Source organism: Mucilaginibacter sp. OK283, from assembly GCF_900110415.1.
In the GTDB taxonomy this organism is placed as follows: domain Bacteria; phylum Bacteroidota; class Bacteroidia; order Sphingobacteriales; family Sphingobacteriaceae; genus Mucilaginibacter.
Map to the genome: position 1 here is coordinate 115,344 of NZ_FODR01000009.1, position 115,343 is coordinate 230,686.

Annotated in this window: 106 protein-coding genes and 4 tRNA genes (2 of these 110 cut by a window edge); 65 read left to right on the forward strand and 45 right to left on the reverse strand. The window is 43.6% G+C overall.

Going from position 1 to position 115,343, the window contains the following annotated elements; translation table 11 throughout:
- Together BMX56_RS19990 and BMX56_RS19995 are read right to left on the reverse strand one after the other, a co-directional pair.
- A protein-coding gene (locus BMX56_RS19990; protein WP_090651449.1) for an efflux RND transporter periplasmic adaptor subunit crosses the window boundary here: on the reverse strand, positions 1-178 show its 5' portion. Its footprint begins 962 nt before the window's first position; 178 of the gene's 1,140 nt are visible here — the first part of the coding sequence; the start codon lies at positions 176-178; the stop codon falls past the left edge of the window.
- Positions 179-297: 119 nt separating this feature from the next.
- Complete coding sequence (locus tag BMX56_RS19995) at positions 298-693, reverse strand: hypothetical protein (RefSeq protein WP_090651450.1); 396 nt, start codon at positions 691-693, stop codon at positions 298-300.
- A gap of 415 nt (positions 694-1,108) precedes the next feature.
- On the opposite strand from BMX56_RS19995, the gene BMX56_RS20000 reads away from it, so the two are divergent.
- From BMX56_RS20000 to BMX56_RS20010, 3 genes are all read left to right on the forward strand, one after another.
- Positions 1,109-1,339, forward strand: a complete 231-nt coding sequence (locus tag BMX56_RS20000; RefSeq protein WP_090651451.1) for a hypothetical protein — start codon at positions 1,109-1,111, stop codon at positions 1,337-1,339.
- Complete coding sequence (locus BMX56_RS20005; protein WP_090651452.1) at positions 1,332-1,652, forward strand: type II toxin-antitoxin system PemK/MazF family toxin; 321 nt, start codon at positions 1,332-1,334, stop codon at positions 1,650-1,652. Before BMX56_RS20000 ends, BMX56_RS20005 begins: the two co-directional genes overlap by 8 nt.
- 99 nt (positions 1,653-1,751) lie before the next feature.
- Positions 1,752-2,270: a hypothetical protein gene (locus BMX56_RS20010; RefSeq protein WP_090651453.1), complete on the forward strand. Its 519-nt coding sequence runs from the start codon at positions 1,752-1,754 to the stop codon at positions 2,268-2,270.
- A 57-nt stretch (positions 2,271-2,327) separates the two neighbouring features.
- On the opposite strand, the gene BMX56_RS20015 is transcribed toward BMX56_RS20010, so the two are convergent.
- On the reverse strand, positions 2,328-3,023 hold the full coding sequence (locus BMX56_RS20015) for a molybdopterin-dependent oxidoreductase (RefSeq protein WP_090651638.1): 696 nt from the start codon (positions 3,021-3,023) through the stop codon (positions 2,328-2,330).
- Positions 3,024-3,157: 134 nt separating this feature from the next.
- Entirely contained in the window at positions 3,158-4,231 is a 1,074-nt protein-coding gene (prfA, locus tag BMX56_RS20020; RefSeq protein ID WP_090651454.1) for a peptide chain release factor 1, read from the reverse strand.
- 233 nt (positions 4,232-4,464) lie between these two features.
- Between prfA and BMX56_RS20025 the strand changes: the two genes are divergently transcribed.
- Together BMX56_RS20025 and BMX56_RS20030 are read left to right on the forward strand one after the other, a co-directional pair.
- The gene (locus BMX56_RS20025) at positions 4,465-4,686 is read left to right on the forward strand and encodes a hypothetical protein (protein ID WP_090651455.1); all 222 of its coding nucleotides are present in this window, start codon (positions 4,465-4,467) and stop codon (positions 4,684-4,686) included.
- 189 nt (positions 4,687-4,875) lie between these two features.
- Complete coding sequence (locus tag BMX56_RS20030; RefSeq protein ID WP_090651456.1) at positions 4,876-5,220, forward strand: hypothetical protein; 345 nt, start codon at positions 4,876-4,878, stop codon at positions 5,218-5,220.
- 53 nt (positions 5,221-5,273) lie between these two features.
- Here the strand turns inward: BMX56_RS20030 and BMX56_RS20035 are convergent, their stop codons facing one another.
- Complete coding sequence (locus tag BMX56_RS20035; protein WP_090651457.1) at positions 5,274-6,188, reverse strand: AraC family transcriptional regulator; 915 nt, start codon at positions 6,186-6,188, stop codon at positions 5,274-5,276.
- A gap of 93 nt (positions 6,189-6,281) precedes the next feature.
- Here BMX56_RS20035 and BMX56_RS20040 point away from each other — a divergent pair, with 93 nt between their 5' ends.
- The gene (locus BMX56_RS20040; protein WP_090651458.1) at positions 6,282-6,647 is read left to right on the forward strand and encodes a SnoaL-like domain-containing protein; all 366 of its coding nucleotides are present in this window, start codon (positions 6,282-6,284) and stop codon (positions 6,645-6,647) included.
- Between the two features lie 189 nt (positions 6,648-6,836).
- Here BMX56_RS20040 and BMX56_RS20045 read toward each other — a convergent pair whose 3' ends face one another.
- Positions 6,837-7,589: a hypothetical protein gene (locus BMX56_RS20045; RefSeq protein WP_090651459.1), complete on the reverse strand. Its 753-nt coding sequence runs from the start codon at positions 7,587-7,589 to the stop codon at positions 6,837-6,839.
- 329 nt (positions 7,590-7,918) lie between these two features.
- Between BMX56_RS20045 and BMX56_RS20050 the strand changes: the two genes are divergently transcribed.
- From BMX56_RS20050 to BMX56_RS20060, 3 genes are all read left to right on the forward strand, one after another.
- Complete coding sequence (locus tag BMX56_RS20050; protein WP_090651460.1) at positions 7,919-10,036, forward strand: prolyl oligopeptidase family serine peptidase; 2,118 nt, start codon at positions 7,919-7,921, stop codon at positions 10,034-10,036.
- A 65-nt stretch (positions 10,037-10,101) separates the two neighbouring features.
- Positions 10,102-10,878, forward strand: coding sequence for a GDSL-type esterase/lipase family protein (locus BMX56_RS20055; protein WP_090651461.1), 777 nt, complete (start codon positions 10,102-10,104; stop codon positions 10,876-10,878).
- 141 nt (positions 10,879-11,019) lie between these two features.
- The gene (locus BMX56_RS20060; protein WP_090651462.1) at positions 11,020-13,305 is read left to right on the forward strand and encodes a Tex family protein; all 2,286 of its coding nucleotides are present in this window, start codon (positions 11,020-11,022) and stop codon (positions 13,303-13,305) included.
- Positions 13,306-13,447: 142 nt separating this feature from the next.
- Here BMX56_RS20060 and BMX56_RS20065 read toward each other — a convergent pair whose 3' ends face one another.
- Both BMX56_RS20065 and BMX56_RS20070 read right to left on the reverse strand, forming a co-directional pair.
- On the reverse strand, positions 13,448-15,538 hold the full coding sequence (locus tag BMX56_RS20065) for a PAS domain S-box protein (protein WP_090651463.1): 2,091 nt from the start codon (positions 15,536-15,538) through the stop codon (positions 13,448-13,450).
- A 58-nt stretch (positions 15,539-15,596) separates the two neighbouring features.
- Positions 15,597-16,139 (reverse strand): 5' nucleotidase, NT5C type, encoded by a 543-nt coding sequence (locus BMX56_RS20070; protein WP_255369878.1) that lies wholly within the window; start codon positions 16,137-16,139, stop codon positions 15,597-15,599.
- Between the two features lie 222 nt (positions 16,140-16,361).
- On the opposite strand from BMX56_RS20070, the gene BMX56_RS20075 reads away from it, so the two are divergent.
- The 12 genes from BMX56_RS20075 (at position 16,362) to rplS (ending at position 23,333) form a co-directional block, all read left to right on the forward strand.
- Complete coding sequence (locus BMX56_RS20075) at positions 16,362-16,871, forward strand: 30S ribosomal protein S16 (protein ID WP_090651464.1); 510 nt, start codon at positions 16,362-16,364, stop codon at positions 16,869-16,871.
- 129 nt (positions 16,872-17,000) lie between these two features.
- Positions 17,001-17,528 carry a ribosome maturation factor RimM gene (gene rimM, locus BMX56_RS20080; RefSeq protein ID WP_090651640.1) on the forward strand — a complete coding sequence of 176 codons (528 nt, stop codon included), beginning with the start codon at positions 17,001-17,003 and terminating at the stop codon, positions 17,526-17,528.
- A gap of 542 nt (positions 17,529-18,070) precedes the next feature.
- Positions 18,071-18,490, forward strand: a complete 420-nt coding sequence (locus tag BMX56_RS20085) for a hypothetical protein (RefSeq protein WP_090651465.1) — start codon at positions 18,071-18,073, stop codon at positions 18,488-18,490.
- Positions 18,491-18,492: 2 nt separating this feature from the next.
- Complete coding sequence (locus tag BMX56_RS20090) at positions 18,493-18,693, forward strand: helix-turn-helix transcriptional regulator (protein ID WP_090651466.1); 201 nt, start codon at positions 18,493-18,495, stop codon at positions 18,691-18,693.
- Positions 18,694-18,708: 15 nt separating this feature from the next.
- Positions 18,709-19,095 (forward strand): VOC family protein, encoded by a 387-nt coding sequence (locus BMX56_RS20095; protein ID WP_090651467.1) that lies wholly within the window; start codon positions 18,709-18,711, stop codon positions 19,093-19,095.
- A 65-nt stretch (positions 19,096-19,160) separates the two neighbouring features.
- Positions 19,161-19,532 carry a VOC family protein gene (locus tag BMX56_RS20100; protein ID WP_090651468.1) on the forward strand — a complete coding sequence of 124 codons (372 nt, stop codon included), beginning with the start codon at positions 19,161-19,163 and terminating at the stop codon, positions 19,530-19,532.
- Positions 19,533-19,637: 105 nt separating this feature from the next.
- Positions 19,638-20,498, forward strand: a complete 861-nt coding sequence (locus tag BMX56_RS20105; RefSeq protein WP_090651469.1) for a hypothetical protein — start codon at positions 19,638-19,640, stop codon at positions 20,496-20,498.
- 65 nt (positions 20,499-20,563) lie between these two features.
- Positions 20,564-21,238 (forward strand): tRNA (guanosine(37)-N1)-methyltransferase TrmD, encoded by a 675-nt coding sequence (gene trmD, locus BMX56_RS20110; RefSeq protein ID WP_090651470.1) that lies wholly within the window; start codon positions 20,564-20,566, stop codon positions 21,236-21,238.
- A 206-nt stretch (positions 21,239-21,444) separates the two neighbouring features.
- A complete protein-coding gene (locus BMX56_RS20115; RefSeq protein WP_090651471.1) occupies positions 21,445-22,008 on the forward strand; it encodes an RNA polymerase sigma factor in 564 nt (187 codons plus the stop codon).
- Positions 22,009-22,051: 43 nt separating this feature from the next.
- The gene (locus BMX56_RS20120; protein ID WP_090651472.1) at positions 22,052-22,543 is read left to right on the forward strand and encodes a hypothetical protein; all 492 of its coding nucleotides are present in this window, start codon (positions 22,052-22,054) and stop codon (positions 22,541-22,543) included.
- Between the two features lie 4 nt (positions 22,544-22,547).
- Positions 22,548-22,787: a hypothetical protein gene (locus BMX56_RS20125; RefSeq protein WP_090651473.1), complete on the forward strand. Its 240-nt coding sequence runs from the start codon at positions 22,548-22,550 to the stop codon at positions 22,785-22,787.
- A gap of 198 nt (positions 22,788-22,985) precedes the next feature.
- Positions 22,986-23,333, forward strand: a complete 348-nt coding sequence (gene rplS / locus BMX56_RS20130) for a 50S ribosomal protein L19 (protein WP_090651474.1) — start codon at positions 22,986-22,988, stop codon at positions 23,331-23,333.
- A gap of 262 nt (positions 23,334-23,595) precedes the next feature.
- Here the strand turns inward: rplS and BMX56_RS20135 are convergent, their stop codons facing one another.
- The 7 genes from BMX56_RS20135 to BMX56_RS20165 form a co-directional block, all read right to left on the reverse strand.
- Positions 23,596-24,333, reverse strand: a complete 738-nt coding sequence (locus tag BMX56_RS20135) for a metallophosphoesterase family protein (RefSeq protein ID WP_090651475.1) — start codon at positions 24,331-24,333, stop codon at positions 23,596-23,598.
- Positions 24,333-25,418, reverse strand: coding sequence for an ACR3 family arsenite efflux transporter (gene arsB, locus BMX56_RS20140; protein ID WP_090651476.1), 1,086 nt, complete (start codon positions 25,416-25,418; stop codon positions 24,333-24,335). The genes BMX56_RS20135 and arsB overlap by 1 nt, the downstream gene beginning before the upstream one ends.
- A 46-nt stretch (positions 25,419-25,464) precedes the next feature.
- Positions 25,465-25,881 carry an arsenate reductase ArsC gene (locus BMX56_RS20145; protein WP_090651477.1) on the reverse strand — a complete coding sequence of 139 codons (417 nt, stop codon included), beginning with the start codon at positions 25,879-25,881 and terminating at the stop codon, positions 25,465-25,467.
- Positions 25,878-26,312, reverse strand: a complete 435-nt coding sequence (gene arsN2, locus BMX56_RS20150) for an arsenic resistance N-acetyltransferase ArsN2 (protein ID WP_090651478.1) — start codon at positions 26,310-26,312, stop codon at positions 25,878-25,880. The genes BMX56_RS20145 and arsN2 overlap by 4 nt, the downstream gene beginning before the upstream one ends.
- A 74-nt stretch (positions 26,313-26,386) precedes the next feature.
- A complete protein-coding gene (locus tag BMX56_RS20155) occupies positions 26,387-26,956 on the reverse strand; it encodes a DUF6428 family protein (RefSeq protein WP_090651641.1) in 570 nt (189 codons plus the stop codon).
- Between the two features lie 50 nt (positions 26,957-27,006).
- Positions 27,007-27,333 carry an ArsR/SmtB family transcription factor gene (locus tag BMX56_RS20160; protein WP_090651479.1) on the reverse strand — a complete coding sequence of 109 codons (327 nt, stop codon included), beginning with the start codon at positions 27,331-27,333 and terminating at the stop codon, positions 27,007-27,009.
- A gap of 163 nt (positions 27,334-27,496) precedes the next feature.
- The gene (locus BMX56_RS20165) at positions 27,497-30,043 is read right to left on the reverse strand and encodes an OstA-like protein (RefSeq protein WP_143065489.1); all 2,547 of its coding nucleotides are present in this window, start codon (positions 30,041-30,043) and stop codon (positions 27,497-27,499) included.
- A 51-nt stretch (positions 30,044-30,094) separates the two neighbouring features.
- On the opposite strand from BMX56_RS20165, the gene tilS reads away from it, so the two are divergent.
- Positions 30,095-31,432, forward strand: coding sequence for a tRNA lysidine(34) synthetase TilS (gene tilS / locus BMX56_RS20170; protein WP_090651481.1), 1,338 nt, complete (start codon positions 30,095-30,097; stop codon positions 31,430-31,432).
- Positions 31,429-31,911 (forward strand): hypothetical protein, encoded by a 483-nt coding sequence (locus BMX56_RS20175; RefSeq protein ID WP_090651482.1) that lies wholly within the window; start codon positions 31,429-31,431, stop codon positions 31,909-31,911. The genes tilS and BMX56_RS20175 overlap by 4 nt, the downstream gene beginning before the upstream one ends.
- 121 nt (positions 31,912-32,032) lie before the next feature.
- On the opposite strand, the gene BMX56_RS20180 is transcribed toward BMX56_RS20175, so the two are convergent.
- Positions 32,033-32,722 (reverse strand): CPBP family intramembrane glutamic endopeptidase, encoded by a 690-nt coding sequence (locus BMX56_RS20180; protein WP_090651483.1) that lies wholly within the window; start codon positions 32,720-32,722, stop codon positions 32,033-32,035.
- Positions 32,723-32,914: 192 nt separating this feature from the next.
- Entirely contained in the window at positions 32,915-33,799 is an 885-nt protein-coding gene (locus tag BMX56_RS20185; protein WP_090651484.1) for a LysR substrate-binding domain-containing protein, read from the reverse strand.
- A 143-nt stretch (positions 33,800-33,942) separates the two neighbouring features.
- On the opposite strand from BMX56_RS20185, the gene BMX56_RS20190 reads away from it, so the two are divergent.
- A complete protein-coding gene (locus BMX56_RS20190) occupies positions 33,943-35,181 on the forward strand; it encodes an MFS transporter (RefSeq protein ID WP_177183871.1) in 1,239 nt (412 codons plus the stop codon).
- Here the strand turns inward: BMX56_RS20190 and BMX56_RS20195 are convergent.
- Together BMX56_RS20195 and BMX56_RS20200 are read right to left on the reverse strand one after the other, a co-directional pair.
- Positions 35,165-35,710, reverse strand: coding sequence for an STM3941 family protein (locus tag BMX56_RS20195; protein WP_090651485.1), 546 nt, complete (start codon positions 35,708-35,710; stop codon positions 35,165-35,167). The two genes, BMX56_RS20190 and BMX56_RS20195, sit on opposite strands and share 17 nt — an antisense overlap.
- Before the next feature lie 45 nt (positions 35,711-35,755).
- Positions 35,756-36,718, reverse strand: coding sequence for an isopenicillin N synthase family dioxygenase (locus BMX56_RS20200; RefSeq protein ID WP_090651486.1), 963 nt, complete (start codon positions 36,716-36,718; stop codon positions 35,756-35,758).
- A gap of 417 nt (positions 36,719-37,135) precedes the next feature.
- Between BMX56_RS20200 and rmuC the strand changes: the two genes are divergently transcribed.
- The gene (rmuC, locus tag BMX56_RS20205; RefSeq protein ID WP_090651487.1) at positions 37,136-38,509 is read left to right on the forward strand and encodes a DNA recombination protein RmuC; all 1,374 of its coding nucleotides are present in this window, start codon (positions 37,136-37,138) and stop codon (positions 38,507-38,509) included.
- A 191-nt stretch (positions 38,510-38,700) separates the two neighbouring features.
- Here rmuC and BMX56_RS20210 read toward each other — a convergent pair whose 3' ends face one another.
- The 3 genes from BMX56_RS20210 to BMX56_RS20220 form a co-directional block, all read right to left on the reverse strand.
- Positions 38,701-39,063, reverse strand: coding sequence for a TM2 domain-containing protein (locus BMX56_RS20210; protein ID WP_255369879.1), 363 nt, complete (start codon positions 39,061-39,063; stop codon positions 38,701-38,703).
- 193 nt (positions 39,064-39,256) lie between these two features.
- On the reverse strand, positions 39,257-39,559 hold the full coding sequence (locus BMX56_RS20215) for a DUF2752 domain-containing protein (protein ID WP_255369880.1): 303 nt from the start codon (positions 39,557-39,559) through the stop codon (positions 39,257-39,259).
- Positions 39,552-39,965 carry a DUF4199 domain-containing protein gene (locus BMX56_RS20220; protein WP_090651488.1) on the reverse strand — a complete coding sequence of 138 codons (414 nt, stop codon included), beginning with the start codon at positions 39,963-39,965 and terminating at the stop codon, positions 39,552-39,554. Before BMX56_RS20220 ends, BMX56_RS20215 begins: the two co-directional genes overlap by 8 nt.
- A 161-nt stretch (positions 39,966-40,126) precedes the next feature.
- Here BMX56_RS20220 and mfd point away from each other — a divergent pair, with 161 nt between their 5' ends.
- The 5 genes from mfd to BMX56_RS20245 all read left to right on the forward strand — a co-directional run bounded on the left by mfd (position 40,127) and on the right by BMX56_RS20245 (position 48,326).
- Positions 40,127-43,480, forward strand: a complete 3,354-nt coding sequence (mfd, locus tag BMX56_RS20225) for a transcription-repair coupling factor (RefSeq protein WP_090651489.1) — start codon at positions 40,127-40,129, stop codon at positions 43,478-43,480.
- A gap of 192 nt (positions 43,481-43,672) precedes the next feature.
- Positions 43,673-44,647: a YeiH family protein gene (locus BMX56_RS20230; protein WP_090651490.1), complete on the forward strand. Its 975-nt coding sequence runs from the start codon at positions 43,673-43,675 to the stop codon at positions 44,645-44,647.
- Between the two features lie 99 nt (positions 44,648-44,746).
- Positions 44,747-45,319, forward strand: coding sequence for a cupin domain-containing protein (locus BMX56_RS20235; protein ID WP_090651491.1), 573 nt, complete (start codon positions 44,747-44,749; stop codon positions 45,317-45,319).
- 314 nt (positions 45,320-45,633) lie between these two features.
- The gene (locus BMX56_RS20240; RefSeq protein WP_090651492.1) at positions 45,634-46,089 is read left to right on the forward strand and encodes a GNAT family N-acetyltransferase; all 456 of its coding nucleotides are present in this window, start codon (positions 45,634-45,636) and stop codon (positions 46,087-46,089) included.
- A 230-nt stretch (positions 46,090-46,319) separates the two neighbouring features.
- The gene (locus BMX56_RS20245; protein ID WP_090651645.1) at positions 46,320-48,326 is read left to right on the forward strand and encodes an alpha-L-arabinofuranosidase C-terminal domain-containing protein; all 2,007 of its coding nucleotides are present in this window, start codon (positions 46,320-46,322) and stop codon (positions 48,324-48,326) included.
- On the opposite strand, the gene BMX56_RS20250 is transcribed toward BMX56_RS20245, so the two are convergent.
- Positions 48,312-48,575, reverse strand: coding sequence for a hypothetical protein (locus tag BMX56_RS20250; RefSeq protein ID WP_090651493.1), 264 nt, complete (start codon positions 48,573-48,575; stop codon positions 48,312-48,314). The genes BMX56_RS20245 and BMX56_RS20250 overlap by 15 nt on opposite strands.
- Positions 48,576-48,703: 128 nt before the next feature.
- Here BMX56_RS20250 and BMX56_RS20255 point away from each other — a divergent pair, with 128 nt between their 5' ends.
- The 11 genes from BMX56_RS20255 (at position 48,704) to BMX56_RS20305 (ending at position 66,285) form a co-directional block, all read left to right on the forward strand.
- Positions 48,704-51,085, forward strand: coding sequence for an alpha-L-rhamnosidase-related protein (locus tag BMX56_RS20255; RefSeq protein ID WP_090651494.1), 2,382 nt, complete (start codon positions 48,704-48,706; stop codon positions 51,083-51,085).
- A 432-nt stretch (positions 51,086-51,517) separates the two neighbouring features.
- Positions 51,518-52,273, forward strand: a complete 756-nt coding sequence (locus tag BMX56_RS20260; RefSeq protein ID WP_090651495.1) for an ROK family protein — start codon at positions 51,518-51,520, stop codon at positions 52,271-52,273.
- 21 nt (positions 52,274-52,294) lie between these two features.
- A complete protein-coding gene (gene tkt, locus BMX56_RS20265; protein ID WP_177183872.1) occupies positions 52,295-54,298 on the forward strand; it encodes a transketolase in 2,004 nt (667 codons plus the stop codon).
- Between the two features lie 110 nt (positions 54,299-54,408).
- Positions 54,409-55,116, forward strand: a complete 708-nt coding sequence (gene rpiA, locus BMX56_RS20270) for a ribose 5-phosphate isomerase A (protein ID WP_090651497.1) — start codon at positions 54,409-54,411, stop codon at positions 55,114-55,116.
- A gap of 179 nt (positions 55,117-55,295) precedes the next feature.
- On the forward strand, positions 55,296-56,393 hold the full coding sequence (gene tal / locus BMX56_RS20275) for a transaldolase (protein WP_090651498.1): 1,098 nt from the start codon (positions 55,296-55,298) through the stop codon (positions 56,391-56,393).
- An 8-nt stretch (positions 56,394-56,401) separates the two neighbouring features.
- A complete protein-coding gene (locus BMX56_RS20280; RefSeq protein WP_090651499.1) occupies positions 56,402-57,025 on the forward strand; it encodes an HAD family hydrolase in 624 nt (207 codons plus the stop codon).
- Position 57,026: 1 nt separating this feature from the next.
- Positions 57,027-58,451, forward strand: a complete 1,425-nt coding sequence (gndA, locus tag BMX56_RS20285) for an NADP-dependent phosphogluconate dehydrogenase (protein ID WP_090651500.1) — start codon at positions 57,027-57,029, stop codon at positions 58,449-58,451.
- A 26-nt stretch (positions 58,452-58,477) separates the two neighbouring features.
- Positions 58,478-59,995, forward strand: coding sequence for a glucose-6-phosphate dehydrogenase (gene zwf / locus BMX56_RS20290; protein ID WP_090651501.1), 1,518 nt, complete (start codon positions 58,478-58,480; stop codon positions 59,993-59,995).
- Positions 59,996-60,108: 113 nt separating this feature from the next.
- Positions 60,109-60,840: a 6-phosphogluconolactonase gene (gene pgl, locus BMX56_RS20295; protein ID WP_090651502.1), complete on the forward strand. Its 732-nt coding sequence runs from the start codon at positions 60,109-60,111 to the stop codon at positions 60,838-60,840.
- A gap of 573 nt (positions 60,841-61,413) precedes the next feature.
- On the forward strand, positions 61,414-64,629 hold the full coding sequence (locus tag BMX56_RS20300; protein ID WP_090651503.1) for a SusC/RagA family TonB-linked outer membrane protein: 3,216 nt from the start codon (positions 61,414-61,416) through the stop codon (positions 64,627-64,629).
- Positions 64,630-64,650: 21 nt separating this feature from the next.
- On the forward strand, positions 64,651-66,285 hold the full coding sequence (locus BMX56_RS20305) for a RagB/SusD family nutrient uptake outer membrane protein (RefSeq protein ID WP_090651504.1): 1,635 nt from the start codon (positions 64,651-64,653) through the stop codon (positions 66,283-66,285).
- A gap of 89 nt (positions 66,286-66,374) precedes the next feature.
- Here BMX56_RS20305 and dapF read toward each other — a convergent pair whose 3' ends face one another.
- Positions 66,375-67,160 (reverse strand): diaminopimelate epimerase, encoded by a 786-nt coding sequence (dapF, locus tag BMX56_RS20310; RefSeq protein WP_177183873.1) that lies wholly within the window; start codon positions 67,158-67,160, stop codon positions 66,375-66,377.
- A 187-nt stretch (positions 67,161-67,347) separates the two neighbouring features.
- Between dapF and BMX56_RS20315 the strand changes: the two genes are divergently transcribed.
- Entirely contained in the window at positions 67,348-68,892 is a 1,545-nt protein-coding gene (locus BMX56_RS20315; RefSeq protein WP_090651505.1) for a Do family serine endopeptidase, read from the forward strand.
- A 431-nt stretch (positions 68,893-69,323) separates the two neighbouring features.
- Here BMX56_RS20315 and BMX56_RS20320 read toward each other — a convergent pair whose 3' ends face one another.
- The gene (locus BMX56_RS20320) at positions 69,324-71,234 is read right to left on the reverse strand and encodes a 7TM diverse intracellular signaling domain-containing protein (protein ID WP_090651506.1); all 1,911 of its coding nucleotides are present in this window, start codon (positions 71,232-71,234) and stop codon (positions 69,324-69,326) included.
- A gap of 403 nt (positions 71,235-71,637) precedes the next feature.
- On the opposite strand from BMX56_RS20320, the gene modA reads away from it, so the two are divergent.
- The 3 genes from modA to BMX56_RS20335 are packed head-to-tail and all read left to right on the forward strand — an operon-like array spanning position 71,638 to position 73,709.
- A complete protein-coding gene (gene modA / locus BMX56_RS20325; protein ID WP_090651647.1) occupies positions 71,638-72,408 on the forward strand; it encodes a molybdate ABC transporter substrate-binding protein in 771 nt (256 codons plus the stop codon).
- Positions 72,409-72,423: 15 nt separating this feature from the next.
- Positions 72,424-73,095, forward strand: coding sequence for a molybdate ABC transporter permease subunit (modB, locus tag BMX56_RS20330; RefSeq protein WP_090651507.1), 672 nt, complete (start codon positions 72,424-72,426; stop codon positions 73,093-73,095).
- The gene (locus tag BMX56_RS20335) at positions 73,092-73,709 is read left to right on the forward strand and encodes an ATP-binding cassette domain-containing protein (RefSeq protein ID WP_090651508.1); all 618 of its coding nucleotides are present in this window, start codon (positions 73,092-73,094) and stop codon (positions 73,707-73,709) included. Before modB ends, BMX56_RS20335 begins: the two co-directional genes overlap by 4 nt.
- A gap of 93 nt (positions 73,710-73,802) precedes the next feature.
- Here BMX56_RS20335 and pnuC read toward each other — a convergent pair whose 3' ends face one another.
- Positions 73,803-74,426, reverse strand: a complete 624-nt coding sequence (gene pnuC, locus BMX56_RS20340) for a nicotinamide riboside transporter PnuC (RefSeq protein WP_090651509.1) — start codon at positions 74,424-74,426, stop codon at positions 73,803-73,805.
- 129 nt (positions 74,427-74,555) lie between these two features.
- Positions 74,556-75,497 (reverse strand): NADP-dependent oxidoreductase, encoded by a 942-nt coding sequence (locus BMX56_RS20345; protein WP_090651510.1) that lies wholly within the window; start codon positions 75,495-75,497, stop codon positions 74,556-74,558.
- 86 nt (positions 75,498-75,583) lie between these two features.
- On the opposite strand from BMX56_RS20345, the gene BMX56_RS20350 reads away from it, so the two are divergent.
- Together BMX56_RS20350 and BMX56_RS20355 are read left to right on the forward strand one after the other, a co-directional pair.
- Complete coding sequence (locus BMX56_RS20350; protein WP_090651511.1) at positions 75,584-76,435, forward strand: helix-turn-helix domain-containing protein; 852 nt, start codon at positions 75,584-75,586, stop codon at positions 76,433-76,435.
- A 62-nt stretch (positions 76,436-76,497) separates the two neighbouring features.
- On the forward strand, positions 76,498-78,927 hold the full coding sequence (locus BMX56_RS20355; RefSeq protein WP_090651512.1) for a TonB-dependent receptor domain-containing protein: 2,430 nt from the start codon (positions 76,498-76,500) through the stop codon (positions 78,925-78,927).
- 67 nt (positions 78,928-78,994) lie between these two features.
- Here BMX56_RS20355 and BMX56_RS20360 read toward each other — a convergent pair whose 3' ends face one another.
- Both BMX56_RS20360 and BMX56_RS20365 read right to left on the reverse strand, forming a co-directional pair.
- Positions 78,995-79,471: a DUF1801 domain-containing protein gene (locus BMX56_RS20360; protein WP_143065490.1), complete on the reverse strand. Its 477-nt coding sequence runs from the start codon at positions 79,469-79,471 to the stop codon at positions 78,995-78,997.
- 1,111 nt (positions 79,472-80,582) lie between these two features.
- Complete coding sequence (locus BMX56_RS20365) at positions 80,583-82,163, reverse strand: TROVE domain-containing protein (RefSeq protein ID WP_090651514.1); 1,581 nt, start codon at positions 82,161-82,163, stop codon at positions 80,583-80,585.
- A gap of 142 nt (positions 82,164-82,305) precedes the next feature.
- Here BMX56_RS20365 and BMX56_RS20370 point away from each other — a divergent pair, with 142 nt between their 5' ends.
- The 5 genes from BMX56_RS20370 (at position 82,306) to BMX56_RS20390 (ending at position 83,357) form a co-directional block, all read left to right on the forward strand.
- Positions 82,306-82,800: a hypothetical protein gene (locus tag BMX56_RS20370; RefSeq protein WP_090651515.1), complete on the forward strand. Its 495-nt coding sequence runs from the start codon at positions 82,306-82,308 to the stop codon at positions 82,798-82,800.
- A gap of 173 nt (positions 82,801-82,973) precedes the next feature.
- Positions 82,974-83,046, forward strand: a tRNA-Pro gene (locus BMX56_RS20375).
- Positions 83,047-83,050: 4 nt separating this feature from the next.
- A tRNA-Ile gene (locus BMX56_RS20380) sits at positions 83,051-83,123 on the forward strand.
- 80 nt (positions 83,124-83,203) lie between these two features.
- Positions 83,204-83,277 (forward strand) — tRNA-Cys (locus BMX56_RS20385).
- An 8-nt stretch (positions 83,278-83,285) separates the two neighbouring features.
- Positions 83,286-83,357, forward strand: a tRNA-Gln gene (locus BMX56_RS20390).
- A gap of 105 nt (positions 83,358-83,462) precedes the next feature.
- Here BMX56_RS20390 and BMX56_RS20395 read toward each other — a convergent pair.
- Entirely contained in the window at positions 83,463-83,831 is a 369-nt protein-coding gene (locus BMX56_RS20395; RefSeq protein WP_090651516.1) for a winged helix-turn-helix transcriptional regulator, read from the reverse strand.
- Between the two features lie 102 nt (positions 83,832-83,933).
- Between BMX56_RS20395 and BMX56_RS20400 the strand changes: the two genes are divergently transcribed.
- Entirely contained in the window at positions 83,934-84,818 is an 885-nt protein-coding gene (locus BMX56_RS20400) for a PhzF family phenazine biosynthesis protein (RefSeq protein ID WP_090651517.1), read from the forward strand.
- A gap of 19 nt (positions 84,819-84,837) precedes the next feature.
- On the opposite strand, the gene BMX56_RS20405 is transcribed toward BMX56_RS20400, so the two are convergent.
- Complete coding sequence (locus tag BMX56_RS20405; RefSeq protein WP_090651518.1) at positions 84,838-85,239, reverse strand: hypothetical protein; 402 nt, start codon at positions 85,237-85,239, stop codon at positions 84,838-84,840.
- Positions 85,240-85,354: 115 nt separating this feature from the next.
- Between BMX56_RS20405 and BMX56_RS20410 the strand changes: the two genes are divergently transcribed.
- Positions 85,355-86,344: a hypothetical protein gene (locus BMX56_RS20410; protein WP_090651519.1), complete on the forward strand. Its 990-nt coding sequence runs from the start codon at positions 85,355-85,357 to the stop codon at positions 86,342-86,344.
- 73 nt (positions 86,345-86,417) lie between these two features.
- On the opposite strand, the gene BMX56_RS20415 is transcribed toward BMX56_RS20410, so the two are convergent.
- Positions 86,418-86,642 carry a DUF4287 domain-containing protein gene (locus BMX56_RS20415; RefSeq protein WP_090651520.1) on the reverse strand — a complete coding sequence of 75 codons (225 nt, stop codon included), beginning with the start codon at positions 86,640-86,642 and terminating at the stop codon, positions 86,418-86,420.
- A 185-nt stretch (positions 86,643-86,827) separates the two neighbouring features.
- Between BMX56_RS20415 and BMX56_RS29905 the strand changes: the two genes are divergently transcribed.
- From BMX56_RS29905 to BMX56_RS20430, 3 genes are all read left to right on the forward strand, one after another.
- Complete coding sequence (locus tag BMX56_RS29905; protein WP_143065491.1) at positions 86,828-88,204, forward strand: hypothetical protein; 1,377 nt, start codon at positions 86,828-86,830, stop codon at positions 88,202-88,204.
- A gap of 81 nt (positions 88,205-88,285) precedes the next feature.
- On the forward strand, positions 88,286-89,308 hold the full coding sequence (locus BMX56_RS20425) for a nucleoside hydrolase (RefSeq protein ID WP_090651521.1): 1,023 nt from the start codon (positions 88,286-88,288) through the stop codon (positions 89,306-89,308).
- Between the two features lie 258 nt (positions 89,309-89,566).
- On the forward strand, positions 89,567-89,722 hold the full coding sequence (locus BMX56_RS20430; RefSeq protein ID WP_143065492.1) for a lmo0937 family membrane protein: 156 nt from the start codon (positions 89,567-89,569) through the stop codon (positions 89,720-89,722).
- A gap of 57 nt (positions 89,723-89,779) precedes the next feature.
- On the opposite strand, the gene BMX56_RS20435 is transcribed toward BMX56_RS20430, so the two are convergent.
- Positions 89,780-90,544: an SDR family NAD(P)-dependent oxidoreductase gene (locus BMX56_RS20435; protein WP_090651523.1), complete on the reverse strand. Its 765-nt coding sequence runs from the start codon at positions 90,542-90,544 to the stop codon at positions 89,780-89,782.
- Between the two features lie 185 nt (positions 90,545-90,729).
- Here BMX56_RS20435 and BMX56_RS20440 point away from each other — a divergent pair, with 185 nt between their 5' ends.
- Complete coding sequence (locus BMX56_RS20440; protein ID WP_090651524.1) at positions 90,730-92,292, forward strand: M20/M25/M40 family metallo-hydrolase; 1,563 nt, start codon at positions 90,730-90,732, stop codon at positions 92,290-92,292.
- 155 nt (positions 92,293-92,447) lie between these two features.
- On the opposite strand, the gene BMX56_RS20445 is transcribed toward BMX56_RS20440, so the two are convergent.
- Complete coding sequence (locus BMX56_RS20445; protein WP_090651525.1) at positions 92,448-93,089, reverse strand: response regulator; 642 nt, start codon at positions 93,087-93,089, stop codon at positions 92,448-92,450.
- A 288-nt stretch (positions 93,090-93,377) separates the two neighbouring features.
- Between BMX56_RS20445 and BMX56_RS20450 the strand changes: the two genes are divergently transcribed.
- The 3 genes from BMX56_RS20450 (at position 93,378) to BMX56_RS20460 (ending at position 97,246) form a co-directional block, all read left to right on the forward strand.
- Positions 93,378-94,079, forward strand: a complete 702-nt coding sequence (locus BMX56_RS20450) for a hypothetical protein (protein WP_143065493.1) — start codon at positions 93,378-93,380, stop codon at positions 94,077-94,079.
- A 9-nt stretch (positions 94,080-94,088) separates the two neighbouring features.
- Complete coding sequence (locus BMX56_RS20455; RefSeq protein ID WP_090651527.1) at positions 94,089-95,876, forward strand: hypothetical protein; 1,788 nt, start codon at positions 94,089-94,091, stop codon at positions 95,874-95,876.
- Between the two features lie 281 nt (positions 95,877-96,157).
- On the forward strand, positions 96,158-97,246 hold the full coding sequence (locus BMX56_RS20460; protein ID WP_090651528.1) for a TRADD-N-associated membrane domain-containing protein: 1,089 nt from the start codon (positions 96,158-96,160) through the stop codon (positions 97,244-97,246).
- 96 nt (positions 97,247-97,342) lie between these two features.
- Here BMX56_RS20460 and BMX56_RS20465 read toward each other — a convergent pair whose 3' ends face one another.
- The 10 genes from BMX56_RS20465 to BMX56_RS20515 all read right to left on the reverse strand — a co-directional run bounded on the left by BMX56_RS20465 (position 97,343) and on the right by BMX56_RS20515 (position 109,152).
- Positions 97,343-97,666: a MafI2 family immunity protein gene (locus BMX56_RS20465; protein ID WP_090651529.1), complete on the reverse strand. Its 324-nt coding sequence runs from the start codon at positions 97,664-97,666 to the stop codon at positions 97,343-97,345.
- Positions 97,667-97,736: 70 nt separating this feature from the next.
- On the reverse strand, positions 97,737-99,275 hold the full coding sequence (locus tag BMX56_RS20470; protein ID WP_090651530.1) for a YifB family Mg chelatase-like AAA ATPase: 1,539 nt from the start codon (positions 99,273-99,275) through the stop codon (positions 97,737-97,739).
- Positions 99,276-99,391: 116 nt separating this feature from the next.
- Positions 99,392-100,045, reverse strand: coding sequence for a hypothetical protein (locus BMX56_RS20475; protein WP_143065494.1), 654 nt, complete (start codon positions 100,043-100,045; stop codon positions 99,392-99,394).
- A 159-nt stretch (positions 100,046-100,204) separates the two neighbouring features.
- Complete coding sequence (locus BMX56_RS20480) at positions 100,205-100,594, reverse strand: hypothetical protein (protein ID WP_090651532.1); 390 nt, start codon at positions 100,592-100,594, stop codon at positions 100,205-100,207.
- Positions 100,595-100,831: 237 nt separating this feature from the next.
- Entirely contained in the window at positions 100,832-102,460 is a 1,629-nt protein-coding gene (locus BMX56_RS20485) for a carboxylesterase/lipase family protein (RefSeq protein ID WP_090651533.1), read from the reverse strand.
- 182 nt (positions 102,461-102,642) lie between these two features.
- On the reverse strand, positions 102,643-104,247 hold the full coding sequence (locus BMX56_RS20490) for a M1 family metallopeptidase (protein ID WP_090651534.1): 1,605 nt from the start codon (positions 104,245-104,247) through the stop codon (positions 102,643-102,645).
- Positions 104,248-104,335: 88 nt separating this feature from the next.
- Positions 104,336-105,277 carry a hypothetical protein gene (locus BMX56_RS20495; RefSeq protein ID WP_090651535.1) on the reverse strand — a complete coding sequence of 314 codons (942 nt, stop codon included), beginning with the start codon at positions 105,275-105,277 and terminating at the stop codon, positions 104,336-104,338.
- Positions 105,278-105,365: 88 nt separating this feature from the next.
- A complete protein-coding gene (locus BMX56_RS20500) occupies positions 105,366-106,136 on the reverse strand; it encodes a hypothetical protein (RefSeq protein ID WP_090651536.1) in 771 nt (256 codons plus the stop codon).
- Between the two features lie 287 nt (positions 106,137-106,423).
- Positions 106,424-107,752, reverse strand: coding sequence for a signal recognition particle protein (ffh, locus tag BMX56_RS20505; RefSeq protein WP_090651537.1), 1,329 nt, complete (start codon positions 107,750-107,752; stop codon positions 106,424-106,426).
- 377 nt (positions 107,753-108,129) lie between these two features.
- The gene (locus BMX56_RS20515; RefSeq protein WP_255369881.1) at positions 108,130-109,152 is read right to left on the reverse strand and encodes a DUF3078 domain-containing protein; all 1,023 of its coding nucleotides are present in this window, start codon (positions 109,150-109,152) and stop codon (positions 108,130-108,132) included.
- 226 nt (positions 109,153-109,378) lie between these two features.
- Here BMX56_RS20515 and BMX56_RS20520 point away from each other — a divergent pair, with 226 nt between their 5' ends.
- Together BMX56_RS20520 and BMX56_RS20525 are read left to right on the forward strand one after the other, a co-directional pair.
- Positions 109,379-110,329: an NAD-dependent epimerase/dehydratase family protein gene (locus BMX56_RS20520; RefSeq protein ID WP_090651539.1), complete on the forward strand. Its 951-nt coding sequence runs from the start codon at positions 109,379-109,381 to the stop codon at positions 110,327-110,329.
- A gap of 481 nt (positions 110,330-110,810) precedes the next feature.
- Complete coding sequence (locus tag BMX56_RS20525) at positions 110,811-111,260, forward strand: SRPBCC family protein (RefSeq protein ID WP_090651540.1); 450 nt, start codon at positions 110,811-110,813, stop codon at positions 111,258-111,260.
- Positions 111,261-111,660: 400 nt separating this feature from the next.
- On the opposite strand, the gene BMX56_RS20530 is transcribed toward BMX56_RS20525, so the two are convergent.
- Positions 111,661-114,114, reverse strand: coding sequence for a TonB-dependent receptor (locus BMX56_RS20530; protein WP_090651541.1), 2,454 nt, complete (start codon positions 114,112-114,114; stop codon positions 111,661-111,663).
- A 206-nt stretch (positions 114,115-114,320) separates the two neighbouring features.
- Between BMX56_RS20530 and BMX56_RS20535 the strand changes: the two genes are divergently transcribed.
- Positions 114,321-115,046, forward strand: coding sequence for a YebC/PmpR family DNA-binding transcriptional regulator (locus BMX56_RS20535; protein ID WP_090651649.1), 726 nt, complete (start codon positions 114,321-114,323; stop codon positions 115,044-115,046).
- Between the two features lie 190 nt (positions 115,047-115,236).
- Positions 115,237-115,343: the 5' end (the start) of a DUF2442 domain-containing protein gene (locus BMX56_RS20540; RefSeq protein ID WP_090651542.1), read on the forward strand. 109 nt of this gene lie beyond the right edge of the window; 107 of the gene's 216 nt are visible here — the first part of the coding sequence; it begins with the start codon at positions 115,237-115,239; the stop codon falls past the right edge of the window.

Here is a 115,343-nt window from a genome sequence, read left to right on the forward strand (position 1 = left end):
GGATATCGGCAACATAAGGCTTTTGGATAACCGTATCGCGCGTGGTTAAGATAAGTATAGGTAATTGTAGGGTGTCGGTGGCATCGTCTTGCGTGGTTTGTGCTTTTGAGGAGCACCCCGTGACGTATATCGCTGTTATGATTGCCAGCAAAGGCAGTATTGCTTTAAATGTTTTCATTTTAAGATTGCTTTATAAGCATAGTGGTAACACTCACGTACCAAAATGGCTATGTTATTAATTCTTTAAATAGAGGTTATCATGCACCGGGGTAGGTGCATCGCATCAGAAAAAAAAGATCAGAAGGGACTTAGCCGGAACAGGAAGCTATAATATGCCGGAAGAAAGGCTTCCCTGACAATATTTTGCTTAGGTTCCAGCTTTATTAAGCTTGCAACTATGCCCGGCAACAATTGATTGGCCGGCTGTAAAATTGCCGAATAGTTGGTACGGATATGCACAAACCTTACGTAAACGCAGGCACGATTGTTTTGGTTGCTGCCGGATTCCGAAGTGTCGTCGCTTACTTCCTGTTGCTGGGCAATGTTAATAAGGTTGTGGTGCAGCCTGGAGATATCGTCGGCTGTTGAACCCCATCGGTTATAATGTTTTAAAATTGTATCCGCATTGGCAGACGCAGCTATAGAAAGCTGGAAAAAAAATAATACGAAGAATATTTTTTTTATGAGTGCCATTATTGCGAATTTAACACATAATTATTCTTTTTTCAAATGATTTTGTATTTTATTTGCTGTAAAATGAATTTATTTTTAATTTTTTGGCTTGATTGTTAGGAATTTATCTTTTTCACTACGCTGAAGTGTATTTTTAACACTCCCTGTGTCGATACGCCAGGTTAATTCACAGTAGCGTAGCCCATTATGGAGTAGCATATTTATATAATTGTAATAAATGCTGAAATAGGTAGCCCCCACGAGGCATAAGAGAATTTAGATAAATATCTGTAGAACCAAACTTCAAATGCATCTCTTGCCCCGACTTGCTTTTCTTTCTGCATCAAGTTTTTGAAGTAATTTCCCTGATTGTATATATTACCGTAGCAGTCTTAATGTGCATAATTTCTTATATTTGAAAATAAACCATTGGGACATGACAAGACAGGCAATCATCGAGCGCACAGTTAAAGCAATTAACCAACTGCCCGAGGACAAAGCAGAAGAAATTTCTGACTTTGCAGACTTTGTAAGTAAACGTTACGAGGAACACCAATTAACTCACGGCATACAAAAACTTGCCGCCGACAGTAACACTTTTGATTTTTTAAATAACGAGGAAGAACTATATTCTGTAGTAGATTTAAAAGAGGTTTACAATGGCTAAAGATGACATTGTGCTTATTACCTTTCCTTTTACAAACCTTAGCGGCAGTAAATTAAGGCCTGCTGTGGTACTCGCTAACACCAACCTTGATCTAACCGTTTGCTTTATTACAACGCAAACCGGCTGGCAGGAACCGACCGACACCGTGATGATGCCACATCCATCTAATGGATTAAGGAAGCAATCTCTTATCAGGACAAGCAAAATTGCTACCCTTGACAGGTCGTTAGCAAAGGGGCTCTTAGGCAGACTTTCGGCGAATGAACTTACTGATATGGATAGTAAGCTTAAAATTCTATTTCAGTTACCCTGATAAGTGCTGACAAATGTGCCATCAAGTGTATTTATATAACAAGCAGTTTGGTGGCTTTTTGTATAAATTCCCTATTTTAGGCACACAAATACCATCAGTATGCAAAACCCCCGTTTTAAAGCTACAAGGCTTATAGTTTTAATTGTGCTTGCAGGCGCTATCGGCAACAATGTATCAGCACAAACCAAACCCACAGCTACAACAGCAAAACCTGAAGCTGCCGTGAAAACGCCAACAGCAGCAGGAATTATAGCGCCAACAACTCTTATAGAAAAGTTTTTCAGGAGTTACGATAAAGAGAGCACCACAAAAGCGATGATTGATATATTTAAAACCAATCCGCTTATAGATTCAAATAGCCTGGTTAAGCTTATTTCAAAAATAGATACTACCCGAAGCCTTATCGGCGCTTATACCGGTAAAGATCTTATCGTTCAGCGTAAAGCATCCAATAGCCTGGTATTATACAGTTACCTGGTAAAACATCAAAACCAACCGCTGCGGTTTACATTTATGTTTTACAAGCCTAAAAACGAATGGGTAATTTATCGCCTGTATTTTGACGATTCGGTAAGCAGTGAGTTGGAGCAATCGGCAAAAATTACAGCGAAACCGTAGAAGCTTAAAGCAAAAAGCACAAGGCCGAAAGCTATTTGGCAAAACGGTAGCTTTCTGCTAATCGCTATACCTGTCGTTTCGCCAGGGATAGGCCGTGTTTGAATAGCCGCGGTCCTCCCAGAAACCTAATTTGTTTTCGGTTAAAAACTCAATCCGTTTTATCCACTTTGAACCTTTCCAGGCATAAAGCTGGGGTGTAATCATGCGTACCGGGCCGCCGTGTTCTATCGGCAAGGGCTGGCCCTCAAAAGTATGCACCAATAAAACATCGGGTTTAAGGGCTTCTTCTAAAGATATATTTGTGCTATACGTATCGTACCCGTAGCACATGATATGCGTGGCGTTTTCTTTGGGGTGCACCAATGCCGCAATATCAAGCAGGCTTACACCCTTCCATGGCATATTTAATTTGGACCAGGTGGTTACACAATGAAAATCGGAGGTGTCTTTGGTTTGGGGTAAATCTAAAAACTGTTTCCAGGTAAGCTTAACCGGGTTGTCAACGGCGCCATCAATAGTCAGCCTCCATTTTTCGGTTGGTATATTGGGTTGGTACCCCAAATCAAGCACAGGCCATTTAACAGTAACCGTTTGACCTATGGGGATAGTCGGCATGCCATGCCTGTTTGGTGCACCGGTACCGCGGGGTTTGTCGTCGGCTACCGATGGCGTAAGCCTAATCTTTTCCTCAAACCGGGCTTTAAGTTTCATGCGGGCCTCAATAATACGATCGAGTTTTTCTGGTTCGTCCATAGTTGTAGTGTTTACTAAAGATAGTGAAAACCCTAAAAGGTTCCGCAAAAAAAGAAAGGCCTTTAGCATATTGCTAAAAGCCTTTTGATATGATTTAAAGCAAACCTTTTGCCTTTGACCTTTCTCCTTTAACTTTAAACTACGGTTCCTTCTTTCAGTTTCTCGGCATTTTCTGCAAACTGTAAAGCTTCCATTATCTCCTGTAAGTCGCCGTTTAATACGCCGGGCAGGTTGTATATGGTAAGCCCGATGCGGTGTTCTGTTAAGCGGCCCTGCGGGTAGTTGTAGGTACGTACCTTGGCCGACCTGTCGCCGGTTGATACCATGGTTTTGCGCTTTTTGGATGTTTCTTCCAGGTGCTTTTGCAGCTCCATTTCGTACACGCGTGAGCGTAACACCTGTAATGCTTTATCGTAGTTTTTTAATTGCGATTTTTGGTCCTGGCACTGCGCCACAATACCGGTAGGCAAGTGGGTTAGCCTTACGGCCGAGTAAGTAGTATTTACCGATTGACCACCCGGGCCCGATGCGCAGAATAAATCCTTGCGGATATCACTAACCTGCAGGTCGATATCAAACTCATCAACTTCGGGCAATACCACAACCGATGCGGCCGAAGTATGTACACGGCCCTGGGTTTCAGTATCAGGAACGCGCTGAACGCGGTGTACTCCCGATTCATATTTTAAGGTGCCGTAAGCGTCTTCGGCTATTACGTTAAATACAATTTCCTTATAGCCGCCGCTGGTGCCTTCGGTATAATCAACCAGCTCGGTTTTCCAGCCGCGTTTTTCGCAATAGCGCATATACATGCGGTAAAGGTCGCCGGCAAATAAAGCGGCTTCGTCGCCACCGGTACCACCCCGAATTTCAACCATCGCGTTTTTACTATCTTCCGGATCTTTAGGGATCAGCATCAGGCGGATGGATTCTTCCATCTCTTCCTGTTTGCCCAATAACTCATCCAGTTCCATTTTGGCCATTTCACGAAACTCTTCGTCTTTTTCGGTAGCCAGGATCTCTTTATTGCTATCAATATTGCTCATAATGTTGCGGTATATGTTATACTCATCAACAATTTTAGCAAGGTCTTTATATTCTTTATTCAGCTGGGCATAGCGTTTCATGTCCTGCATTACTTCAGGATTGCTTAATTCGCCTTCAACGGTTTTCCAGCGTTGAAATATCAGTTCTAATTTCTCTAACATATTCGGTGTATTCAAAAGCTAATCAAAGCAGCTGTGCTTGATGATGGTCCGGCTACAAAAGGCGTTACGTTTCGGTCGGTTTACAGGCTTGCTTCAAAAAACGCACAAAAATACGTATTTTCGGGGATATATTATTTCAGCGGATTGTAAGTTGTTTTGGCCGCTATTTATGTAACTTTAATTTAAAACCTAATGAGCGTTAATACTGTTATTCAATAAAAACCAGCCACATTATGCCACTTCCAGAAAACCCCAATCTTGACGATAACCAGGACGAAAAAGATCCAGGCAACGAATACGAACAAAATGAAGGCCAGGACACCGGTAACGAACGTTTAGATACTGACGTTGCAGATATTGCCGCTTTAGAAGCCGCCACCCGTGCATCCGAATCGGCATTTACCTTAAATGTAGAAGATGGCTTAACGCCCGACGTTGATGAGGACGAAGATTAAACACGAATATTTGCAGGGCTTTTAGCAATTGTATTTCAGTTCACACGAATACTTGCAGGGTGTTTAGCAATTGTATCGAAATTTACGAATTTTGATTAGGCGCTGTTTGTGAAATTAGTGTCCTTATAATTTTAAATCACCAGGTTGGTATTCGTGCTATTTCGAAACATTCGTGAAATTAGTGTTTATATGAAAAAACTGATATTAACCGCTTTAATGGCAACTGCGTTAGCAGGCACGTTAAAAGCGCAAAATAAATTCAACGCTGCTGACTTTAAGGCCGGCCTGGGCAAAACCGGCACGTTGTGTGATACCGTTTACTCGCTCAAAATAGTAAGCGATACACTTACCCTGCTTAACATGGGCGGTATCTATCCGCATCAAAAATACACCATCGCTATAAAGGGTAATAAGGTGACCTTAGACCTCCCTAATATTAAACGCAAAGCGATTTGTGTTACCGGCGTTTTCGAAATGTTTAAAGATCAACCCGAAGTAGTAGTTAGCCGCGCGGAACAATTTGAAGTGCATTAGTGCAAGAATCAAGAGATTAGAATCAAGAGTTAAAAAAAAGCATGCGGGAAAAATTACCGGTTAAGCTTACTTCTTCGGTAGGCTGCAGGTGTTTGCCCGGTTTTTAATTTAAATATACGGTTAAAGGCCGCTTCTGATTGATAACCCACATTTGCCGCTATTTGGGCTACATTGTTCTTATCCATCAGCAACAACTTTTGAGCTTGCCTTATGCGCCAGTTGGTAAGGTAGCTTAGCGGCGTTTCGTACACTAATTTTTTAAATTGGTTAAAGAAAACAGACCGCGACATCCCAACCTCCTGCGCAAGAGAATCAAGTGTCCAATTGTTTTGGGGCGAGTCCTGCATCAATGTCAGCGCCTTGCTGATCCTCGGGTTATTTAATGCCGAGAGAAAACCACTTTGGGGCGCGTCCTGTTCTAAATACGCCCTGATGATATTCACGAACATAATTTCTGACAAGCACTTTAGCATTACCCTGCTCCCCGGTTTTTCGTTATTGAGTTCGTTCAGCATTAACTGTGCAACCTGCTTTACCAGCAGTTGATTTTCGGTTACATATTGCCTGATATGGATAACTGCGGGCAAATCTTTTAAAAAGGGATGTAAGGCCTGGTAATCAAATTCAAAATGGCCCGCTATCAGCGTGGTTACATTGCCCCCGCTATTAAAAACGGGTATTCCAGCCCTGCGGGCCTTCACAAATTCCGGCGATGGCATACGCAGACTTGTAGGTTTATCGGCTATCCAATGGGAACTGCCATGAGGCACAAACACAAGGTCGCCTTCGTCCATTTCTATGATACGGCCGTCGGGGGTGCCAATGGTACAACTGCCACTCACCAACCTCCAGAATTGCGAATTATCGTCTTTAACAATCTCCAGCCCCCAGGGGGCCGAAAGCGGGATTTTGCTGTAAACAACACTCCGCAGGCTGGTTGCATCTAATATTGTACTTAAAGCGTCCATTATAAATTGATACGAATAAGCAAATATATAGTACTATTTGATGCTTTTAGTATTATAAGGCCGATTAATTTTGTGACATCAAAATCAGAAAAAATGACAACACAGGAATTAGCTGATAGCTACAATGAACTTTTTCAACAACGGAAAGTAACAGAAATTTATGACCAGATGTATAGTGCCGACATAGTTTGTACCGAACCGGAACATGCCCTGGCCATGGGCGTGCCCATCGTTACAAAGGGTATTGAGGCTGTTTTGGCAAAATCGAAAGCCAGGCAGGAACTTATAGCCGAAGTGCACAGCTTTTTTTGCAGCCAGCCGGTGGTAGGCGGCAACTATTTTAGCGTAGCCATGGGCCGGGATATGACGCTGAAAAATGGCCAAAGGCTACAATTAGCAGAGATAGCTGTTTTTGGTGTAAAAGACGATAAGATAATAACCGAAACGTTTTTCTATTAACGCTTAGTTTCATCGCGCAAAGACGCCAGGCGCAAAGAAAACTTAAGAATTACTTCGCGTCCCGATGTCTTTGTATTGAAGCCGTAAATATCACGCTAAATAAAAAAGGGACGTTTCAAATTAATGAAACATCCCTTTTTTATTTTTTATTCTGTCTTGGTTCTTGACTCTTAATTCTTGGCTCTGTTTTTAAAACTCTTTATATAAACCAAAAATGGCCTGTCCCTCGGTTATTGCCTGGTTGGTAACCGTGCGGCCTAATACAAGACTACGATCGGTATAAGTAATTTTTGGCCCGGCAGAGTTAACATAATTAGCTTTTAGGAACAAACCCCATCCTGCACCGGTATTTAAGCGGATAGCCGCGCTGCCTCCGTAGGCAAAAGCAAATTTGGTTGAACTGTGTTGCAAAAATTCGCCGCTTTGCGCGTCAACACCCTGTATCTGCACAGCAACGGTAGGTGTGGCAAAACTTTTAATGGCGCCGGCTGATGCCCTGAAATCGAATGAAAAAGCGTGCCATACAATGGTATATTGCGGGCCCAATAATATATTAAGGCTGCGGTAGCGTTTGTTGGCAGTAACTATCGATCCATCGGCTACGTAGCTATCTGTATAACCCTGCGAAATCTTTTGATCGTCATCATAAACAAGATTACCCTGGTCCTGGTAAGTTACGGTATATCCCAATGCTGCGCGCTTAAAAAAGTAATGTGCACCATCTAAAGAATACACTAAACCTTTTTTGGCAAAACCCGATTTGTTGTTGCTGTAATCAGTTGATTTAAAATCGCCATAAGGCCTCGACTGGCCAAATCCCAGGCTTAAATAACTTTTAGATTTTTCGGAAACCGTTTCGTCATCCTGCACATCCTGCGCCTTTGATTTAAATGCCATCAGCATAAAAAAAGCTGCAGCCAATAATGTAAAAGTTTGTTTCATGTTGTAATAGTCCTAATAAAATAAATCTGGTTTGCCAAAACCTTGCTTATTTGGTTTAGCAAACGCCTAAAAAAATGCATTATTATAGCCAATGACGCTTATGTTAAAAAAACAGGCCTCAGCAGATAATATACATGCCATATCCGCGCAAACGCAGTTAAGGCAACGGCTACAGTCGCTTTTAGTTACAGGGCGCTAATATAGCTTGCCCCGGTCAATTAAACAGCAGCAAAGGGCAAAATTAACAACTTTTAACCTTTAATGGCCTAAATCGTTTGTGCCCGTGTTGTGCAAATTACTATCTTTAGTTCCCTGTAATTTAAATGGAGATGAAAAGAACACCCTGCTTACTTGCATTAGCTGTTTTATTTTACAGCTATTCCCACGCGCAACAAATGACTATTAAAACACTGCCATACCCCAAAACAAAAAAGGTTGATACCGTTGATACATACTTTGGTACCCCGGTGCCCGACCCTTACCGCTGGCTGGAAAACGACCAGGCACCGGATACAAAGGCCTGGGTAAAAGAAGAAAATAAGGTTACACAGGATTACCTGAAACAGATACCCTATCGCGAAGACATCCGCAAACGGCTGGAAACTTTGTGGAATTACGAGAAATACAGCGCCCCTTTTAAAGAGGGGCAGTACACCTATTTTTATAAAAACGACGGCCTGCAAAGCCAGGCAGTTTTATACAGGCAAATTGGCGATAGCGGCAAGCCCGAGGTGTTTTTAGATCCCAATAAATTTTCGGCCGACGGAACTACATCTTTACAGGGTATCGATTTTACCAAAAACGGCGACCTGGCGGCCTACCAGATCTCGGAAGGCGGATCAGACTGGCGCAAGGTTATTGTGATAAAAACCAGCGACAAAAGTGTGGTTGGCGATACCCTTATCGATGTAAAATTTAGCGGCCTTGCCTGGAAAGGTACCGATGGCTTTTATTACAGCAGCTATGATAAGCCTAAAGCCGGCAGCCAGCTGTCGGGCTTAACGCAGTACCATAAATTGTTTTACCACAAACTGGGTACGCCGCAAAGTACCGATAAGCTGATATTTGGCGGAGAGAAAACCAAACGCCGGTACATTGGCGCTTACCTTACCGAGGATGAACGCTTTTTGGTGATAACCGCAGCCACATCAACCACCGGCAATGAGTTGTACATTCAGGATTTAAGCAAGGCCGATAGCCCTATAGTTACCGTGGTTGATAATTTTGACAACCAGCATAATGTATTGGACAATGTGGGCAGCAAGCTGTATATCCTAACCAACATTTATTCGCCAAATTTTAAAATAGTTACCGTTGATGCCGCAACGCCCGGCATAACCCATTGGAAAGATTTGATACCCGAAACCAAAAATGTGTTATCAGCCAGTACCGCCGGGGGCAAAATTTTTGCCGAATACCTTAAAGATGCCACCTCTTTTGTGCAACAGTACAGCATGGATGGCAAGCTGGAACGAACCATCACCCTCCCATCAGTTGGAACTGCGGGTGGCTTTGCCGCCAAAAAAGAAGAAAAGGAAACCTATTATACTTTTACCAGCTACATATACCCGCCTACCATTTTTAAGCTGGATATAGCTACCGGGCAATCAAGTATCTATAAAAAATCGGGCGTGCAGTTTGATCCCCAACAGTACGAATCGAAACAGGTGTTTTACGCGTCGAAGGATAAAACCAAAATCCCGATGATCATCACCTATAAAAAAGGGATGGTGCTAAATGGCCAGAACCCTTTAATGTTATATGCCTACGGCGGTTTCGGAGTGAGTTTAACACCGGCATTCAGCACATCGAACATTATACTTTTAGAACATGGTGGCATTTACGCTGTGCCAAATTTGCGCGGCGGCGGCGAGTATGGCGAAACCTGGCATAAAAAGGGTATCAAAATGAAAAAACAAAACGTTTTTGATGATTTTATTGCGGCTGCCGAGTACCTCATCAAAAACAAATACACGTCTAAAGAGCACCTGGCAGTATCCGGCGGCTCAAACGGCGGCCTGCTCATCGGCGCTATGCTTACCCAGCGCCCGGATTTGTTTAAGGTAGCATTCCCGGCCGTAGGCGTTATGGATATGTTGCGTTACAATAAGTTTACAGCCGGAGCGGGCTGGAGCTATGATTATGGCACAGCAGAAGATTCGAAGGAAATGTTTGACTACCTGTACAAATACTCGCCCTACCATGCGCTTATGCCACGCGAATACCCGGCAACAATGGTTACCACAGCCGACCATGACGATCGCGTGGTCCCTGCTCATTCCTTTAAGTTTGGCTCGCGGCTACAGGAGTACCAAAAAGGCCCCGAGCCGGTACTTATTCGCATTGAAACCAATGCCGGTCATGGTGCAGGCCAATCAACCGCCCAGGTAATAAGCGGCCAGGTTGATAAATGGGCCTTTATGTTTTGGAATATGGGGGTTCATTAGTTCACTTGTTCATTGGTTTATTGGTGAAGAGTTTGATATGAAAAGCATTTTAGTTGTTGGGTAACATGAATAGATTTGGTTTAGCTTTTGTATTAATTTTAACAGGCATTACATGCGCGTTTGCGCAGGATAAAAAGCCCAACCTTAACATTGTATTTATTGGTAACAGTATAACACAGGGCGTTCAGCTGGCTACGCCTGAAGATGCCCCGCCGGCTACAGCTATTGCGTATCTGCGCCAACAAAAAAACTTTGGCACCGTTGAGTTTAGCAACCAGGGCCATAGTGGCTACACCACCCTTGATTTTTTACCTGGTACCAACACCTTCACCAAAGTGGAAGAAGCAGCCGGTGCATTTACTGATAAAAACGCGTTACTGATATTTTCGGTTAAGCTGGGTACTAATGATAGCGCCATCCAGGGGCCGCATGGTGCGCCTGTATCTGCGGGCGATTACATCCAGAATGTAAAAACCATTATCGATAAATTACTTGCAGATTTCCCGGCAGCTGTTGTCATATTGCAGCACCCCATCTGGTACAGCCCTAACACCCAAAACGGGGCAAAATACCTGCAGGAGGGGCTATCGAGATTGGAAAGTTATGCGCCTAAATTAGATAGCCTTACCCAAAGCTACGTCACCATTAACCCTAAACACGTTTTTACCGGCGATAAAAAAGCATTCAAATATTTTAAGAAACATCACCTTACGCTGCTGATTCCCGAAAATGGCAGGCAAGGTATATTTTACCTGCATCCCAACAAAGCGGGAGCCATCGTTCTGGGCGAATTTTGGGGCAAGGCGATTGAAAATGTAGTACGGAAAAACTTTGAGGAATAGGTATGATAAAAAAGGTTTCGCGGAAGCCTCTCTTTACCGGCTGCCTTTTACCTTTCACCCTTAACCTTTCGCCTATTTGTTAACAATCTTTTTTTGAATTGTAAGGCTATTCTCTCAACTTCGCAGTCCGAAATTTGATGTATGATATCGCATTCTAAAAAAATAGCTTCAGAGCTTTCCATATCCGAAAAACAGGTAAGTGCAACAATGGCATTACTTGATGAAGGAGCAACAGTACCATTTATTTCCCGTTACCGCAAAGAGGTTACCGGCACGCTGGATGAAGTTCAGGTGGCCGAGATACGCGACCGCGCCCAACAACTGCGCGACCTGGATAAACGCCGCGAAGCGATCCTGAAATCGCTTACCGATATGGGCAAACTAACGCCCGAATTGGAAAAACAAATAAACGAAGCCGAAACCATGGTTTCGCTGGAGGATATTTACCTGCCCTATCGCCCCAAACGCAAAACCCGCGCTACCGCGGCCCGCGAGAAAGGTTTACAATCCTTGGCCGATTTGCTGCTGGAACAACGCAAAGCCGACCTGCAAACAGAGGCCGCTGTTTTTATTGATGCCGAAAAAGGCGTTAATAGCATTGAGGAAGCATTGGCCGGCGCAAGGGACATTATTGCCGAAACCATTAGCGAAAATGCCGAAGTACGTACCCGCATTCGCGAGCTTTTTATAGAGAAAGGCACTTTCCAGTCAAAAGTGATTGATGGTAAAGAGGAAGAAGGCATTAAGTATAAAGATTATTTTGACTGGACAGAACCGGTAAAGTCGGCCCCATCGCACCGCATTTTGGCCATGCGTCGCGGCGAGAAGGAGGAAATTCTTTGGCTGGATATAAAACCGGCTGAAGAGGAAGCCATTGCCGCGCTGGAAGACAGCTTTGTGAAGGCTAACAATCCGTCTGCCGACCAGGTAAAGCAGGCCATTGCCGATGGCTACAAACGCCTGCTGAAGCCATCGATGGAAACAGAGGTACGCCTGTTTACTAAAAAGAAAGCCGATGAGGAGGCTATCCGCGTATTTGCTGAAAATGCCCGTCAGCTGCTTTTAAGCGCTCCGCTTGGCCAAAAGCGGGTTATGGCTATTGACCCTGGTTTCCGTACCGGCTGTAAGCTGGTTTGTTTGGATGAACAGGGAAAATTATTGGAGAATACTGCCATTTACCCGCACACAGGAGTGGGTCAGGCGCGTGAGGCGGAAAAAACTGTTCAGCATTTATTTGATAGGTATAAAATTGAGGCCATTGCTATAGGCAACGGTACCGCCGGCCGCGAAACGGAGCTTTTTGTACGTAACCTTAACCTGCCCGGCGTAGCTATTGTAATGGTGAACGAAAGCGGAGCGTCTATCTACTCTGCATCTGATGTAGCCAGGGAAGAGTTTCCGGATAAAGATATTACCGTAAGGGGCGCCGTATCTATCGGACGACGTTTGATGGATCCATTGGCCGAGTTGGTGAAAATCGACCCAAAATCAATCGGTGTAGGCCAATACCAGCACGATGTGGACCAAAACAAGCTGCAAACTTCGCTGGATGATACCGTAATGAGTTGCGTAAACGCCGTTGGTGTAGAGCTGAATACAGCATCAAAACAAATTTTAGCCTATGTATCGGGGCTGGGTCCGCAGCTGGCGCAAAACATTGTAGATTACCGCGACCAGAACGGGGCTTTTAAACGCCGCGATCAGCTTAAAAAAGTGCCCCGCCTGGGCGAAAAAGCATTTGAACAAGCGGCCGGTTTCCTGCGCATCCACCATGCCGAAAATCCACTGGATTCAAGCGCGGTTCACCCCGAGCGATATAGCTTGCTGGAGCAAATTGCTAAGGACATGAAGTGCACCGTGAAAGATTTGATGGGCGATGCCGCCATCCGCAGAAGTATTCCGCTGCAAAAGTACACATCAGAAACAGTAGGATTACCTACGCTGAACGATATCATGGCCGAGCTGGCCAAACCGGGCCGCGACCCGCGCGAACAGTTTGAAGCTTTTAGCTTTACCGATGGTGTAAATGCAATTGGTGACCTTAAAGTAGGGATGAAGCTGCCCGGCATTGTCACTAACATAACCAACTTTGGAGCCTTTGTTGATATCGGCGTTCACCAGGACGGGTTGGTACACCTGAGCCAGATTACCAACCGCTTTATTAAAGACCCTAACGAAGTATTGAAAGTTCACCAGAAGGTTGAGGTAACCGTAACCGAGGTTGATGTTAACCGCAAGCGGATTGCCTTGTCGATGAAAGAAAATGATAAAAGCGAGCCGACCACAGGTAGGAATAGTGACAGAAGGAATGATGACAGAAGGCCGGCCGGCGGAAACAACAAACCCAATTTCAACAGGAAACCACAGGAAGCGCCCGAGACAGACATCGCCATAAAACTGGCGGCATTAAAAAATAAATTTAAGTAAAGCAGTCCTCCTCCTTTTTGCTATTTCGCGACGGCAAAAAGGGTTGGTAAAGTAAAAGCCAGGAGAGGGGCTACCGCGAGTAACCATAAGGGAATTTGCCGCGTTTTATACAACCGGGGCCATTGTCCTTCAATTTAAGAACTTAGCCGTGGCTTGTAAAAGTACTATCCACAATTAGGCGGATAACATCATCAATTTCGGCGCTTACAGTGAATAGGTGCTGGATAATCTGTTCGTTTTCGGGGTTAAAAAAGTTTTCCTTATCCATTATGCTTATCAGGCCCATCATACTGGCCACCGGCCGCCTTATTTCGTGCGAACTGAGCGAGGCTATATTGCGCAAGCGTTCATTTTGATCAATCAGTTCCTGCTCAATTTTAAGGCGCCGGGTAATATCGCGGGCAAAGCAGCCTACACCAATAATGTCGCCCTGTTGCGTATAAATTGGGTTAAAGCTTACTTCAAAATATACCGGGGTTTTGGTTAGCCGGTCAATGCTTTCATTAATAATGGTGTATTGTTCGCCAAGTAATGCCTGCGAATAATGGGCCTTCCATTCATGGTGTGCCTCATCGCTATATCCTTTATGCAGGTATGAATGTTCGCCTGCTTTAGGTTCAACACCGGTAAAGTGTGTTGTTTCCCTGATGTAAGCATCGTTCATATATACGTAGCGCATTTCTTTATCAACAGACCAGATATGGTCATGCGTGTTGTTTATCAGAGCCTCTAAGCTTGTTTTTGTCCAATGGGCCTCTTCCTGGGCCCGGCGCTCATGGCTTATATCCTTAACATATACAGTTATACCTTCGGCAGATGGGTAAGCCGATATGCTCAGCCATTTATCAATCCGGTCAAAATATTCAATAAACTTTACACTCTGGCGCTTTTCTATCAATTCGTAATAGGCCCGGCCAAAGCCCGAATCTACAATTTCGGGATATACGTCCCAAAGTACATTGCCCAGCATTTCTTCGCGCGGGGTGTTTGTCATTTTTTCGAACGCCGAATTTACCTTAACAAACCGCCATTCATTGTCGATAATAAAAAATGAATCGGTTATGCTTTCAATAAAAGATTCCAGCTTTTCAGCGGCTTCTTTTATTTCCTGTTCAATTTTAAGCTTTGCGGTAATGTCCTGCCCTATCCCCTGTATCTCGCAAACCTGCCCGGTATCGTTGGTGATAGATATAAGTTCCCAATCGGTGTCATGAAGCCCGCCCCAGGCATCCGGCTTTTTGTGCAGTAGTTTTACAATTTTACCCGGGTTGCTTAGGCAATTAACAAACGCTTCTTCGCACAAATGCAACTCCTGTGGTATGGTGGTAACTGAAAAATGGCGCCCTATCAGCTCGTTTGCTTTATATCCAAAAGTTTTCAAAAACTGTTTGTTAACAAAACTATAACAGCCGTTAATATCTATCCTTATCAAAAAATTAGTTTGCGAATCAATCAGCGAGCTTAAAAACTGCTCACGGCGCTTGGCTTCCTCCTGGTATTGCAATTTGGCTGTAACGTCAGTAGCAATTGATAAAATACAATTGCCGCCCTTATACTTTATACCAAACCAGTTAACGTCGGCATAAATGGTTTCTCCGTTTTTATTTAAATGCTTCCATATCCCGGCGCTGTTAAAATCGATAGGGATTACCCCCATACTTCCTTTTTCGCTTAAATATGTCTTTAATTTCACAGCTTCAGACGGCAGCCTAATGTCATTGGCCGTCATTAATAAAAACTCGTCTTCAGTATAACCATAATGGGCAATAGCGGCCTGGTTAACTTTTACAAAACGCAGCGTTTCTTCATCTATAATCCATACCGGATTTGCGTTTTTGTAAAACAAATCGCTAAAAATACTGTCTTCCGGGGCATCACTGGCGGGAATCGGCGTTTGTACGTTAATAGTACTTACTAAAACTTTATGACCGGTAGCCTCGTCAATAACCAGGCTTTTTTTATCAATTATGCCCCTTGTGATATTCTGCGTTGTTTTGATGAGATAATTAAGCTCAACCGAGCCATTTATGCTCAGGTTGGCAACCGTAATTTCTACGTCCCCGCGCTGCGTTTCGCTTATTATATCAAGCCACAACCTGTTGTTGCCATGCAGCTGAGCAGCGGTAATTCCTAAAATATTAACAATAGCCGGACTGATGAAAAGATATTTCTGTTCATCGGTATCAAAAATAATTATACAATCGTTTATGGCAGCGTAGGTGTTATTCGGCATGCTTGAATTAGTCGCGGCTTATTGTATAAATATAAAGCATTTATATTAAAGTAATTAACTAAGCCCTTAATAATTTATTGGCAACGTCCTGCCAGTTGTTTACCCTTTCAAAACCATCAACCAATACATTATGCGGCGATGTATACAACAGTTTGCGCCCTTTGAAAGTTACGAAGTTTTTGATGCGATCGTCAATCATAATGTCAACATCCAGTATTTTGTGCCCGCAAAAAATAATGTTTGTCCACGATATAAAAGGAAAGTGCTCCTCAAGCCAGGCCTGTTTATCCTCCAGCGAATATTTAAACTCCATAGCCGCCGATGCTATGTATACATCGTAATGTTCCATAAGTGCTTTTACTACCTGCTGGCTGCCGGGCATTACTTTAATGTCCCTGAAAAAACCACGCTCATTAACATAAGCCCTTACCGTACTGCTCAGGTGCGGAGGTAAAGCCCGCCCAATTTCCATGCCGTGCATATCGGCCAATATTACTTCATGCTGGTGGCGTTGTTTATAAAGTTCAATAAATTTATCAATGGTATCTGCCAATACCTCGTCCATATCAATGGCGATGCGTGGTTTCCGGGTGATGCTCATGCTGGTAATTTGCAAATTTTAAAGTGTAAAATCAATTGTGCAGTAATAATATTCAGCAGCCTAATGCCGCTGCCTGCATGTTGCTGATTGGCAGTAATTTGCCCTCATTCGTGTCATTCGAAATAATTCGTGCAATTCGTGTTTTTTTCTTCATAATAATTTATACCTTTGCATCCCCGCAGAAAGTACTCCGGGGACATGTTGAATACATAAAATAAAGAAATGGCAACTAAAATCAGACTGCAAAGACACGGTAAAAAAGGAAAACCTTTTTACTACATCGTAGTAGCAGATGCCCGCGCACCACGCGACGGTCGTTTTATTGAGCGTTTAGGTTCATACAACCCAAACACCAACCCTGCAACTATAGAAATTAATTTCGACAAAACTTTAGAGTGGGTTAACACTGGTGCCCAGCCTACCGATACTTGTCGTGCTATCCTTTCATACAAAGGTGTGCTGTACAAAAAACACTTAGAAGGTGGCGTTAAAAAAGGCGCTTTAACTGAAGAACAAGCTGCAGAAAAATTTGCGGCCTGGACTGATGCTAAAGAAGGCAAAATCACCGGTAAAAAAACCAGCTTAGTAGTTGCAAAAGACGAAGCCCGTAAATTGGCTTTGGCTGCAGAGGCTAAAAAGAAGGAAGAAAAAGCTGCTGCAATAGCTGCTAAAAATGCTCCTGTTGCCGAAGAAGTTGCTGCTGAAGAAGCTCCGGCTGAAGACGCAGAATAATTTTTAAGCGAGAATCAAGAATTAAGAGTCAGGAATCAAGACAGCTGCAAAAGCTTCGATAATGATTTTGACCCGATGATCAACAATGGCGAAGCGAAAACTTCGCCATTGTTATTTAACACCGTTTTTATGAAAACCGAAGATTGTTTCAGGGTTGGCAGTATACTGAAAACCAAAGGCCTTAAGGGCGAAATGCAGATATATATAGATTTTGATAGCCTGGATGCTATTAAATTCGACGCCCTTTTTATTGATATGGCTGGCAAAATGATCCCTTATTTCGTACAATCTATCAAGTACCTGCAAAAAAGCAATGCCTATTTGTTTTTGGAGGATGTGGATACCATTGAAAAAGCAAGCCTACTTGTAAAACGCGACCTGTACCTACCCAACAAACTGAAGCCTAAAAAGAAAAAAGCCGAATTTACCCTGAACGATGTAGAAGGTTTTATGGCCATCGACGAAACCCACGGCGAACTTGGCGAAATAACCCAGGTGCAGGAATATCCGCAGCAACTGATAGCAACGGTGATGTTTAAAGGCAAAGAGGTGCTTTTCCCGCTAAATGTCGAGATCATTAAGGGGATTGATATAGAGGCCAGTGAAATTTATATCGATTTGCCCGAGGGGCTGCTTGATGTTTATCTGGAGGGATAGGTTTTAAGTATCAAACTAAGGAATATAACGTTAAGCCTGCTTTATGCGGGCTTTTTTATTGAAATAAAATACCAGTTTTATTAGCGCCTATTTCGGGTGAGGTACATTTATTTTTCATTTTTAATGAATTTCACAACTGAAGCTCCAAAAGCAAAGCCGCCCATACTATAAAAGAAAGCCCTAAAGTGTACAGTCTTCACAATGACGTCTAAATATAAAGCTATTGATATAAAGAGTATACTCAATAATAGCAGAATCCATTTCGGCTTGTTCATTGTGAGCGGTTTATGACACTAATATACAAAAACATTGTCTCCCAAATTCTTGAATCCCCGGACGTTTTCCACAATTATTCGATAAGAATATGTAAAAACGCAGACTTAAAAAGTTTTCGAACAACTTGTCACTCATCTTTTCAGCATTTCGCGAATTTTTGCGACATAACTTTTCTCAGGTATGTTCCGCATTCTTAAAAAAAAATGTCAAATTTATTTGACATTTGTAAAGTTTGTTTTACATTTGGTAAATCAAACTTTACTACAATGAAACCTTTATTCTTATTTCCTTATTGGGGGCGCTACCTGGGCTATTTCCTGGTGGTTGTACATGTTCCTATTGTGTTATATAAAAAACAATTAATGGGAATGCACGGGGATGGCATGGCCGATGGTATTTTTAACGGCAGGCATCTGTTTTTTATGTCGACAACTTTACTGATGGCCATTGGCTTATTTATCGCGGCTTTCTCTAAAGAGAAAATTGAGGACGAGCAGATAGTGCGGCTCCGGCTCGATTCGTTACAATGGTCGGTTTATGTTAACTTTTTGTTTTTGATCGTTAGCCTTGTTTTTTCTACAGATACCGAACATATTTTATTTTTAAATTTACTGGTGCCCCTTGTATTCTTTATTATCCGTTTCAGGTGGAAAATTTTCCAGAATAACCGTTTAATTAAGGAATAGCTATGAAAAACAACATACGGGTGGAGCGCGCTATCAAAAACATAACCCAGGCCGATTTGGCCCAGGCTATCGGGGTATCGCGGCAAACCATTAATACCATCGAGAGCAACCGCTACGTGCCATCAACGGTGCTGGCCTTAAAAATAGCCCGCGTATTTGGCAAACCGGTTGAAGAGGTTTTTACCTTGGATGAAGAAGATTAATTAAATCACATAATTATGAAAGATAAACCCACTTTCGCCCCCGAACTGGCCATACCCAATGGCGTAAAAGACATTAGCTTTTATATTGAAGCTTTTGGTGCAGAAGAACTCCGGCGTTTCAGCAACGATGATGGAACTATACATGTGTCCGAATTATCCATTAACGGAGCCATGTTTCATCTCCACGAACAAACGCCACACTCAGGTTTGCACAGCCTGAATGGTGGCAGGCATTCTGTGGTTGTTGGATTATTTGTTGAGGATGTGCATGTCGTTATTGAGCAGGCCGTTACTGCCGGCGCAAAAATTACCTCGCCCGTGCAGGATTATGAGTATGGTTACAGGCAGGGCAGTATTGAAGATCCATTTGGGCACCGGTGGCAGATACAGAAGTCGATATAGCGTTTGGAAGTTAAAATCAAGAGTTAAGGCGAAAAACATAATCAGGATCTTAAAATTAAATAACCATGGCAAACCACCCAACTTTTGGTAATGGCAAAATCTGTTACATCGAGATCCCTGCAGATGATATCGCGGTATCAGCGGCTTTTTTTCAAAAAACATTTGGCTGGCACATCCGGCAGGACAACCAGGGGAATGCCTCTTTTGATGACGGTGTTGGCCAGGTAAGCGGCATGTGGGTAACCGGCCGCAAGCCCCAGGCAGAACCAGGCCTCATTATATCTATTATGGTTGATGATGCCGAAGGTACGGTGGCAACGATTGCAGCCAATGGCGGCAATATAGTACAACCAATAGGTAAAGACTTTCCGGAGATAACGGCCCTATTCACAGATCCGGCCGGTAATTTATGGAGCATTTATCAGCATAGGGGATAGAAAAGAGGCAAGAGATTAGAGTCAGGAATCAAGACAGAAAATGGTTGCTAATAAGATTTTTAAGTTTACATCGTTATTGGGATATTAAATTTAAACCGAATCATCATGAAACCAACCTTATTGCTTCCACGCTATTTTAAAATAATCGGGTTCATAACAGCGGCTACAGGGATTATCATAGGGGCATTGTTTGAATTTGATGACCGCTATCTGCCATTTTTAGATTACAATAGTGGGTATCGGTCCCCTCCCCTGGTTGGCTTAGGCGGTGGCGACAACTTTACCGACGAGGTTGCAACCACATTGGCCATATTAGGTTTGATGTTGATCGGGTTTTCAAAATTCAAGTTAGAAAACCAGCAAACCGCAATACTTCGTCTCAAGGCATTGTATTGGGCCGTTTTGGTTAATGTCGGCTTAATTGCTATTTTAATGCTTAACGTAATTAACTTTTCCCACAGCACCGGTTTTGCTGTCGATGACAATTTGATTTCGCTTTTGTTAATATTTATTGGGCGTCTTTATTATCTAAGGTTGAAAAGAAAAAAACAAACCAGTGTTTTTTACCTGTCATACCTGCCATTTAACCTGGTTGGTAAAATAACAGCCATTATTTTCATAATAGGGCTATCTATAATAATAGGGTTTGATTTAAAAATTGGTCCGGAATACTTGCTTTATTTTATATTGCCCTGTATGTTACTTTGGATATGGTCAAAAGAAAAAAACGAAGATGCAGATGTTGAACTCATCAGGCTTAAGACCATGCGGTTAAGTGTTCTTATCAATTGCGTTATATTTGTCGTGCTAACGTGGACCATCTATGGGGTTGCCTATTTAACGGTTCAATTTGTAGCGTTAATTTCAGTTCAACTTGTGTTCGTCATCATTTTCTATGCCCTGATATATAAAGCATCCAAATCGGATGATAAGGGACCACCGATCACAGCCCCGGTTATGTCCTGACCTTCATCTGCACATTTGAAATCTGAAATCTGCACATCTGAAATCAATAATCCGCATATTTGCACATGCGTTTTGATATTATTTCTGTTTTGCCCGGTTTACTGGAAAGCCCTTTTGCACATTCTATTTTACAGCGTGCCCAAAAAAAGGGCATTGCCGAAATTCATGTGCATAACCTGCGCGATTACTCCACCCAAAAACAAAAAAGTGTCGATGACTATCCCTACGGCGGTGGCAGCGGTATGGTAATGACCATCGCTCCCTTCGCAGCCTGTATCGAAAAGCTGAAAGCCGAAAGAGAGTATGACGAGATTATCTTCATGTCGCCCGATGGCGAGCGGCTTAACCAGGCTATCGCCAACCAGCTATCTATTAAGGGCAACATCATTATTTTATGCGGACATTATAAAGGAATTGATCAGCGCATCCGCGATATTTATGTTACCCGCGAAATTAGCATAGGCGATTATGTACTATCAGGCGGCGAGTTACCTGCAGCAGTTTTGGTTGATGCCATTGTGCGCCTTATCCCTGGCGTACTCAGTGACGAAACCTCGGCCCTAAGCGACTCGTTCCAGGACGATATGCTGGATGCCCCTGTATACACCCGCCCCGCCGACTGGAATGGACACAAGGTGCCCGATATCCTCTTAAGCGGCAATACCCCCGAAATTGAAAAATGGCGCTTTGAGCAGGCGCTTGAACGTACGAAACAGCGGAGGCCGGATTTGTTGGAGTGATGGGGTGGTGAGTGGTTGGATTGGGTTGATTAGGAGAGTAGTTAGATTACAAATCAATCGGCGTATCTACTCCCCTAAGCTTGTTTTCTTTCTAACCAATTCAACAACTCACTTAATCAACCATTCACCTAATCAACCACTCACTAAATTCCCTAAATTAGATTGCAACCAAACCATGCCTTTTGCATTACAGGTATGTTGTAATCATGAACCCCAGCCAGGAAGCCCAGCTTATTGAAAAATGCCGAACGGATGCGGCTGCTTTTGGGCAGGTGTTTGACGCATGGTACAAACCTGTGTTTGGCTATATTATGCGCCGCACCGGCGACTATGATTTATCAAAAGATATTGCAGCCGAGACTTTTTTAAAAGCTTTTTTAAAAATCGGTGGCTTTCAATGGCGAGGTATCCGCCTATCGTCATGGTTGTACCGCATAGCCACTAACGAGCTTAACCAATATTACCGAAGCAGTAAATACAAACCGCAATCGCTACAGCAACTGATGGAAAACCCACAGATGGAGAAGCTACTGCATGAAAACGCCGACGACGAACGGGAGGTGATGGAGCAGGAACTTAAAGCTTATGACGATTATAACCTTATACGCCAGAACCTACTGAAACTGGACATAAAATACCAGGAGGTAATCTCGTTGCGCTATTTTGAGCAAAAAAGCAATGCCGAGATTAGCGAGATATTGGGTAAAAACGAAGGAACGATTAAGTCGCTGCTATCGCGCGGATTGGAGAAATTAAGAAACATGTTGTAGCAGTGCAACCAAAATGAGTTAACGCATTATAAGGGTAAGTAACATGAAAAATAACGATGAATTTTTAAAGCAAATGGAAAATTTAAAAGTACCGGATATAAACCCTTCGCAGCATCAGGATACGGTAAAAATGGCCATCATGAATGCCCGCCGCTCGGCCGCTCTTGGGGTTTGGCTTATAGCAGTGCCCTGCTATTTTTTATTATGTGTATTTATGTTTTATTTCTTCCATGCCCGTATGGGCTGGTTCGCCGCTATGTTTAGCCTGCTATCGGGTTTAGCAAAAGTTCCCTTTATTGATTTCCTGGGGCCGATAGTGTTGTTTGTGCTGCCTATTGTATGTATCGTCATCAATGTGCTTTCCATCTTACACGTAGGGGTAAAAAACATCGATCCCGACAGGCGTAAGGTGAAGGAGGTGAGCATCACCATTAAAATAAAATTTTGGAACATTGTGCTCATCCTAATCAGCCTGGCTATCGTATTTGTTTTTATAAGTTATGTAATGACCGAAAGTATCTCCATTAAAAGTTAAGCTCATGAAATTAAACTGGTTTATCCGCAAAGGAATTATTTATTACCCGGTAGCCATAGCCGGGTGGCTGATATTCGCCCTGGCATTTGCCTATGCCGTTTACACATTTATCGATATCGACAAACGCTCGCACTCGGTAAGCGATACGCTCATCAATTTTGTTTTTAACCTGCTCATCATCGGCCTGTTTTATACCGTGATAGCCTATTTTACCGAAAAAAGGCCGGCGGCAACAGACGATTAATTTCGGGGTACTTAAAGATTTGCAAAAAAGACAGCAACTACTCACCTAATCAACCCAATCAACCACTCACCACCCCCAAATTGTTAACAAATTACAAATTGTGGAAATTTTTAAAATAGGTTTTTATTTATCAAAAAAAAGCCCTATAATTGCAATCCGATTTTTACGGGCTAAAAATCGCTTTAAGAGCTAAAAATCATGGATTTAGTAAAATTTGTTGAAGAGCAATCAATAGAAAAAAGACAGTTTCCTTCCTTCAAGGCCGGTGATACTGTAAGTGTGCATTATAAAATCAGAGAAGGAAACAAAGAACGTATCCAGCTTTACCAGGGTGTTGTTATACAACGTAACAGCGCAGGTAACTCGGAAACATTCACTGTTCGTAAAGTTTCTAACGGTATAGGTGTTGAGCGTATCTTCCCTATTAACTCTCCAAACATTGATAAAATAGAGGTGAACAGCGTTGGTAAAGTGCGTCGCTCTAAATTATACTATCTGCGTGCCCTTACCGGTAAAGCAGCTCGTATCAAATCAAAAAGAGTTTAATTACCCAACCTCTTTTTTAAGAGGCATACACCAAAGCTTTCAAAAAAAGGCCTTTTCTGATTCGTCGGGAAAGGCCTTTTTTATGGAAAAAATTAAGGGCGAAAATGAGTAAATTGTTGTCGCTGAATGTAATGACCGATTTATCCGCCACGCATAGCCGGTAAAATTCGCCGGTCTTCCGGTTCCTTCCATGTGAGGACTGGCCTGTTTCTATAAGGCAGGTCCTGAACGTTCTCCGGTCATAGTCCAGCGGTTGATTGCTTTAATAGGCTCTCCTCAACCTATCAGCAAATTCATCTGGCAGGGGGCTCTTTTCTATTGCAGCAGCCGCTTTTTCAACATCATACGGAACGCGGATAAATGCAGCCTCTATGCTGTTTTTATCCAACACGGTGCTTGCTTCATTCAGGGTTAATATCACATAGCAAGCATCAGGGTTTCCGTCTTTTGGTTTGCCTGCCGAGCCAATGTTAATAACGTGTTTGGATTTTTGATTACTGGTTGTTATAACGCGATGATACGGCTTATGCGAATGGCCTACGCAGAGTATATCTGCATTGGCTTCTTCCATCATTTCCAACACATAGTCTTCATCCAAATCTTCTAAAACATATTCGTCAACGCTGCGGGTGCTGCCATGGGCCAGTACCATATTTAACGGCCCGCCGGGCGGGTTAAATTCAAGGCGGATGTGTGCCGGAAGCGCTGCAAGGTATTTGCGGTTTTCATCATCAATCAAATGGTAGGCGTGGCTTTTTCCCGGTTCGGTTAGGCTTTGGGGAGTAGTAATTATTTTTTTAGGTTTCAGATCGTGGTTGCCTGCAAGCGTTGCGATACCCCGTTTGCGTATTTGCGCAATTACTTCATTTGGCCAAACGTTGTAGCCAACCAAATCGCCCAGGCAGTAAACCGCATCGGCCTGGCGTTTGTCTAAATCGGCCAGCAGGGCTTCAAACGCAGGCAGGTTGGCGTGTATATCTGAAAAAAGAGCAATCCTCATTACCGTACCGGTGCTATTATTTTTGCGGCATAATACTTTTTGCGGAAATAAAAGGCCAGGTTAACCAGGGCAATGAGTGCCGGCACTTCAACCAGCGGGCCTATAACCCCCGCAAACGCCTCGCCCGAATTGATGCCGAAAACACCAATGGCAATAGCTATGGCCAATTCAAAATTATTGCCGGTAGCGGTAAAGGCTATAGAGGTGCTGCGCGAGTAATCGGCGCCAAATGATTTGCCGATAAAAAAACTCAACACAAACATGATGGTAAAGTAAATAACCAATGGTATAGCTATACGGATAACATCAAAAGGAATTTGAACGATGAGGTTTCCTTTAAGGCTAAACATTACCACAATAGTAAACAACAAGGCCACCAGTGTTATTGGCGATATAAAGGGTACGTATTTGGTTTGAAACCAGGCTTCGCCCTTAATTTTGATGAGCGTATAACGGCTGATGATGCCCGCTGCAAAGGGAATACCGAGATAAATACCCACGCTTTTAGCAATTTCGGAAATAGTAATATTTACAGCCAATCCTTTTAAGCCAAATAACGGCGGCAGTATGGTAATAAAAATATAAGCATATACGCTATAGAGCAATACCTGGAAAATACTGTTCAGAGCTATGAGCCCGGCCGCGTATTCGCGGTTGCCTTCAGCCAGTTCGTTCCAAACCACTACCATGGCAATGCAACGGGCCAGGCCTATCAATATCAGCCCTACCATGTAAGCCGGATGGTCATGCAGTAAAGTTATAGCCAAAACAAACATCAGTATTGGCCCAATTATCCAGTTTAAAATTAGCGACGCGCTTAACACTTTAGCATCTTTAAATACTTCGCCCATGTTTTCGTACTTTACTTTGGCAAGGGGTGGGTACATCATCAGTATCAAACCGATAGCCAAAGGAATATTAGTAGTGCCGCTGGAAAATGAATTGATAAAACCAGATGAGGAAGGAATAAAATAACCAACCCCAACTCCAACGGCCATCGCCAGGAAGATCCACAGGGTAAGGTAACGGTCAAGGAAACCTAATTTTTTACGTTCGGCCACAGGGGCGCAGTTATTTGCTGACATATTGATTTTATGGGATGACGGCGTTAAACGAAGTTGTGTAAAGGGTTTATCCAATATGCTGTTTTACAAAATTGGCTGAGTAAGCTTTGATGATATCCCTTACGTTCCTAAACTCATTCAAAATTTCTTCGGGCGTTCCCTTTGCTTTTGCCGGATCGGGAAAGTTATGGTGAAAACGCTGCACATTGCCCGGGAAAAACGGGCAGGCCTCATTGGCATTATCGCAAACGGTTATTACATAATCAAACAGAATATTGACGTACTCATCCACATGGTTTGATGTGTGTTTTGAAATGTCTATATGGTCTTCGGCCATTACCTGTATGGCTTTAGGATTAACGCCGTGGGTTTCTATCCCGGCGCTGTAAATGTTGGCTTTATCGCCTGCGAAAAAGCGCAGGTAACCTTCGGCCAGCTGGCTACGGCAGCTGTTGCCGGTACATAGTACTAAAATATTTTTCATGCTGTTTTTAGTGTTTTCTTCATTACAATGGCCGATTGCGGACAAACATGGCTAAACTCCGTTGATTGCTGAACCTCGGCCGGAACCTGGGCCCGGGTAATTATTTGATATTCTTTTTTACTGAAATATTCCGGTGCTGTTTCAGTAAGCAAATAAATTTCCCGCAGCTGCCTGGCAGCTGCAAGCTTTTCTATGGTATCAAGCAGCCGGCTTGCTATACCCTTGCCGCGATAAGCAGCCGATACAGCTACAGAACGCAGCAAACAATAGCTGTCATAAATTTCGAGACCCGCAACACCTATTACATCTTCATCCTGTAAAGCAATTACAAAATTTTCGAGGGTTTGCGGCAAATCATCCGTAGGGAGTTTTTCAGCTGCCAGCAAGGCAATCACGTTTGCCCTGTAGGTTTCTGCTTTTTCTATTTGCATGGCTTATTAAATAAGTAATTATATCCAAACAGCGTTTTTGCTTTGCACTTTATGCCTTCGTGCCTTTAGCTCAATTAGCAACAGCCGGAGCCTGGTGTACAGCATGCTGCAGCGTCAGCAACAAGGTTTTTTAATTGAATTTTTGGCTTTACTGTAACAACAGGCTCGCAGCACTCTTCGCCTTTATCGTTGGTGCCGCAACTGCCGCCTCTTTCTATCGCTTTGCATTGCACCGCATCGGGCCTTAAGTCAACAACCAGGTTATCGCCATCTATCAATATTTCTTTAGGCAGCATTTGGCGGGTATCAAATTCCGAATTGCCAAATTCAATTTTCACCGTTCCGTTGGGGTTTAAAGGCAGCGCTTTTTCAACCAGGTTAACAATTGAAAGCGCTTTGCCAACTATCATGGCCTTGTCCTGTTGCCGGCCTTCGGGTTCCCATAGTTGTACAATAATTTCCGTCCAGGAATTCATTACGCCGCCACAATCTACTGATGTAATGGGCGCTTGTTTTATTTCGGTAATATGGTAGGCAGCATCTACCCATTGGTTTTCTGCATATTGAAACTGCAACGTTAAACCAGGGTGTTGTTCCAATGTGTCTTTGAATGTTTTCCAGGTTATAGCTTCTGTCTTGTTCATAACTTTTAATTTTATTATTGCAATATTGCGATTGATCCAGCCAAATTTTTTTAACAGCACTTCGGCGCTTCGTAAGCTGCAAAAAAGCCGCTTAGTTCCTTGCTCAGCATATCCCACACTATCGGATTAATGCAATAGCAAACGCTAACACCTTCAATGGTACCTTGTATCAACCCAGCCGTTTTTAATTCCTTTAAATGCTGCGAAATGGTAGGCTGGGCCAGGCCCAACTCGTCGGCCAGGTCGCCGCAGATACAGGCATTCGTTTTGATGATTTGCTGTAAAATAGCTATACGTGCCGGATGCGCCATTGCCTTTAACATAACAGCCAGCTTGTTTTGCTCATCAGTAAATATTTCGGTTTTTGTTAAGCCCATAATTTATATTGCAATATTACGATTAATGTAATTAAATACAAACATTAAATGAAAATAATCTGGCTCCACCAAAAGCTAATAAGAATTTTTAAAGACTGCCGGAAGGTGTCATGCTGAACAATGACAAATGGTTTCACGATATTATCGCTGGATTAATGTTAAACTAATTCGCTGCTGGAGTTTTGACAGTATCTTTAACCGGCGTAACGGGCTTAATTACCGTAGGCATTTTAATGCTATCTTTAACAGCTTTAATGCCTCTTGCCCTTGAGGTATCCGCCTTCAATAAGCTGTCCTTCCCTATTGTCAATTGCCTTTTTAAGCTATCTGCAGGCGCGCTCTTAACAGGAGCCGCGGGCTTACCTTTTGTATTTGGCTTGCTCCCGCCCGGTTTTGTCGCCGTTTTACGGTGCGATGGAATGATGGACTCTTTAGATACCGGCCTGTCCTTCGGTTTCCAAATAAAGCCCTTCAATATCTTATCATCATCAACCACCTTTTTAAGTGGCAGGTATTTGTTTTCTGGCTTGGTAAGCAGGCGTATATTGGCAACCTTGCTGTTTTTAAACGATATTACCATGCGGCTGCTTAATGATCGTTCTATCCCTTCAACGGTATTGGTGGCGCTGTCGCGTTTAAAGTAAATACTTTCGGCATTTCCAACCGTGTATAATCTATCCAATTTATCGTTTTTAAAGAAACCACGCATTTTTTTGCCGCCCATCTGGTTAAAATGTAACGAATCGTCTTTTTCCAGGTTTACCACAAATGCCGAAGGGAACAGTTCCATATTATCCATCTTTTTGTTCCGCATCTGTACGTAAATGGTATCGCCCGATAGCTGCGAGCCTTGCGTCCAAAACATAGGCTGTACATAACAACGGATGGTTGAATCGGCATTGCTATAAAAAATCGAATCGGCCTTGCCCTGTAAATCCGATTTGAACAATTTGGCGTGGTGGTGGGCAATAACCATCCTCACGCGGGCGGTGTCCTTCAAATTAATTTCGCGCTGGGCAAACACGGGGTCTCTCTTCAATTCCTCCCGGCGCACACTATCCTGTCTGGCTTTGCGAATGGCCGATAGCTTATCTTTTTTTATCTGTGCCGAATCGACCTTTATTTTAGGATGGCCGAAGAAATCGCTATGACGATAGGTAGTATCGCGCGGAATGGATAGCCGGCGGGCAACCAGTTTTTTATCATTTTTTTTATTTTCAATGATCTGTTTACGGGCAGCCGCTGATGTATCCCGAACATAGGAATAAGCCAGGCGTTGCTTTTCCTGGTATATCTTCATGTCTTTATAGGTCAATATCTGGGTTTCCAGCGTATCCGCAGTCATGAAAACCGAATCTACCTTCACCTTGCCAGCTTTTGAGGTGTCTTTAGGCAACGTTAAGCCCTTTACGGCTTTACTGCCGGGTTTAATGGCAGCAGCTACCTGCGCAAGGTTGTTCAGCTGTTTTTTGGCATCGCCGGGATTAATATTTTTAACCTGTGCCGAGGCTTTCTTTATCACCGAATCTGCTTTAGCCGAATCTTTTTTTGTCAGGTTGGGTTTTATTTGCCCTGCCATGTTTACCAGGTCGCTAACATTCTTTATCTGATCTGGCGTAACCGTTTTATTGGGCACCGCCATTTTACGTACAGCGGAATCTAACCGGGCCGAGTCTTTTTTTGAAACCAAACCATTAGGTTTAATACTGCCGGCCAGGTTTTCCATGTTGGTTATCTTCATGGTGTTTGGCGGGGCCTTCATCACCTTGGCTTTGTTTTTGGCAACAGGCGCCGGCTGCGGCACCGAATCTGTTTTGGTGGTGTCCTTTTGCTCGGTAACCAAAACCATGTAAGCATTTTGGGTAACAATGGTACGTTCATCGGCCTTAAAATAAGTAGCCAAATCGCCCTTCATGGTTATTTTTTGCTCCCTATCGGTAAAGGTGATATTTTTAACCGCGCGGCCATATCCTTTTAGCTTGTCATAAAATAAACTATCGCCCTTTAATGATTTGGTACCCTGTTTATAATGATTTTTTTTACCGAAAAAAGCCTGCTCGGTAACGGTATTATACAAGCCGTTTTCGGTGTACAAAGTATCTTTATCTTTTTTACCGTAAATATTGGTTGGCCCGTAAAAAAAAGCTGTACGGGTGCCCGTATTATATTTCATGGTATCGGTTTTAATAATGGCATCAACCGTAGTTAAAACCACATCATACCTGAAGTACGAATCGCGCGAGAGCGCAAAGTAATACCCGTTTTTACTGGTAAGTACGTTATCTTTATTAATCAGCTTGCCTCCATTGGTGTAGGTGCCAATGCGGGTTGCCGTATTGTATGTTAAATAATTGGTGGTAAGGGTAGCGTCCTTATCAACCATTTTAACATTATTGGTTAGGATGGCCAGTTTGGTGTTACCATTATAATTTAACTTATCTGAAAATATGTTGAGTGTATCGCCCTGGTTTATGTTAACATTATTAAAGGCGTCAAAGGCGTTATCCTGCGGGTAAAAATAAGCGCTATCTGATTTTAAGATAGAGTAATCTTGTTTAAAAACTCCTTTATAAACCCGGATAACATCGCGCCCGTTTATTTTTGTAAACGTGCTGCTTTCTGATTGTATCAGGTTTACAATTGATTTTTTTTGGCCCATAACGGTAGCCGCCATCATCAATAACAAAAAGCTTAAAACGTATTTTCTCACTGGGGCAAAATTAGTTTTTTGTTGGGGTTATTAAATTAATAATTTTGATGAATGCTTCCAGTTGCCCGGTTTGTTAATTTTATTGAACAAAATGCCCTGTTTGCGCCCGGCAATAAGGTTTTGGCTGCTGTAAGCGGTGGCACCGATTCTGTTTTAATGAGCCACCTGTTAAAGGCTGCTGGCATAAATTTCGGAATAGCCCATTGTAATTTCCAGTTACGGGGCAATGAAGCCCTGCGCGACCAGGAGTTTTGCCAAAGCCTGGCACTAAAATTAAGGGTACCATTTCATACCATCAATTTTGATACCACGGTCTATGCCGCCGCCAACAAAATATCTATCCAGATGGCCGCCCGCGATTTACGTTACCAATGGTTTGATACCTTAAGCCGGCAGCATGGTTACCAGTCCATTGCGTTGGCACATCACCAAAACGATACTATCGAAACTATATTGTTAAACCTTACCCGCGGCACCGGCATTGCCGGCTTGCATGGTATACTGCCCAAAAACGGCATGCTGGCACGCCCGCTGTTGTTTTTAACCCGCGATGAAATAAATAAAACAGTAAGCGATGATAAACTTGATTTTGTTGAAGACAGTTCAAACGCATCGGCAAAATATGCGCGTAATAAAATCAGGCTCGAGGTAATACCACGGTTAAAAGAACTTAACCCATCGCTCGAAAAAACGTTTGAAAATAACCTGAAACATTTTCGCGACCTGGAACTGCTATTGGAAAACCAGGTGGCAGGGTTAAAAGAAACTATTCTACACCATGGCGCCGGTGAAATATTTTTGCTGGTTGCCGACGTTAAAAAATTAAACCCCGCCCGTTTGCTGCTGTTTAAGTTATTGCAGGAATACGGATTTAACGAAACAACCGTTGATGATGTGCTATCGGTTTTGGATAAGCACCCGGGTAGGGTATTTGAATCAGCAGGATATTTACTGGTGCTTGACCGCGATAGGCTGATTATCAAACAAAAAAAGGCAGGCGGGCCGGAGGAGGCAATCATCGACATAAACGATCATGAAGCCCATTTTGGCGCGTACAAGCTGAATTTGTTGCATGACGATAGCCCGTTGATTGTAAAAGATAACGCTATGGCTACATCGGTTGATGCTGCTTTGCTGGTTTATCCGCTTACGATACGCAACTGGCACCAGGGAGATTACTTTTTTCCGATGGGGATGAAAGGCCGTAAAAAGCTGAGCGATTATTTCATTAACCAGAAATTATCGCTGCATCAAAAACAGGATGTACCCCTGTTGGTTAACGGCAATGGCGACATTATTTGGGTGGGCGGATACCGCTTAGATGAAAGGTATAAAGTGAACAATAACACTAAAAAAGTTACTATCTTCGAATTGTACAAACTATCATGAACGAGAAAACTGTATTTGTAGAAAAGCAATACCTGGGCAGGGAGTTTATCCCCATTACTATACGCCTTGTTTTGGCCATGTTTTGCTTTGCCGCATACTTTTTTACCGACGAAAGCGAACATAACGGTAACCTGCTGGTGCTGGTAGGTTTTGCTATCATTATCATCTCTATCATTATGGGGTTTTTACTCCACTACAGTACAACCGTTGAAAATAAAAGCATCCGGCTGGCCGGTTTGTGGACCGCCCGCGTGGTAAAAATTGACCTTAACAGCATTGTAAAGGCCGAAAAGGGTTCATACAGCCGCTACCTGTTTAATAACCCGGTGTACAACCTGCACACTAAGGGTACTATTCGCTTTTACGCCGCCGGCAACGATGCGGTGCATTTAACCGATAGGGATGGTATGGTATACATCATAGGATCGCAGCATGTAAATGAATTTTTGCGGGCTATAAGGGAAGAGATGAAAAAATAGGCACACGAACAGGAACGAATTTATTCGAATTCCACGAATTTTAGTCACACGAATTGACACTGATTGTATCGAATTTCACGAATTTTTTTCACGAATGACTCATGGTTGTTTTCTGCCTGTGCTAATGTTTGATAAAATCGGGTGTAAACATGGCGTTTAAATCTATCAGCAAATGGCATATAATAAGAATGTTGATATTGCGGTATCTGTAATAGTGATAGCCAAAAACCAAACCTATAAACAGGGGCACCAATATATTTATTGCAGTGCCATACCCCCAATGCCCTAACGCAAATATTGCCGATGATATAATTACCGGCCAGTGCCCGCTTTTAAAAAACAGTTTTAAGCGGGGTATCATATAGCCCCTGAATATCAATTCTTCTAAAACGCCCGCGGTAATAATGCCCAAAAACTTCACCGGGGCGCTCATATTTCGCATCAATGTAATAGCCGGGCTGAGTTTCAACAGGTCGAGTCGTTTTAGCGTGAGGCCTATAATGGCCGATCCAAATACGATAATTAGTAGTATTACAATTACAGATAAAATGTAATAACCGACTGGGTAGGATTCATCGTCCCATAACAGGAGCCGCTGCCGCTCGGCTTTGCTAACATATACCAGGATAATTACAAAACACAGCCAAAAAAATAAGCGGGATATAACAAACCGGGTATCTAACGACAAACCAGGCCCGGCTAAAATTGAAAAAGCTTTTGACCCTACCGAGAAGCACAGGAATAAAACAGCTGTTAATATAAGACCATAAATTATGGTAAAACGCGGATTTTTCGTGGCGGGCTGTGTCATTTGGGGCGTTAGGCTTGTTGTACCAATTATACTAAAAATAATTGATAATTGGGGGGCGGAATAGGCTTAAGATCAGGGCAAACGCATCTAAACTGGGTTAACATAACTTAACACATTTCAGGTATTTTATTTATAATTATTTGATAATGAGTTATTTGTATTTTTGCATGGTTAACATCAATCAATGTACGGCTATCCCTCATTCCCCATAACCTCAACCAATTGCTCAATGAATAGTATCGCGGCTTTTTTGCGGTAAACGCCTTTTTGCCACAGGATGTATGATTGCCTTTTGATGCCTTTGGCGATGATGGGTACTGCGGCCACTTTATGCCAGCCTATTAAAGCTTTTTCGTTGAGTACGGTTGCCCAGTGGCCGTCCTGTATCAGCGATAGCAGCGAGTGCACATCGTTCAGCTCGATCCTGATATTGGGTACTATCTTATTTTTATAAAACAGGGCGTTAATAAAGTCGCGCGAGCTAAAGCCTTTGCCAGGCAATATCAGTTCCTGCCGGGCCAGTTCTTCCAGGCTTATTTGTTCCAGCTTGGCCAGCGGGTTATTTTTGGCAACCACCATCACAATACTGCTGCTAAAAAGTACCTGCATCTCCAGGTCTTCATCGTCTGATTGATTGTGGAAGGCCAGGATCATATCCAGCTCGGCCAGCCGCAGCTTTTTTTCCAGTTCCTCTGGGCTTCCATAGGTTATAAATATTTTGATGCCGGGATATTTATTGGAGAATGGGGCCAGGGCGGGCAGCAGCAACGATGTAAAGGCGTAAGAAACGCCCAGGTTAAGTTCGCCGGTGGCGGCGTTATTGAGCTCGGTAATGGCTTGCTTGCCTTTTTGTACCTCGTTTAATATTTTGCTGGCGTGGGTTAAAAATATATGGCCGGCTTCGGTAATGCGCACGTGGCGGCCAATCCTGTCAAATAGCAGCATGCCCAACTCATCTTCCAGTTGCTTTATTTGTTGCGACAGCGTGCTCTGGGTAATAAATACGGCGGCGGCAGCTTCGGTAAAGTTCATCGTCTCGGCCGCTTTAACAAAATACTGTAATTGCCTAATCTCCATAATCAATCGTTTTTATCTATCAAATTCATTAAAACAATCTATTTTACAAATATATCATTAAGGCCGATATTTGCATCAGAAACAATTTCAATAGTCTTGCATTAAGATCTCCCCTGAACTTGCTTTGTTTTATGATTGAATAAATGAACATTTTCCGCTCCTTAAAATACCGTAATTTCAAGTTGTTTTTTTACGGTCAGTCCGTCTCGCTCATTGGTACCTGGATGCAAAAAACAGCTGTTAGCTGGCTGGTTTACAGGCTCACCGGGTCGGCATTGTTACTCGGGATAGTTAGTTTTGTTAGCCTTATCCCCTCATTAATATTGGCACCTTATGCCGGCAGTATTGTAGATAGGCATAACCGCTACCGCATATTGGTTATTACGCAGGTTGTATCCATGCTGCAGGCTGGCGCACTGGCATTTTTAATATTATTTAAGTTTTATAATATCCCGGCCATCATCGGCTTAAGCCTGGTGCAGGGTATTATTAATGCCTTTGATGTAACCTGCCGTCAATCTATCATGGTTGAGATGGTTGATAATAAAGCCGATCTGCCCAACGCCATCGCCTTAAACTCCACCATGACCAATTTTGCCCGTATAGCGGGACCGGCCGTGGCGGGTATTATTTTAAGCACCTTTGGCGAAGATGTTTGTTTCTTCGGTAACTTTTTAAGTTATATACCGGTGCTGGCCTGTTTGTTTATGATGAAGCTGAACACCGCCGTAATTGGCAAGCCACAAAAAGGTATCTGGCAGGAGTTGCAGGATGGGTTCAAATACGTATCCGGAGATCGCGACCTGAGCAGCTTGATATTGATGCTTACCGTAAGCAGCCTGTTTGTGATACCCTTTAATACCCTGATGCCTATTTTTGCCAAAGACATTTTTAACGGCGATGCTAAAACGTTTAGCTGGTTTGAGAGCGCGGCGGGCATAGGGTCGGTTATCAGCGCTGTTTACCTGGCCAATTTAAAAACAGATAAAAACCTGGTCAGGATAATCATAGTAGCTGGTCTTATTTTTGGCGCAAGTGTGCTGATGGTGGCCTATGCCGGCAAATTGCCCTTTGCATTAATATTCATGAGCTTTACCGGTTTGGGGATGATGGCACAAACATCGGCCATTAACACCTACATTCAAACACATGCTATACCTGCCATGCGCGCCAGGGCCATCAGCTATTATGTAATGGCATACCAGGGAATGATCCCCGTGGGCAGCCTGATGGTGGGCTGGCTGGCCAATGAACTTGGCCCAAGGCAAGCCGTTTTCATTGAAGGCTCAATTGGCCTGCTGGCAACCGGCGTTTTTGTTTTGTATAAAAGAAGGCAGGGAATTGAAGGGAATATTGGCGGAAAGGCTATGCTGGCGAAGTAAAAGCCTTAACAGCAGATTGCCTTTCTAACAATAGCTGCAACAGTTCGCCTGAATTAATTTTTAGAATTACGCAGTTGATGGAAATGGGTGTTCCATATCGGCTCTGGCTCATTCTCATCAACTTTTGCTTCCACCGGCTTTGCTTACTTATTACTTCTTCGGCATTGTTTATGAAAACTTGTATCAGTTTGGTGCGCTCAATTTCAATCAGCCTAAAGCTGGTTACGGTTTCCCACGGGATGAATTGCGGCTTGCCGAAACCTGAAGCGTTGAGGATGCCATGTTCGTCGATTATTAACCCCGGGTGTTTATCAATCAGCTTTTTAACGCCCAATATTATGCCTAATCCAAAAAACAGCAAACCCGTTATTGAAACTACCTTCAAAACCAAAGGGGGCCAATCTGTTTGAGTATCAGCAATAGAATAAATCCATATTGACCCCAAGACAAAGGCAAGTGATCCTAAAATAATAAATAACGATTTAGTTTTGTTTATTTCGATTTCTATAGGAAGATTAGGCTCTTTCATCTTTTAAGTATAAGCCCTCTCCAACCAGGAAAGGGCTCTCGTATTTTACATCTTCAATCCAATCTCTCTCAACCGCTCGTCCAGGTACTCCCCGGCAGTGATATCGGTATATAACTTGGGGTGATCGGCATCAATACATGATTCCAGGCTGGTTAAATCCATACCCGATTTTGGGTGCAGGAAAAAGGGTACCGAAAACCGGGAATACTTCATCAGTTCGCGCGGCGGGTTTACTACCCTATGCGTGGTCGATTTCAATTTGTTATTGGTCAGGCGCTGCAGCATATCGCCTACGTTTACCACCAAATCCTCGCCATGAGCCTTAACCGGGAACCAGGTACCTTCGCGGGTAAGCAGTTCAAGCCCATCGGCACTGGCGCCTATTAAAAGGGTAATCAGGTTAATATCCTCATGCGCCCCGGCGCGTACCGCGTCGTCGGGAACAGAATCGGGGTCAGTTATCGGGAAATAATGCAGGGTACGCAATATCGAATTACCGTTGTGTACCTTATCGTCAAAATAATTTTCGGACAGGTTTAAATACACCGCAATAGCCTGCAGCAGGTGCTTGCCGGCATCTTCCAGCTTTTTATATACCTCCAGGGTGGTAACGTTAAATGAGGGTAGCTCATCAACCGCTACGTTGTCCGGGTAAATATCTTTGATTGGATCGCCGTCTGTTACGGTTTGGCCTATCTGCCAAAACTCCTTTAAATCGGGAGTTTTAAAGCCTTTGGCGGTTTCTTTACCTTTGCCGGTATAGCCACGCTGGCCTGCCAGACCTGGTATCTCGTACTTTTGTTTTACATCATCAGGTAGCGCAAAAAGAGCCTTAACCTGGGTATAAAGTTCATCTATCAACTGCTTGCTTAGGCCATGGTTGGTAATGGTAACAAAGCCCGTTTGGTTAAAAGCCTTGCCAATATTGTCCGAAAATAGCTTGCGGTCGGCAGCCGTGCCGTTTATATAATCGTTAAGATCAAGTCGTGGAATGTTTACTGTGCTCATAGCTGTAGCGTAATGATAATAAAAGGTAAAACTATTTAATTTTTAACAGAGCATTTGCAATGTGTTGATAAAAAGTTGTTTGCCCGCCGATGGCTATGCATAGTCGTAAAACGATTTAAATTTTCTTTAATATATTGAGCGTTAAAATTTCCCTTTACACGGCAGGTGAGAGCCTACTGACAAGCGCAACGATGTTGGGTGAGTTTTCGCTGCCATGCAACATATGTCATCCCACCTTCAGAATTTCGCAAAATTCGCAACTCAGGATGACAAAAAGATCGTTTTCAAAATACTTTAGGAGTAACAAGATGAACTTCCCACACTTTGTTGGCCGAGGTCCGTCCGGTTCAAGCAGATCGCTATTATCTATGGCATTACTAAAAATATTAACCTAAATTTGCTAATATTTTTATCAAAATGAATTCAGAGATACTGATTATTGCCTCGGTTGTTATACTGCTGATAGCCGTTTTGCTGTTTATTAAAAAACCCAAAGCCATTGAGTTGATCTCGGCAGACGATTTGAACCGGCTGCGCTCAGAGAGCGACCAGCTTAAAATTGCTTTGGCCAAAGCCGAAGAAAAAGCCAGCGGCCTGGCCAGCGAAAAAGAAAACATTACCCAATTTTTAAAGGACGAGAAAAACCGGCTCTTGGATGAGTTGCTATATGAACGTACCCAGTTAGCCACTGCCAATAAATCGTTGGAGAACGCCCGCGCGTACTATACCTCGCAGCAGGAAAAAATGCAGGAGCAAAAAGTGGAGATAGAACAAATCCGCACGCAGTTCCAGCGGGAGTTTGAAAATGTGGCCGAAAAACTGCTGAAAGAAAAATCAAAAGAGTTTATTGATGTAAACCGCAACAATCTCGACCAGATTTTGAATCCGCTTAAAGAAAACCTGAAAGCTTTTGAAGATAAGGTAGAGAAAGTTTACAATATGGAAGCCGCCGAGCGCAATACCCTGAAAGGCGTAATAACCCAACTAATGGACCTGAACAAACAGATAAGCGACGAGGCGCAGAATTTAACCAGGGCGCTTAAAGGCGACAACAAAAAGCAAGGCAACTGGGGCGAAGTGATCCTGGAGCGGGTGCTGGAGAGGTCGGGCCTGGTGAAAGACCAGGAGTACCGCATACAGGCTGCCATGCAGGCCAATGACGGCACCCGCTATCAGCCCGATGTAATTATCGACCTGCCGGATGAAAAACACCTGGTTATCGACTCTAAGGTTTCGCTGATAGCTTACGAAAGGCTGATAAGCGCCGAAACCGAAGAAGACCGTAAGCTATTTGCCAAAGCGCATGTAGAATCAATTAAAAACCATATCGGTGGTTTATCGGCCAAAAAATACCACGATCTGTATAAAATAAACTCGCCCGATTTTGTACTGCTTTTTGTGCCGATAGAATCGTCGTTCAGTATAGCTGTGCAGCTGGATGGCGAGCTGTTTAACTATGCCTGGGATAAAAAAGTGGTGATAGTAAGCCCATCTACCCTACTGGCTACCCTGCGCACCATTGCCAGCATGTGGAAACAGGAGCGCCAAAACCGGAACGTATTGGAAATAGCCCGCCTTAGCGGCGATATGTACGATAAATTTGTTGGCTTTTTAGGCGATATGGATAACATTGGCAAAAACATTACCTATACCCAAAATGCCTATAATAGCGCGGTAAATAAACTATCAGACGGCCGCGGAAACCTGACCACCACAGCCGAAAAAATCAAAAAGCTGGGCGCAAAAGCCGATAAACAAATTGACAACAAGTATTTGGGGGAGGAGAGCTGAAAGCCGAAGGCTAAAAGCGCAAAGCCGAAGGCAGAAAGCGAAAGGCAGAAAAAAATAAGCAAATTCCGCTTGGGCGCTCCGGCTTTAGGCCTTCGGCTTTGCGCTTTCAGCTTACGAAAAAATCCACCCCGTAACAGAAGGTGGATTTTTTTGATATATATATGTTGAAACTTTGCCCGTAACCGGGAAACTTAGTTGGTCATTTTAGCGATATTGAAGCTTTCGAAGGCCATTTTTTGATTGTACTCGTTGGCAATGCTTTTATAATTAATCAGGTCGACGATGGTACCGATAAAACAAAAACCTGCGGTAAAAAAGTATACAATACCCATTCCAATCTGGTCGGTCATAAAACGTTGAATACCTGATACACCAAGGAACCCTGCAAGCGTAGCTAACAAAATATCCTGGGGGTTGCGGCGTTTGCTGGCGTAAACACCCATAAAATAACGTTGCTGGTTTTCGGTTAAAGCGGCGGTGGCCTGTTGTACAAAAGAAAATTCTTCAGGAGTCATTCCGTCGAACATCATATATGAATTTGGGTAAGTGCTCATTTTAGTAATGATTAAAGTTTGTGTTTGTTTTGATGATATAAAGGTACATCAGCACATAAAAAACACCTACGGGATATAGGTTAGCAGGGCTAACAAGTCGGTGAAACCGTAGGTTTTGGCGGTGAAAAAGAGCCTCACCTAAATCCTCTCCAAAGGAGAGGACTTTAAAAAGCAGATTGGTTTCCGTTGCAAGTCAAAAGCCGTCTCCTTTGGGGAGGGTTGGGTGAGGCCTTGCCAAAACATATATCCTATGAAATATCACCAGCACGGCCGGTATGCCCAACCAATGCGCATGAAATGAATTGGAAATTTGCCCGTGAAACAGGTAGATAATGGAGTGCCCCAAACCGCAGCCGGGGCACCAGGTTATCCCCATCAATTTTAAAGGGCATAATGTAAAATGCGATGTGGCCTGCGGCGAGGTAAACGCCAGACACAGCATAGCGGTAATCCAGAAAATGAGTTCAAAATAGTTGCGAAAAAGCTGTTTAATCAACCTTGTTTGATTTATTGGTAAACAGTAAAGATACCGCAAACGCCAATAAAACGCCAACTAACAAAGCACCAAAGATGCGGCCGGATGATTCCTTAAGGATATCATTCATGGATACACCACTGTAGCTAACATATAAAATCGTGGCAAAAACGGTTACAATACCGCCGGCAATCAATATTTTAAAGCTTTGTATCAGCGCTTCAAAAAATCCCATCTGGCCGTTACAATCATTTTGGCGATAACTATAAATGCCAATTAACAAGCCAATGGCCGGGATAATAAACGAAAAGTATTCAAGCGTGGCTACTTTGTCGCCGGTTGGTGTAATTCCCGAGGCGTGCATAACATACATCCAGATTCCGCTTAATATGCCAATAATAACGCCCCAAATAATTGCATTCTTCATGATATATAAATTTTGGTTTAAAAAATTTAGGTTGAGCTACGGGAGAAATAATACCCTAATTTATCATTAAAAAGTAAATAAGCCATCATATTGTTTGCATTGTTTTATACTATTTATAGCTGTTTATTTAAAAAGGCTTTTTTGCTTACATTTGCAGCAGTTTGAACATCCGTGATATATTAGATAGGTATAAAGCTGATGACCGGGTTAAAGCATTAGCGCTTGCGCTTAATGCGTCAAAAAATCCAAGGGTACAGCTGCGTGGTTTAGTCGGATCGAGTGATGCGGCCATGGCGGTAGCATTATATTTTTTGCAGCACAAGCACATGGTGTTTGTTTTGCCCGAGCGCGAGGAAGCCGGTTATTTCCAGGCCGACCTGGAAAACCTTACAGGCAAAGAAGTATTGCTTTTTCCCTCATCATACCGCAAACCATTTGAATTTACCCAGCCCGACAGCAGCAATGTACTGGCACGTGCCGAAGTACTCAACGAACTTAACCACGCTTCGGAATTTGGCCAGCTGATAGTTACCTACCCCGAGGCCCTGGCCGAAAAGGTGATTGACCGGGCGTCCCTCGAAAAAAACACCCTTGAAATTGCAGTAAGCAATAAACTCAGTATCGAGTTCATCAACGAGTTTTTAATTGAATACGATTTTGAGCGCGTTGAATTTGTGTACGAGCCGGGGCAGTTTTCTGTGCGTGGCGGCATTGTAGATATCTTTTCATTCTCGCACAACCTTCCTTACAGGGTGGAGTTTTTTGGCGATTTTATTGAGTCTATCCGCACGTTCGAGATTGAAAGCCAGCTGTCTGTTGAGCAGGTAAAAACCATTACCATTGTGCCCAATGTACAATCTAAATTTTTAACAGAAAGCAATATCTCGCTGTTGGAATATGTAGAGCCTGGTACCCAGGTTTGGATTAAGGACGTACAGTTTACATTGGATATCATCCAAAGCGGCTTTAAAAAGGCCACCAACTTGTGGAAAGCATTATCTGCAGACGAAAAAAACCAAAACCCGGACTGGATTGATCCTAAATTTGGCTTCACCGACGAGAAACTGATTGCCGACCAGCTGTTTGATTTCCCCGTGGTGGAGTTTGGGAAACAGTTTTTTTATCAGCCAAGCGCATCAATCAATTTTGACATGCGCCCGCAGCCGTCATTCAATAAAGATTTTACGCTGCTAATCCATAACTTCAAAAATAACGAGGCAGATAAGATTGAAAACTTTATCCTTACCGATTCGTCCCGCCAGGTTGAGCGCTTGTATGCCATATTGGATGATTTGGATAAAACGGTAAAATTTACCCCGATAAGTATCTCAATCCGCGAAGGTTTTGTTGACCACGAGCAAAAGCTGGCATGCTACACAGATCACCAGATTTTTGATCGTTATTATAAATACAAGCTCAAAAAAGGCTATCAGCGCTCGCAGGCCATCACCCTAAAGGAACTACGCGACCTAAAGCCCGGCGATTACGTTACCCATATTGATCACGGCATAGGCAAATATGCCGGGCTGGAAAAAGTGGAGGTAAACGGCAAGCAACAGGAAATGATCCGCCTGATTTATGCAGATAACGATCTGTTATATGTAAACATCAATTCGCTAAACCGAATTAGCAAATACAGCGGCAAGGAAGGCACTGTTCCACGCATGAACAAGCTGGGAACCGATACCTGGGAACGCCTGAAGAAAACAACAAAAAAAAAAGTTAAAGACATAGCCCGCGACCTGATTAAGCTTTACGCCCTGCGCAAAGCCCAACATGGCAATGCTTTTTCGCCCGATAGCTACCTGCAAACTGAACTGGAGGCCTCTTTCTTGTACGAGGATACTCCCGACCAGGAAAAAGCCACTGCCGACTTTAAAAAAGATATGGAATCGCCGCACCCTATGGACAGGCTGATTTGCGGCGATGTGGGCTTTGGCAAAACCGAAGTAGCCGTTCGCGCTGCTTTTAAAGCCGTTGCCGATAGCAAGCAGGTGGCCATATTGGTACCTACCACCATTTTAGCGGCCCAGCACTACAAAACATTTACCGATAGGCTAAAGGGCTTCCCGGCCAATATAGACTATATAAATCGCTTTAAAACCAGCAAACAGATTAGGGATACTTTAGAGAAACTGAAGGAAGGCAAGGTAGACATCATTATAGGTACCCACCGCCTGGTAAGCAAGGATGTAAAGTTTAAAGACCTGGGGCTGATGATTATTGACGAGGAGCAAAAGTTTGGTGTAAGCACCAAAGAGAAGCTGAAGCAAATGCGAGCCAATGTAGATACACTTACGCTTACGGCTACACCGATACCACGCACCCTGCATTTTTCGCTAATGGGCGCAAGGGATTTATCCATCATATCAACACCACCACCCAACAGGCAGCCGGTAGTTACCGAGTTGCATGTATTTAACGATAAACTGATAAAAGAAGCTGTTGAGTTTGAAATTGAGCGCGACGGCCAGGTTTTCTTTATCCATAACCGCGTAGCCGATTTGCCGCAGTTAGGCGGCATGATTCACAAATTGGTACCTAAAGCCCGTATTGGTATTGCCCACGGCCAGTTGGAGGGCGATGCGCTTGAGGATGTAATGCTGAAATTTGTAAACCACGAGTACGATGTGCTGGTGGCTACTACCATTATTGAAGCCGGCCTGGATATCCCCAACGCCAACACTATTATCATCAACTACGCCCATATGTTTGGCCTGAGTGATTTGCACCAGATGCGCGGCCGCGTAGGCAGGAGCAACAAAAAAGCTTATTGCTACCTGTTGAGCCCGCCACTGTCAACCCTCACCAGCGAGGCCCGCAAGCGCCTTAGCGCCATTGAGGAGTTTAGCGACCTGGGCAGCGGCTTTAACGTAGCTATGCGCGATTTGGATATCCGGGGCAGCGGAAATCTTTTGGGTGCAGAGCAAAGCGGCTTTATTGCCGAAATAGGCTTCGAGATGTACCATAAAATTTTGGACGAAGCCATCCAGGAGTTAAAGGACGATGAATTTAAAGGTGTATTCCCGGATGATAAGCCACGCCCATATATTTCCTTCACCCAGATAGATACCGACCAGGAGATCCTGATCCCGGATGAATATGTAACCAATTTGTCCGAGCGTTATAATTTATACACCGAACTATCCAAACTGGAACGGGAAGTTGAACTATCGGCCTTTCAGCAGCAACTGCATGACCGTTTTGGACCCATACCGCCACAGGTACATGACCTGCTGAATACCATGCGCCTGCAATGGATGGGCAAGGCTATCGGTTTTGAAAAAATTTCGTTAAAAAAGAATGTGCTGCGCGGGTACTTCATCACCAATCAGCAATCATCCTACTTTGAAACCGAAGCATTCCACAATGTGCTGGCTTTTGTACAGGCCAACCCAAGGCGTACTAATTTAAAAGAAGTTAAAAATACACTAAGATTAAGTGTTGAAGGTGTGCATAGTATTGACCAGGCGCTGGTGTTTTTGAATGAGATGGCGGGGTTGGTTGGGGTGTAACCAACAAGTCTTGTCTATATAGAATTTGCTGGAAATCGGGCTTCTCCGCCATGGCTGCTTTTCCTGTTTGCAGCCTTTGATTTGGCACGTACAATCCATGTGTTAAATAACTTTTAGTTATCAGACATTGCATAATGTGATGAAAATTCGGGCATTTGATTATGGAGTTTTGCCGTGTCAAAAAGAAGAAACATGAACACACAACCGCCATTAATCTCGCCAACAGGGTTCATTTTGAACACCAGTGAAAATATCCGGAGAGTCATTTTTATAACCTGCATCCTCCTTTGTATTACACCTTATATTAGTCCTGCCGTAGCGTTGGTTATGGGCCTGGCTGTTGCCCAGTTCACCGGTCACCCTTATTTACACATAAATCATAAGGCCACTCACCTGCTCTTACAAATTTCTGTAGTGGGTTTAGGTTTTGGCATGAATGTACATAGCGCCTTACAGGCTGGGAAGGAGGGCATATTATTCTCTATAGCTTCTATCACATGTACATTTATATTTGGCCATTTTATAGGAAAATGGTTAAACATTGAAAAGAAAACATCTTATCTTATATCTTCAGGTACCGCCATATGCGGCGGAAGCGCTATTGCAGCTATATCGCCCGTGATTAAGGCTGGGGAGAAGCAAATATCCGTTGCCCTTGGCTGTGTATTCATCCTCAATTCGGTAGCCCTGTTTGTTTTTCCGGCAATAGGGCATCACTTTAACCTTACTCAAACGCAATTTGGCTTATGGTGCGCTATTGCGATACATGACACCAGCTCGGTGGTTGGCGCTGCGGGTAAATATGGTAGCCATGCGCTGGAAGTGGCCACCACGGTAAAACTTACAAGGGCTTTATGGATTATACCGGTTGCTTTTCTGTCGGCCTTTATTTTTAAAAACAAGTCAAAAAAAGTTACCATTCCTTATTTCATTGCCTTATTTGTACTGGCAATGGTCGCTAATACTTATATCCCGGTTATAAAGCAGATTCGTCCGTATATAATTACCATTGCCAAAGCCTGCTTAACACTCACGTTATTCCTTATCGGTGCCGGATTATCCGGAAAGATACTTGCTTCTGTTGGCTTCAGACCGTTGCTTCAGGGTATTGCCCTATGGATTATCATTTCTGTTACTGCATTGTATGCGGTTATGAACCTGGCTTAATTTAGTGAAGCGCTTGTAGATTTAATTATTGGGGCTGATGATGTTCCTGCTTGTTTTTATAACTAACTTTATATCAGCCTGTAAATTTAAAATCTACTTATGAAAAGGAATAAATTCATTGCCGCTGTTTTGACATTTGCCGCGGTTCCGTTTGCACCGTTTGCGGCCATTGTTTCAAAGAAAAGCTTAATCCGCGTTAACAAGGGCTTTAAAATACAGGCCGGCGAAGGCCGGATACATGGGCATATTAAATTGAAAGGGGTAAACTCAAATATTTTGGATGTGAAGATATCCGGGAAAGATACCGATGGCGAATTGGCTATTTTTGAGCAAACCAGCTTGTCGCAGGGCAGAGGAACGCCATTGCATATCCACCCTACACAGGATGAAATATTTTATGTATTGGAAGGATCGTATTTTTTTAAGGTAGGCGAGGATAAATTTCATTTAACTACAGGTGAAAGCATCTTTTTGCCAAAGAATGTGCCGCATGCCTGGACCCAGGTAAGCGCCAAAGGAAAGATGACGGTAACTTTGCAACCAGCCGGTAAGCTTGAAGAATTTTTTGTGGCCATGCAATCGCTTGATCATGAACCATCGGACACCGAGCTTGCAAAAATTTTTTCCGATCACGAAATGCAGTTGCTCGGCCCCCCGCTTAAGGTTGAATAGGTTAGCATTCAAAAGCGGTAATATCTGCAGCTATTAGTGCAAAATAAGCTCAAAAGCCAGCCCCCGGGATATACTCAACAAGTTGAAAAGTAATTGAACTTATCGGGAAACAACGTCCAAAAATGCTTTGTTTTCCAGAAAACGGAAACCAAAATCGTTAAAACCCGGTTTTTTGCCATTTTAAATCGCTTAGAATTATTGGTTAAGCTATTGAATTGTTAGCAATGTTTTTTCATAGTTAAACAAATTTTTCTCATAAAGTTAGTTAGGCCGTTCACCCAAACAATTAACTTTGTCCTATCCATATCTGGCCCATGAACTTAACTTATCAAATAAGGCTTTTCAGCCACCTTAATGTTAATGAACTATACCAACTACTCCGCCTGCGCAGCGAAGTGTTTGTGGTAGAACAAAACTGTGTGTTTTTGGACCAGGATAATAAAGACCAGCAATGCTATCATCTTTTATTGTACGCCGACGGCAAGCTGGCAGCTTACAGCCGGCTGGTTCCTGCTGGCATATCATACCCTGAAGTTTCGATAGGGCGGGTAGTTACTTCGCCGGCTTTCAGGGGAACCGGTCTTGGCAGGAAAATTATGGAACTTGCTATCCAAAGTTGTTATGATGTGTTTGGCCCGGCAGCTATCCGCATTGGCGCGCAAACTTATGCCCTTTCGTTCTACCAGTCGCTCGGCTTTGTTTCGGAAGGCGAGGTGTATGACGAAGATGGTATTGAGCATATTGAAATGGTGCGGAGTTTATCCAAATAACTTTAAACCCGGCACCTGGCAGGGATAGTTAGCTGTTCAACACGGCGAATGAAATAACATTTTTATAATTGTTTAAACAACAATCATAAAAGAACGGGGAAGCGTTGCTGTTATTGTTGTGTTATATGTTAAAAAAAGCAGTAAATTTTTATTTCTCCTAAAAAGATATATATTTGTTAATAATTGTTAAAAAAACAATTATTAATTATCAACCTCAAAAATTAAACCTGATGTTTTTTAAGCGTATTTTGCCTGCAATATGCCTGGCACTGTTGTTTGTTGCCCATTTGGCCCACGGCCAGGGAGCCCCCGCATTGAGTGTAAAAAAAACCCAAACCTTAGCTGCAAATGCGAAGCTTGGTAAGCCAATCAGCAAAGATCTTTTTGGCGTCTTTTTTGAAGACCTGAGCTACGCGGCCGATGGCGGACTTTACGCCGAATTGATACAGAACAGATCATTCGAGTACAGCGCCAGCGACAGGAAAACATGGAACCCCCTAACAGCCTGGGAGTACACCACCGAAGGATTTGGTTACGGCACAATATCTGTAGAAACAGCAAAACCCCTGCACTTCAATAATCCGCACTATGTGTTGCTAAATATTGACGACGCCGGCCAGCAAGGCGTTGGCATTACCAATGCCGGGTATGATGGTATCTGTATCAAAGCTGGCCAAAAATATGACTTCTCTGTATACGTAAGGCAAGTTTCGGCCAAACCCGTGGCCATGCAGGTGGAGCTGCGCGGAGATAAGGGCGCTGTATGCGGTACATTTTCATTCCAGACCCAGGCTGGGGCATGGAGAAAATACACGGGAACCATTACTGCCACAGCAAGCTCCGATTCGGCAAGGCTTACAATACTTGCCAGGCAGCGTTCGGTTTTAGCTATCGACGAAGTTTCTCTTTTTCCGCATAATACTTTTAAAAATGAAACCAACGGGTTGCGGGCCGATCTTGCTCAGTCCATAGCCAATCTTCAGCCCAAGTTTCTCCGTTTTCCAGGTGGCTGCCTGGTACACGGCGATGGCATTAATAACATATACCGCTGGAAAAACACCATCGGCCCTGTTGAGCAACGGGTTCAACAGCGCAACATCTGGAATTACCATCAGAGTACAGGCCTTGGCTTTTATGAATATTTTAGGTTTTGCGAGGATATTGGCGCCAAGCCACTGCCGGTACTGGCGGCCGGGGTAAGCTGCCAAAATTCGGGCGGAACCTGGAAGATTGGCGGAACTGGCCAAAAAGGGCTCTCCCTGGCCGCAATGAAAGGCTATATTCAGGATGTTTTGGACCTGATAGAATACGCCAATGGGCCCACCACATCGGTTTGGGGCGCTAAACGGGCTGCAGCAGGCCATACAAAACCTTTTGGCCTGCAATATGTGGGTATTGGTAATGAGGACAAGCAAACCGATGATTTCAGGGACCGCTTTAAAATGATATATGATGCCGTACGCGCAAAACATCCCGAAATTACTATCGTAGGCACAGTAGGCCCCGCGCCATCGGGTGAAGATTATGACCTTGGCTGGAAGTTTGCCGATCAGCTATCGGTGCCTGTTGTTGACGAACATTTTTACGAAAAGCCCGAATGGTTCCTGAAAAACAATAGCCGGTATGATAGCTACCGCCGTCCAAAATCAAAGGTGTACATTGGTGAATATGCATCATGGGGCAACACCCTCATTAACGCGCTTTCGGAAGCCGCTTTTATGACCAGCCTTGAGCGTAACGGCGATATTGTGCAAATGGCGTCTTACGCGCCGCTGCTGGCCAATCTTAAGCATACCTCGTGGAACCCCAACCTCATCTACTTTGATAACAAAACCCTGGTGCCTACGGTAAATTACTATGTCCAGCAATTATTTGCGGTTAACCAGGGCGATGTATACATTCCCGGTATTATATCACTTAACCGGCCCGGCGCCCGTGCCGACTCGACCCTGGCTGCATCATGCGTGCAAAACAGCGAAACCGGCGATGTTATTTTAAAAATCGTGAACGCCGGTCCACAGGCTGCAACTGCCATGGCAAAGCTTTCGGGCCTGGGTATGATGGCTGCTAACGCCAAAATTGATGTACTGCAAGGCCAGCCTTCTGATAAAAACACCATCGATCAGCAAAAAAACATCATTCCCTCCCACGCCGAAATCAGCGTAGCACAACTGAACGGTTACGTAGTGCCGCCTTATTCATTAAGTGTTATACGCATCAGTTTAAAAGGGAATTAATATAATGCTTTTGCCTTCAGGGCAGCCCCCTGCACCTATAAGTTCTTTTTCGCGGCCGCAAGCCTCCGGGCTTGTGTGCCTGCCTGTTAAGCAAGCGCCCATGTTTTTGCCCTGCACAGCCGCAGTTTTATTTTCAATGGCTTCGTTTACGGCTATGCCGGTTATAAAATTTTGGAAACCATTCGCCGGTTTTAGGTGTGATTGGTCCGCGACAGATGCAAATATCGCGGCTAAAATAAAGACTGGCACTTTATTTTTATTTAAAAATCACCGTATCCGGTGAGGTAACAAAATGATAATTCTCAACAGATGTGTAATCATTTTTAATTGTAATTTAGCACTTAAGCACTTGCTAACCACATTATAACCCATCTTCCATGAAAATTGTATATAAAGCCGCGTTATCGCTGTTTTTTATTTTCACTGTTATTGCCGGCCATGCGCAGTCCATTAATCCGGCACTGTTAAAAAGTCAATGGAAAGCGGCCTGGATCACTGTGCCCGGCGAATCGCTGCGGGATTATGGGGTTTACTATTTCCGCAAAAATATCAACATCAAAGACAAACCGGCCACATTCATTGTGCATGTATCTGCCGATAACCGTTATAAACTGTACGTAAACCAAACACTGGTATCATTAGGCCCGGCCCGCGGCGACACCTATTACTGGAATTATGAAACTGTAGACCTGGCGCCATATCTTAAAGCAGGCGATAATGTCATTGCCGCCGTGGTTTGGAACGATGGGGACTACCGACCCGAAGCGCAGATCTCTATCCAGACCGCATTTATTATGCAGGGCGATGCCGAGGCGGAAGCGATAATTAATACTGATAAAAGCTGGAAAGGCATCAGCGATAAAGGATACAAACCCATTGTTGGTGTTGGATATGGTACTTATTACGTAGCAGGCCCGGGCGAGCGGGTAGATATGAACGCCGGTATCGCCAACTGGAATGCCGAAAAGACGGATGTGAGCGGCTGGAAAAATGCCGTTAAGATAGAAGGTGGTAAACCCAAAGGTACCCCGAATGCTTTTGGCTGGATGCTGGTACCTTCGTCTATTCCGCCGGTAGAATTAACTTATCAACGCATCCCGGTACTACGCAGGGCCGAAGGGATCACCGTGCCTAAAAGCTTCCCGGCAACTAAAACAGCTATAACCATTCCTGCAAATACCACAGTTACCTTTTTGCTCGATCAAACTTTTTTAACCAATGCTTTTGTATCGCTCAATTTTAGCCTTGGTAAAAATGCCGGTATCAGCCTAAGTTATGCCGAAACATTATTTACCAAACTGCACGGACCCGGGGGGCTTGAAAAAGGCAACCGCGATGATGTGGAGGGCAAAATATTTTCGGGCCGCCGGGATAGCATCGTGTCTGATGGCAGCGCGGGTCAGTCGTTTAATACGCTTAGTTTTCGCACGTTCAGGTATATCGAATTAAAGATAACAACCGCCGGGCAACCTTTACAGGTAGATGACATCTACGGCACCTTTACCGGCTATCCTTTTAAACTAAACGCAAAGCTTGACGGTACAGCCGAAATGAAGAAAATGCTGGACATTGGCTGGCGCACAGCGCGGCTTTGCGCAGGCGAAACGTATTACGATTGCCCCTATTACGAGCAACTGCAATATGTGGGCGATAGCCGCATACAGGCCCTGGTATCGTACTACAACAGCGGCGATGACCGCCTGGTGCGTAATGCCATTAACCTGATGGACCACTCGCGCATTGCCGAAGGGGTTACCTTAAGCCGCCACCCTTCATTTTCGCCACAAATTATCTCCACATTTTCTTTATGGTACATCGGTATGCTGCATGATTATTGGATGTACCGGCCCGATAGCGCTTTTGTGCAAAGCAAATTACAGGGCGTAGAGGATATATTGGCATTTTTTAGGAAATATCAACAGCCTGGCGGCTCGTTAAAAAACACCCCGTACTGGAACTTTGCCGATTGGGTTGCCGATAAAGGCTGGGACTTTGGCGCCGCCCCCAAAAGCGTAAACGGCTCCTCGGCTTTGTTAGATCTGCAATTGATGTGGGCTTACCAGCAAGCCTCGCAAATGGAGGCCAAATTTGGCATACCCATCATTTCGCAATATTATCATGATATGGCCAATTTATTAAAAGCCACCATCCAACAAAAATATTGGGTAGCCAGCAGGCAATTATACTCCGATGTGGAAGATCAGCAATTGTTTTCCCAGCATACCAATTCACTTGCAATTTTAACAGGTATGGTAACCGGCGACGAAGCATCTGCCCTTGGCAAAAAGCTAATGACCGATACTATGCTTACCCAATGCACCATCTACTTTAAATATTACCTGCACCAGGCGCTAATTAAAAGCGGCTATGGCAATGATTATTTAAAATGGCTTAATATATGGCGAAAGAACATCGCAATGGGACTTACCACCTGGGCGGAAATATCGGACCTGCGACATAACCGGTCCGACTGCCACGCCTGGGGCGCCAGCCCCAATATTGAATTTTACCGTACCGTTTTAGGCATTGATAGTTATGCGCCCGGTTTTAGCAAAATAAAAATTGAACCGCACTTAGGCGATCTAAAAATAATAGGCGGAGAAATCCCTCACCCTAACGGCAAAATCGCGGTAAAATATGAGCTAAAAAAAGGAAAATGGGATATAGAGGTCGTATTGCCGCCAAACACAACGGGCGTTTTTGTCTGGAAAGGGCAAAATCACCTTATTAATTCAGGAAAAAACAAGATAATTGTATAAAATTGATCGAAAAACATGATTAATATCATATTTTCTTAGGAAAATAGTAATAAATATAGCACTTTTGCATCGTTTTTACTGCTTTGGAGTAAAAAACGTTAGGTTTCTGTTTGAAAAGTAAAAAGCAATACTAACTTTACTTTTATAATGTTTATTAGTTATTGTATTAGTTACACTTGCGTTAATTACACATTTAACAATCAATTATTATTAAAAATGTGATATTTACGCGCTAAGTTGTTAAATTGACGGTTAGCCTTGAGTCGAAATTTGTAAGTAAAGAAACAAGCAAACTTGGAGTTGGGCATTCCGCTAAATACTTCCGGCTTAACGCTTGGTAGCTAAATTCAATAAAGATGGGCCATCATTAAATGCGATATTAATTTTACAGCCAATGATGGCATCATCAAAACTTAAAAACAAACAACACTGATGAAAAACACTCCATCCCAGTTAAAAATTCTTTCAATCGATATTGGGGGCTCACATATTAAAGCCACAATTTTAAACATCAAGGGCGAACTTAAAATGGATTACGATAAGATAGCTACGCCGGCGCCGGCCAGCCCCGAAAACGTGATTAAGGCTGTCCAGACGCTGGTAAAAAAATTCCCCGGTTATGATAGAATTTCGGTGGGCTTTCCTGGTTATGTAAAAAACGGGGTTGTTAAAACAGCGCCTAATTTAAGCACTAAACTCTGGGCAGATTTTGACCTGGCCAAAAAACTAACCGATTTATTAGGCAAACCTACGCAGGTAGTAAATGATGCCGACATGCAGGGTTTGGGCGTGGTTAAAGGCAAAGGCCTTGAAATGGTAATTACCCTGGGCACCGGTTTTGGCACCGCTTTGCTTATGGATGGCCACCTGCTGCCCCATTTTGAACTGGCACACCTGCCCATTAAAACCGGCAAAACTTATGACCAATATATTGGCGAAAAAGCGCTTGAAAAATTTGGCAAAGAAAGATGGAACAAGCGCATACAAAAGGTTTTTGAGATTTTAAAAACCGTATTCAATTACGATACTTTATATATAGGCGGCGGCAACTCTGACGAGTTAACGTTTAAACTGGATAAAAACATGAAAATTGTAACCAATGCCGATGGCATTAAAGGCGGGGCGCGGTTATGGTTAAATGACGACGACAGTAAAACCAAACGCGCTATAGCAACCCCAACAACATAACATACAATACCCAAAAAGATAATGGAAAACACACAGGACATAGAAAAATTAGCAATAGATACCGTACGGATCTTATCGGCAGATGCAGTGCAAAAAGCAAATTCGGGCCACCCCGGCACAGCCATGGCACTTGCACCTATGGGCCACGTTTTATGGTCGCAATTTTTAAACTACAACCCTAAAAACCCGGATTGGGCAAACCGCGACAGGTTTATACTTTCATGCGGTCATGCATGTATGTTACAGTACAGCTTTTTGTATTTAACAGGGTATGATTTAAGTTTAGACGATATCAAAAACTTTCGCCAGCTGAATAGCAAAACTGCCGGTCACCCGGAGTACGGTTTGGCCCCTGGTATTGATGTTACTACCGGCCCGCTTGGCCAGGGTTTTGCAAATGGTGTTGGCTTTGCCATTGCGCAAAAACACCTGGCAGCACGCTACAACAAACCAGGTTACGATCTTTTTAACTACCACGTTTACGCTATAGTAAGCGATGGCGATATGATGGAAGGCGTAACTTCTGAAGCCGCATCATTGGCCGGACACCTGGAGTTAGGTAACATTATCTATTTATACGATGATAACCACATTTCGATAGAGGGTGCTACCGATATCACTTTTAACGAAGATGTAACCGCGCGTTTCCGTTCATACGGCTGGCATGTACAGGATTTGCCGGACGTTAACGATACCCATGCTTTAGAGCTTGCTTTAGTTAATGCTAAAGCCGAAGCGCAAAAACCATCCTTGATCCGTGTGCGTTCATTAATCGCTTATGGCAGCCCTAATAAATCGGGTACTGCAGGTTCGCACGGTGCACCGCTTGGTGCCGATGAAATTAAACTGGTTAAAGAGTTTTTTGGCTTCGATCCGGATAAATCATTCAACGTGCCTGATGATGTGTTGAAATACTACCATGATAAAGGAGCACGCGGTGGTGCATCCGAAGAAAAATGGAACAAGCTATTTGCCGATTATAAAAAAGAATATCCAGAATTAGCCGCCGAATATGAAACCGCGTTTAAGGGTGATTTGCCCGAAGGCTGGCTTGATAAACTGCCGGTATTTAAAGGATCTGATCCTAAAATGGCTACCCGCCAGGCATCTGGTAAAGTATTAAACGCCATTGCGGCAAGCCTGCCTAACTTAATAGGCGGCGCGGCAGATTTGGCCCCGTCAACAGAAACCAACCTGAAGGGTTTTGATTCGTTCACATCCGAAAACAGGAGTGGCCGTAACTTCCACTTTGGTATCCGCGAGCATGCCATGGGTTCGGCATTAAATGGTATGGCTTTAACCAAAGGTGTACTGCCTTTTGGCGCAACCTTTTTGATGTTCTCTGAATATATGCGCCCGCCAATCCGTTTGGCTGCCATTATGAAAGTGAGCCCGATATTTGTTTACACCCACGATAGTATAGGCTTAGGCGAGGATGGCACAACCCACCAGCCGGTTGAACAATTGGCCTCGCTGCGCTCTATTCCCAACGTAACCACCATCCGCCCGGCCGATGCCAACGAAAGCGCGCATGCGTGGCGTGTGGCTATCCAGAAAAAAGATGGCCCTACTATATTGGTATTTACCCGCCAGGGCTTACCTATCCTCGATCAGGATAAATACGGTAAAGCAGAAAACCTGGAGAAAGGTGCTTACATCCTATCCGAAGCCAGCAAAAATCCCGACCTGATATTAATTGCAACAGGATCGGAAGTTGCCTTGATTATGGATGCGCAGGTAAAACTGGAAGCAGAAGGCATATCAACCCGCGTGGTAAGTATGCCATCATGGGAATTATTTGAAAAACAGGATGCAGCTTACAAAGAGTTGGTATTCCCTAAAGCGTACCGCAAACGTTTGGCTGTTGAAATGGCATCCCCAATGGGCTGGCACAAATACACCACCGACGAAGGCGATATGCTGGGCATGACCACCTTTGGCGAATCTGCCCCGGCCGATGATCTGTACAAGCATTTTGGTTTTACAGTTGATAACGTGATTAAGAGAGCGAAAGCTTTGTTATAGTAGCAAGTAGTTAGTATCAAGTATCAAGATTTTTTTTGCCGCTTGATACTAACTGTCGTTTCTACCTGAAGCGGTCTTGATACTTGATACTAAATACTTGATACTCAAAAATGAATTGGGATAGTAGTTTAATTAAAAACCTTGCGTGGTCGTCAGAGATCATTAATGCCGCGGGCAAGCAAAAGGTAGCGCAACAAATTGCCGCTAAGGTAAAGGATGGCGATGTACTGGGCGTTGGTTCGGGTTCTACGGTGTACATGGCTTTGTTGGCTATTGCAGATAGGATCAAGGCCGAGAAGTTAAACGTTTTAGCTATCCCTACATCGCTGGAGATCTCGATGTTTTGTACCAAATTGGGTATCCCGCTTACTACTTTGTTTGAACACAAGCCCGACTGGCTGTTTGATGGTGCCGACGAGGTTGACCCAAACAACAGCCTGATTAAAGGACGTGGAGGAGCGATGTTTAAGGAGAAACTGCTGATAGCATCCAGCGCCGTTAACTACATCATTGTAGATGACTCCAAAATAGTGGATAAGATTGGTACCAACTTCCCTATCCCTATAGAGGTATTTCCGCAGGCTTTGCTGCATGTGGAAGCGGAACTGGAAAAACTGGGAGCCAACAGCATAGTGATCAGGCCGGCCAAAGGCAAGGATGGTCCAATTATATCGGAAAACAATAACCTGGTTTTGGATTGCCGTTTTGATGAAGTACCGTTAAGCCTCGAAAAGGATATAAAAGGGATTACCGGCGTTATCGAGAGCGGATTATTTATGGGGTACAACCTGGAAATTTTGGTAGCATCCAATAATTAACATTGTTACGCTGGTGTAACCGAATGATGATATTTAGCTTACAATAAATAGAATATTAACAAAGAACTTTACAAAACGGATCAAACGAATACATTTGCAGGAAATATCTATTAAGTTCATAGGCATTCGCAAATTCAAAATTCAATCCAATAAAAATATAATATTAAAAACCGACCAATATGGCAACCAACAATGTAAAACAGATACATGATTTCGGACAGAGTATCTGGCTTGATTTCATCGATCGCGAAATCATCGCATCCGGAAAACTGCAAAAACTAATTGACGAAGATGGTGTAAGAGGCGTAACTTCAAACCCGGCTATTTTTGAAAAAGCAATAACCGGCAGCTCTGATTATGATAATGATATCAGGGAGCTTTCGGCAACCACCGAAGATAACGAAGAGATATTTTTTGGTTTGGCCATAAGCGATATTCAGCAAGCTACTGCCCTGTTTAAAGGCGTGTATGACGAATCGAACAAAGTTGACGGATATGTTAGCCTGGAAGTTTCTCCGTTTTTAGCTTTAGATACCGAAGGCACCGCCAAACAAGCCGAAGAACTTTGGAAAAAAGTTGACCGTGAAAACGTAATGATCAAAATCCCTGGCACTAAACCGGGTTTGGCTGCTATCCAGCAATCCATTGCAAAAGGCATCAACATTAACGTTACCCTGCTTTTTGGTTTGGAGCGTTACGAAGAAGTAACCGAGGCTTATATTTCTGGTTTAGAGGAGCATTTAGCTGCCGGCCATAAAATTGCGCACATATCATCAGTTGCCAGCTTCTTTTTAAGCCGCATTGATGTTATTGTTGATCCGCTGTTGGAAGCAAAAGGCGCTAAAGACCTGCAAGGTGAAGTTGCTATCGCATCGGCTAAAAAAGCATACGAAATTTACAAAAGGGTGTTCAGCACCGAAAGGTGGAAAAAACTGGCCGCACAAGGCGCACAGCCACAGCGTTTACTTTGGGCAAGCACAGGCAGCAAAAACCCTGCTTTTAAAGATACCAAATACGTTGAGGCTTTAATTGGCCCGGATACTGTGGATACCGTTCCATTAGAAACTGTTGAAGCTTTCCGTGATCATGGTATTGCTGCCAACACGCTTGAAGCTGGTTTAGATGAAGCAACAGCAACCTTAGCCAAGCTGAAAGATTTAGGTATCGATCTTGACGCCATCACCCAGCAATTGGAAGACGAAGGCATCGAAAAATTCAATAAACCATTCGAGAAACTGTTGAAGGCTATCGAAGATCAAAAAAGTAAAGTAGCCTAAACGGCTTTATGGAAACCGCAAACGTAAAGATCCTTTTTTTCGACGTAGGAGGTATTTTATTGTCGAACGGATGGGGGCACGAGGCACGCGAGGAAGCCGCTAAAAGGTTTAACCTTGATTATGCCGAAGTAAACGCCCTGCACAATTTTATATTCAATGTATATGAAATTGGCAGCATCACTTTAGATGAGTACCTGGATACGGTAATATTTAACTATCCCCGCGATTTCGTAAGGGAAGATTTTAAGGATTTTATTTATTCTACCTCCTATGAGCTGCCGGGTATGCTGGCCTGGCTTAAAGAGTGGAAAAAAGATTGCGGTTTCCGTATTATATCCCTCAATAACGAGGGTAAAGAGCTAAATGATTACCGCGTGCGTAAGTTTAAACTACATGATGCATTCGACGCGTTTGTATCATCGTGCGAGGTAAAAATGCGCAAGCCCGATCCTGGCATATGGCAACTGGCCATGGGTATTGCCCAGGCATCGCCCCAGCAATGTGTGTATTTTGACGACAGGATGATGTTTGTTACCACAGCCCAAAAATTGGGCATCCGCTCGTTTCAGCATACAAGTTTCGAGACCACCAAAAAAATATTAGAAGACCTTAAAAAAGAAAACCTCAAATAACATGAGCGCAACAACAGATAAATATGCTTTTGGCATGATAGGCTTAGGCGTTATGGGCCGCAGCTTACTACTTAACATGGCCGATCATGGCTTTGCAGTAGCCGGGCATGATAAGGACGCCGCAAAGGTATCATCATTAAATGATGAGGCCGGCGATAGGGCCGCAAAAGGCTTTGGCGATGTAAAAGAATTTATTCAAAGCCTTACCACACCACGTGCCATTATGATGCTGGTACCTGCCGGTAAAATTGTAGACGCCGTAATTGAGGAACTTACTCCGCTATTGGAGAAAGGCGATATTTTAATTGATGGCGGTAACTCGCACTTTACCGATACCAACCGCCGTGTTGAGCAACTGGAAGCTATTGGCCTGCACTTTTTTGGTATGGGTGTATCTGGTGGCGAAGAAGGCGCCCGCCGCGGCCCAAGCATGATGCCGGGTGGCGATAAAGATGCCTACGCTGTAATGAAACCGATATTTGAAGCCATTGCCGCTAAGGTTGATGGCGCACCATGCGTAACCTACATTGGTCCCGGTGCATCCGGCCACTTTGTTAAAATGGTGCATAATGGTATCGAGTACGGTATTATGCAGGTAATTGCCGAAACATATGAGATATTAAGAAAAGGCTTAAAGCTGGATAATGATTCGATCCAAAAAATATTTGCCGAATGGAATGCCGGCCGCTTACAATCATTCCTGTTAGATATTACCAAGGATATTTTTGCCTATAAAGTTCCGGGAACAGATCACCTGTTACTGGATGATATTAAAGATGAGGCAAAAGCCAAAGGTACCGGTAAATGGACATCGCAAGTGGCTATGGATTTGGTTACCCCTATCCCAACCATCGATACTTCGGTATCTATGCGCGATTTATCTAAATACAAACAACTGCGCGAAAAAGCCTCAACCCTTTACGGATCTGAAGTTGAATTGGCAGGAGATAAAGACGAACTGCTGGTTGCATTGGAGCAGGCTTTTTACTTCACATCTATCATTACTTACGCACAGGGCATGCACCTGTTATCAAAAGCATCTGAAGAGTATAAGTACGATCTTCACCTTGGCGAGATTGCCAAGATTTGGAGAGGCGGTTGTATTATCCGTTCAGAATTTTTAAATGATATTTTTAACGCCTACAGTAAAGATGCACAATTGCCACACCTGTTATTGGATAGCGATATTCAAAAACTGGTTACTGCAACACTGCCAGGCATCCGTAAAATTCTTGCCGGTACTATTGCCGCTGGAGTTGCCGCACCGGGATATGCATCAGCTTTAAGCTATTTTGATGCTTTCCGCAGCGAAAAAATGCCATCGAACCTTACCCAGGCACAGCGCGATTATTTTGGAGCGCATACCTACGAGTTGATAGGCAAAGAAGGAACCTTCCATACACAGTGGACTAAAGCCGAAGACTAAACATAAACTATTAAAAGCTGATCACAATGAGCGCAAGCGTAAAATCAGACCCTACCATATTCATCATTTTTGGTGGCACGGGCGATTTAAATTCCCGCAAAATTGCCCCGGCACTCTATAACCTGTTTTTAGATGGGTGGATGCCGAAGCAATTTTCAATTATTGGTACCGGTCGTACAAAATTAACCGACGAACAGTTCAGGGAAAACCTGTATAACGATATCAACCAGTTTTCGCGCAGCGGCAAAGCCGACGAAGCAAAATGGGCCGAGTTTGTAAAAAACATTTATTACCAGGTATCAGATGCTAACGATTTTGAAACCTATAAAGAATTTGGCAAACGCATTGAAAAACACAATGCCGAATGGAAAGCAAAAGCTAACGTATTGTTTTACCTGGCAGTAGCACCAAACTTTTTCCCAATCATTGCATCCAACATATCAAAAGCCAAATTGGCCGAAGATAAAAAACGGGTGCGTATCATTATCGAGAAACCATTTGGCCACGATTTGGAAACAGCCAAAGAGCTGAATGCGTTATTGAAGAGCATTTTTGACGAGTGCCAGATTTACCGTATAGACCATTACCTGGGTAAAGAAACCGTTCAGAATATCATGGCGTTCCGCTTTGCCAACTCGATTATGGAGCCGCTGTGGAACCGTAATTATATTGAGCACGTACAGATTTCGGTTACCGAGCAGTTAGGTGTTGAAGAGCGCGGCGATTACTACGATGGTTCGGGTGCTATGAGAGACATGATTCAAAACCACCTGTTGCAACTGCTTTGCCACATTGCCATGGAGCCGCCGGTAAGCTTTAGCGCCGATGAAGTACGCGACCGCAAGGTTGATGTGCTAAAAGCCATGCGTAAGTTTACACCCGAGGATGTACGTAATTCGGCCGTTAGGGGCCAATACGGCAGCGGATGGATGAAAGGAAAAGAAGTTGCCGGCTACCGCGAGGAGCCAAAAGTTAATCCTGAGTCAAATACAGAAACTTTTGCAGCTATCAAATTCTTTATTGATAACTGGCGCTGGCAGGGAGTGCCATTCTATTTACGTACAGGTAAAAGAATGCACCAGTCATCATCGGTTATCACTATCCAGTTTAAAGATGTTCCGCATTTGATATTCCCTACCGAAGCAGCCGAAAGCTGGCAGCAAAACAGACTCATCATCAGCATTCAGCCCGAGATGAGTATCCGGTTGCAGGTACAGGCCAAGCGCCCGGGAATTGATATGGTGTTGAATGTGGTTGATATGGTGTTTGATTATAAAGGCACCTATACCAACCAGGCACCCGAAGCTTATGAAACCCTGATACTGGATACCATGATGGGCGATCAAACCCTGTTTATGCGTGGCGACCAGGTAGAAGAGGCATGGGCACTGGTTATGCCGATACTAAGCACCTGGCAACATAAAAAGAGCCTGAACTTCCCTAACTATTCTGCCGACTCATGGGGCCCCGAAGCCGCCGAAGCATTAATTGCACGCGATGGCTTTAATTGGTTCACTTTACCGGTAAATGGGAAGAAAAATTAATTAAGTCTGAAGTCTTTAGCCGGAAGTCTAAAGTCATAAGTCAAGTAGATCTTTTATCTCGGGCTTGCGACTTCGGACTTCGGACTTTAGACTTCCGGCTAAAGACTTAGCATATGAATTTAAATATCTTTAATACAGCTGATGAAGTGCTGATGGCGCTGGCAGATTATTTTGTTAAAATAGCCGATGCATCCATCTCCGCGAGGGGTAAATTTACCGTAGCGCTTTCGGGAGGCAGCTCGCCTAAAAAATTATATGAGCTGCTTGCTTCAACCAGTTATGCCGACCAGGTTGACTGGGCAAAAGTTTATTTCTTTTTTGGTGATGAGCGCAATGTGCCCCAAACCCATAAGGATAGTAACTACCTGATGGCCAAAACTGCCCTGTTTGATCCTTTGCTGATAAGCCCGGCCAACATATTTGCGGTTGATACCACGTTTGAACCTGCCGATGCCGCTGCAAGGTATTGGGACATGATAGCAACATTTTTTGATGAAGACGAGCTGAGCTTCGACCTGGTGCTTTTAGGCTTAGGCGATAACTCGCATACCGCATCGCTATTTCCGCATACTCCGGTATTGCACGATACTACACCTGGTGTAAAAGAAGTTTGGCTGGAAGACCAGCAGGTTTGGCGCATCACGCTGAACGCGCCGCTGATTAATGATGCGCGTTACATAGCGTTCCTGGTTTATGGCGAGGGCAAAGCAATTGCCGTACACCATGTACTGGAGGATGATGAAGATATTGAAGAATACCCGGCCCAGCTGATAGATTCGATAGTTGGCGAAACGGAGTGGTTCTTAGATGAACCCGCCGCCGCAAACCTGCAGGAACTGGAGTAAATAGAATTTTTTCGATCAGAATTAATAAGGCCGATAGACTAACCATCTACCGGCCTTTATTTTTGCTTTGATATTTGCGGCGAAACGAATGTTTTAGGCCGGGGAATGGCGTGCGATCTTAGTGTATACATAAAGTGTCAAATAAAAACACAAATCAAATAAATAAAGGCGTTAAATTCGTTTTTATTTATTATTTTATTAATAATTACGAATAAAATGACTGAATAATTAATAATATTCAAATTTTCTTGAAAATTTCTTGTATTTTTTACCATAATTGGCGAAATAAATCAAAACACGAAGTTGTTTTTATTAAAATTTGTTTGATGAATTAACTTTTGAATAACAAAAGTTTAATAAAAGATGCTTTTTGTGTGCATTTTACACTTTGTTAGTGTCTGTTTATTGCATTTATTCAAATTAAGTCGCCAAAAAAATGTAAATAACATAATATAGGCCCCTGATTTAGCCGCTATTTTACTTCATTGCTAAAAATTAGTCCCTCATTTGTAATGCAAATGTTACAAGCTATCTTGTTTTTTAACAACTATTAACTATTTAACTGATTTAAGTATGAAAAAAAGTTTTCTCAAAAACTTGATGGGGATACTATTGGCATTATTTTGCCAATACGCGTACGCCCAAAACCGAACCATTACAGGTACTGTAATAAGCAAAGATGACGGCTTACCGATACCAGGGGTAAGTGTAGTAGTAAAGGGTTACAAAACAGGCACCCAAACTTCGGCTACAGGCAAATTCACCCTGTCAACTTCGGCAAAAGCAACAACATTGGTATTTACATTCATTGGCTACGAAACCCAGGAAGTAACCATTCCCGAAAATGGCATTGTAGCAGTGACGTTAAAAAACGACTTCAAATTGCTTAGCGAAGTTGTTGTTACTGGTTCTGGTGTTGCTACCAGTAAAACCAAACTGGGAATTGCAGTTGAAGCCGTATCGGGCAAGGGGCTTGCACAAACCCCACAAGCATCTATCGACCAGGGCCTGGTAGGTAAAGTTCCGGGCGCACAAATCTCGGCTGTCGACGGTACGCCGGGGGCACGAACAAACATCCTGTTAAGGGGTATTAATACCATACAGGGTGGCACATCGCCAATGATATTGGTTGATGGCGTTGAATCCAGAGTTACCGATATCAGCTTACTTGACCCGGCTACGGTAGATCACCTCGAAGTTGTACAGGGTGCTGCCGCATCAACCATTTATGGCGCACAAGGCGCTAATGGTGTAATACAGGTATTCACCAAAAAAGGTCAGAGTGGCAAAGCACGTGTTGATATTTCAAGTTCGGTTACAGCCAGTGATTATATCAATAGCGGTGACGTCCACCAGGCAAAGCTAAGCAGCTTCTTGACGGATGCCACTGGCAACTTTATTACCACCAGCGGCAGTAAAATAGTTTTAAACGAGGATGGAATATATCCCGGAGTAAGATGGCAATACCAGTCTGATGCTAATAATCCAACGGCAATGTCTAACCCATTGAACATTGCACGCCAGCAGTACGGTACCAACCTTAAGTACTACGACCATTTAAAACAACTCTTCAGAACGGCCTATACCACAAATTATAATGCCAGTATTTCGGGCGGCACTGATAAAAGCGACTACAATCTAACAATATCAAATAACCACCAGCAAAGTAATATTCGTACTAACGGATATAACGATCGTACCAACTTAACAACTAACCTGGGTACAGAATTATTCAAGGGGTTTACTATTCGCAATATTACCCAGTTGATATATAATAAAAACACGCTTAACCCTGCTATGGGTAATGGTAACTCTGGTGCTTTATACGCGGTACTGAACGCTTCGCCGTTTTATGACCTGAACCAGAAGCTGGCTTCAGGCGATTATCCGCTTTCTTTAAACTCAGGATCTGTAAGCGTTAACGGCTCAAATCCATTTTATTTTTCCGAATATGGCAGCAAGATAGACAACCGCGTTGATGTACTCGAAAACTTGCAGGCAAACTATAAGATAAATAAGTTTGTGGAGTTAAATGCTAAATATGGCATTAACTACAGCCACGAGGAAGCCAATTATCTTTATAAATCGCAAACAGAAAATCAAAACTCCATAGATACCAAGGCAACTTACGGCGCCTATGGAGGCGAGTTGGATAAGAACACATATACCACAGTTTTCCAGAATTTTAATGGATCGGCAACTATCCGGACAGATTTTGAAAAAGATTTTCATATCAACGTACCCATAACTACCAGCACACTGTTACAATATGATTATCGTAAAAACAATTACAAACAATTTTTTACGCAGGGCATTGGGTTGCCGTCATACGCTATTTATAACTTTGGACAAACCAGCACCCAGGCCGTAACTTCTGATTACACCGAGCCATTTGTAACCTTTGGTTATGTGGTAAATCAAAAAATTGATGTTGGCGAATATGGTGGTGTAAGCGGCGGTTTCAGGAGCGATTATTCATCGGCCTTTGGCGAGGGTTCAAAACCATTTACTTTTCCTAATGTTAATGGCTACCTGCGTGTATCCTCATTCGATTTTTGGAAAAACAGCAAACTGGGCGCCCTGTTTCCGGAGTGGAAGTTAAGGGCCGCTTATGGTGAGGCGGGAATTCAGCCCGGTCCATTTGACAGGTACCCAACAGTAAGTACAGGAAACCTTGGCTCGGCACTTGTGTTCACGATACCTGCAAACGGCAGAAACCCGGCATTAAATGTGGAAGTTTCAAAAGAGTACGAGTACGGTACAGATTTAGCTATCAAAGGAATGGACGGCAACTGGTTAAGCGATTTTAGTCTGAGTGCAACTTACTGGCGCCGTAAGGGTTCAAATGTTATTTACAATGTGAGTGTAGCACCATCAACAGGCAGTTCACAGATATTAACAAATGCAATTGATCTTTCGTCACATGGCGTGCAGGCTTCATTAAATATCAGTGTTTTAAAAACGCGCGATTTTAATTGGGGCTTTACAACCAATTTTAGTAACGAAACGTCAAAGATCGATAACATAAACGGCCCGCCTATTATTTTAACAACCGCTGCGGGCAGTACGCAGGAAGCATTGGTGGCAGGCCAAAAAATTGGCCAGATATATGGGTTTAAGGCTTTAACCAGCTTAACTGCCGTTAACCACGAAGGAGCAAGGTATATTAGCGATGCCGACCTGGGTAGTTACGAAGTTGTCAATGGCAGGGTGGTTAACAAAACGACGAAAGCAATCCAGTTTGAAAACGAAGTGTCACCGCTGGGCGACCCTAATCCCAAGTTCAACATGTCTTTCATTAACTCGTTCTCCTACAAAAAACTGTCGTTCGGTTTCCAGTTTGATTGGGTTCATGGCAGTCATTTGTATAACCAAACCAAAGAGTGGATGTATCGGGATGGTATAAACGGCGATTATGATAATGCAGTAACTATTGGCGGCCAAAGCGGAGCTTATACGGCTTATTATCGAAGCGCTTATGCCGACTTTTTTGGCGCCCGCAACGGTGCCCGTAACGGAACTAAGGATTATTTTTATGAGGATGCCTCGTTCCTGAGATTACGCAATGTTTCGTTAGCCTATGACTTTAGCGGCCTTATCAAAGGAAAAATCTTCAGAAAAGCTATTTTAACATTTACCGGCCGCAACCTGTTTACCTCAACCAAATATACCGGTTTTGATCCCGAGATCAGCTCAGGTGGCTCAAACTCGGCATTTGACCGCGGTGTAGATCACAGTTCAATGCCGAATGTTAAATCGTACCAGGTTGGTTTAAGTCTTGGATTTTAATTGAACTAAAAAACAAAAGAAATGAAAATAAATAAATATATATACGCGTTAATGACGATGGCTGCTTTATTTGGCGCGTCATCATGTAAAAAAGATCTGGATGTAAAAAATCCAAACTCACCTACACTTGAGCAAACCAAAACCGAATCTGGTGTTATTTCTTTGGCTTCGGGCGGTGTTTATATTAACGGCTTTGTAAACGGAGATGGCTGGCTGGGCGACAGCTATTTTTCGCTCCCGATTGGTTTTCATGAATTGCTGGCCGATAACGTATCGGCAGAAGCCGCCAACCAGAATATAAACATAGTAAACGTACCCGACTATGTGATACTTGATGATGGGAGTAAAATTTCAAATACATCGCCACAAAAAAGCAACCTCCGGATAAACAACACAAGGGATAAACAAAGCCAAAACATGTTTTATTATGAATGGACAAATATGTATGCCATGAATAATGCCTGTAACCAGGTTTTAGCGCTTGTAGATAACCTCAGTTTTGCCGGCGATGCCGCTACCCGTAAAAGCACAATTAAAGCCTGGGCCTATTGGTGGAAAGGCTTCGCATATGCTAAATTAGGTTCTGTTTATTACGCCGGGTTGGTGAACAATACAGTTAATGGGGTTAATCCAGTTTACGTAAACAGCGCCGCACTAATTGCAGAATCAAATAAAGACCTTGACCAGGCCGCTACCTTGTTATCCGGCATATCAAAAACAGACGACTATAAAACGGTGATGGCAAAGCTTCTGCCTGATTTTGTGCAGGTAGGTTTAGGCAAGGTGCCTACTCCCGCCATGTTTATCCATAGTATTAATACCCTGAAAGCTCGTAATATTTTAGCTAATAAAAAGCTGAGCGATATGACAGCTGCCGATTGGAGCGCTATTTTAACGCTGGTTAATAATGGCGTAAATTCTGGCGAAAGTGTATTTACCGGCCGTACAAATGCAGCTAACAACAACGGCTTCTTTTCGGCAACCGGCGGTACGGTAGCTTCGCTGGCCTCCGGGCTACCTTCATCAACTACGTTTAAAATAAGTGAACGCCTGATCCAGGATTTTAAAACCGGCGACAAGCGCTTGTCAAATAATTTTAAAGTAAATGAGTATTTTAATCAGGTAGGTGGTTTTACATTTAGCTCCAGGTGGCAGTTGCTTGACGCCAAACAGGGATCGCCAAATAACGGAGCTGTTATATTAGCTAATACAACAAATGCAGCCTACGAGCTTTATATAGCATCTACCTATGAAGAAAATGAATTGATGAAAGCTGAGGCATTAATTAATACCGGGCAGATAGAACAAGGGCTTGGCAGTATTGATAATGTAAGAGCTTATCAGGGAGCAGGTTTGGCAAAAGTAGCCGGGGCCGGCCTGAGTCTTGCTGACGCAAAAGAGGAACTGAGAAAAGAAAGAAGGGTAGCCTTGGTATTTAGGGGCACCGCATTTTATGATGCTCGCCGATGGGGTGTTACAGATGATGTAGCAAAAGGCGGTGGCCGTAAAAATGCCGTGGTACTTACATCAGGCGGCGTGCTGAATACCCATGCAACTATCAACTATAACTTCCTTGATTATTGGGATGTTCCTGCTGACGAATTTGTATTAAACCCGCCGGCCGCCGGTAGCGCCCCAATCAAAAACCCGAATTGATTTGTATCGTTCTTTATATAATATCAGTTAATACTGTTAAGGTCGCGCAAACAAATGCGCGGCCTTTTATATTTTAAAAAAGTAAATGATTATATCTCCACTACGCCATCAAATACCTGCACAGCGGGGCCTTCTAAAAATATATCGGTAAAAACTTTGCCGTCATAATTAAAACGGATGTTAAGGTTGCCGCCCAATACTTTTATAGACGTATCAATGTGCCCGGTTTGCTGGTTGTGGCTGGCCATGGCAAGCGCTACAGCTGTAACTCCCGTCCCGCAGGCAAAGGTTTCGTCCTCTACACCCCGTTCAAAGGTGCGCACAAAGTATCCATCATCGGTTGGTTCAACAAAATTTACATTGATGCCTTTTTCGCGGTAGGTAGCATTGTTACGGATGGCTTTACCTTCATGAAAAACATCGCGGTGGGCAAGGTCATCAACCACTTTAACGTAATGCGGCGATCCGGTGTTGAGCACATAGGCATCCAGGTCGGTCTTCAATTCCTTTACGTCTATCATTTGCAGGCTTACCCAGTTGCCTTCGGCTGAAATTTTGGCATGGTGCGGCCCGTCAACGGCCAAAAATTCAGTTTCGGCGTCAATCACACCCAAAAATTTTGCAAAGGCTACAATACACCTGCCGCCGTTGCCGCACATGCTGCTGGGCTGGCCGTCGGCATTATAATAAACCATCTCAAAATCAAAGCCCTCCTTGTTTTGCAAAAACATCATACCATCGCCGCCGATGCCAAAACGGCGGTCGCAAAGGCTGGCAATCAGCTTCGGATTGTTATGATCTACTATATTTTCGCGGTTATCCACCAGTATAAAATCGTTACCGGCACCCTGGTATTTATAAAATCGTAACTTCACAATAATGTCATTTAGTATCAACTACTTAACCCAAACAATTCTTTAACAACAATGGTTACAGTTTAAGTAAAATCATTTTAACAAATTTTAACAAAAAACCTGATAACTTATCGTTGCTTATGTAGTCTATATGGTATTAAATTTGATTTGTTAATTATAAACAAAATAAAGAAAGGCAAATATAAAGATGAAAAAGATTGGTTTAACATTATTAACCGCTTTTGTTGGAGGAGCCATGGCTTTAGGCACTTACAAGGTTATCGAAAACAAATATTCTGACAACCTAAGCTTCGAAGACAAACAAAAAGTTTATTTTACCAGTAACCCATCGGCACCGGTGGTATCCTCAACCGGCTCGCTTGATTTTACCGAGGCTGCTGCTGCTGTAACGCCTGCGGTGGTTTACATTCGTACTACCTATAGCAGCCAATCAGGCAGTAGCGGGCAAGACCAGTTTGAGCAGATGTTTGGCGATATGTTCGGCCAGCGCATACGCCCGCAGGGCCCGCAAATGGCATCAGGGTCGGGCGTAATTATCTCTAATGACGGGTACATTGTAACCAATAACCATGTGGTTGAAAAAGCCGATAAAATTACCGTTGCTACCAACGATCACCGCACCTTCCAGGCTAAAGTGATTGGTACCGACCCAAGCACCGACCTTGCCCTGATCAAAATCAGTGCAACCGACCTTCCTATTGTAAAATTAGGCAATTCAGACGATGCCCGCGTAGGCGAATGGGTGCTGGCAGTAGGTAACCCTTTTAACCTTAATTCAACCGTTACAGCTGGTATCATCAGCGCCAAAGGCCGCAACATAGGCATTATTGGCAGCGAAGACAATCAGGACGAGAGCAACCCGTTTGGCCGTACCCGTAACCAGCAAACCACACCTAAATTAAACAAGGCGATTGAATCGTTTATCCAAACAGATGCTGCCATTAACCCAGGTAACAGCGGCGGAGCCCTTGTAAACACAAAAGGCGAGCTGATAGGCATTAACGCCGCGATAGCATCGCATACCGGCTCATATGAAGGCTACGGCTTTGCTATCCCGGTTAACCTGGCCAAAAAAGTACTGAACGATATTAAAAAATATGGCACCGTAAAACGTGGCTTTGTTGGTGTAAGCTTTACCGAACTTAACCCTGATGTAGCACAAAAATTAAACATCAACAATACAACCGGCTTATATGTTAATGACTTGGTTGAGGGCGGTGGCGCGCAAGCAGCCGGTATCCAAAAAGGGGATATCATTGAAAAAGTAGAGGGCGTACCTGTTTATGAATCGTCTGATCTACAGGAGCACGTAGGCCGCTTACAGCCCGGCGACAAAGTAAACATGACCGTGCTGCGCGATGGTAAAGAGAAAACGTTTGCCGTAACGCTTAAAGCAGACGCCAATCCTACTGGCACCAAAACTGCAGCCGTATCAAAATCGGCCGAGGAGTTGTTTAACAAGCTTGGAGCAAGCTTTCAGCCATTAAGCCCGGCTCAAAAGGCAAAATTCCATGTAAACTCTGGTGTTATGGTAACCCAGGTGCGCGAAGGCAGGGTGTTTGATAGCTTCGAAATTCCAGTGGGCTCTATCATCACCAGCATCAATAAATCGCCGATAAACAGCGTAGCCGATATTGATAAGGTGATCACCAATTTGCGCAATGGTAACCTGGTAATTTCGGGCTACTATCCGGATGGCACAAACTTTAACAACATGTTCCAGGTACAGTAAGCAGATGTGCAGATATGCAAATTTCAGATGTGCAGATGAACTAATAAATACAAAGCCGGCTTAAGCCGGCTTTGTATTTATAGGAGATTTAGCTGCGATGACCTGTTATTTAATATAGCGAAAGGAATAAGCCAATGAGGTATAAGACTATATAAGCATCAAGCGATACCGGGTGTTTATAGTCTGATCCTGATTAAGAGATCCAGATCGCTTTGGTGTTGTTTTGACCAACAACAGGCACAAAGTATCAATACGCTAAATTGCGCAAAACGCCACTTTAATGTTAACTATGTGATATTGTAAATTGCTTATTGCCAGGTATTTATAAATTACATATCTGAAATGTGTTAAGTTATGTTAACCCAATTTAGATGCGTTTGCCCTGAACCGGATCTAATCGCTTTTCAGCTTTCCGCCTTTTGGTTTCCAAACTAATCTACCGTATTGTCAATCACCAACTTACTCCAGCCCTTTGAGCCGGCGTTTTTAATCTCTTTTTTCTGAGCCTCCATGGCCTTTTTAATACGGGTGCTATACGCCCAGCAGGTACTCTGGCGAATCGATAATATCTCTGATAATTTGTGTGACGAAATTTTTCCTTTTGTGGAGTACATCAAAAAAATCATGTAAAAAGCTTTATTGATGGGGATGCGGGTATTTTGTAAAATGGTATAAGCAATCACCGATTCTTCGTAACCGCATTTGGAACAACGGCGGCTGTACGGCAGGTGCCCGCCCCCGTAATGTGTACTATTACACTTGCGGCAGGCATAACCGTTTTCCCACTTCAAATTACTCAGGAATTTAAAACAGGTTTCCCTGTCGGGGTAAATTCTGCTAAACTCTTCAAAATCAACCTCTGCCGACATAACCCTGTCATGAGTCACCTTCTCAATATCGTTATGCAACGTAACGTTGTCTTTCTCAAGCAGCACGTTCATGCGCGAAATTTCTTCGGCTTGCTGCTGCAACAATTCGTTTACAGATAGTAGCTCCTCGTTCTGGTCGGCTATCATGGATGATTTTTCAACCAGTTCCCTGGTGCGTTCCTGTACTTGTTCTTCCAGGCGTTTGTTTAGCACATCTTTTAGCTCCTCATTCTGCTTCATCTGCTTAATGATAGCCACCTGGGCATCGTCCTTTTCTTTTTTCAGGATGCGTACTTTGTCGCCAATAGCAAAGGAGATGAACAGCATTTCGGTAATAAAGCAAACGCTCAAACTGTAATAATCAAACTCGGTAACAGGCAGCCACCACATGTTTAGGGCAATACAGCTTTTGATGATAAACCCCGTGAGTAAAAACAAATACCCGATAACAAAAAAACGGGCTGGTTTGTACCCTTTTGCCCAGGTATAACAGCCAGCGTAAAATGCCAGCAGTAACGGTATAAACTCGATGATCTTGTAATTAAACCAGCTATTGTTTATGGTGATACAGGCCATAAAAAAAAGACAGCGCAGTGCAATGACCCAACTGGTAGCTTTGTATAAACGCGGCGCGTTCACTTTTAAATTGAGCAGGCTTTGCGTAAACAACACGGCAAATATACTGGCGGCAAACAGGGCTATGCCATAAGCATATTGATTCCAGCCCGGGTTATTTGGCCACATGTACTGGTAGGCAATGCCATCGGCGCACATTTCATAAAGGCCAATGCTAATGTTGTAGGCAATGTAATATAAGTATTGCACCTTGCGCATGGCAATAAACATCATGAGGTTATACAGGCCGAAAACCAGGATCATCCCATAAAAAACACCGAAAAAGAAATATTCATCCAGTGCATAACTGATAAACCAGCTCACGGTGCGCAACACCATAATTACGTTAACCGAATGGTGCGACCGGATACGGATGTAATAAATCGCGTCGCCCGTTCCGGGGTTATTTAAATTAAGGCTAAAGTTTTTATGGTGATAAAACCGTTCTGAAAACGGGCGGCTGCTCCCCAAAAGTATGGGTGTATATTTATTTGCGGCTATCGGCGAATAAACGGTAATACTATCAATCGTTTGATCAAAAAACTCCAGCAGCCAACTATTTTTAGTAGCAGGGTTACCGCCAATTTTGATGCGGTACCAATAGGTAGAATTTACGTTCCTGGTAACAGGTGTTGGCTCGGGATTTACTTTAAAACGGCTATCAAAAGCTGGCAGGCCATCGCCGGTAAACTGCAGGCGGCCGGTGGTATCTTCAAAATAATAAACCTGTTTGTATTCAAATATATGCTGCTTAACATGGTCATCCAGCCGGACAATATTTTGGGCGGAAGCGGGGGTAATAATGTAAAAAAACGATAGTAAAACGGCGGGAAAGTATCTCGTTAAAAGTTTACACATACGCAGGTAAAGGGGGTAATTATCTTTCGTACCCGCAGCTTGGTTTTGCGGGCACGAAAGCTGTTTAATTTGGTTAGCGTCAGGCCGGGTACAATGATAATATATTTCTTTTTATAATCCTATTAAAGGTGTATAATACAGTTATTTAATATGATTTTTATCAGGCTTAAATGACTTTTTAAGCTATCTTTTTGTTTTTTTTTATAAAGTAAACAAACTTGCCGAACATATATAAAAACCACACCCGGGGCAATCATATCATTTACGAATTTTAACGCAGCCGGCATCAATCAATTAACCGCGTAACAAGCTTATATTTGTAGTGTTTAAGAGGCCTGGCAACACCATTAAGCAAAAAAAAGCTAATTCGCCTGCCTTTACCAAACAAATAAAACAGATACCCATGAAGCATAAAAAATACAATAGCAAGCCATTTAAAATTTTCCTGATGGTCATTTGCACCATGGTGCAGTTGCCTGCTTTTGCTCAAAATGTGAGGGTTGCCGCTGCTGCTAACCTGCAATCGGTTATTGAAGTGTTGCAAAAGGATTTTAAACAAAAAACAGGGATCGGCATTGAACCCATCGTAGGTTCATCCGGTAAATTGGTAGCGCAAATTAGCAACGGAGCGCCCTTTGATGTGTTCCTATCGGCTGATATGAACTTCCCCGAAGCGCTTTATAAGGGAGGCTTTGCTACCAAACAACCAGTGGTGTACGCTAAGGGCAGCCTTATTATCTGTAGTTCGCAAAACATTGGATTTGAGAATTGGGAGCGGTTGCTATTAACTGCGAGGGTAAAGAAAATAGCTATAGCCAACCCGGCCATCGCCCCTTACGGTAAAGCTGCCGAAGAGGTTTTAAAATATAAAGGCATTTTAGACGAGGTAAAATCTAAAGCCGTTTATGGCGAGAGCATCTCGCAGGTAAATACCTACATTACTACCGGTGCGGCCGATGTTGGTTTTACCACCCAATCATTAATAAAAGAGACTAGCCCTAAAATGGTGCTGTACTACAAAGTTATCGCCCCTAAATACTATAAACCTATTTTACAGGGCATGGTGTTGTTAAAACATGGCGCAGGCAACCCCGATGCCGAAAAGTTTTACTGGTATATATTAAGCCCGGCGGCCAAAAGTATTTTTGCAAGCTATGGCTACCGTATGCAATAACTACTATTTTTGTTGATGGATTTATCCCCAATATGGCTCACTTTAAAGCTGGCAGGCGTTACCACGGCGCTGTTGTTTATTGTGGGTGTGCCTTTTGCCTGGTGGCTATCCCGGGGGCGGTCGTTTTTTAAGATCATTGTGGAGGCTATTATCACTATGCCACTGGTGTTGCCGCCATCGGTATTGGGGTTTTATTTGTTGCTGGCTTTTAGCCCGCAATATGGTTTAGGCAAATGGTTACATGATAACTTTGATGTGCAGTTTGTATTTTCATTCCCGGGCCTGGTGCTGGCATCGGTAATTTATAGCATGCCTTTTATGATTGGCCCGGTAAAATCGGCATTGCAACAGTTGCCCGCTGCGCTGGCCGAGGCCTCATATACCTTGGGCAAATCGAGCTGGCAAACATTTAAGAGTGTGTTATTGCCCAATATCAAACCATCGCTATTGACGGCTATTGTACTTAGTTTTGCGCATACCCTGGGCGAGTTTGGAGTTGTGCTGATGATTGGCGGCAATATTCCCGGCGTTACCCGTGTAGCCTCCATCGCGGTTTATGATTCGGTAGAGAAAATGGATTATGCATCGGCCAATAACTACTCGCTGATTTTATTTTCCATAACGTTTGTGATGGTGATAGCTGTTTTTGTATTTAATAAATATCAAGCCAAAAGCCCTTTAGGATGATCAGTATCAATATCGAAAAGAAGCTAAAGGCCTATCACGGGCAGCAGGTATTGCATATTGATAAACAATTTGCAATGGGCAGCATCACCAAAATACACGGGCCATCAGGCTCGGGCAAAACAACATTTTTAAAAGTAATAGCAGGGCTTATCAATCCCGACAAAGGGGCTATCAAAGCAGATCATGAAACGTGGTTTAATGCGGAAACAAATATCAACCTATCAACCCAAAAAAGAAATATCGGGTTTGTTTTCCAGCAGTATGCCCTGTTCCCCAACATGACCGTTCGGCAGCACCTGGAATATGCAACCGCTGATGAAAACTGGATAAACCGCCTGTTATTACTGGGCAAATTAGAATCGCTGGAAACGCATAAACCCGATTATCTATCGGGCGGCCAGCAGCAACGCCTGGCCATATTGCGGGCATTGACTACCAAACCACGGTTGCTTTTAATGGACGAACCCTTTTCGGCCCTCGACGCAAAAATGAAGACGGAACTGATAGCAGCATTAAAAGAATTGCTGAAAGAGCTAAATGTAACCACCATCATAGTAAGCCACAACCCGCAGGAGTTAGACGGCTGGGCCGATGATGAAATGGTATTCAGTTAAGCCGAAAGTCTTAAGCCGGAAGCCTCAAGTCCTTTTTTGCCCGGCAGGCACCCCGCTTGTTTTTATGTAAATACCATTTCCCTGACTTAGAATTTAAGACTTTCCACTTAAGGTCTGGGCTTTATATTCTTTGTTCCAGTCAATATACCCTATGATGGCTAAAACGAGCAGGATAAGGTATAAAATAGCAGTTACATACAGGTTTTTGTAGATGTACAGCGGCACATAGCAAATATCCACAAATACCCACAGCGCCCAGTTTTGCAGAATCTTCCGGGTCATCAGCAATTGGGCCATAAAGCTTACCGAAGTGCAAAAGCCATCGATATAGGGCACCGTGCTCGAGGTAAAGTGCTGAAGATACAAACCCAGTAGTCCCGATAGCAGCAGTGTGGTCAATAGCACCAATAAATATTCTTTGTGGCTAAGGCTAATTACCGGCTTTTCCTGCCGCTCTTTTTTTCGCAGCCAAAAATACCAGCCATAAATCCCTGTACCAAGGAAATAGATTTGCAGGTAGGCATCGCCAAATAAACCACTTTGAAAAAACACCACCATGTAGGCTATCACTGCAATAATGCCGGCCAGCCAGTTCCAGATGTTTTGCCGCGCCGCCAGGTAAACGCAGGCAATAGTGGTGACGGCCCCAAGCCACTCCAGGTAGCTGGTTTGTTTGATGCCCTGGATGATGTTTTGACCGATGGAAAGGTATTGCATTTATATCAAAGATATAATTTTTGATATTTTGCAGCCATAACAGGGAAAGCAAGTGGCAATAAATGGATGACGCAGAAAAACTTACGAAGTTTGAAAAACCTCGTAAGTTTAAAAAAAAGTGTCTTTATTTTATATCTCCACCACAACTTTCCCCACAGCCCTTCCACTCTCCAGCAAGGTATGCGCTTCACCCACCTGCTCCAGCTGGAAAACTTTGGATACATGCGATTTGACGATGCCTTTTTCTAAAAGTTCCGCTATGATTTTCATATCATCGCCACTTGGGTAAACCAGTACATTGTGGCCCTGTACACCTAATTCCTTTGCTTTTTGAAGCAACTCGTCGTTGAAAGCATGTAAGATACAGATTACTGCACCTCCTTTATTTACGATATGGAGCGACTGTTCGGTATTTGCACCACCTATCGGATCGAAAATAAAATCAATATCACTTACTGCTTCTTCAATTTTTTGTGTTTTATAATCTATGTGCTCATCTGCACCTAATGACAAAACAAAATCCTTATTGGCTGCCGATGATGTACCAATAACGTAGGCCCCCAAATGCTTGGCCATTTGTACCACGTAGTGGCCAACACCGCCCGCGGCAGCATGAACTAACACCCTATCGCCTTTTTCAACTTTTACTTTGGTAGTTAAAACCTGCCATGCTGTAAGCGCGGCAAGCGTGGCTGCGGCGGCCTCGTTATGGGTTATGTTTGCAGGCTTTATCGCCAGCTCAGATGGTTTGGCAACAACATATTCGGTATAGGTTTTACCTAATACCGGGAAGTTAATCATCGCAAACACTTCGTCGCCGGGCTTAAAGCCGGTAACCTCGCTGCCTGCTTCGGTTATTACGCCCGAGATATCCCAGCCTAAAATTATAGGCAACTCCATTTTGGTACGACCTGCTGCGCCCTTTCCCTGCCGGGTTTTCGCATCAACCGGGTTTATGCTGATGGATTTTAACTTTATTAATACTTCATCGGCCTTGATGGCTGGTACCGGTATGTTAACGGCTTCAAAATTTTCTATACCGCCAAATGCTTTTAAAATTATTGCTTTCATTTTTTCTTTTTTTTGACAAGGCAAATATCTACCAATAAAAATAATTAAATTGGTAGATGTTTACTATAATTTGGTATTTTTGCTTTATGGTAAAGGAAAATCTGTACGAACCGTTTTCAATTGCTTATCTAACATTAGATAAATGCCCAAAGTTTGAACATCAGCATAGCTTTTTTGAATTAATTTATGTGATATCCGGCACCGGCAGGCAATGCATCAACAAAAATCACTTTGATTACCGGGGCGGGCATATGTTTTTAATCACCCCCGAAGACTGCCATTCGCTGCATATTGAAACTACTACCGAATTTTTCTTTTTGCGTTTTAACGATATCTATCTCAAAAATGGCAGCCTCCTGCACGAAAATATCCAGCGGTTGGAGTACATATTGCACAACGCCAATCACCAGCCAGGCTGCATTCTTAAAAACCTGCCCGATAAACGCCTGGTAGGGCCAATGGTAGAAGCCATTATCCGTGAATATGAAAATAAGGACATTTACAATAAAGAGCTTATTCAGCAACTGGTAAATACGCTGATCATCGTGGTAGCCCGGAACATTGCCCGCTACCTGCCAGAGCAGTTAAACATGGGCACCGAAGAAAAGGCGATGGATATTTTACAATACGTGCAAAGCAATATCTATTATCCCGAAAAACTAAAGGCCGATGTAATAAGCAATACCTTTAGTATCTCCGAAGCTTATATGGGCCGTTACTTTAAAAAGCACGCCAGCGAAACTTTGCAGCAATACATTATCAATTACAAAACCAAACTAATTGAGCACCGCCTGCAGTTTAGCGATAAGCGCCTGAATGAAATTGCCAATGAGTTTGGCTTTACCGATGAAAGCCACTTTAACAAGTTTTTCAGGAAGCAAAAAGGCAACAGCCCTAAAGAATACCGCAAAATGATACAATTGCCGCGCGCATCGTAACCAGGTGTAACACTTTGCATTGACAGGCGTCTTACTGCTGAATTCTGATTACATTAGCTGATATGACCCTTAAAACCCGGTGCCTGCTTGTCTTGCTTTTTTTATCATCAATCGCCTTTGCACAATCTTCCGGGGCCGCGAAACCTGATTTCACCCTTGTTATACTAACCGAAACCGGGCAGGCTGCAGAAGGTGCTACAGTAAAACTGATAAAAGACGATAAGCCAGTAAAATCGGCTCTTGCAGATGCCCGCGGAGCGGCAAGGTTTGATGCTATCCCAGCCGGCTCTTACCTATTTTCGGCCACTTATACAGGCTACAAGCCACAACTCAGTCGTGCCTATAAATTCCCCGGGCATAATTATTCGGATACCATTAAGCTGCAGCCCTTAAACACGGCGCTTAAGGAGGTGAATATTGTGGCCCATGCTCCCCTGGTACAGCAAAAAGATGGTAAAACCATATTAAATGTTGATGCCTCGGTTACCAGTACAGGCTCGACAGTATTAGAAGTGCTGGAGAAATCGCCGGGCGTTAGTGTTGACAGGAATGGCGGTATTTCCCTTCAGGGCAAGGCCGGCGTTATGGTGATGATAGATGACAAACAAACCTATTTATCGGGTGCCGATTTAAATAATTTATTGAGCAGCATGAGCTCGAGCCAGGTTTCCCAGATTGAGTTGATTACCAACCCAACCGCTAAATACGATGCCAGCGGCAATGCCGGTATTATCAACATAAAAACCAAAAAGAATAGGCAAAAGGGATTTAACGGCACGTTTACATCGTCGGTTGGGCAGGGTGTTTATCCTAAAAACAATAATAGCCTGGTACTTAATTTCCGTACCGGCAAAATCAATACTTTTTTTAGTTACAGCATGAACCTGGTGCAGTACCTTACCAATATTTATGCCCTAAGAAAGTATTACGATTCCAGCAACAACATAACAGCCAAGCTCGATCAGCCTTCCTATTTTTCGGGCACATCGTTCAACAACACCATCAAAACCGGGTTAGATTATTCTGTTACCGACAAAACTACCATTGGTGTAGTATTAGGCGGCACGCTGGTTAATCGCAACGGCAACAACCGCGCAGTAGCAACCTGGTTAAATACCAGCGATGTAGTTGACTCGGCCATATCAACCACCAACCATAACAAAAACCGGTTTAAAAACGGCTCGGTCAACTTAAACTTACGGCATACGCTCTCATTGTCGCAAACGCTTGGGGCCGATGTTGATTACCTGCATTACAATATCCAAAGCGAACAAAATTTTAACAACTCGCTGCTTGCACCGGGCGGCTACCAGGAACTGTCCAGGAGTAACATCCCCACATCCATCAGTATCTTATCCGGCAAGATTGATTACAGCATTAAAACAGACCAGTATGGCACGTTTCAATCGGGCTATAAATCATCTTACAGCAGCACCGATAACGCCGCTTTATATGAAAACCTGAATAATGGGCTATGGTCCGAAGACTACAGTAAAAGCAACCAGTTCTTATATAAGGAAAACATTAACGCGGTGTATGGCACTTTTGAGAAAAAGTATGCTAAAATAACCGCCCAGGCCGGCTTGCGGTACGAGTACACCAGCTATAAAGCCCACCAATTGGGCAATATCCTGCAGCAGGATTCAGCTTTTAAAAGAAATTATGGCGGCTTTTTCCCAAGTGGCTTTATCAGCTACCAGGCCGATTCCTCACATAGTTTTACATTAACCGCTGGCCGCCGCATCGACCGCCCTATTTTTCAAAACCTGAACCCTTTTTACTTTATCATCAATAAATACACCTACCAAACCGGCAACCCCTATTTGCTACCCCAATACAGCTGGAATTTCGAGCTAAGCCACCAGTACAAAAACCTCCTTACCACTACGCTGCTATACAGCAATATAAAAAATTACTTTTCTCAGCTGTTTTTAAACGATGCCGCCAAGGGAATCCTGTTGTATTCGCAGGGGAACGTAGGCAGCACGCATAATTATGGCCTGTCATCAACACTATCGGTATCGCCGGTTAACTGGTGGAGCCTGACCTTTCAGGCATTATATAACCATAAGCAACTGAAAGGCTTTAATGGGAATACCTATACCAGCCAGGCAGATCAGTTGAACATAAACACCAACAACCAGTTCACCATTGCTAAAATTTACACTGCCGAGCTATCCGGTTTTTACACCACCAGGGCCCGTAACGATATACAGGAGCAATTGTACCCAACAGGGCAGCTATCTTTAGGTATATCAAGGCCAATACTAAAAAAACGGGCTACTTTAAAATTCAGCGCACGCGATATTTTTTACACCAACGCCATGGAAGGGCTTACGCAATTCCCCAATGCTACCGAGTATTTTAAATTGACACGAGATACCCGTGTATTTACACTGGCGTTTACCTATCGCTTTGGCAAATCATACAAAGTGACCGGCCGGTCGGATGGTAGCGCAGGAGACGAGAAAGACCGGGTTGGGAATGGCTAATAAAAGGAGATAAAAGCATAAAGCTGAAGGCTAATTGAGAAATTAAAGTATACTGGCCGGCCAGGCGTTATTTTTTTGTCTTTGCTTCTCGCTTTTTTGGTGATATCATTTTGGTGATGGTTTTGCCATAAACAATATCCTTAGGATTCTTGACTTTGGCCAATGAATTTTCCCAGGCCTGCTCAATTAAAGCGGTTATATAATCCCTGGGGAAATCATCAAGGTTGTTTACAAGCAAGTATCGGTATTGACTGCCTTTACCCAACAAAAGCTGTTTTGGATCGGCAATTTCTGATCCCCAGTAAAATCCGAAATGTACGTTTTGATTGCCCCCGCGATAAGCCGCTACCGAACAAAAAGTTTGCCCCAACTTTTCGGTAGGCGACCAGCCAAAGGCCAATGCATTGTAGTTGTCATATATAATTTCATTAGCCTGGGGGTATAAATCCCACACAAATTCGCGTAGCCAGATTGCTTTTTCACGTACCTCGGGCGAAAACTCATATAGAAACCTGAGTAAATCGGTTACTTCTTCTTTGGGCATGGCTTGCTGGTTTGGTATGTTAAATATATTAACATAAACCTTGCAAAGCAACAAGCTGGCGTAAATCAAGTTGTCGCTAAATGAATATGGCTGAAGGTTGCCGATTTATATCCCCCAATTGGGCTAAAGCCCTATTTCTGTTGGATCTTTGTCCGTTGGCTGAAGCCAACGGCAATGAATGTTTTAATTCATTGCCGTCCCTTTTAAGGGGCGGATAAGCATAAATTGGAAGTTAAGGGCTTTAGCCTAAAGTCCGTTAGTAACAACTTGATTTGCAGCCCAGGCAGATCGGCATGGCGAAATCAAAAAAACTATAAAGAAGAGCAACAACGAATGGCAAGGGCAACTGGCAACAAGCGACGTGCCTGCTCTACCACTGAGCTACAATAGCGGGCTTTTGAAGGCTGACGTTAAAGGCCGGGCTCGAACCGGCGACCTGGGATTTTGGAGATCGAAGTAACACTTGTTTAACGACACCTTAACCACCGGTTATTGCTATTTACATTTTTATTAAACCACCCCTGATGGCCGGGATACTAACAAAGGGCAACAGGCAATAAGTATTTCTGCGTCATGCTCTAACCAAACTGAGCTACTGCGGTTATCCGCAGGCTGGACTTGAACCCGCGACCCTGACGTCCCAAATCGAAGTATTACTTATTTACGACACCTTTTTGGTTCCGAAATAGCCCCCTAACCCCCTAAAGGGGGAGCGCAATTTCACACTCCCCCTTTAGGGGGCTGGGGGGCTAAAGAAGGGTAACTTGCAATAAGTGCATGCTTACCCCGTGTTTTCCCAACTCAACTACCCTATGCAGGGGCCGGATTTGAACCGGCGTTCCGGGCTTGAATCGAAGTAACACTTATTTAACGACACCTTCTTTTTATTTTTAATAACATAAGAAGCAACAAACGACCAGGAAACGGGGACTCGCGTTAGGGACTCGAACCCCCATCACAGCTTGCGCCACAATGCCCTCCCCTTATTGGCGAAGTAATCCTGATCTACGGCATTCTTAATTTTTTTAAAAAGGTTATACGTTCAACGTTATACGTAATACGTTTTTTTAAATACCTAAAACGTACAACATCTCACGTATAACCTATACTGTCAGATTTCCACCTTATTGATTTCGCTTAAAGCTGAATTCCCTTTCTCAAGGGCTTCCAGAACTTCAAACACTTTATCGCTCCAGCCCGCTACCAGGTAAACGTCGTTTTGCATTACCTGCAATGGTACCTTGCTGTATCCTTTTAAATCAAACAGGTATAGTTTTGCCTTTGGCGCAACTGTTGTTTTATAACGCAACCATAAGGCGTTAATGCTATCGCCCTTAGCTGGCATGCTGTCATAAAGCTGGCAATCGGTAAATAATATTACTTTATCCATTTGCACATTACGGTCAAGCAGGTCTTTGATTACCAGGTAACCGTTGGTTGAATAACCAACCTCGCCTTCGCGTTTGTAAAATTCCTGCACATTGTTCAATATGTTGTGGCGTGGTACCGTAATGGTTTTCCATGTATCGCCAAACATACCCACTTCTACATTTTTACAACGCGATTGCAGCAACATGGCCAACATCAGGCCAACATCGTACAGCAAAATTTTTGATTTTGCCGATACCGCTGTTTGCATCGAGCCGGATACATCGCAGGCCAGCAATACCCTGGTATCGTGATCGAAGCCTTTGATGTTCACCGCGCTTGCCTGTGCCGCTTTTTCCAACGCATCCAGTAACTCGCCGGTATAGCCTTTGTTGCCTCTTAATAACGCTTTAAGCTTTTGGCCCAAACCTTGTACAGGGGTTACGCTTCCGGCACTTAACAATTCGCGGTATGCAGCCAGGTAACGGAACGGAAACTGCTTTGCCTTTGCCACTTTATCGGCATCGGCAAGTGTTGCGCATACCTTTTGGATATGGGCATAGCTTACACCGGCTTCCTGTATGTTGCGCAGGTTACGCAGCAGGGCCATATAACCCAACTTGCCACTATCTATCAACTCCTCCCATTTGTTGCGGAAAGCCATCGCCTTTGCCTCCTGGCTATCGTAATTAAGCTGCCCTAATGCCGATAGTTCGGTTTCCCAGGTGTATGGCGTTTGCAATGTGCCGCTTACTATTTTGTTAAACACCAGTTGCTGAGCATCATCCTTTGCTTTTGGGTGCATCAGGAACAAAGCGTCGCGCATTTTTATCGCGGTATCGCGGTTGTACTTGGCAAACTGGTATTCATCAAAGTTATTAAAAGCGGCTTGCAGGCCTTTTTGCATTTGCTTTGATAAGCGGTTCAGCTTTTTTGGGCCGGTACGCTGGTTCAGCATTTCGTAGCATGCCAGCAATTCGGTTATTTCATCTGCGCGGTTAACAACCCCGGCTGTAACCCGGGCAACCAAATCGTCGCCCGAGTGCAGCTTAGCCAATTCAGTAGCCAAAACCAATGGCACCGAACGCATGTACATTTTGGTACGGGCATATACTGCCAGCCTGCCCACAAATTCGGGCTTGCACTTATATATAATGTTGCGCAGGCGCTCCATACGGTCATCGTTTTTTTCGTAAAAGGAATCGCTCAGGCTCCAGGTTACTACCAGGGTATACAGTTCCATCTCGGGCGATAACGCAAACGCTTTTGCACCCTCGTGATTAGTGAACTGATTTTTTACTTTGCTTAACAAGTTAAATTTCATTGTTACCTCCTTTTATTTGTTTTGATGATACAAAGGTTAAGAGGCGCTGCGCAGCCTATTTGCGCAGTGAAAATTATTTTTATTTTTTTTTGAAAAAAAGATTAGAAGGAGTGGTAACTATACATAACCTTACGAAGCATTTATGAAATTCTTTCCCTACGAAAACTGTTATATTACCAGCGCCCTATCATATGAAGAGGCACAACTGAAATTAGAAGAAATTTTATCACCGGGTAAGGGCTTGTTTTCACCAATACCATATTTTAAAGGCTACACGGCAAATGGCGTGTTCCAAATCTCGCCCGATATAACTTACCGTAACTCATTTCTGCCTCAAATAAAAGGGTCGATACAAGCAAATTCAAAAGGATGCAGCATACATTTGACAATGAGAATGTATACCGCAGTCGAGATATTTGCAACGTTGATTGCAATCGGGTTCGGTATTGCAGGATTAATAAATGTAATTTACGGTAGCATCGCCAATAATCTCAAACCGGTCGACTTCAGTCTGTTTTTAGGGGCGTTATTTGTGTATATGTTAGCGACCGCGGCCTTTAAGGCAGAAAGCGTCAAGGCAAGGGAGAAGTTACTGGAAATATGGGATGGTGAGTTGATTTTAAAAAAAATAATTTAATATTTTTCTTGTTTAATAAAATATTTATGTATCATTGCAGCATGAAAAATACAATATGTATACAATGTCAATTCCCCCAGCTGATTTATCAGAGGAGATAGCTATGTATTCATAAAAACGATATAAACTAATGCAATCCTCTTAGATAAACCTAAGGGGATTTTTTGTTTTACAGGGTAGTATATCAATGGTTAGATTACTCCGTTTGGAACGGAGAGGCTCCCGGTTCGAGCCCGGGTTACCCTACTATGGAAATGTAGCTCAATGGTCAGAGCAGCACCCTTATACGGTGTCGGTTAAAGGTTCAAGTCCTTTTATTTCCACTATAAAACAGTTGTTTACATAAATGCAGTTAAAACTAAAACGATGCGATGAGCGGATAAAGATAATTTTATAATGCCTTGGCCGGTTGCCCGAGTGGTTTAAGGGAGTCCTCTGCAAAAGGAATGTTCGCAGGTTCGAATCCTGTACCAGCCTCTGTTTATTTTCCTGTGGTGCAATTGGCAGCACAACTGATTTTGGTTCAGTTGATCGTGGTTCGAATCCATGCAGGAAAACCCATGCGCTTTATTTATTAAAATACGCATGTTAAATTATAATTACGTATTATTCGGTATGTTCTGCCGTATTGATGAATTATCTCGCCTGAGCTATTTTTAATATCAGGCTTTTATTTTTTGCCTATGGTTTAACCCCCACTGCACTAATGTTTCTGTAACAGGAAAAACACTCAGCCCATAATCGGTGATAGAATAATTTACGGTAACAGGCCTGGTATCCATCACTGTTCTGGAAACAAGCAGGTTCAATTCCAGGTCCTGCAATTCTTTAGACAGCATCTTGGCCGAAATCCCCTCAATTTCCCGCTGGAGCTTTTTAAATGTGTTTTTCTCGCCTACGTGGTTATTCAGGTGCCGCATAATGCGCAATTTCCATTTTCCGCCCAATATTTCCAGGCTGTCTTTAATGGCCGCCAATTCCTGGTCGCAGCTTGCTTCCTGTATGTTCCCGTTGATGATGATAGTGGCCATAATTATTGATAGTTAACCAAAGGTAACCGGTTACCTTTGGTTAACCCATAACAAAAATAAACTACCAGGCTTTACTTTTGGCATCATGCTAATTAAATAAAAATGAAAAAACTTAATTATTACGTGCTGGATGTATTTACCGATCAGAAATATAAAGGCAATCAGCTCTCGGTAGTTTATACCGACGATGAACTTGAGCTGAGTCAGTATCATGCCATTTCCCGGGAATTTGGCTACTCCGAAACTTCATTCGTAAATTATTCAACAACCGAAAACGCGCTGAAGGTACGCTCGTTTACCCCGGCTGAATTTGAGGTTGTAGGCGCCGGCCATAACCTGCTGGGCGCGGTGTGCCTGGCTTTACTAAAGGATTGGGACATTTTTAAAAACCAGGACGGGCCGCCATCGGTAATAATCAAGGATACAAGAATCCCGCTGCTGGTTACTGAACATGGCGGGCTTCCGTACGTGGCCATGAAACAGCAGCCGGCGAGGATAATAACTGAATTGCCTGCCGGTTTGGTTGCAAAAGCTATTGGATTGGATTTAAAAGATTTAGAATTAAACAACTGGAAGGTTAACGTTGTTGAAACAGAAGTTGCCCACCTGATGGTACCTGTAAAAGATTTGAACACATTACAACGCGCGGCGCCCGATAAGGCACTTTTAAAACAACTCTCGGCAAAATTCCAATTTGAAGGCTTTTACCTGTTTACCACAAATGGCCAGGATGCCGGCTATATTGCCGAAACACGTTTTTTTAATCCAGGTATCGGTATTGATGAAGACCCTGCAACAGGAACAGCTGCCGGCCCCCTGGCTGGTTACCTGGAAAAGCTGGGACATATTAAGCAAGGGCAGGATTATAGAATATTGCAGGGCACAGCCGTTAAGCACCCATCGTCAATCCATATCAAAGTTGAGGAAGATGGCATTTGGGTAAGCGGCTCGTCGGTTATTGTCATGGAAGGCATCATATACCTGTAAAAGGCCCGGCAGGCGGTATTTATTCCTTTTCATAGTAGTCTACCGGCGCATCAGCCGCACTGCCTATAGCGCCGCCCAGGCTAAACTTGTTCCCGGTAAGGCCTATATATTTTGCCTCGCTGTTGTAATCATTATCAAAAATGATGCGGTTACGCTCGGCACCGTTTACGTTTTCTTTAAACAGCTTATAAGTGCCGCTTTTTTTCAAAACGTGTTTAAGATAGTATTTGTAATTAGTGGCCGAAAAGTTGTAAACGGTGCCATTGCCCGGCTTATAGGCGCTGCTGTCGGTTGGTGGCGGGCAATAACAGGTTGTCCCCCGGTATTCCCAGCTCCCGTTAAGGTTAATGCCGGTGTTATTATCTTTTTTACAGGCGAATAAAAACAAAGCGATGGCGCCTGCCAGTAATATTTTTTTCATTGATACTCAGGTTTATTAAGCTTATTACGGTTGCGATAACGAAAATGCTACAGTAAATTATTGGCCAATAACTAAAATTTCAGTATTATCGTGACAGGAACCTTTTACAATTAAAATGAATATTATTAAACATCTTACGAAGATATCCGTCTTTTTACTTTTCATAGCCGTATTGCAAAGCTGCGGCGGCCCCAGTGGCCCGGGCATTTATAAAAACGAAAAAATAAGTTCAGGCGATCAAAGCCGCTTTCATGATTTAAACGACAAACTGTTTGCCGCGCTGAAAACCAATGACGAACCCCAGCTGGAATACATCATGTCGCAGGATTTTATAGCTGTTACCAACAGGAAAAGAGTTGTTGAACTGGTAAGTAATCGTTTTAAGGAAGATGATTACAAGTTACTTGACGAGTACTACGTGGTTAATCGCTACATTCATGGCGATACCATTAAACCGGCCTTAACTGGTGGCAAATACACCGTTTACTGCCCCGGCGGTGTTAAAGAGATGTACATTGCCTTTTTTGTGCCCAAACACATTGCCAACCAGTATATGATAACCGCACTTTATTGCAAATACGATTATGGCTGGAAACTTAGCCAGCTGGAAACCAACGCCTATGCCAAAAACGGGAAAAGTATGACCGCGCTTTTAGCCGATGCTAAGGCTGCTTACACAAAAGGCTTCCTGGTTAACGCCCTGAATGACGGCGCTTCGGCTATCAATTGTTCAAGACCAAGCAGCCTATGGAAATATGATAGTGAAGCCGAAGCTGGCGAGTTTTACAGCAACGTTTTAAACCGGGTATCTGCTAAATATAAGGTTCCGTTGCCCATTAAAGGCGCGCCAACCCACCTTGAAATTATTCGCATTTTTACCCAGGAAGATAAGGAAGGTACATTCCCGATGATATACTACCTAACCAATATCAAGCTAAGCGATACTACAGCTATCAAAAAAGAGAACGAAGTGATCAGGAAAGTGATAGATAAAACCATTCCCGGCATTGATAAGGATAATAAATACGTGCTTTACTCCGCGTTTAACGAGTGGCCTACGGGCGTTAAAACCGTTGAGCATTTTGATATGAAGCAAAAAATGTAATTAAGCTTAAGGCGAAAGCTAAAAACCAGATTCTAAAAAGAGGAGTTATTGGATATAGCTCCTCTTTCCTTTTCTATTCACTATCCTTGTTCTTGATGCCTTTTAGTAAAGCATAAATTGCCATGGCATGGCCGTGGCCAAGATCAAAGTCGGCCTTTAGCCAGGCTACTATATCGCCTGCTTTTGCTTTTAATTCACCGTTTTGTGTAAGCCCTTTTTCTTCGGCTATGGCCCTGAAATCAGCGGGCCCTTTGCCTGTTTTGGTTTTAATAGTGTTTAAATATCCCTGGAATGACATGGCTGGTTATGCTTGGTTTATGAAGCTAAATATAAAATGTAAACATCAAATTCGAGCTATTTTTAAATGGATTTAGCGTTAAGGCGGCGATATAGCCTAATTAAGCGTTACGCTACATATGTGCAAATGTCTGCGGGAATTACCCAATTCATTATCTTTGTTATTAATCATCTGCTCCGATTGCTATGTCTAAAAAGAAAAAAACCAAGGTTGTTGCACTAAAGCCGGTTCAGCTAAGTGCGGAAAAATATATAAAAACACAGGCACGCCTGTTACCCATTGCCGAATGCATTATAAACGAAGATTGGGAAACCGCCGGGATAGCCAATATCCTTGTTGCCAGGAAGCACAAAAACGGCAATTTAACCATCGGACTATTTTTGGTTGATATGTATTGCCTTGGCCCTAAGGATGTATTATATGAGTTTAACCTGAGCCCGGAAAAATATGACGAGTGGAAAGATAAGTTGGCCTATGGGATAATAGCGTGCGACTATGTTTTAGCGCACAATATTATTCATGGCGCCGTTGCCTATGCCGAAGACTATGGTTTTAAACCGCATAAGGACTTTGAAATTGCTCAGTATATTTTAGAAGAAGACAGCGAGGATATTGAACTGATAGAAATAAAGTTTGGCGTGGATGGCATGCCCTGTTTTGTGCCCGGCCCTAATGACTCCGACCACAAGATTCAAACCATCATCAATACACTTAACCGCACCGCGGGCTACGGCAACTATACATTTTTGGGCGATGGCGATGACTGGGACGATTTTGATGAGGAGGATTGGGATGATGACGATGAAGAAGAAGATGATGATGATGACGACGATTTTGACGAAATACAGGCAGGCATAAATGAACTGTTGCTGGATGGTTATGAAAAAATAAGCGCGGTATATGACGAAGTTTTGCGAACAGACGGCGCCAGGGAAGCGCTTAAACAACCTTTTATTGGCTTAAAATATCGCCTGAGCAACGATCCCAAAGAAACAGCCTATATGAAATTTGATAGTGCGGCAGAAGAAAACGAATATTTTCGCCTGCTAAACCTGGCATCGGTTGATCATGAATATGACCTGGTAATAACGGGCGTACGAAAAGCCATTGCTAAATATACCGGTTCGGCACCATGGTATATGCTATGGCATTCGGCGCTCCAAGCCGACAGACAGCATGACGAGAGCTATAGGATAGCCGAAGTGATGTACACCGCGTTTCCAGATTATTTACCTGCCAAAGTGAGCTATGCCAACATGCTTATTGATACCGAAGAGCCGGAAGGCGTACTTGCTGTGTTTAACGGACAGCCAGACCTGGGATATATTTATCCCGAACGAAAGGTATTTAACCTCACCGAAGCTGCAAATTACTATGCCTGCATGTGCCGCTATTTTACAGCGGTTGATAATATCGACTCGGCCGATATGTATATGGATGCCATCATCAAAAATGACTTGACCGATCAATTCGGTATCCAGGTGGCTATACGCGAGCTTTGCAAGGCAAAAATGAAAAAGCTTGGCATCTTAACAGATAACGAAACTGACGATGACGATTAGGCGGCGTTAAATGATTTCAGGCCCGGTTATTTGAAGGTAAAAGCATTATATTGCCGTTACCAATTAACAACCCTAAAAATCATGATCAAACGTGTTATCCTTGCCTGCATGGTGCTTCCTTTTATTATTCCACGCGTTGCTATCGCGCAGGGAACGGCCGCCAATAAGCCGGTTTCGCCACGGATCCGGGTGATAATGGATAACGATTTTAGCGGCGACCCGGACGGCTTATTTGCCCTTACGCATTTGATGTTATCGCAATCGGTAGATGTTAGGGGAATCATAGGCTCGCATCTTAAGGTGGGCGATGGTTTTGATCCTTCAAAAACCCAGGCAGACAATGCCGCAAAAAAAACGGCAGAACTGTTAGCTATCCTGAAAATGAACGGGCGGGTGCCTGTAGTAGCCGGCTCAAACACCGGGATGCTAAACGATACCACCCCGGTTAAAAGTGCTGCAGTTGATATGATTATTAAAGAGGCCTTGCGGACCGATACGCAATTGCCACTATATGTAGTCTGTGGTGCCGGGCTTACCGAAATCGCATCTGCGGTTTTAACCAACCCAGCTATTGCCGGCAAGCTTACCCTGATATGGATAGGCGGTCCCGAATATGCCGACCTGGCCTTACCCCCGCCAGGCTACTCCAACCCCGAATACAATTTAAATATTGATATTGCTGCAGCCCGCGCGGTTTTTAACCATTCGCAATTGAAGTTGTGGCAGGTGCCGCGCAATGCATACCGCCAGGCTTTGCTGCCGTATTCGCAGCTGCAACTCAAAATTAAGCCCCAGGGCGAGGCCGGTAAATATTTAACTAACGTGATAGAGAGTTTGATGACCCGCATCCAGCAATGGCACCTGAATATTGGCGAAACGTACGTTTTAGGCGATAGCCCGCTGGTGTTGCTTACCGCCCTGCAATCATCATTCGAGGCCGACCCTTCAAGCAGCGAATATGTGCTTAAAAACTGCCCGAAGATAAATGCACAGGGTGGCTATGATTATAATGCAGGTGGCCGCAACATTCGTGTGTACACCCGCCTGGATATTAACCTGATGTTTAATGATTTTTTTGCGAAGCTGGAGTTGAATAGCAAATAACCCTTCCGGATTATCAAAAAAAGATAGTTTATAAATTATAAGATAAATTTATAAACTTAAAAACGTCATTTATTCATATGCAGATCGATAAGTTGTATAGAATAATAACCTATTTACCTTGTTTTAAGTACAGAAAACAGGCGATGAAAGCGTTATTCCCGGCGATTTAAGGTAGAAAACAGAGTTGGTATTTAAATTGTAAATGATTTAATACATCATTTGAAAAACAATTTTTATAAACAATTAAAAAAATCTATCATGAATTCATTACTGTATATTATTGCCGTTATCCTGATCATAGGCTGGGCAATTGGAGCGTTTGTTTACTCTGTAGGTAGTTTAATCCACATCCTGTTGGTTATTGCTATTATAGCCCTAATACTCGGCTTTTTACGCAGGGACACAGCAATATAGTCTGCTGTTCTAAATAAAATTCAACCCCGGCCTGTTTTGCATGCCGGGGTTATTTTTTTAACTCCTTAGGTAAGATGCGCCGTTAATATCAATAATACTGCTGCTACTAAATTCCATCCCCTCAGATGCGAAAATGGCTGCCAGCCGGGCTACCTCTTCTGCTCTGGCCACGCGGCCAAAAGGGCTTTGGTTTTTTATTGCCCGGCCGGCCGGACTGTTCAAAATGTCGGCAGTCATATCTGTCTCTGTAAACCCTGGCGCTATAACATGTATGCTTACACCCTTTGCCGCCAATGCAATAGCCAACGATTGGCTCATCGAGTTTAAACCTGCCTTACTTGCACCATAAGCAGGGCAATCAGGCTCGCCGCGGAATGCCCCACGGGATGAAATGTTCACTATTTTACCGCCGCCCTGCTCCGCCATCTGCCGGCCTGCAAAGTAACACAGGTTGGCAACACCCATCAGGTTAACATCAATGGTTTGTTTCCACATAGCCAGCCAGTGAGTATAATCAGCATCCATAATCTTGTGTTCCAGGAATACACCCGCATTGTTCACCAATACATCAATCCCGTTATGCTTTGCTATAAAAGCCTTCATAAAGGTTTCAACCGCGCTGGCATCCTGTATTGCCAATTGCCATGCACTGTGCCCGGTTCCCCGCAGCAAGGCAATTGTTTCTTCGGCGGCCTGCTGATTGCTTAAGTAGGTTATAGCAACCTGTGCACCCGCAGCTGCGAATAACTGCGCGCAAGCCCGCCCTATACCGCGCGAGCCGCCCGTGATTAAAACCCTTTTGTTTGTAAAATCAAATGTCATGATAGTCTTGTTGCTTGGATAACAAATAACGGAAACCTAAGTCATAAGCGCATCAAAATTTAAGTTTACGCTGTGGTTTTATGTAAAAAACATACCCGGTCTACGGTTCACATTTTCGGTACATAATTTAATCCGGCATTCATATCATCAAAAAAATCTCTACTTTTAACTATCACTCCCACATTATGAAACACTTGAGCTTTAAAACGCTACTGGGCCTTAGCCTGTTTGCCTGCACGGCAGCCTATGCGCAGCAGGAAACCATTGATACGGCGGCCTTCCGTAAAATCAGGAACGCCGAGCTTAGCAGTTCGCAAATTCCGCAAATTGCGCATTACCTTACCGATGTTTCGGGCCCGAGGCTCACCAATTCGCCGGGCTACAAGCGGGCCGCCACCTGGGCTGTTGAAACTATGAAAAAATGGGGCTTAACCAATGCTAAAATGGAGCCCTGGGGCGAATTTGGCAAGCAATGGGAGGTGCAGGATTTCAGCATATCAATGCGTGCTCCGTATGTGCAATCTGTACGGGCATATCCAGGCCCATGGAGCGCTAATACCAAAGGCTTACAGCAGGGGCAGGTAATACTGCTTACACCTGCAAACGCCATGGATACCGCTTACCTGGCCAGCCATGCCGCCGATTTTAAAGGCAAATTTGTGTTGGTAACCGGCGGTGCCGCCAGCAGCGCCGAAAGATTTGAACCATCGGCAACCCGATTGGCAGATACGGCCCTGGCTAATCTTAAAGATGCCTACATGATTGATAAATCGACGATACAGATGTATAAAGGCTACTTTAAAATTTTTGCTAAGGTTGATGAGTTGCTTAAATCATCAGGCGCACTGGCCTATATTACTACCGGCAGCAATAACCATAACGGAACCGTTGTTGTACAGGCCTATGGGGGCTACAAAACAACAGTGGCCGAAACCGTACCCAAGGTAACCATGTCGGCAGAAGACGGGCAAAAAATAAAAAGGCTCATCCTATCCGGCCACAAAGTAGAATTGGCTTTAAATATCAGTGGCAACCTCACAACCGATGATACAAAAGGCTACAATGTGGTTGCCGAAATTCCTGGCATCGATGCTAAACTGAAACCCCAACTGGTAATGCTTGGCGGCCATCTTGATTCATGGCAGGCCGCCACGGGTGCCACTGATAACGCCGCCGGCTGTATTGTGATGATGGAGGCCGTGAGATTGCTGGATTCATTGGGACTTAAACCTAAACGAACCATCCGTATAGCCCTTTGGAGCGGTGAAGAACAGGGCTTGTTAGGTTCTTTTAATTATGCAAAAAAACATTTTATGGATGGTACAACATTCGCCCTAAAACCCGAACAAGCAAAGGTATCAGCCTATTTTAACCTCGATAACGGCACCGGCAAAATAAGGGGCATCTACGCCCAAAATAACCCGGCTGTAAAACCCATATTTACGGAATGGTTTAAGCCATTTGCCGATCTGGGTGCCCAAACCGTAACTATGAGCAACACTGGTTCAACAGACCACCTCAGTTTCGATTGGGCGGGCATCCCCGGTTTTCAGTTTGTGCAGGATCCTATTGATTACGAAACCCGCACCCATCACAGCAACCTGGACGATTATGACCACCTGATAATTGACGACCTTAAGCAAGCGGCCATCATTGTTGCCTCGTTTGTATACCAAGCTGCCATCCGCCCCGATATGCTGCCCCGCAAACCGCTGGTTAAAGAAAATTTTGTGTTTGATGGATTTTAGGGATGAATGAAAACCAGCATTTAAAAAATGCCGGCGGGTTATTTTGCTTCAACAGCTGTTTAAAAGATAACCGTTAACATCCGTGTACATTCACCATATCCCTAAATTTTTCCAAACCGCTTATAACGCTGTCTCTTTACCTGCAAGCCGCCCCTTTACAAATTATACTGCAATATAAACTTGGTAAGTTCCACCGGGTTTTTCAGATTCAGTTTTTGCATGATGTTTTTGCGGTGTGTTTCAACAGTATAAATGCTTAAGTGCAGGTGATTGGCCATTTGCTGGTTGGTATAGTCCTGCTTAATAAATTGCAGCAATTCGGTTTCTCTTTTCGTAAGCTGAAATTGCTTTAAAAAAGGGTCGGCGTCATCAAATGTGGAGTTAACAACCGGCGGTTTGTACGGAAAGCATTGCTGCCCCTGGGCTACTTGCCGCATTACCCTCAATAGCTCCTCTTTTTCGGCATTTTTAAACAGGTAACCATCGGCGCCGGTGGCCTTTGCTTTTTCAATAAGGTGTTGTTCGTTATAGGTAGATAGCATTACCACCTTTATTTTGGGATAGTAAGACTTTATCCGTTTAAGCACCTCGAAGCCATTAATGCCCGGCATGTTAATATCAAGCAATACCAGCGTGGGCGTATGGGTATGGAGCAGCCCCAACACCTCTTTGCCATTTGCCGCTGTATTCATGATCTCAATATCCGGCTCATTTTGCAATAACATGCTAAGCCCGTTTATAAATAATGTATGATCATCTGCTATGATCACTGATAGTTTTTCAGTTGTCATTTCCATCGTACTAATTACTTGTAAACCTATGTTTTATTACCGCCGCAAAAAATACAAACAGCTTTGTATTGCACGCCTTGCCGCCACCCCATAAAATTGTATCGTTAAAAACAACTAATAAATGCACCGGAAAGCAGCACTGTTGTAGCCTTAATAAACGGTACAAGATACACAAACAACTAATACATTAAACCCCAAAGCCATGGAATATATCCTTGTAACAATAGCAATAATGCTGATATGCATCACGGCGCTTACCCGACAAAATAAAAACACCTATTAAACCCAATACCAATGAAAACCTTTATCTCCACTCTTTTAACCATGTTTTTTTACATTGTTGCCTATGCACAGCAAAGTAACACCAAAACGGAAACCGGCAGCGGCAATACCGCGCAGTTTGTTTCGCCCATATCCTTACAGGTACTTGTTGGCAGCCAGGGCATAGGCGCCGATGTGAAATATGGTTTTTTGCCAAAATTATCCGGCCGGCTTGGCTTTGGTATCATCCCGATAAATGCAAACAGGGGCTTCCAGTTTTTCGGTTTCCCGGTACAGGGGCAGTTTTCAACCAGTTTCTCTAATGTCCATTTGCTGGCCGATTATTCGCCTTTTAAAACCAATAGCTTCCGGCTGGTAGGCGGTGCCTCATATATTACACAAGGTAAGGCAACTGCCGTTATTACACCATCTGGTGGTTATAACATCGGGAGCCAATCGCTCACCAAAGATCAGATTGGTGTGCTGCAGGCCGATGTTACGTGGAAAGGTGTTGCGCCTTACCTGGGCATCGCCCTTTTTAAAGGATTTCCGGGCCGGCTTTTAAATGTAAATCTTGATGTTGGTACATATTACCTATCCAGGCCAGGCACTTCGTTTACGGGCACAAAGCTACTATCAGATAACGATGCCAATAACATACAATTCAATAAAAATATGCAGGGCTATCGTTGGATGCCTGTTGTTCAGCTCAATTTTAATTTACGAATCAGATAAAATATCATCATGAAAAACACCTTTAAACTCCACTCACAAATTAACCCGGCAAAACAGGGTAGTGCGCTTATTAATATTTTTTTAATGATTGCGTGCATGGTACTGGTACTAACCCTGAATAGCTGCCGGAAACCCAATGAAGGCATAGCACTCACCATTAACGAAACCACGCTTACCAAAGCGCCTGTGTTATTACGTTTTGCCAACGCTAATGCGAATTCCGCTAATCAGCCCGGCGATTTTGATGTTAAAATAACCGGCAGAGATGCAGCACTGGTACAAATGGACGGTGGATCGACCAGCGATTTTAAGGCCTCGCATGGCTTTTTACCTTTATCGCTTACCGCCAACGCTGCTCCCTCGCCTTCGTCGCCGGTAACATTCAATGTATCGGCCGATATCCCAGGGTATGCGCCCATAGTGCAAACCGTTACCATTACAAAAGATAGTGCAAAAATTGTTGATGTTGGCGTGGTTGAATATGCCAACCCACCCGCAGGTACATCTGTTTTGGCAACTACCACACCCTTATCCAACGGCGTATCTGCCGGGGCTACCCTTAACCTGCCGCAACGGTCGGGCATGGTTGAAACGGCACAGATTAAAATTTTACCCGGTACAGAAATGCTTGATGCAGATGGCTCGGCTATAAACGCATCGGCGTTAACATCCAATATTGTTGATTTCAGCGCCGTTTCTACAACTTCATACGGAGCCTTTCCCGGAGGTTTTAGCCCTACCAATGTGATAGATAAGGCGGGCAACCAGGTTAATGGCGGCAATGCCATCAATTTTGTGTCGGCGGGTTTATTGTCCATTAAAATGTCGGCGGCCGGTACACAGGTAAGGCATTTTTCGCAGCCTATACAGGTGAGTATGAAGCTGGATCCTAACACCACAAACTTTATTACCGGCAATAATATTAAAGCCGGCGACACCGTGCCGCTATGGAGCCTTACCGAAGAAACCGGGCAATGGAAAAGCGAAGGCGATGTAACTATAACTAATGATAGCGGCGGCAACCTTATTGCCAATTTTGAAACCTCGCATCTGTGCTGCTTTAACCTTGATTGGAGTTGGGCGGTGGCCGGGCATCCATACGGCACCTGTTTTACGCCGCTAACCGTGCGCATTCACTGCGGGGCGGGCAACAGCGGTATTTATGATGTAACCATTGTTACACCCAACAACCAATACCTGGCCGGCGCCCATGGCGAATTTGTACACGATGGCGATGTAGTAGTATTTCCATATGTGCCCAGCATTGCGCAATGCAAGGTTGTTATCAGCAGCTTTAACTTATACCTTAACCCGCGGCTGCCCATACTTGCACAAACCGGCCTGTTTAACCCATGTAGCCAGGGTTCTGTCGATTTGAGTTTTGGTAGCCCGGCTACGCCTTCGCTCATCAATGTTACCCTTAATATGCAGGGCTATTGCAGCAATAAAAACATCAACCTGCTGCCTTCAGGCTGGTTTTTCCTTTACGATGTTGGTGCAGCGCGGCTCAATCAAAACGCATGGACTTACGCCTACGTAAACCGGGGCGTTATCCAATATGCTTTTGGCGCAGGTATTACAGGCAGCAATGGCAGGTATAGCATTAAATTATTTAACGGCGATCAATATTACATGTACGCTTACAATAGCTACGTATGGTACCAAACATCGGTGTTTACCATGGCGCCGCGAAACTTCACTTTACCGTCTGCAAGCGGTATAAATGGCTCGGCTATTTATGATGCAGGCAGCAATACCCTAAACATCACTGCTAAATTTAGCGTGCGCTGTCGTTAAAAGAAATTGGCCGTTAGGTTAATAAATAGGGGAGAGGCCCCGTCAATAGAAATATTGCGGGGCTTTGTTGTTTTTTAGGATGACAAGGCGATATATCAACAGGCTGGCCAATGATTGGACTTTGATGACTTGCGAACGTTTTTTTATCGCGCTCAAGGGTGGTATAAAATCACTTTTGTTTATTTATGCCCTCTGTTACAATTTGTTATGATTATTGTTGAACAAAAAATGTACCTTTAAACAGCCCATTTCGTTACAAGTATACCTAATCTTCACAGCTCATGGCCCAACCACTTAACGCCCCCTCAATACAACAGTCCACCAAGCCTGTAAGGTCGGTACTTCAATACATGCGGATGGCTTACCGGATACAAATGCTTACGATTATATTGGGTATCATATTTTATCTGCTGGCCTCTTATTTCAGGGTGAACTATATTTTTGAAAAATCGAGGTCAATAGACCTTGTTTTGTCTACAAACAAGGTACTTGCCAGGCATCTTAACAAAAAGCTCACGCCCCAATATATTGATAGCGTACGTACAGATATGACGCATGAAATGGCTCACGGCGGCTACATGGCAATACCGATAGACCGCTTTATGACAACAGATAGCGTTATCCGCATGGATAATGATAAGCAGGTGATTGAAAGTTTAAGCAAACTTTCAGATACGGCAGGCTATAATCCCAATGAATTGACCGATAGGGTGCAAAATACGGTATCAAAATCCTTTTTTAACAAGTATGGCCTCAGCCAATTTATAACCGGCGGTAATTGGTGGTCGCCATGGGCAACGCCAATTGCGGTATTTTTAGGTGTCGACATTTTTTTGCTGTTGATAACCGGGTACCGGATAAGCCTTGAGCGCGACAAGGCCGAACGCGCCAGGGCCCAGCTAAATGCCAGTAATAACCCAAAGGATATCAGGCTGAGCTGGGTATCGGCCCAAACTACCCTTGATACCTACTACCGCCGTAACCTGGAACAAAATACCTGGACTTTTATACTGAGCGTTATTGTAATGATTATTGGTTTTATACTGATATTTTGGGGCATAGGCAAGGCTATCAGCGGCGATAGCACCGATAAAAACACATCGCTGGTATCCATTTTGTCAACATCGGCCGGCGTAATTACCCAGTTAATTGGCGGCACATTTTTAGCCATATACAACTCTACTTTAAAACAGGCGCTTGATTATACCACCAACCTGCAAAAAACAAGTACAGTGGGTACATCTTTGGCTATACTTAACAGTATTGAAATAGATGACCAGGACGTAATGCTTGCCGACCCAACCATTGCGGGCAAGCTTGTAGATGCCAAAATAGAAATAGCTAAACAATTGATTGAGCAATCGAAGTAAGGGAGAAAAAACGCTCTGTTGTTGATTGAGACGGCAAGGTGTTATGCGGGTATATTGGTTTATGGATATGAATTTAAACTATCTTACTACGAGTTATTATAAATCATAGTCATATCGGGTTTCATCAAAAAATGCGAAGATCAGATAATCATGTTTTTCATCGTCCTTGTAATCTTTGACTAATTTGATATTCGCTTCGACACTGAAATCGGGAATCGGTGCGCTGCTGTTAGTGACGATGTCATCCAATAAATCCAATTCGATATTATTGGGTTCTGTCTGATAATACGCCGTCAATATGATATTATGTTCTTGAAAATCGACATCAAGATACAGCTTCCTCAGGTTTTCGGTTATCTTGTATGTGAGATAACGTAACACTATGCCTGAAAGCGCATATTTTTTTTCTTCTTTATTCATGATTTAGCATATTTAATGTCCGATTCTTTACTTCAGATTACTAAGCCTTGAAATTTCATATCAACTAAAATTACCCAGCCCAGCCCTCTCTATCCAAACTCCTGAAATGAATAGCTTCGGCCAGGTGTTCCAGTTTAATTTCTTCGCTGGCGGCAAGGTCGGCAATGGTGCGGGCCACTTTCAGGATGCGGTCATAGGCGCGGGCGCTCAGGCCAAGCTTTTCCATGGCTTTTTTCAGAAGGGTTTGGCCGGCTGTATCTATTTTGCACAGGTCGCGTACCATTTGGGGGCTCATTTGGGCGTTGGCATGTAAATCGGGGCGGTTGCCAAATCGTTCTATCTGAATTTCGCGGGCATTGATTACGCGTTCGCGGATGTTTTCACTTTTTTCGGCCAGCCTGTCTGACGATAGCTCGTTGAAATTAACCGGGGTAACCTCCACATGCAGGTCGATTCTGTCCAACAACGGGCCGGATATTTTGCTTAGGTATTTTTGCACCATTCCCGGCGGGCAAATACATTCTTTTTCGGGATGGTTGTAATAGCCGCAGGGGCAGGGGTTCATACTGGCCACCAGCATAAAGCTTGAAGGGTAATCAACCGTAAACTTTGCTCTTGATATGGTTACGCGGCGTTCTTCAAGCGGCTGGCGCATTACTTCCAGGGCGCTGCGTTTAAATTCGGGCAATTCATCCAGGAACAAAACACCATTGTGGGCCAGCGAAATTTCGCCGGGGGCGGGATTGCTGCCGCCGCCTACGAGTGCTACGTCGCTGATGGTATGGTGCGGGCTCCTGAAAGGTCTGATAGTTACTAATGCATCGGCAGCTGCAAGCTTACCTGCAACGGAATGAATTTTGGTGGTCTCTAACGCTTCGTATAAGCTTAGCGGTGGTAAAATAGATGGCAGCCTGCGGGCCAGCATAGTTTTGCCGGCTCCCGGCGGGCCTATCAGGATAACGTTATGACCACCGGCGGCTGCAATTTCCAGCGCGCGTTTGATGTTTTCCTGGCCGCGTACTTCGCTAAAGTCGCTATCATAGTTGCACAGGCTGTCGTAAAATTCTTCGCGGGTGTTTACTATTACAGGTTCGAGCTTAATATCGCCATTAAAAAAGCCAACCACTTCTTTAATGTTTTCAACACCATAAACCTCCAGGTCATTTACAATAGCGGCCTCGCGGGCGTTTTGTTTAGGGAGAATAAAACCCTTAAAGCCATCTTTACGGGCCTGTATAGCGATGGGCAACGCACCTTTGATGGGTTGTAAGCTGCCATCGAGCGATAGTTCGCCCATAATGATATACTTATCCAATTCTTCGGCATCCAACTGGCCCGAGGCGGCTAACACGGCGGTAGCAATGGTGAGGTCATATGACGAGCCTTCTTTTTTGATATCGGCCGGGGCCATATTTACCACTACCTGCTGGCGCGGCATCCTGAAATTGCAATTTTTTAGTGCCGAATCAATACGGAAATAGCTTTCCTTAATAGCCACATCGGGCAGGCCCACAATAAAATATTTGGTCCCTGCCGCTATATTTACCTCAACTGTAATGGTGATAGCCTGTATCCCATAAACCGCACTGCCAAAAGTTTTAACTAACACGATGATAAAGTTTGTTCAAAGCGTAAGATAAAAATTTTTAAGTATCGCAACATAAAAGGAATATAAAAATGTGCCCTAAAACAAAAACGGCGCCTTATGGGCGCCGCTGTTAAATGTTATAACCGTTGTTTATACGTATCAAAATCGCTTGCAAAATCTTTCAGGATGTTGTACCACGAATGTGCCCAATAGTTGCGGAAGCCGAAACCACGGCTGTTCCCGGTTTTGTAAACGGTAAATAAAACCGTTTTATCGTTCATGTTTACAAAGGTTACCCAGGCACCGGCCTCATGTGTTGCTTTACTCATACCTTCAACAAACATCATCATGCCCAGGCCTTTCTGGCCCTGGAAATCATAATTCTTTACCAAATCAACAATGTCTTTTTCTTTAAGGGTACTAAAGTCGCTTGGCTTCTCGGTAAAAAAGTTTTTGGTGATGGCGTTATTTACAGCTTCGGTAACCTTGAATGCAAAGTGTACACTATCTCGGTGCGAAGCACGGGGCACGTTGTATGTTTTTGGCTCGGTTATAAACAGGTTTGCCCATGCCGGGATAAATTTACCTACAAACTCGGAGTTCAATAGTTCGCCCGACGCCTTGTATGCCGCTTCAGAACCAATAAACCTTGCCTGGGAAAAATCCATTCCCAGCCAGGTAACCGGTACTTTAGGGTTAAACACGTCGGCTTTGGTTTGTGCCTGGGCAACGTTTACTATGGCGCAGGTAAGTAAGGAAATAAAACAGCTGAATTTTGTGATTTTTTTCATGGTTACGGTATACTTTATATTACCCGCCGGTATTGCCGGCAGATAATACAAAATAACACACAATTCATGTAATTAGCATAGCCCTAAAATAACCGGATAGTTAAATTTTGTTATTGTGTACCCAACACGGTCAAAATCAGGCTGATATTTTTTGAAAGATCAAATGGTATTTACAAACAGGAAAAAGACACAGGAAATCACAGCATAGGCCATCAACATAATTGACCATACTTTTTGATTGTTTTTGCTCAGTTTTTCAAATGCAATATTCCATTTTTTAAACCGGCCGTTGTTTAGTAATATAAAGTAATTAAGCAGCAGTGCGCCCGAGGCGGCCAAAAGTATTACAGTTGCAGTTACCTGGTTAATATTAAACCATTTTTGGTGTAAGCAAAGCTGGGTAAACATCAGCAGGTTAGTTAGCAAAAGGATTAACAGGAAACTAACGCCAAAAAGCGAGTTAAATTTGGGTAGGCCACCTTGTCCGAAATTTCTGGCGTTCCATCTGTAAGCGGTTACATACATGGATTTAATTGCTGCTGTGTTCATGATGTTAATGGTTTAAAGGTTAATAGTTGGTAGTTAAACGAGCCGATGGAATGGATTGTTTGGTTGATAACGCAAACTGCAAAATTATATTATGTAAAAATTTCAAATTTTTGAAGATAGCCATATAAAAGTTTGGCAAGCGACTAAATGTCAATAAACCGGAATGGCGTTATCTTCCGGGTAAACAAAAACGGCCACCAAAAGGCAGCCGTTTTATACTATTAAAGTGGGAGATTTTTATTTTGCCGATGCCATTTGAAGCAGGGCAGCGTCATGATGGTATTTTACTTCGGCTTTGTTATCAAATAACATAGCCGCTCCGTTTTGGGCGGTGTAAGCAGGCCAGTTGGGTAAGCCCTTGGCATTTGGGTTACCGGTACGGGCAAAATTTATCCAGGCTTGGCTCATTTTATTGGCTAAGGCGTAGGCATCCTTACCACCGCCGGTCATTTCTTCGCAGCGTTTAATGTTATCAAACTCAAAACAGATATCGATACAATGGATGGATTTAAACATGCCATCGGCCACTGGTGATTGCCAGGTAAACATATACATATAAACCGGCGCCGCGCCGGTTACTGCCGATTTTGCGTTGGCCTGGCGGATAACACCCGGCCTGAAAGTTGCTAAATCGATATCCAGGTAATCGGATGGTTTTACAGTGCCCGGGTAGGCTTTTAAAACCTCGGCCATATAAGCTTCTGTTTTATCAGCATATTTTTTTTGAAGATATCCTTTAACATCGTCCATACTAAAGTTACGGATAGCCGGGTTTATCAGCGAGGCCATAAATTCGGTTTTAGTTGAGCCAACCAGTAAGGGAATGTTTTTTGATAGTTCGGCAGCGGCCGGGTCATTTAACTGGTAGGGTAAAAACACGCCATCGTTAACCGGCTCCCAGCCCAGGCCAAAACCGGCAACGGATTTACCTTCGGTTTTTAATTGCTGGGCAACTTTAGGTAACGCTTTTTTTGCGGCGGCGCTCAGGCGTTCGTATGATATGGTTTGTAACGAATCAGCCTGGTTTGGCTGCAGGTTCAATACTTCCAGCATAGCCGCGCCAATTCTTTTTGATACATCGTTATCCATAAATTTTGACTGGTAACTGCCGCTTTGTACAATAGCTTTATGGAACAAGCCTTTTGCTGATGGCGCCGCCATTAAGGTAGTAACCTTGCCGCCACCACCCGACTGGCCAAAAATAGTTACGTTATCCGGATCGCCGCCAAAGCTGGCTATATTTTGTTTTACCCATTGCAGGGCAGCAACAATATCCATCATACCCACGTTGGCCGATGATTTATATTTATCGCCATAGGCCGATAGGTTTAAAAAGCCCAGCAGGTTTAAGCGATGGTTAATGGATACCACCACAACATCGCCTTTTTTGCTCAGGTTTTCGCCGTCATAGGATGGCAGTTCAATGGCCGAGCCGGCAGCAAAACCGCCGCCATGCAGCCAAACCATTACGGGGCGTTTCTTTTGATCGTTAATGCCTGGAGTCCAAACGTTGAGTTTCAGACAATCCTCATTCATATAGCCCCAGTTGTGCTGAAAGCCAAACTCGATAGGGTCGTTAACGGTAGTGGTTGGGTCGATAGGACAAACAGCGCCGTATACCAGCGATGCGCGGACACCCTGCCATGGAGCGGGCTTTTCGGGTGCCATAAAACGTTTGGCAGTTGCGTAAGGTATGCCTTTGTAATTAAAGGTGCCGTTGTGGATGTACCCGCGTACCTGCCCTGCATCGGTGCTGGTTACGGCTACACTTTCGCCGGCAATAATGGCATCGCTGCTTTGGCTGTAGCCAAATAATGGCAGCAGGCAAAAGGCCAGCAAAGCCCAAAATGTTGAGTTTTTATTCATGGTTATCTGGTTTAATATAATTGGTTTATGGATTATCCGGGGGATGAATAACGTATACCATTACCATGATTCATTGGGCAATAAACCAATAATTATCATTGTGTAGGTATTACACAATGATAATTATAAAAATTTATAAATCAATAGGCTGTTGATTTATTTAGCAAATAGTAACAAGCTTATTACTTCTGTGCAGTAATGCCTTCCAGGCTAAAGGATGCCAGTAAATTTACGTTAGGATCAACCATTATTTTAGCGTCACCAGTAGTCACCGGCACTTTAAGCCCGGTTTCTTTATTTTTAATATTCATGGTGTAGGGCTTGCCGTTAACCGTAAGCTCCAACGGGAACTCGTAAAGCGATGCCTGTTTTTGTGTTACCGATATTTCGACAACAGAACTATTTGCGCGTTGCATCCATGTTATCTTTAAATCGGGGTGACCGGCTGTTCGTAACCATTGTTTAAAAAATAGTTTTAGGTTTTGGCTGCTGGCTTTTTCCATCACTGCGCATAGGTCGGCAGTGTTCGCGTTGCGGCCGTTATACATGGTGTAATAATTACTTACGCCTTTCCAAAATATAACATCCCCCAGCTTGCGTCTAAGCATATGCAGTACCCAGCCGCCCTTTTGGTAACTGTTGGCGTTTAGCAATTGCATGTACTTGTTTTTTACAGCGGTATCAACAACGGGGCTCAGCCTTTTCTTTTCAAAATCAATAACGGTTTGCCTATCCTCAATTAGCCGCTTTTTTAAGGTATCGGCCCCATATTTATTCTCCAGGTATAGGTTGGTCATGTAGGTGGCAAAACCTTCGCTTAACCATAAGTGGGCAAAGTTTTTTTCGCTTGCGCCATCACCAAACCATTGGTGGGCTATTTCGTGCGCCATTAACTCCTCGATGCCTTTGCTGGTAACCGACTCTTCAAAGTAAAATATCGCGCTTGCATTTTCCATCCCGCCAAATATCGTTTTCGATTGTACGTTGGCCAGTTTCTCGTAACTGTAAGGGCCAACTTTTTTGATGAAAAACGGCAGTATATCTTTGGCAATAGCATAGTTTTTAAAACCGGCCTCCTTGTTTTCGGGAAACACATAGGAATAAACCGGGATACCGCTTACATCGCCGGGATGGTCAATGGCAAATTCGGCAACGCCAATAACCATTACTTTGGTAGGCAGCACCACGTTTTCCTGCCAATGGGTAAGTTTTAAGTGATTATCCAGGGCTTTCTCTTCCAGTTGTAAACCGTTGGCCACCACCTGGTAATGATCGGGCGCGGTTACTTCAAAGTCAACGGTAGCTTTATCTGCCGGGTCGTCAACGCAGGGGAGCCAATTATGGGCCCTATTTGGCCAGTTATCGCCAAAAAAAGTACGGTGGCCAAAGTTGTTGGTTGATATGATCAGGCCATCGGCAGGTACACCTTCGTAGCTAATTACAAAATTATGCCTGCTGGGGGCTTTTACCAGTGTGTATATTTTAACAGCATCGCTATCCTGTTCAAATTTAAGGCCTTTACCATTCTCGGTTACTGCTGATACCGTCATCCCTTTGCCACCTGCATTCTTTTTTGCCAGGTTCAGGTTAAATGAAGCAGCATCCTTTATAAATTTTATGGCTACGGTGGCTTCGCCTTTTATATTATTGTTATCGTCATTAAGCTGTAACGCAAAATTGTAGTGCTGCACATCAATAGCCGAGCCGGGAACCTGGGCATGGGCAGATAACGTAAAAAAGGCAAAAGCTGCAGGAAATAGTTTTTTATAGTAGAGGATTGAACGCATACAAAACGGTTTAAATGCGAAGTTTATAAAAAACCATAGCATTTAAACCATGTGTTAATATTTTTACGCGAGAAAAAACGCAATTATATTAAAAAGTTACGCTGGCACCCGCCGAAAATAAAAAGTAAAGCCCATTTTTTGATGTATTACTCACATAATCAACCTGGTTAAATGGTTTTATGAGGTATGGTGTAAAAACTATCTGCACTTTGTTTATAACATAGGTAACCGGCATCGACCCGCTAAAGGCAAGCAACTGATATTTCCTTACTTCCTTTTGATTTTCCTGGGTTACGGTTTGGGTGATGATAGTTTGCTTAGGCTGATTTGGAAACAATATGTTAATAGGCGTTTGTTTCTGCGGAGTTTCTACCGACCGGGTTACCTGCGACTCGGTGTAGTAGGTTTGGTAAAACGATTGTGTACCGGCATATAGCGATGCGGTTGGCGTAAGCTTAAGGCCATTTAATTTCGTGGCACCGGTTTTAACTGCAAATATCTCCTTAGATAGTTCGGCAGTATTGATGATATCGTTTTTGTTGTTTTTGTCAAAGCGGTAACTACCGCCAATGCTCAGTTTTACAATATTATCGGGGTTGGCGTACAATGAACCATCAATGGTGGCATTAAAAGACGAGAGGATGATAGGGCTGCTGCCGGTAATAAAAAACTTAGTGGCCGATATGGTGCCGCCGTAATACTTTTTACTATCAAACCCAAAAACATATCCGGGAGTTATACTTAATCCTTCGGCGCCCGATTTTGATCCGTTAAGATCAAAGTAGCCTATTGCACTTAAGAAAAATCCGTGTTTGCTTACCAGGGTAAGCGTTGGCAGTAATAATGGCACGCTGCTATCGTCGCGACGGCCGGCGTACGTTAAGTTGGAAATATATTGGAGTCCGGCATTTACAAACAACTCCTTTACCTGCGGCTTTTTAGATGCCGTATCGGTAACGGTTCGCTGTGCAAATGAGACTGTACCGCTGCCCATAATAATAAGCAGCACGATAAGTTTATATTTTTTCATAAAGGATTTGATGTGCTTAGCGTATGTTTTAAATCAACAAAAGGGCCGTTAACGGCCCTTTTGCTAATGATATTATTATAATTTGATGTTATTGTTTAGCAGCGCTTACTTTAGTTGAGCTGCTGCCCGAAGCGCTAACAGTAGCGCTTTTTTTACCTGCTTTTACCGTGGTTGCAGATGAGCCACTGTGTGATAAGCTTGCTTTGGTACTTTTTGTAGTTGTAGCTGCACTACCAGAACTGCTTACGCTTCCTTTGCTGCTAATACTTACGTTTTTCCTGGCAGCTATTGCTTTTTTGCTTGCTGCAGAAGCAGCATTAACCGAGGCATTTTTAGCTGCTGCGGCTTTAGCTGCAACGTTATTTGCTTTAGCGCTAACATCTGCTGAGGCATTGTTTGCGGCATCTTTTGATGCTGTAACTGCGCTACCTGCGGCTGTTGCGGCTTTATCTGCCGATGCTGAACCACTTACACTACCCGAACCTGCAAGGCTTGCTGCAGCGTCGGTTTTGTTAACTGCTGCATCGGCATTTGTTACGGCGGCAGCGTTAGCTGTTCCGCTTACGTTGGCAGCCTGGTTTGCAGTTGCCTGCGATTGTGCGGCGGCCGCGTTAGTTGCTGCCTGAGTTTGGGCTGCGGTACGGGCGGCAGCGCTTTGGGCCTGTGCGGCGGCCTGGTTGCTGATATTGGTAGTTGTAGCTGCGGCTTTTTGAGCCACAGTAGCAGCATTCACAGATGGTAATGCAGTTTGGGTAACAATTTTTGTTGCCGTTGCTGCACCTACGTTAACCTGTGCAATACCGGATTTTGCTGCGAATAAAGCTGCTGTAAATAATACTGATTTAACTAAAGTTTTCATTTTATCTATCTATTAAGTTTATGTTGCATGCCGGGTTATTAAACCGGTATCATGACATTACATAGACAAATGATATGCCATTGGAAAAATAAAGCCAGAATAATAGGAAATTTGAACTGTTTTTGTATAGAATAGCAGACAAAAGACAACAAAAGCTTGCCGAAAAATAAAAAAAAGCAGACAGTTTGCCGGGCATTAAAAGCAATGCCCTAAAGCAAAAAAAGCCCCGGTAAATATCCGGGGCCTAAGTGTATTTTTTAAATATGCGCTATAAAAAGCCGGCAAACTTACATTTTGGGCATCCGGCGCATCATGCTGGCCATGGCGGCGGGGTTGCTCATTTGCTTCATTACCTTTTTCATATCGTCAAACTGTTTCATTAGCCGGTTTACTTCGGTTAAATCAGTTCCGGAACCTTTGGCTATCCGGTTACGGCGGCTTTGGTTAATAGTTTCGGGGTTCGATTTTTCGAATGGTGTCATGGATTGGATGATGGCCTCGATAGCTTTAAAAGCATTATCATCAACTTCAACATCCTTCATCATTTTGCCTACGCCGGGAATCATGCCCATCAGATCCTTCATGTTACCCATTTTTTTGATCTGCTGTATCTGGCTGTAAAAATCGTTAAAATCAAATTTGTTTTTGCGGATCTTCTTTTGCAGCTCGGCAGCTTCCTTCTCGTCAAACTGCTGCTGGGCGCGCTCAACCAGAGAGACAACGTCACCCATGCCCAGGATACGGGATGCCATACGATCGGGGTGGAAAACATCAAGCGCTTCCATTTTTTCGCCGGTACCTATAAACTTAATCGGCTTATTTACAACCGATTTAATAGATAAGGCTGCACCACCGCGGGTATCACCATCAAGCTTGGTTAATACTACCCCGGTAAAATCAAGCCTGTCGTTAAACACTTTAGCGGTGTTTACGGCATCCTGGCCGGTCATAGAGTCAACCACAAATAATATCTCATGTGGTTTTACTGCGCTTTTTACCTGCTCAATTTCCACCATCATGGCTTCGTCAATAGCCAGGCGGCCGGCGGTATCAATAATCACTATATTATGGCCATTTTGTTTGGCCAAAGCAATACCCTCCAGCGCAATGGCAACAGGATCTTTCGATTCGCGGTTTGAATATACCGGTACGCCTATTTGCTGGCCTAATACTTCCAGCTGATCAATAGCCGCTGGGCGGTAAATATCATCGGCAACCAGTAAGGGCTTTTTGTTTTTTTGCGTTTTAAGATAATTGGCCAGCTTGCCGGTAAAAGTTGTTTTACCCGCACCGTTTAAACCTGCAATCAGGATAATGGTTGGCGATGCCTTTATTTCCAGCTCGGCTGTGGTACCGCCCATAAGCGCGGTAAGCTCATCGTTCATGAGCTTGGTAAGCAACTGGCCTGGCGATATGGCTGTTAATACATTATTACCCAGTGCTTTTTGCCTTACATCGTCAGTGAATGCTTTGGCGGTTTTATAGTTTACGTCGGCATCCAGAAGGGCCTTGCGGATCTCCTTCATGGTTTCGGCCACGTTTATCTCAGTAATAGTTCCTTGCCCCTTCAGTACCTTAAAGGCCCTGTCGAGTTTATCCGAAAGATTTTCAAACATTGTAATATCCCAGTTTTGAGGTTACAAAGGTATGATTTTGAAAGTTAATTTTAAGACAGATGTATATGCCGTTTTTGGTGCGGCAAAATCGGCCCAAAAACAAAGTCCGGTTTTTTTTTAAATGTTTTGCTACCGGTTTTTTCAAGAGGCCCTTTAACGCTGTTTTTGCAATATTTAATGCAAAAAAACGCGAAAAATCACAAAAATTGCATGATTTGATTCAAATAAGCTGTAAGAAACTTCAAAAAAATACAACTTTTATACAATTGCTTTTTAATGGCATGCTGCCGGAGGAGCGTGAGCTTTTTTGAGAAAAAAAGACCGAAATAAAGTCAAAAAAAACAAATCTGCAGCTACCCAATTTTTACCAATGACCATTAAGGGAACCTGTACAACATTCCCAGCGCCAGGCCTTCTGTAGCCTGGGCATCTTTTGAGGTATGCTGATCATATAACAGCGTACCATTAATGGTAACGTTGATTAAACGGTTTACCCGGGCCGATAACACGGCATCAACACGGTGGGTAACATATTTAAGCGACTGGCCATACGGGATAAACAATGCATAACGTGTGTTCAGGTGGATATTTTTCATGATATCCTTATCAAATAGGGCTACCATTTGAAATGCTAAATCGTTTTTTACGGTTTTGTTGGTATCAACGCCGTAGTTATCTGTTTGAAAGCGTCGTACACTTTTATCTAAAACAAAAGTTTGCCTTGCGGTACCCGTACCTAAACGCAAATCAAAATAGGGGGCTGGCTTATACTCCAAACCCAACGATTCGGTTAAATAGCCGGGCGCCATAAAATTCGAGATCTGCTGAGCATCAAAACGACCGTTGCCCTGGTCTACATAGTTAAATCCTTTGTCAAACTGCGACTCAAACGTTAGCGCGCCGAACAGGTACCAGTGCTTAGATAATTGCGAGGCTACCTTATTATCAAAGTAAATCCTGTCGTTGGTTTTACGTTTGCCCTGGCCTTTATTTTTGGCTACGCCATAAGTAAGGTTAAGCTCAGATACATAGCTGAAAGGCGCGTTGTTATACTCGGTGTGGTATACAAAGTTTGTACCCAGGGCCACCGAATTTACACCTCCGGCGCTATAGTTGCTGGTAAAAGCCGACTGACTGAAGTTGAGCCCGAACGCTACCGCTTTTTTCCAATGGATAACTTTATAGTCAAGCATGGTAACCGGGATTTGCTCGCGCTGGATCTGGATGGGCCTCACCCGTGTTGGGATTGAATTTGGGCGCGGGCTCACACGCAACCTGTTAACCACGGCGGTATCAATTTTAACGGTGTCCTTTTTCAGCGAATCGGTTTGCTGGGCAATTGCCGATGTGCTGCAGGCTATCGATGCTAATAAAAGCAGGGCAAGTCTGATTTTTAACATAAAAGCAAAATAAAGCAAAAAAGTTTAAAGAAGTATCAAGTAGTTAGTATCAAGTAGCAAGATTTTGACCCGTGATTTTTTTGCAGCTATCTTACTACTTGATACTAACGACTTGATACTGCTATTGCTATTGCAACAATCTTGATACTTACTACTTGCTACTTGCTACTAAATCAACGGTTAACTTTTTCAGGCAAATTCCTACATTTGCCAAAACTAAAAGTTGATGACTGAAAAAATTTTAGTGATCGGTGCCAATGGTCAAATTGGTACCGAATTGGTTATGGCATTACGCGGCATTCACGGTGCCGAAAATGTAATCGCCTCCGATATTAACGATCCTACCTACGCCATCCGCAACAGCGGCCCCTTCGAAATTGTAAATGTGCTTGATAAGCATAACCTGCACCACATATTTGATAAACATCGCCCAACCCAGGTTTACCTGCTGGCTGCTATCCTATCTGCCGTAGGCGAAAAAAAGCCAAAAATGGCCTGGGATTTAAACATGACCGGCCTTATCCATGTGCTTGATTTTGCTGTAGAGTTTAAAACGGCCAAGGTTTTCTGGCCAAGCTCTATCGCCGTTTTCGGCCCGCACTCGCCGCAGTATAATACGCCGCAGTATTGCGTAATGGACCCCAACACGGTATATGGCTTTAGCAAACTGGCTGGCGAGCGCTGGTGCGAATATTATTTTGAAAAATATGGTGTTGATGTACGCAGCATCCGTTACCCCGGCCTTATCGGCTGGAAAGCCTCGCCCGGCGGCGGCACCACCGACTACGCGGTGCACATATTTCACGAGGCATTAAAGAATGGTAAGTACCAAAGCTTCCTTTCGGCAGATACCGCGCTGCCGATGATGTATATGGAAGATGCCATCAGGGCTACCATTAGTTTGATGGATGCACCGGCAGAGCAAATTAAAATCCGCTCGTCGTACAACCTGGCCGGCATCAGCTTTACACCAACGCAACTGGCCGAAGAAATTAAAAAACATATCCCGGCCTTCCAGATTAGCTATACAGATACCGACCCGCGCCAGGCCATTGCCGATAGCTGGCCCAAATCAATTGACGACAGCAGCGCGCAGCAAGACTGGGGCTGGAAGCTGGAATACGACCTGCCCAAAATGACCGCCGATATGCTGGAGAATTTGAAACGGGTACTTTAGGAAGGTGAAAGGTAAAAGGCGAAAGGTTAAAGGTTTTCCTTTCTTGTACTTCAGGTATCCCTGATGCCTTTAAATTAAGGTTGATTTAAATATCGAACACCGAATGTCCAATATCGAATAATGAATAAAAAAAATCGATTTGGACATTCGATATTCGTCATCGATATTTATTTGCTTGTTTTCTTACGATCACTCAAGCTCCGGCAATGCTTTTAAGTAATTAAAATTCAACTCCCACGAGCGGATCAAAGCAATCACATATTTACCGGCTTTATTTTTTTTGAAATACCTGTTCTGGCAATCTAACCAAGCACAGGCCTGTCGCAAATTTGGTTGCAAATTGTCGTTTCCTGCCCTGCTCAATATCTTTTTTTACCTGCATTTTTGTTAAACAAATAACAACAAACGGTGGAGCAGCTACCACTTGCAAAAACGGGCGATCCGAAAAGCCAAACGAGTAGGAATATAAAAAAACGATTTTATGTCAGACAACAAAGTTTCATTGCACAGAGTTATTAAGGCTTCGCCTGAAAAGGTATATCGTGCCTTTACCGAGGCTACGGCGATTGCTTCATGGCTGCCGCCTTACGGTTTTCTTTGTACCGTACACGAAATGGACGTTCGGGTAGGTGGTACTTTTAAAATGTCATTTCATAATTTTACAACAGGTAACGGCCATTCATTTGGTGGCGAATATTTGGATGTGAAACCCAATGAGTTCCTGAAATATACCGACAAATTTGATGACCCCAACATGCCGGGCGTAATGACCACCTCTGTTTGGCTTCAAAAAACAATGGTAGGTACCGAACTAAAAGTACTGCAGGAAGGAATACCTCCGATGATACCCGCCGAAATGTGTTACCTGGGCTGGCAGGAATCGCTGGAGAAACTCATTAAACTGGTAGAACCTAATATACCAGATGCCTGATTAAGGCAAGCTCGCATCTCTTTTGGTGAATATCAGCTGTGGTAAAATGTAAATGCCAGAAAAAGCATTCATTGCCCGATAATCACTTTTGTGGATTGGCGTTTGGATATCCATGCCATTGCTGAAGTTATCTCAATAGGTCAATAGGTGCTTGGAAGAAAAAAAGCGCAGGGTGTGTGCGATTCCTTCCCTGGGGAAGGAAGAGGTAGGGGTTAAATCAGGCGTTCAAGTCGCTTTGCAACTCGGCGCTCGTATAAACCCCTCCCTGCCTTTGCGCTCAAACTTAGCCGCACCTCCTGTTGGGAGGAAACTAAAAAGCCGTCCCGGCACCTATGGAATTATCCAACACCGACACGGGCTTTATTGGCTGTGCCTCCATATTCAAAAACACCCGCTACAATTAATGCGCCCGGCCTTGTTCGCTTTCGGCGCCGCCGGTATCACGCTTTTGGGGTGTGTTGGTTAATTTACCGAAACTATAGGTAAATGCCAGGGTGGCTACCCGGGTATCTAAAAAATTATGGAAGGTGGCATTGGCGCCCACAATATTGGTAATGGTGCCGCTTGGCCTGAAGGTGTGGAAAATATCACGCGCATTTAACTTAATGGAGCCCTTATTATTCAATATTTTTTTCTGAATGGCAGCGTTAAGCATGCCTTTGGGTAGTGTAACAAACTGTCCGTAAGTGCCCCCACTATCATAAAAGCCGCTTAATTCGGCGCTCCAGGTTTTGGATAAAGTGAATTGGTTGTTACCGTTGCCCGAAAATGTGTATTGCGACTGATTAAGGTACCCGGTGTAAAACGCCCCCTGGTAAGTGTTTTTATAAACCTCGGCATATAGGTTAACCGACCACCATTTGGCCGGCTGAAAGTTGGTATTGGCAGACAGGTTGATTGTTTTCCGTCGCCCTATGTTGCCCTGGGTGCTGATGAACACGTTGTTGCTGTTGTGAATAGTTTCGCCCTGAACATCGGTAGTGTAATTATAGGTAAGCGCAACGGTAAACAAACTCCGGTAGCTATACGCCAGCTTATAATTATCAGTAAACTGCGATTTAAGGAAAGGGTTGCCCGAAAAGTAAGTAAACTTATCTACAAAAAAGGTAAAAGGATTTAAGCTTCCGTAGCTGGGCCTTCCAATGCGCCGGCCATACGACATGGCAAGCACATTATGGCCGGCTGTATCCAGGTTGTATGAAAAATAAGCCGTCGGGAACAGGTTGGTATAGTGCTTAACAAATGATGAGTCGGCTTTTTGGGCATTCCCCAGCTGATGGCCGGAACCATTGGTGTTCTCGGCCCGTAAACCTGTTTGTAATGAAAACCGGCCGAGGGTTTTGTTAAAATTAACGTATGCAGCATTGATGTTTTCTTTATATAAAAACCGGTTGGTGTTGTTGTAATCAATGGTGCTTACATTATCAATCACATTAAAATAATTGGCCGCATTATCTGTACTCACATAGCTGCTTTTAACCCCGGCCTCCAGCTTTGCCTTGCCCTTAAGCGGACGGGTGTAATCGGCCTTTGCAGAATAGATATTAATGGTGGATGGCAAATTATCAGTCAGCGTTTGTGAATTTGTTAAAGTACCATCGGGTAAAAAAGTGTTGTTTACAAACATCTGGTTACTGCCGGCTGCATTGTGAATATAATCCAGGTCGAATGTAAGTGTACGGCCTGTGCTATCAAACTTATGGGTATAATTCAGGTTTATACCCTTGCTGTCAAACTTATTGGTAGATGTATTCAGGGTATTTATGGTTGAATCCAGGCCGCCGCTTTTACCATATAATAAGCTGTATACCGGGCTGCTGTCATGATCGCGTGATATTTCGCCGGTAAATACCACACCCCAGGTAGTTTTTGACGACGAGTAATAATCCATCCCGGCTTTAATATTGGTGTTATTACCGGATGGCCTGAAGTAGGATATATCCTTTAAGGATGAGGTTCTATCTCCATTGGCATCAAAATAATCGCGGTCAATTTCCAGCCGCCTGAAGGTTTTTTGCTTGTTATAGGCAAGGTTAGCAAAAATATTAATTTTATCAACGCGGTAATTCATGTTGATGCTTTCGTCTGTACGCCCATAAAAACCGAGCGCATAATTGGCCGAAACCACCGCATTAAACCCCCTGGTGGTGTTCTTTTTAGTTTTTATATTAATTACGCCTGCATTTCCTGCGGCATCATATTTGGCCGGCGGGTTATCCATCAGTTCTATCTGATCTAATGACGATGACGGTAACGAGCGCAGGTAAGTTGCCAGGTTTGCGGCAGAAAGATAGGTTGGTTTATCATCAATCATCACCATTACGCCGCTTTTTCCCTTAAAGGTGATATTGCCATCGGCATCTACCTGTACACCGGGTGTTTTAGCCAACACTTCCAAAGCGTTGGCGCCGGTGTTTGATATCAGCGCCCCAACATTAACTACCGTGCGGTCAATTTTTTGTTGCACATATGATTTTTGGGCAGTTATAGCCACCTCATTTAACTTTTTGCCTGCCAGCGATAAAATAAACGGGGGTAAATTAACCGGTTTTAGCCGGCTTACAATCACCGGGTCGCTTAGGTAAGTTTTATAGCCAATATAAGTAGCCTTAATAAGGTAGGTATTATCCTTTATGTTTTTAAATACGAAGCCACCATCCGGGTTAACAAGCTGGGTACTTACCACGCTTGAATCTTTTGTGGCAAGTAAAATAACTGTCGCGCCATCAAGCGGCTTCTTAGTATCATCCAAAACCGTCCCCGAAATTTTGCCGATGTTGGTTTGTGCCGGGACAACATTAAAAAGTAATAGCATGAATAAGGGCAACAGAAATACGCGTATCAGTTTCATCATGATTATAAGACATGTGCTGCGCCATTATCGTTACATGATTTTATATTTTATTTAGGTGGGTGGCGGGTATCTCCGCTGCCCCGATACCAGGTAAAAGGTTAAAGGATAAAGGTTTTAATCGTATTTTTGCATACGTATTAAAACAGTATTATATTCGCTGCCCGTCCATGGCCTATAGGCTATGGACCATCGACAAAACAAAAGTTATGGGAAGAGCATTTGAATTCCGCAAAGAAAGAAAGTTTAAGCGCTGGGCCAAAATGGCGGTGCAGTTTACCCGTTTAGGGAAAGAAATTGTAATGGCCGTAAAAGCAGGCGGTGGCGATGTAAATACCAACTCGCGCTTACGTACCGCGGTACAAAACGCCAAGGCCGTAAATATGCCTAAAGACCGCGTGGAAGCCGCCATAAAACGTGCCAGCAGCCGCGACGAAAAAGATTACGAAGAGCTTGTATATGAAGGCTATGCGCCTTATGGCGTTGCCGTTTTGGTTGAAACAGCTACCGATAATACGAACCGCACAGTTGCCAACGTGCGCAGTTATTTTACCAAATATGGCGGCTCGCTTGGAAAAACCGGCTCGTTAGATTTTATTTTTACCCGCAAATCGGTATTCACCTTTGAGCCGGGCGACCGCGACCTGGAGGAATTAGAGTTTGAACTGATTGATGCCGGCCTGGAAGACCTGTTTGTTGAAGCAGATGAAGAAGGAAAAGACATCGGCGTTATCCACACCGCGTTTGAAGATTTTGGAAAAATGCAAAAAGCGCTGGAAGAAGCCGGAGTTGAAGTAAAATCGGCCAAACTGGAGCGTGTACCGCAATCGTTCCATGAAGTAACCGAAGAACAAGTAGTTGATATCATGAAACTGATTGACCGTTTGGAAGAGGACGACGACGTACAGGCGGTGTACCATAACATGGCGGAATAAACTTTGATTTGAAAATTTGAGGATTTGAAAATTTGAAGATGGTTTGATAGGGTAGTAATTTGAAGACGGCCTGATAAAGGCGGAAATTATTTTTAAGCGCTGATGCTTTTTTATTTTCAAATCCTCAAATCAATAGTGCTTTTTTCATTTTCAAATTGACACATCTTCAAATTCTCAAATTAAAAGAAACATGCCACTATTCAGCTCACGTAAGGAAGAAAAGAAAGTAAAAGTAAGCTTTGCTAACGGCCTGCTTTTTGTAGAAAAACCCGATGGTAAGCAACAAGCTTTCCCGCT

What these genes read in the sequence shown, in the direction of transcription:
- BMX56_RS20280 (WP_090651499.1), top strand. Translation starts at nt 56,402, where the DNA reads ATGGAAACCGCAAACGTAAAGATCCTTTTTTTCGACGTAGGAGGTATT.
- pgl (WP_090651502.1), top strand. Translation starts at nt 60,109, where the DNA reads ATGAATTTAAATATCTTTAATACAGCTGATGAAGTGCTGATGGCGCTG.
- BMX56_RS20435 (WP_090651523.1), bottom strand. Translation starts at nt 90,544, where the DNA reads ATGACATTTGATTTTACAAACAAAAGGGTTTTAATCACGGGCGGCTCG.
- BMX56_RS20095 (WP_090651467.1), top strand. Translation starts at nt 18,709, where the DNA reads ATGAAAGATAAACCCACTTTCGCCCCCGAACTGGCCATACCCAATGGC.
- BMX56_RS20360 (WP_143065490.1), bottom strand. Translation starts at nt 79,471, where the DNA reads ATGCCCAAAGAAGAAGTAACCGATTTACTCAGGTTTCTATATGAGTTT.
- BMX56_RS20335 (WP_090651508.1), top strand. Translation starts at nt 73,092, where the DNA reads ATGATCAGTATCAATATCGAAAAGAAGCTAAAGGCCTATCACGGGCAG.
- prfA (WP_090651454.1), bottom strand. Translation starts at nt 4,231, where the DNA reads ATGTTAGAGAAATTAGAACTGATATTTCAACGCTGGAAAACCGTTGAA.
- BMX56_RS20315 (WP_090651505.1), top strand. Translation starts at nt 67,348, where the DNA reads ATGAAAAAGATTGGTTTAACATTATTAACCGCTTTTGTTGGAGGAGCC.
- BMX56_RS20015 (WP_090651638.1), bottom strand. Translation starts at nt 3,023, where the DNA reads ATGGACGAACCAGAAAAACTCGATCGTATTATTGAGGCCCGCATGAAA.
- BMX56_RS20195 (WP_090651485.1), bottom strand. Translation starts at nt 35,710, where the DNA reads ATGAAAGAGCCTAATCTTCCTATAGAAATCGAAATAAACAAAACTAAA.
- BMX56_RS20260 (WP_090651495.1), top strand. Translation starts at nt 51,518, where the DNA reads ATGAAAAACACTCCATCCCAGTTAAAAATTCTTTCAATCGATATTGGG.
- BMX56_RS20090 (WP_090651466.1), top strand. Translation starts at nt 18,493, where the DNA reads ATGAAAAACAACATACGGGTGGAGCGCGCTATCAAAAACATAACCCAG.
- BMX56_RS20045 (WP_090651459.1), bottom strand. Translation starts at nt 7,589, where the DNA reads ATGAAACAAACTTTTACATTATTGGCTGCAGCTTTTTTTATGCTGATG.
- BMX56_RS20465 (WP_090651529.1), bottom strand. Translation starts at nt 97,666, where the DNA reads ATGAATAAAGAAGAAAAAAAATATGCGCTTTCAGGCATAGTGTTACGT.
- BMX56_RS20120 (WP_090651472.1), top strand. Translation starts at nt 22,052, where the DNA reads ATGAAAAATAACGATGAATTTTTAAAGCAAATGGAAAATTTAAAAGTA.
- pnuC (WP_090651509.1), bottom strand. Translation starts at nt 74,426, where the DNA reads ATGCAATACCTTTCCATCGGTCAAAACATCATCCAGGGCATCAAACAA.
- BMX56_RS20530 (WP_090651541.1), bottom strand. Translation starts at nt 114,114, where the DNA reads ATGATGAAACTGATACGCGTATTTCTGTTGCCCTTATTCATGCTATTA.
- BMX56_RS20060 (WP_090651462.1), top strand. Translation starts at nt 11,020, where the DNA reads ATGATATCGCATTCTAAAAAAATAGCTTCAGAGCTTTCCATATCCGAA.
- BMX56_RS20085 (WP_090651465.1), top strand. Translation starts at nt 18,071, where the DNA reads ATGAAACCTTTATTCTTATTTCCTTATTGGGGGCGCTACCTGGGCTAT.
- BMX56_RS20460 (WP_090651528.1), top strand. Translation starts at nt 96,158, where the DNA reads ATGGCCCAACCACTTAACGCCCCCTCAATACAACAGTCCACCAAGCCT.
- BMX56_RS20450 (WP_143065493.1), top strand. Translation starts at nt 93,378, where the DNA reads ATGAAAACCTTTATCTCCACTCTTTTAACCATGTTTTTTTACATTGTT.
- tilS (WP_090651481.1), top strand. Translation starts at nt 30,095, where the DNA reads ATGCTTCCAGTTGCCCGGTTTGTTAATTTTATTGAACAAAATGCCCTG.
- BMX56_RS20200 (WP_090651486.1), bottom strand. Translation starts at nt 36,718, where the DNA reads ATGAGCACAGTAAACATTCCACGACTTGATCTTAACGATTATATAAAC.
- BMX56_RS20350 (WP_090651511.1), top strand. Translation starts at nt 75,584, where the DNA reads ATGGTAAAGGAAAATCTGTACGAACCGTTTTCAATTGCTTATCTAACA.
- BMX56_RS20300 (WP_090651503.1), top strand. Translation starts at nt 61,414, where the DNA reads ATGAAAAAAAGTTTTCTCAAAAACTTGATGGGGATACTATTGGCATTA.
- zwf (WP_090651501.1), top strand. Translation starts at nt 58,478, where the DNA reads ATGAGCGCAAGCGTAAAATCAGACCCTACCATATTCATCATTTTTGGT.
- ffh (WP_090651537.1), bottom strand. Translation starts at nt 107,752, where the DNA reads ATGTTTGAAAATCTTTCGGATAAACTCGACAGGGCCTTTAAGGTACTG.
- BMX56_RS20220 (WP_090651488.1), bottom strand. Translation starts at nt 39,965, where the DNA reads ATGAAGAATGCAATTATTTGGGGCGTTATTATTGGCATATTAAGCGGA.
- BMX56_RS20155 (WP_090651641.1), bottom strand. Translation starts at nt 26,956, where the DNA reads ATGAACAAGACAGAAGCTATAACCTGGAAAACATTCAAAGACACATTG.
- BMX56_RS20180 (WP_090651483.1), bottom strand. Translation starts at nt 32,722, where the DNA reads ATGACACAGCCCGCCACGAAAAATCCGCGTTTTACCATAATTTATGGT.
- modA (WP_090651647.1), top strand. Translation starts at nt 71,638, where the DNA reads ATGAAGCATAAAAAATACAATAGCAAGCCATTTAAAATTTTCCTGATG.
- BMX56_RS20480 (WP_090651532.1), bottom strand. Translation starts at nt 100,594, where the DNA reads ATGAACACAGCAGCAATTAAATCCATGTATGTAACCGCTTACAGATGG.
- BMX56_RS20305 (WP_090651504.1), top strand. Translation starts at nt 64,651, where the DNA reads ATGAAAATAAATAAATATATATACGCGTTAATGACGATGGCTGCTTTA.
- arsN2 (WP_090651478.1), bottom strand. Translation starts at nt 26,312, where the DNA reads ATGCAAATAGAAAAAGCAGAAACCTACAGGGCAAACGTGATTGCCTTG.
- BMX56_RS20395 (WP_090651516.1), bottom strand. Translation starts at nt 83,831, where the DNA reads ATGGCCACTATCATCATCAACGGGAACATACAGGAAGCAAGCTGCGAC.
- rmuC (WP_090651487.1), top strand. Translation starts at nt 37,136, where the DNA reads ATGAATTCAGAGATACTGATTATTGCCTCGGTTGTTATACTGCTGATA.
- BMX56_RS20405 (WP_090651518.1), bottom strand. Translation starts at nt 85,239, where the DNA reads ATGAAAAAAATATTACTGGCAGGCGCCATCGCTTTGTTTTTATTCGCC.
- BMX56_RS20245 (WP_090651645.1), top strand. Translation starts at nt 46,320, where the DNA reads ATGTTTTTTAAGCGTATTTTGCCTGCAATATGCCTGGCACTGTTGTTT.
- BMX56_RS20400 (WP_090651517.1), top strand. Translation starts at nt 83,934, where the DNA reads ATGAAAAAACTTAATTATTACGTGCTGGATGTATTTACCGATCAGAAA.
- arsB (WP_090651476.1), bottom strand. Translation starts at nt 25,418, where the DNA reads ATGTCAGCAAATAACTGCGCCCCTGTGGCCGAACGTAAAAAATTAGGT.
- BMX56_RS29905 (WP_143065491.1), top strand. Translation starts at nt 86,828, where the DNA reads ATGTCTAAAAAGAAAAAAACCAAGGTTGTTGCACTAAAGCCGGTTCAG.
- BMX56_RS20500 (WP_090651536.1), bottom strand. Translation starts at nt 106,136, where the DNA reads ATGAAAACTTTAGTTAAATCAGTATTATTTACAGCAGCTTTATTCGCA.
- rpiA (WP_090651497.1), top strand. Translation starts at nt 54,409, where the DNA reads ATGAATTGGGATAGTAGTTTAATTAAAAACCTTGCGTGGTCGTCAGAG.
- BMX56_RS20075 (WP_090651464.1), top strand. Translation starts at nt 16,362, where the DNA reads ATGGCAACTAAAATCAGACTGCAAAGACACGGTAAAAAAGGAAAACCT.
- gndA (WP_090651500.1), top strand. Translation starts at nt 57,027, where the DNA reads ATGAGCGCAACAACAGATAAATATGCTTTTGGCATGATAGGCTTAGGC.
- BMX56_RS20445 (WP_090651525.1), bottom strand. Translation starts at nt 93,089, where the DNA reads ATGGAAATGACAACTGAAAAACTATCAGTGATCATAGCAGATGATCAT.
- BMX56_RS20415 (WP_090651520.1), bottom strand. Translation starts at nt 86,642, where the DNA reads ATGTCATTCCAGGGATATTTAAACACTATTAAAACCAAAACAGGCAAA.
- BMX56_RS20175 (WP_090651482.1), top strand. Translation starts at nt 31,429, where the DNA reads ATGAACGAGAAAACTGTATTTGTAGAAAAGCAATACCTGGGCAGGGAG.
- BMX56_RS20230 (WP_090651490.1), top strand. Translation starts at nt 43,673, where the DNA reads ATGAACACACAACCGCCATTAATCTCGCCAACAGGGTTCATTTTGAAC.
- BMX56_RS20030 (WP_090651456.1), top strand. Translation starts at nt 4,876, where the DNA reads ATGAAAAAACTGATATTAACCGCTTTAATGGCAACTGCGTTAGCAGGC.
- BMX56_RS20235 (WP_090651491.1), top strand. Translation starts at nt 44,747, where the DNA reads ATGAAAAGGAATAAATTCATTGCCGCTGTTTTGACATTTGCCGCGGTT.
- tkt (WP_177183872.1), top strand. Translation starts at nt 52,295, where the DNA reads ATGGAAAACACACAGGACATAGAAAAATTAGCAATAGATACCGTACGG.
- tal (WP_090651498.1), top strand. Translation starts at nt 55,296, where the DNA reads ATGGCAACCAACAATGTAAAACAGATACATGATTTCGGACAGAGTATC.
- BMX56_RS20255 (WP_090651494.1), top strand. Translation starts at nt 48,704, where the DNA reads ATGAAAATTGTATATAAAGCCGCGTTATCGCTGTTTTTTATTTTCACT.
- BMX56_RS20000 (WP_090651451.1), top strand. Translation starts at nt 1,109, where the DNA reads ATGACAAGACAGGCAATCATCGAGCGCACAGTTAAAGCAATTAACCAA.
- BMX56_RS20100 (WP_090651468.1), top strand. Translation starts at nt 19,161, where the DNA reads ATGGCAAACCACCCAACTTTTGGTAATGGCAAAATCTGTTACATCGAG.
- rimM (WP_090651640.1), top strand. Translation starts at nt 17,001, where the DNA reads ATGAAAACCGAAGATTGTTTCAGGGTTGGCAGTATACTGAAAACCAAA.
- BMX56_RS20055 (WP_090651461.1), top strand. Translation starts at nt 10,102, where the DNA reads ATGAATAGATTTGGTTTAGCTTTTGTATTAATTTTAACAGGCATTACA.
- BMX56_RS20190 (WP_177183871.1), top strand. Translation starts at nt 33,943, where the DNA reads ATGAACATTTTCCGCTCCTTAAAATACCGTAATTTCAAGTTGTTTTTT.
- BMX56_RS20160 (WP_090651479.1), bottom strand. Translation starts at nt 27,333, where the DNA reads ATGGGCTTAACAAAAACCGAAATATTTACTGATGAGCAAAACAAGCTG.
- BMX56_RS20440 (WP_090651524.1), top strand. Translation starts at nt 90,730, where the DNA reads ATGAAACACTTGAGCTTTAAAACGCTACTGGGCCTTAGCCTGTTTGCC.
- BMX56_RS20185 (WP_090651484.1), bottom strand. Translation starts at nt 33,799, where the DNA reads ATGGAGATTAGGCAATTACAGTATTTTGTTAAAGCGGCCGAGACGATG.
- BMX56_RS20455 (WP_090651527.1), top strand. Translation starts at nt 94,089, where the DNA reads ATGAAAAACACCTTTAAACTCCACTCACAAATTAACCCGGCAAAACAG.
- BMX56_RS20515 (WP_255369881.1), bottom strand. Translation starts at nt 109,152, where the DNA reads ATGTTAAAAATCAGACTTGCCCTGCTTTTATTAGCATCGATAGCCTGC.
- modB (WP_090651507.1), top strand. Translation starts at nt 72,424, where the DNA reads ATGGATTTATCCCCAATATGGCTCACTTTAAAGCTGGCAGGCGTTACC.
- BMX56_RS20070 (WP_255369878.1), bottom strand. Translation starts at nt 16,139, where the DNA reads ATGAGCATCACCCGGAAACCACGCATCGCCATTGATATGGACGAGGTA.
- BMX56_RS20025 (WP_090651455.1), top strand. Translation starts at nt 4,465, where the DNA reads ATGCCACTTCCAGAAAACCCCAATCTTGACGATAACCAGGACGAAAAA.
- BMX56_RS20430 (WP_143065492.1), top strand. Translation starts at nt 89,567, where the DNA reads ATGAATTCATTACTGTATATTATTGCCGTTATCCTGATCATAGGCTGG.
- BMX56_RS20370 (WP_090651515.1), top strand. Translation starts at nt 82,306, where the DNA reads ATGAAATTCTTTCCCTACGAAAACTGTTATATTACCAGCGCCCTATCA.
- BMX56_RS20050 (WP_090651460.1), top strand. Translation starts at nt 7,919, where the DNA reads ATGAAAAGAACACCCTGCTTACTTGCATTAGCTGTTTTATTTTACAGC.
- BMX56_RS20490 (WP_090651534.1), bottom strand. Translation starts at nt 104,247, where the DNA reads ATGCGTTCAATCCTCTACTATAAAAAACTATTTCCTGCAGCTTTTGCC.
- BMX56_RS19995 (WP_090651450.1), bottom strand. Translation starts at nt 693, where the DNA reads ATGGCACTCATAAAAAAAATATTCTTCGTATTATTTTTTTTCCAGCTT.
- BMX56_RS20005 (WP_090651452.1), top strand. Translation starts at nt 1,332, where the DNA reads ATGGCTAAAGATGACATTGTGCTTATTACCTTTCCTTTTACAAACCTT.
- BMX56_RS20320 (WP_090651506.1), bottom strand. Translation starts at nt 71,234, where the DNA reads ATGTGTAAACTTTTAACGAGATACTTTCCCGCCGTTTTACTATCGTTT.
- BMX56_RS20010 (WP_090651453.1), top strand. Translation starts at nt 1,752, where the DNA reads ATGCAAAACCCCCGTTTTAAAGCTACAAGGCTTATAGTTTTAATTGTG.
- BMX56_RS20240 (WP_090651492.1), top strand. Translation starts at nt 45,634, where the DNA reads ATGAACTTAACTTATCAAATAAGGCTTTTCAGCCACCTTAATGTTAAT.
- BMX56_RS20365 (WP_090651514.1), bottom strand. Translation starts at nt 82,163, where the DNA reads ATGAAATTTAACTTGTTAAGCAAAGTAAAAAATCAGTTCACTAATCAC.
- BMX56_RS20105 (WP_090651469.1), top strand. Translation starts at nt 19,638, where the DNA reads ATGAAACCAACCTTATTGCTTCCACGCTATTTTAAAATAATCGGGTTC.
- BMX56_RS20065 (WP_090651463.1), bottom strand. Translation starts at nt 15,538, where the DNA reads ATGCCGAATAACACCTACGCTGCCATAAACGATTGTATAATTATTTTT.
- BMX56_RS20345 (WP_090651510.1), bottom strand. Translation starts at nt 75,497, where the DNA reads ATGAAAGCAATAATTTTAAAAGCATTTGGCGGTATAGAAAATTTTGAA.
- BMX56_RS20145 (WP_090651477.1), bottom strand. Translation starts at nt 25,881, where the DNA reads ATGAAAAATATTTTAGTACTATGTACCGGCAACAGCTGCCGTAGCCAG.
- BMX56_RS20495 (WP_090651535.1), bottom strand. Translation starts at nt 105,277, where the DNA reads ATGAAAAAATATAAACTTATCGTGCTGCTTATTATTATGGGCAGCGGT.
- BMX56_RS20425 (WP_090651521.1), top strand. Translation starts at nt 88,286, where the DNA reads ATGATCAAACGTGTTATCCTTGCCTGCATGGTGCTTCCTTTTATTATT.
- BMX56_RS20210 (WP_255369879.1), bottom strand. Translation starts at nt 39,063, where the DNA reads ATGAGCACTTACCCAAATTCATATATGATGTTCGACGGAATGACTCCT.
- BMX56_RS20485 (WP_090651533.1), bottom strand. Translation starts at nt 102,460, where the DNA reads ATGAATAAAAACTCAACATTTTGGGCTTTGCTGGCCTTTTGCCTGCTG.
- BMX56_RS20410 (WP_090651519.1), top strand. Translation starts at nt 85,355, where the DNA reads ATGAATATTATTAAACATCTTACGAAGATATCCGTCTTTTTACTTTTC.
- BMX56_RS20115 (WP_090651471.1), top strand. Translation starts at nt 21,445, where the DNA reads ATGAACCCCAGCCAGGAAGCCCAGCTTATTGAAAAATGCCGAACGGAT.
- BMX56_RS20520 (WP_090651539.1), top strand. Translation starts at nt 109,379, where the DNA reads ATGACTGAAAAAATTTTAGTGATCGGTGCCAATGGTCAAATTGGTACC.
- BMX56_RS20475 (WP_143065494.1), bottom strand. Translation starts at nt 100,045, where the DNA reads ATGAAAAAAATCACAAAATTCAGCTGTTTTATTTCCTTACTTACCTGC.
- BMX56_RS20355 (WP_090651512.1), top strand. Translation starts at nt 76,498, where the DNA reads ATGACCCTTAAAACCCGGTGCCTGCTTGTCTTGCTTTTTTTATCATCA.
- BMX56_RS20535 (WP_090651649.1), top strand. Translation starts at nt 114,321, where the DNA reads ATGGGAAGAGCATTTGAATTCCGCAAAGAAAGAAAGTTTAAGCGCTGG.
- trmD (WP_090651470.1), top strand. Translation starts at nt 20,564, where the DNA reads ATGCGTTTTGATATTATTTCTGTTTTGCCCGGTTTACTGGAAAGCCCT.
- BMX56_RS20135 (WP_090651475.1), bottom strand. Translation starts at nt 24,333, where the DNA reads ATGAGGATTGCTCTTTTTTCAGATATACACGCCAACCTGCCTGCGTTT.
- BMX56_RS20125 (WP_090651473.1), top strand. Translation starts at nt 22,548, where the DNA reads ATGAAATTAAACTGGTTTATCCGCAAAGGAATTATTTATTACCCGGTA.
- rplS (WP_090651474.1), top strand. Translation starts at nt 22,986, where the DNA reads ATGGATTTAGTAAAATTTGTTGAAGAGCAATCAATAGAAAAAAGACAG.
- BMX56_RS20035 (WP_090651457.1), bottom strand. Translation starts at nt 6,188, where the DNA reads ATGGACGCTTTAAGTACAATATTAGATGCAACCAGCCTGCGGAGTGTT.
- BMX56_RS20525 (WP_090651540.1), top strand. Translation starts at nt 110,811, where the DNA reads ATGTCAGACAACAAAGTTTCATTGCACAGAGTTATTAAGGCTTCGCCT.
- BMX56_RS20040 (WP_090651458.1), top strand. Translation starts at nt 6,282, where the DNA reads ATGACAACACAGGAATTAGCTGATAGCTACAATGAACTTTTTCAACAA.